75 protein-coding genes, 8 tRNA genes, 3 rRNA genes and 1 other annotated feature (1 of these 87 running past the window's edge) are annotated in these 88,435 nt (G+C 35.9%); of the genes, 30 read left to right on the plus strand and 56 right to left on the minus strand.

All coding sequences use genetic code 11. From position 1 onward, the window contains the following. The 16 genes from gor to AC4BB5_RS17710 form a co-directional block, all read right to left on the minus strand. Window positions 1-879, minus strand: the 5' portion of a protein-coding gene (gene gor / locus AC4BB5_RS17635; protein ID WP_490457355.1) for a glutathione-disulfide reductase. The gene continues 474 nt to the left of window position 1, outside the view; 879 of the gene's 1,353 nt are visible here — the first part of the coding sequence; the start codon lies at window positions 877-879; its stop codon lies off the left edge, out of view. A 61-nt stretch (window positions 880-940) separates the two neighbouring features. Beyond that, window positions 941-2,182, minus strand: coding sequence for a peptidase U32 family protein (locus AC4BB5_RS17640; protein ID WP_490457356.1), 1,242 nt, complete (start codon window positions 2,180-2,182; stop codon window positions 941-943). A 13-nt stretch (window positions 2,183-2,195) separates the two neighbouring features. Further along, the gene (locus tag AC4BB5_RS17645; protein ID WP_490457357.1) at window positions 2,196-3,116 is read right to left on the minus strand and encodes a peptidase U32 family protein; all 921 of its coding nucleotides are present in this window, start codon (window positions 3,114-3,116) and stop codon (window positions 2,196-2,198) included. A gap of 292 nt (window positions 3,117-3,408) precedes the next feature. Next, window positions 3,409-5,898, minus strand: a complete 2,490-nt coding sequence (locus AC4BB5_RS17650; RefSeq protein ID WP_490457358.1) for an ATP-dependent Clp protease ATP-binding subunit — start codon at window positions 5,896-5,898, stop codon at window positions 3,409-3,411. Window positions 5,899-5,902: 4 nt separating this feature from the next. Further along, window positions 5,903-6,370, minus strand: coding sequence for a CtsR family transcriptional regulator (locus AC4BB5_RS17655; protein ID WP_490457359.1), 468 nt, complete (start codon window positions 6,368-6,370; stop codon window positions 5,903-5,905). A gap of 165 nt (window positions 6,371-6,535) precedes the next feature. Then, window positions 6,536-6,609, minus strand: a tRNA-Pro gene (locus tag AC4BB5_RS17660). An 84-nt stretch (window positions 6,610-6,693) separates the two neighbouring features. After that, window positions 6,694-6,767, minus strand: a tRNA-Arg gene (locus AC4BB5_RS17665). 10 nt (window positions 6,768-6,777) lie between these two features. Then, window positions 6,778-6,863: transfer RNA gene (locus AC4BB5_RS17670), tRNA-Leu, on the minus strand. A gap of 14 nt (window positions 6,864-6,877) precedes the next feature. After that, window positions 6,878-6,949 (minus strand) — tRNA-Gly (locus AC4BB5_RS17675). An 8-nt stretch (window positions 6,950-6,957) separates the two neighbouring features. After that, window positions 6,958-7,030, minus strand: a tRNA-Thr gene (locus tag AC4BB5_RS17680). Between the two features lie 36 nt (window positions 7,031-7,066). Beyond that, window positions 7,067-7,148 (minus strand) — tRNA-Leu (locus AC4BB5_RS17685). 12 nt (window positions 7,149-7,160) lie between these two features. Next, window positions 7,161-7,233 (minus strand) — tRNA-Lys (locus tag AC4BB5_RS17690). A 6-nt stretch (window positions 7,234-7,239) separates the two neighbouring features. Beyond that, a tRNA-Val gene (locus AC4BB5_RS17695) sits at window positions 7,240-7,312 on the minus strand. 14 nt (window positions 7,313-7,326) lie between these two features. Beyond that, window positions 7,327-7,442 (minus strand): 5S ribosomal RNA (gene rrf, locus AC4BB5_RS17700). 97 nt (window positions 7,443-7,539) lie between these two features. Next, a 23S ribosomal RNA gene (locus tag AC4BB5_RS17705) occupies window positions 7,540-10,451 on the minus strand. A 277-nt stretch (window positions 10,452-10,728) separates the two neighbouring features. Then, a 16S ribosomal RNA gene (locus AC4BB5_RS17710) occupies window positions 10,729-12,289 on the minus strand. The 16S, 23S and 5S rRNA genes sit together here with 8 tRNA genes alongside, the layout of an rRNA operon. Before the next feature lie 776 nt (window positions 12,290-13,065). Here AC4BB5_RS17710 and croR point away from each other — a divergent pair. The 4 genes from croR (at window position 13,066) to AC4BB5_RS17730 (ending at window position 18,223) form a co-directional block, all read left to right on the plus strand. Further along, window positions 13,066-13,755: a response regulator transcription factor CroR gene (gene croR, locus AC4BB5_RS17715; protein WP_010766703.1), complete on the plus strand. Its 690-nt coding sequence runs from the start codon at window positions 13,066-13,068 to the stop codon at window positions 13,753-13,755. After that, a complete protein-coding gene (croS, locus tag AC4BB5_RS17720; protein WP_490459095.1) occupies window positions 13,745-14,896 on the plus strand; it encodes a sensor histidine kinase CroS in 1,152 nt (383 codons plus the stop codon). The genes croR and croS overlap by 11 nt, the downstream gene beginning before the upstream one ends. Window positions 14,897-14,934: 38 nt before the next feature. After that, window positions 14,935-15,146, plus strand: a binding site (T-box leader). A gap of 201 nt (window positions 15,147-15,347) precedes the next feature. Next, a complete protein-coding gene (serS, locus tag AC4BB5_RS17725; RefSeq protein WP_490457360.1) occupies window positions 15,348-16,619 on the plus strand; it encodes a serine--tRNA ligase in 1,272 nt (423 codons plus the stop codon). A gap of 110 nt (window positions 16,620-16,729) precedes the next feature. Then, a complete protein-coding gene (locus AC4BB5_RS17730) occupies window positions 16,730-18,223 on the plus strand; it encodes a polysaccharide deacetylase family protein (RefSeq protein WP_490457361.1) in 1,494 nt (497 codons plus the stop codon). A gap of 50 nt (window positions 18,224-18,273) precedes the next feature. Here AC4BB5_RS17730 and guaB read toward each other — a convergent pair whose 3' ends face one another. The 4 genes from guaB to AC4BB5_RS17750 form a co-directional block, all read right to left on the minus strand. Beyond that, entirely contained in the window at window positions 18,274-19,758 is a 1,485-nt protein-coding gene (gene guaB / locus AC4BB5_RS17735; RefSeq protein ID WP_490457362.1) for an IMP dehydrogenase, read from the minus strand. Window positions 19,759-20,117: 359 nt separating this feature from the next. Next, a complete protein-coding gene (locus tag AC4BB5_RS17740) occupies window positions 20,118-20,801 on the minus strand; it encodes a DUF1129 domain-containing protein (protein ID WP_490457363.1) in 684 nt (227 codons plus the stop codon). A 101-nt stretch (window positions 20,802-20,902) separates the two neighbouring features. Then, a complete protein-coding gene (ychF, locus tag AC4BB5_RS17745) occupies window positions 20,903-22,003 on the minus strand; it encodes a redox-regulated ATPase YchF (RefSeq protein ID WP_490457364.1) in 1,101 nt (366 codons plus the stop codon). A gap of 3 nt (window positions 22,004-22,006) precedes the next feature. Next, the gene (locus AC4BB5_RS17750) at window positions 22,007-22,204 is read right to left on the minus strand and encodes a DUF951 domain-containing protein (RefSeq protein ID WP_025870734.1); all 198 of its coding nucleotides are present in this window, start codon (window positions 22,202-22,204) and stop codon (window positions 22,007-22,009) included. Between the two features lie 302 nt (window positions 22,205-22,506). Here AC4BB5_RS17750 and AC4BB5_RS17755 point away from each other — a divergent pair, with 302 nt between their 5' ends. Then, window positions 22,507-24,018: a helix-turn-helix domain-containing protein gene (locus AC4BB5_RS17755; protein WP_490457365.1), complete on the plus strand. Its 1,512-nt coding sequence runs from the start codon at window positions 22,507-22,509 to the stop codon at window positions 24,016-24,018. 80 nt (window positions 24,019-24,098) lie between these two features. On the opposite strand, the gene AC4BB5_RS17760 is transcribed toward AC4BB5_RS17755, so the two are convergent. The 14 genes from AC4BB5_RS17760 to AC4BB5_RS17825 all read right to left on the minus strand — a co-directional run bounded on the left by AC4BB5_RS17760 (window position 24,099) and on the right by AC4BB5_RS17825 (window position 38,357). Further along, complete coding sequence (locus tag AC4BB5_RS17760; RefSeq protein ID WP_490457366.1) at window positions 24,099-25,205, minus strand: tyrosine-type recombinase/integrase; 1,107 nt, start codon at window positions 25,203-25,205, stop codon at window positions 24,099-24,101. A 389-nt stretch (window positions 25,206-25,594) separates the two neighbouring features. Further along, the gene (locus tag AC4BB5_RS17765; RefSeq protein ID WP_490457367.1) at window positions 25,595-26,830 is read right to left on the minus strand and encodes a hypothetical protein; all 1,236 of its coding nucleotides are present in this window, start codon (window positions 26,828-26,830) and stop codon (window positions 25,595-25,597) included. 328 nt (window positions 26,831-27,158) lie between these two features. Next, window positions 27,159-28,331, minus strand: a complete 1,173-nt coding sequence (locus AC4BB5_RS17770; RefSeq protein ID WP_490457368.1) for a DUF916 domain-containing protein — start codon at window positions 28,329-28,331, stop codon at window positions 27,159-27,161. Between the two features lie 312 nt (window positions 28,332-28,643). After that, on the minus strand, window positions 28,644-29,771 hold the full coding sequence (locus tag AC4BB5_RS17775; protein WP_490457369.1) for a CCDC34 family protein: 1,128 nt from the start codon (window positions 29,769-29,771) through the stop codon (window positions 28,644-28,646). Window positions 29,772-29,788: 17 nt separating this feature from the next. Next, window positions 29,789-30,583 carry a hypothetical protein gene (locus AC4BB5_RS17780; protein WP_490457370.1) on the minus strand — a complete coding sequence of 265 codons (795 nt, stop codon included), beginning with the start codon at window positions 30,581-30,583 and terminating at the stop codon, window positions 29,789-29,791. A gap of 35 nt (window positions 30,584-30,618) precedes the next feature. Continuing rightward, window positions 30,619-31,446 (minus strand): helix-turn-helix domain-containing protein, encoded by an 828-nt coding sequence (locus AC4BB5_RS17785; protein WP_490457371.1) that lies wholly within the window; start codon window positions 31,444-31,446, stop codon window positions 30,619-30,621. Between the two features lie 991 nt (window positions 31,447-32,437). Next, entirely contained in the window at window positions 32,438-33,331 is an 894-nt protein-coding gene (locus tag AC4BB5_RS17790; RefSeq protein ID WP_490457372.1) for a ParB/RepB/Spo0J family partition protein, read from the minus strand. Beyond that, a complete protein-coding gene (locus AC4BB5_RS17795; RefSeq protein WP_010766686.1) occupies window positions 33,324-34,085 on the minus strand; it encodes a ParA family protein in 762 nt (253 codons plus the stop codon). Before AC4BB5_RS17795 ends, AC4BB5_RS17790 begins: the two co-directional genes overlap by 8 nt. A gap of 15 nt (window positions 34,086-34,100) precedes the next feature. After that, a complete protein-coding gene (gene rsmG, locus AC4BB5_RS17800; protein WP_490457373.1) occupies window positions 34,101-34,817 on the minus strand; it encodes a 16S rRNA (guanine(527)-N(7))-methyltransferase RsmG in 717 nt (238 codons plus the stop codon). 227 nt (window positions 34,818-35,044) lie between these two features. After that, entirely contained in the window at window positions 35,045-35,803 is a 759-nt protein-coding gene (locus AC4BB5_RS17805) for a class II aldolase/adducin family protein (RefSeq protein ID WP_490457374.1), read from the minus strand. A 6-nt stretch (window positions 35,804-35,809) separates the two neighbouring features. Beyond that, on the minus strand, window positions 35,810-36,067 hold the full coding sequence (locus AC4BB5_RS17810) for a hypothetical protein (RefSeq protein WP_490457375.1): 258 nt from the start codon (window positions 36,065-36,067) through the stop codon (window positions 35,810-35,812). Between the two features lie 30 nt (window positions 36,068-36,097). Then, entirely contained in the window at window positions 36,098-37,453 is a 1,356-nt protein-coding gene (locus AC4BB5_RS17815) for a PTS galactitol transporter subunit IIC (RefSeq protein ID WP_490457376.1), read from the minus strand. A 138-nt stretch (window positions 37,454-37,591) separates the two neighbouring features. After that, entirely contained in the window at window positions 37,592-37,894 is a 303-nt protein-coding gene (locus tag AC4BB5_RS17820) for a PTS sugar transporter subunit IIB (protein WP_490457377.1), read from the minus strand. Then, entirely contained in the window at window positions 37,887-38,357 is a 471-nt protein-coding gene (locus tag AC4BB5_RS17825) for a PTS sugar transporter subunit IIA (RefSeq protein WP_490457378.1), read from the minus strand. The genes AC4BB5_RS17820 and AC4BB5_RS17825 overlap by 8 nt, the downstream gene beginning before the upstream one ends. A 200-nt stretch (window positions 38,358-38,557) precedes the next feature. On the opposite strand from AC4BB5_RS17825, the gene AC4BB5_RS17830 reads away from it, so the two are divergent. Together AC4BB5_RS17830 and AC4BB5_RS17835 are read left to right on the plus strand one after the other, a co-directional pair. After that, window positions 38,558-39,316, plus strand: coding sequence for a DeoR/GlpR family DNA-binding transcription regulator (locus AC4BB5_RS17830; protein WP_490457379.1), 759 nt, complete (start codon window positions 38,558-38,560; stop codon window positions 39,314-39,316). A 63-nt stretch (window positions 39,317-39,379) separates the two neighbouring features. Continuing rightward, window positions 39,380-40,330 carry a 1-phosphofructokinase family hexose kinase gene (locus AC4BB5_RS17835; protein WP_490457380.1) on the plus strand — a complete coding sequence of 317 codons (951 nt, stop codon included), beginning with the start codon at window positions 39,380-39,382 and terminating at the stop codon, window positions 40,328-40,330. Window positions 40,331-40,415: 85 nt separating this feature from the next. Here the strand turns inward: AC4BB5_RS17835 and AC4BB5_RS17840 are convergent, their stop codons facing one another. Next, window positions 40,416-41,810 (minus strand): M24 family metallopeptidase, encoded by a 1,395-nt coding sequence (locus tag AC4BB5_RS17840; protein WP_490457381.1) that lies wholly within the window; start codon window positions 41,808-41,810, stop codon window positions 40,416-40,418. A 36-nt stretch (window positions 41,811-41,846) separates the two neighbouring features. Then, window positions 41,847-42,554, minus strand: coding sequence for a GNAT family N-acetyltransferase (locus AC4BB5_RS17845; RefSeq protein WP_490457382.1), 708 nt, complete (start codon window positions 42,552-42,554; stop codon window positions 41,847-41,849). 259 nt (window positions 42,555-42,813) lie between these two features. On the opposite strand from AC4BB5_RS17845, the gene AC4BB5_RS17850 reads away from it, so the two are divergent. The 18 genes from AC4BB5_RS17850 to AC4BB5_RS17935 all read left to right on the plus strand — a co-directional run bounded on the left by AC4BB5_RS17850 (window position 42,814) and on the right by AC4BB5_RS17935 (window position 61,801). Then, on the plus strand, window positions 42,814-43,548 hold the full coding sequence (locus AC4BB5_RS17850; RefSeq protein WP_490457383.1) for a LytR/AlgR family response regulator transcription factor: 735 nt from the start codon (window positions 42,814-42,816) through the stop codon (window positions 43,546-43,548). A 298-nt stretch (window positions 43,549-43,846) separates the two neighbouring features. Next, window positions 43,847-44,149, plus strand: a complete 303-nt coding sequence (locus AC4BB5_RS17855; protein WP_010766560.1) for a WXG100 family type VII secretion target — start codon at window positions 43,847-43,849, stop codon at window positions 44,147-44,149. A 71-nt stretch (window positions 44,150-44,220) separates the two neighbouring features. Beyond that, window positions 44,221-47,517 carry a type VII secretion protein EsaA gene (esaA, locus tag AC4BB5_RS17860; RefSeq protein WP_490457384.1) on the plus strand — a complete coding sequence of 1,099 codons (3,297 nt, stop codon included), beginning with the start codon at window positions 44,221-44,223 and terminating at the stop codon, window positions 47,515-47,517. Continuing rightward, window positions 47,514-47,984 carry a hypothetical protein gene (locus AC4BB5_RS17865; protein WP_490457385.1) on the plus strand — a complete coding sequence of 157 codons (471 nt, stop codon included), beginning with the start codon at window positions 47,514-47,516 and terminating at the stop codon, window positions 47,982-47,984. The genes esaA and AC4BB5_RS17865 overlap by 4 nt, the downstream gene beginning before the upstream one ends. After that, a complete protein-coding gene (locus AC4BB5_RS17870; protein ID WP_086314723.1) occupies window positions 47,974-48,231 on the plus strand; it encodes an EsaB/YukD family protein in 258 nt (85 codons plus the stop codon). Before AC4BB5_RS17865 ends, AC4BB5_RS17870 begins: the two co-directional genes overlap by 11 nt. A 5-nt stretch (window positions 48,232-48,236) precedes the next feature. After that, complete coding sequence (essB, locus tag AC4BB5_RS17875) at window positions 48,237-49,463, plus strand: type VII secretion protein EssB (RefSeq protein WP_490457386.1); 1,227 nt, start codon at window positions 48,237-48,239, stop codon at window positions 49,461-49,463. Then, window positions 49,464-53,954: a type VII secretion protein EssC gene (gene essC, locus AC4BB5_RS17880; RefSeq protein WP_490457387.1), complete on the plus strand. Its 4,491-nt coding sequence runs from the start codon at window positions 49,464-49,466 to the stop codon at window positions 53,952-53,954. 11 nt (window positions 53,955-53,965) lie between these two features. Continuing rightward, window positions 53,966-54,430, plus strand: coding sequence for a hypothetical protein (locus AC4BB5_RS17885; protein ID WP_490457388.1), 465 nt, complete (start codon window positions 53,966-53,968; stop codon window positions 54,428-54,430). 16 nt (window positions 54,431-54,446) lie between these two features. Then, the gene (locus AC4BB5_RS17890) at window positions 54,447-54,716 is read left to right on the plus strand and encodes a hypothetical protein (RefSeq protein WP_086314735.1); all 270 of its coding nucleotides are present in this window, start codon (window positions 54,447-54,449) and stop codon (window positions 54,714-54,716) included. 14 nt (window positions 54,717-54,730) lie between these two features. Next, on the plus strand, window positions 54,731-55,186 hold the full coding sequence (locus AC4BB5_RS17895) for a hypothetical protein (RefSeq protein ID WP_490457389.1): 456 nt from the start codon (window positions 54,731-54,733) through the stop codon (window positions 55,184-55,186). 4 nt (window positions 55,187-55,190) lie between these two features. After that, on the plus strand, window positions 55,191-56,342 hold the full coding sequence (locus tag AC4BB5_RS17900) for a hypothetical protein (RefSeq protein WP_490457390.1): 1,152 nt from the start codon (window positions 55,191-55,193) through the stop codon (window positions 56,340-56,342). Between the two features lie 13 nt (window positions 56,343-56,355). Then, complete coding sequence (locus tag AC4BB5_RS17905; protein WP_490457391.1) at window positions 56,356-56,994, plus strand: hypothetical protein; 639 nt, start codon at window positions 56,356-56,358, stop codon at window positions 56,992-56,994. After that, on the plus strand, window positions 56,984-57,457 hold the full coding sequence (locus tag AC4BB5_RS17910) for a hypothetical protein (protein WP_490457392.1): 474 nt from the start codon (window positions 56,984-56,986) through the stop codon (window positions 57,455-57,457). The genes AC4BB5_RS17905 and AC4BB5_RS17910 overlap by 11 nt, the downstream gene beginning before the upstream one ends. Beyond that, window positions 57,447-57,860: a hypothetical protein gene (locus tag AC4BB5_RS17915; RefSeq protein WP_490457393.1), complete on the plus strand. Its 414-nt coding sequence runs from the start codon at window positions 57,447-57,449 to the stop codon at window positions 57,858-57,860. Before AC4BB5_RS17910 ends, AC4BB5_RS17915 begins: the two co-directional genes overlap by 11 nt. A 54-nt stretch (window positions 57,861-57,914) precedes the next feature. Continuing rightward, the gene (locus AC4BB5_RS17920; RefSeq protein WP_490457394.1) at window positions 57,915-58,454 is read left to right on the plus strand and encodes a hypothetical protein; all 540 of its coding nucleotides are present in this window, start codon (window positions 57,915-57,917) and stop codon (window positions 58,452-58,454) included. Between the two features lie 459 nt (window positions 58,455-58,913). Next, on the plus strand, window positions 58,914-59,186 hold the full coding sequence (locus tag AC4BB5_RS17925) for a hypothetical protein (RefSeq protein WP_490457395.1): 273 nt from the start codon (window positions 58,914-58,916) through the stop codon (window positions 59,184-59,186). Between the two features lie 100 nt (window positions 59,187-59,286). Then, window positions 59,287-60,144, plus strand: a complete 858-nt coding sequence (locus tag AC4BB5_RS17930) for a hypothetical protein (protein ID WP_490457396.1) — start codon at window positions 59,287-59,289, stop codon at window positions 60,142-60,144. A gap of 28 nt (window positions 60,145-60,172) precedes the next feature. After that, window positions 60,173-61,801 (plus strand): TPM domain-containing protein, encoded by a 1,629-nt coding sequence (locus tag AC4BB5_RS17935; RefSeq protein ID WP_490457397.1) that lies wholly within the window; start codon window positions 60,173-60,175, stop codon window positions 61,799-61,801. A 79-nt stretch (window positions 61,802-61,880) separates the two neighbouring features. On the opposite strand, the gene AC4BB5_RS17940 is transcribed toward AC4BB5_RS17935, so the two are convergent. From AC4BB5_RS17940 to AC4BB5_RS17950, 3 genes are all read right to left on the minus strand, one after another. Further along, entirely contained in the window at window positions 61,881-62,840 is a 960-nt protein-coding gene (locus tag AC4BB5_RS17940) for a GH25 family lysozyme (RefSeq protein WP_490459096.1), read from the minus strand. A gap of 203 nt (window positions 62,841-63,043) precedes the next feature. Then, window positions 63,044-64,090 (minus strand): bifunctional transcriptional activator/DNA repair enzyme AdaA, encoded by a 1,047-nt coding sequence (locus AC4BB5_RS17945; RefSeq protein WP_490457398.1) that lies wholly within the window; start codon window positions 64,088-64,090, stop codon window positions 63,044-63,046. 15 nt (window positions 64,091-64,105) lie between these two features. Then, window positions 64,106-64,939, minus strand: coding sequence for an isocitrate lyase/PEP mutase family protein (locus AC4BB5_RS17950; protein WP_490457399.1), 834 nt, complete (start codon window positions 64,937-64,939; stop codon window positions 64,106-64,108). Window positions 64,940-65,729: 790 nt separating this feature from the next. Here AC4BB5_RS17950 and AC4BB5_RS17955 point away from each other — a divergent pair. Next, a complete protein-coding gene (locus AC4BB5_RS17955) occupies window positions 65,730-70,043 on the plus strand; it encodes an LPXTG cell wall anchor domain-containing protein (RefSeq protein WP_490457400.1) in 4,314 nt (1,437 codons plus the stop codon). A gap of 492 nt (window positions 70,044-70,535) precedes the next feature. Here the strand turns inward: AC4BB5_RS17955 and AC4BB5_RS17960 are convergent, their stop codons facing one another. From AC4BB5_RS17960 to AC4BB5_RS17970, 3 genes are all read right to left on the minus strand, one after another. Next, on the minus strand, window positions 70,536-71,504 hold the full coding sequence (locus tag AC4BB5_RS17960; protein ID WP_490457401.1) for a dimethylarginine dimethylaminohydrolase family protein: 969 nt from the start codon (window positions 71,502-71,504) through the stop codon (window positions 70,536-70,538). Window positions 71,505-71,604: 100 nt separating this feature from the next. After that, window positions 71,605-72,369, minus strand: coding sequence for a peptidoglycan amidohydrolase family protein (locus tag AC4BB5_RS17965; protein WP_490457402.1), 765 nt, complete (start codon window positions 72,367-72,369; stop codon window positions 71,605-71,607). Window positions 72,370-72,415: 46 nt separating this feature from the next. After that, window positions 72,416-72,760, minus strand: coding sequence for a hypothetical protein (locus AC4BB5_RS17970; RefSeq protein WP_490457403.1), 345 nt, complete (start codon window positions 72,758-72,760; stop codon window positions 72,416-72,418). A gap of 325 nt (window positions 72,761-73,085) precedes the next feature. On the opposite strand from AC4BB5_RS17970, the gene AC4BB5_RS17975 reads away from it, so the two are divergent. Next, window positions 73,086-73,616 (plus strand): hypothetical protein, encoded by a 531-nt coding sequence (locus AC4BB5_RS17975; RefSeq protein WP_490457404.1) that lies wholly within the window; start codon window positions 73,086-73,088, stop codon window positions 73,614-73,616. 799 nt (window positions 73,617-74,415) lie between these two features. On the opposite strand, the gene AC4BB5_RS17980 is transcribed toward AC4BB5_RS17975, so the two are convergent. The 6 genes from AC4BB5_RS17980 to AC4BB5_RS18005 are packed head-to-tail and all read right to left on the minus strand — an operon-like array spanning window position 74,416 to window position 77,582. Beyond that, a complete protein-coding gene (locus AC4BB5_RS17980) occupies window positions 74,416-74,805 on the minus strand; it encodes a barstar family protein (RefSeq protein ID WP_490457405.1) in 390 nt (129 codons plus the stop codon). Window positions 74,806-74,814: 9 nt separating this feature from the next. After that, window positions 74,815-75,198 carry a hypothetical protein gene (locus AC4BB5_RS17985; protein ID WP_490457406.1) on the minus strand — a complete coding sequence of 128 codons (384 nt, stop codon included), beginning with the start codon at window positions 75,196-75,198 and terminating at the stop codon, window positions 74,815-74,817. 36 nt (window positions 75,199-75,234) lie between these two features. Further along, window positions 75,235-75,624, minus strand: coding sequence for a hypothetical protein (locus AC4BB5_RS17990; protein ID WP_490457407.1), 390 nt, complete (start codon window positions 75,622-75,624; stop codon window positions 75,235-75,237). 20 nt (window positions 75,625-75,644) lie between these two features. Continuing rightward, a complete protein-coding gene (locus AC4BB5_RS17995) occupies window positions 75,645-76,931 on the minus strand; it encodes a T7SS effector LXG polymorphic toxin (RefSeq protein WP_490457408.1) in 1,287 nt (428 codons plus the stop codon). Further along, window positions 76,921-77,295 carry a hypothetical protein gene (locus AC4BB5_RS18000; RefSeq protein ID WP_490457409.1) on the minus strand — a complete coding sequence of 125 codons (375 nt, stop codon included), beginning with the start codon at window positions 77,293-77,295 and terminating at the stop codon, window positions 76,921-76,923. The genes AC4BB5_RS17995 and AC4BB5_RS18000 overlap by 11 nt, the downstream gene beginning before the upstream one ends. Beyond that, window positions 77,292-77,582 (minus strand): TIGR04197 family type VII secretion effector, encoded by a 291-nt coding sequence (locus tag AC4BB5_RS18005; protein ID WP_490457410.1) that lies wholly within the window; start codon window positions 77,580-77,582, stop codon window positions 77,292-77,294. The genes AC4BB5_RS18000 and AC4BB5_RS18005 overlap by 4 nt, the downstream gene beginning before the upstream one ends. A 169-nt stretch (window positions 77,583-77,751) precedes the next feature. Between AC4BB5_RS18005 and AC4BB5_RS18010 the strand changes: the two genes are divergently transcribed. Then, complete coding sequence (locus AC4BB5_RS18010) at window positions 77,752-78,450, plus strand: site-specific integrase (protein WP_490457411.1); 699 nt, start codon at window positions 77,752-77,754, stop codon at window positions 78,448-78,450. A 253-nt stretch (window positions 78,451-78,703) separates the two neighbouring features. Here AC4BB5_RS18010 and AC4BB5_RS18015 read toward each other — a convergent pair whose 3' ends face one another. Both AC4BB5_RS18015 and AC4BB5_RS18020 read right to left on the minus strand, forming a co-directional pair. Continuing rightward, window positions 78,704-79,777, minus strand: a complete 1,074-nt coding sequence (locus AC4BB5_RS18015) for a hypothetical protein (RefSeq protein WP_490457412.1) — start codon at window positions 79,775-79,777, stop codon at window positions 78,704-78,706. Beyond that, window positions 79,770-80,288 carry an RNA polymerase sigma factor gene (locus AC4BB5_RS18020; RefSeq protein WP_490457413.1) on the minus strand — a complete coding sequence of 173 codons (519 nt, stop codon included), beginning with the start codon at window positions 80,286-80,288 and terminating at the stop codon, window positions 79,770-79,772. Before AC4BB5_RS18020 ends, AC4BB5_RS18015 begins: the two co-directional genes overlap by 8 nt. A 345-nt stretch (window positions 80,289-80,633) precedes the next feature. Here AC4BB5_RS18020 and AC4BB5_RS18025 point away from each other — a divergent pair, with 345 nt between their 5' ends. Further along, a complete protein-coding gene (locus tag AC4BB5_RS18025; protein ID WP_490457414.1) occupies window positions 80,634-80,939 on the plus strand; it encodes a tyrosine-type recombinase/integrase in 306 nt (101 codons plus the stop codon). A gap of 53 nt (window positions 80,940-80,992) precedes the next feature. Here AC4BB5_RS18025 and mnmG read toward each other — a convergent pair whose 3' ends face one another. Continuing rightward, window positions 80,993-82,900: a tRNA uridine-5-carboxymethylaminomethyl(34) synthesis enzyme MnmG gene (gene mnmG, locus AC4BB5_RS18030; RefSeq protein ID WP_490457415.1), complete on the minus strand. Its 1,908-nt coding sequence runs from the start codon at window positions 82,898-82,900 to the stop codon at window positions 80,993-80,995. 13 nt (window positions 82,901-82,913) lie between these two features. Continuing rightward, window positions 82,914-84,311, minus strand: coding sequence for a tRNA uridine-5-carboxymethylaminomethyl(34) synthesis GTPase MnmE (gene mnmE / locus AC4BB5_RS18035; protein ID WP_490457416.1), 1,398 nt, complete (start codon window positions 84,309-84,311; stop codon window positions 82,914-82,916). A gap of 313 nt (window positions 84,312-84,624) precedes the next feature. On the opposite strand from mnmE, the gene AC4BB5_RS18040 reads away from it, so the two are divergent. Continuing rightward, window positions 84,625-84,966 carry a hypothetical protein gene (locus tag AC4BB5_RS18040; RefSeq protein WP_490457417.1) on the plus strand — a complete coding sequence of 114 codons (342 nt, stop codon included), beginning with the start codon at window positions 84,625-84,627 and terminating at the stop codon, window positions 84,964-84,966. 214 nt (window positions 84,967-85,180) lie between these two features. Here the strand turns inward: AC4BB5_RS18040 and jag are convergent, their stop codons facing one another. The 4 genes from jag to rpmH all read right to left on the minus strand — a co-directional run bounded on the left by jag (window position 85,181) and on the right by rpmH (window position 87,666). Then, window positions 85,181-85,960, minus strand: a complete 780-nt coding sequence (jag, locus tag AC4BB5_RS18045) for an RNA-binding cell elongation regulator Jag/EloR (protein WP_490457418.1) — start codon at window positions 85,958-85,960, stop codon at window positions 85,181-85,183. 15 nt (window positions 85,961-85,975) lie between these two features. Then, on the minus strand, window positions 85,976-86,803 hold the full coding sequence (locus AC4BB5_RS18050; protein WP_207694368.1) for a membrane protein insertase YidC: 828 nt from the start codon (window positions 86,801-86,803) through the stop codon (window positions 85,976-85,978). A gap of 15 nt (window positions 86,804-86,818) precedes the next feature. Next, entirely contained in the window at window positions 86,819-87,157 is a 339-nt protein-coding gene (gene rnpA / locus AC4BB5_RS18055) for a ribonuclease P protein component (RefSeq protein WP_490457419.1), read from the minus strand. 374 nt (window positions 87,158-87,531) lie between these two features. Continuing rightward, the gene (rpmH, locus tag AC4BB5_RS18060; RefSeq protein ID WP_010762140.1) at window positions 87,532-87,666 is read right to left on the minus strand and encodes a 50S ribosomal protein L34; all 135 of its coding nucleotides are present in this window, start codon (window positions 87,664-87,666) and stop codon (window positions 87,532-87,534) included. Between the last annotated feature and the right edge of the window lie 769 nt (window positions 87,667-88,435).

Consider the following 88,435-nt stretch of genomic DNA (forward strand, 5'->3'; position numbering starts at 1 on the left):
TGTATTTTGAAATTTATCAACTTTTACATAACCTTTATCTGTCAGTTCAATATGTGTGTTTTCAAGTCCTAAAGTATCCGTATTGGGTTGACGACCAGTTCCAAATACAATACTGTCAGCTGTAATTTTAGTGCCATTTTCAAAAGTGATCATTAATTCTCCAGATTCAAACTTCTCAATCAAACGAGGTGTTGAATGAGGATAAACATGCATACCATCTTCAATGTAATGCTCAACCACTTTTTCAGAAAGCATCTCATCGAATTCTCGTAACGGACGTTCTTTTCTAAATGCCCAATGCGTTTCAGCACCTAATCCGTGGATTGTTCCAGCAAGTTCAGCTGCTATATAGCCTGCACCGACAAATACAACCCGCTTCGGCAACTCTTCTAAAGCAAAAAAACCATTAGAATCTATCGCATATTGTTCACCAGGAATACCCAACTTTTTAGGACGTCCGCCAGTCGCAATCAAAATATGGGGTGCTGTGTAGATGTCGCCACCAGCTTCGATTGTATGATCATCAACAAATGTTGCATACTCAGATAAAACTTCTACATTATTACTATCTAATCCACGATGATAAGCCGCATGTAAGTTTTCAATGTAAGCTTCACGATTTTGAACGAGTTTTTTAAAGCTGAAGCCCTTTACATCCACGTCAAATCCATATCCTTCTGTATCTCGCTTCATCATTTCCATCATCGAACTGGCTTGCCACATTACTTTTTTGGGTACACAGCCAACATTGACACACGTTCCGCCAATATCTGCAGCTTCGATCAATAAAACCTTAGCCCCATGCATACCTGCACGATTAGCGGAAGCAATTCCTCCACTACCGCCACCAATTACAATGTAATCATATTGTTTTGCCATTATTTACTTATCCTTTCTGCAATGAAAGGGACAAGCTGCAACAGCTAATCCCTCAATCAATTTATTTCTTCTTACGAATCATATCGCCAACTGCTACTGGTTCTACAACTGGCATCGTTAACATCATCATTGGATTTGGTGCCCGATCGATCGACTCGTCGTCTTCATTATACATAACTTCTACCGTTTGATGGAAGTGATTGAACCCAGGACCATAAAATTCAATTTCATCGCCTACACTAAAGTGATTTCTTTGACGAATCGTTGCAACTTTTGTCTCAGGATCATATGCCATAACTTCCCCGATAAATTTATATTGAGGAATCTTACGACGTTCTCCAAATAATTGTTCTTCATCTGTCGGTACATGGTAGTAAAAGCCAGTTGAAAGCTCTCTTTGAGCGACTTTCCATAGTTCATCGATCCATTCTTGTTTACATTCATAATTTTCAGGATCTTCCATGTAAGTGTCTACTGCCTTTTTATACACATTCGCTACAGTTGAAACATAATGAATAGATTTCATCCGTCCTTCGATTTTAAAACTATCAACACCGTTTTGAATCAGCTCAGGAATGTGTTGGATCATTGCCATATCAACTGCACTCATTGAAAACTCTTCTTCGACTTCCCCTTTGTCAGTCAAACTTGTACGTTCACCACCAAAAGGCATGTCATAAAGCTCATATTTCCACCGACAAGACTGAGAACAGCCGCCTCGGTTAGCATCACGCATCGACATATGATTAGACAACGTACACCTACCTGAATAAGAAATGCACATTGCTCCATGAATAAATGCTTCTATTTCTACATCCGTATTTTTACGAATTTCGGCTACTTCATCCATCGATACTTCGCGTGCTAAAACAACACGTTCTAGCCCTTCGTTTTTCCAGAATTCTAATGTTTCATAATTGGTAGCTGAAGCCTGTGTAGATAAATGGATCGGTAAGCCTGGCGCTTCTGCTGCACAAATTTCAATCAAAGCTGGATCAGACACAATTACTGCCGAAATGCCAACATCGCGAATTTCTCTGAAAAAATCCCCTGCTCCTTCTTGATTTCCTTCATGAGTGACCATATTTGCTGCCACATAAACTTTTGCCCCATGTTCTTTAGCGAATGCTACACCTTTGATCATGTCCTCTTTTGTAAAATTACCTGCTCGGCTGCGTAACCCATAGGCATTTCCACCGATGTATACTGCATCTGCTCCATAATGAATAGCTGTTTTTAGTTTTTCTAGCGTCCCTGCTGGTGCTAAGACCTCAGGACGCTTCAATGTTCGTTCGTTTGTCATGTGTTTTTTCTCCTTATTTTATCTCGTCTGGATTCAAATCAAAGAATCCGATATCTAAGCCACGGTTTTCAGGGTGAAGTGCTTTAACTTGATCAATTGCTTTTTGTGCTTGGTTGTGTGACCAAAGGTTCGCTTCGATCTTTTCTTTCGCATCCACAAATAACTTAGTAACTTCTACAAAATTTTCCCCGGGCGCATAAATCCCATCAAGTTTCCACTTTGTGTAATTATGTTCATGAAGTTTGTCCAATTCACCAATTAGATTTACATCATTATCCGCAAAAATATGAGTGCCATGGCTATCTTCATAAATCGAATAGTGTGTTTCTTCTTTTTTAGGTTCAGATATAAACAGCCCACGTTCTTTGCTGGTTGACTCATCATTTTTAGTAAAATTGTAGTAATTTTGCAGCAATGGGCGTTTGGATTGATGAATGCATGTGGCACCATACACAAGGACTTCTGCTGGAACCATCAAGTTATCCTTCATCGCTTTCATTTCCTCAAAAGGAACTTCACGAGCCAATACTGCGCCAACTGATCCACGTTTCGCCCAGAAATTAATTTGACGAGAACTGGTCACTAACGTCTCTCCATCGTAAATATAGGGAATATCGATTCCATCACGTTGCATCACAAATACAACACCAGGATCACCAACCGTTACTTGATCTACATTTATTTCTTTTAAAAATGTTAAATATTCTGGAACCTTCTTCATCTTTTCTGGATGCATGATTCCGTTTAGCGCTATCGTTACTTTTTTACCAATGTCATGCGCTTTTTCAGTAATGATTCGCTGTTCCTCACGAGAGAACGACGTTGGTAAACGTAGACCAAACATCTCTTCTCCGATGTATAAAGTATCCACTCCAACTGCTAACAATGCCTCTGCTTGCTTGACAGACTCAGCAGTCGCAATAAGTTCAATCATTTTGTATCCTCCTTTAAAAAATTGACTGCACTAAACCTATAAAGCCAAATAATTCAAAAGCTGCACAGGCTGTTCAATCCTTGAATAATTAATTTTAAAAAACTTTTTTTATCTTTTTTAACAGTCTTCTAACAACTGCTTTATAGTAGCACAGGTTCACAAACTTTCCAATACTCTCTCTTTATTTTAACGCTTATTTTTCACAAAATACATGCCATCAGCTTACTTTTATTAAAATAAAAAAGCTGTACAAAACGGATTCGTTTTGCACAGCGAATTATTGATTTTTTGATTAAATTGTTTGTAGTACTTGTTCAGGTTTTGATGACTTAACATTCAATGTTATTTTACCTTTGCTTGCGCCAATTGTTACTTTATCTCCTAGATGGATTTGACCGGAAAGCAAGGCTTCACTTAAGCGATCTTCTACCTCTTTTTGTAATGCTCGACGGATCGGGCGTGCTCCATATTCTGGATCAAAACCAACTTTTCCGATCACTTCAATAGCAGCTGCCGTGATCTTCACATTGACATCTTGTTCTCTTAAACGTTGAACAATCGATTTACTCATGATTTTCACTATTTCGTGAATTTCTTTTTGATCTAATGATCGGAAGACAACTGTTTCATCCACACGATTCAAGAACTCTGGACGAAATGCCTTTTTCAATTCTTCCATAATACGTTTTTGCATCGCACCGTAATCTTTAGTTAAATCTTGTACGTTGAAACCAACATTTTTCTCATCACGAATTGCTGTTGCACCAATATTTGATGTCATGATCAAAATTGTATTTCTAAAATCAACTCTACGTCCTTTAGAATCAGTTAGATGACCATCATCTAATACTTGTAATAGAATATTGAAGACATCTGGATGAGCCTTTTCTACTTCATCCAATAAAATAACAGAATAAGGTTTTTGGCGAATTTTTTCAGTTAACTGACCGCCTTCTTCATATCCAACATAACCTGGAGGAGAACCAATCAAACGGCTAGTGCTGTATTTCTCCATAAATTCGGACATGTCTACACGAACCAGAGCATCTTCACTACCAAACATTGTTTCAGCTAAAGCTTTAGCCAATTCCGTTTTACCTACACCTGTTGGTCCCAAGAACATAAACGAACCAATTGGTCTATTTGGATCTTTTAACCCGCTACGAGCTCTGCGAATCGCACGTGATACCGCTTGGACAGCTTCATCTTGACCAACTACTCGATGATGTAGAATACTTTCTAATTCTAGTAAACGTTCACTTTCTTTTTTCTCTAACTGTTGTAACGGCACACCTGTCCATTGCGAAACAACATTAGCAACATCCTGCTCTGTCACACGATTAGCATAACCGGATGCTTCTTTTTGTTCTAGTAGTAGAATATTTTCCAATTTACGAGCTAGTTTTTTCTCTTTTTGGCGTAGTCTCGCTGCACTTTCAAAAGATTGCGACTGAATCGCTTCTTCTTTCTCTTGCACTAAACGAGCAATTTCTAAACGTAAGTTATTGATTTCCGACGGTTCATCTGCCAAGTCTAAACGAACTTTAGCTGAGGATTCATCCATCAAATCGATTGCTTTATCTGGTAACTGACGAGAATTAATGTAACGAACAGATAACTGAACCGCCGCATGCAGCGCATCATCCGTGATTTCTACACCATGATGCTCCTCATACCGTGAACGCAAACCTTTTAAAATTTCTTCCGCTTCTTCTGGTGTCGGTTCATCAACTTGTACGCGAGCAAAACGACGTTCCAAAGCAGAATCTTTTTCGATATATTTTTGGTATTCATCCAGTGTAGTTGCTCCGATTGTTTGCAGCTCTCCTCTTGCAAGTGCTGGTTTTAAAATATTTGATGCATCAATTGCACCTTCTGCACCACCAGCGCCGATCAAAGTATGCAGCTCATCAATAAACAAAATCACTTCGCCATCTTGATAAATTTCATCGATGACTTTTTTCAGACGATCTTCAAATTCACCACGATACTTGGTACCGGCAACTAAAGCACCCATATCTAGCATCATTAAACGTTTTTCCAACATATCTTCTGGAACTTCACCGTTCACGATTTTTTGTGCCAAACCTTCAGCAATTGCTGTTTTACCAACACCAGGTTCCCCAACTAGAACAGGATTATTCTTTGTACGACGACTTAGGATTTGAATCAATCGCCTAACCTCTTGTGAACGTCCAACTACAGGGTCCAGATCATTTTCCCGCGCTAATTTCGTTAAATCACGAGCTAATGAATCCAACGTCGGTGTTCCTTTCGGAGCTGCTTTTTGGGCTTGACTATTCCGGCGTCTCCCTACATTTCCACTCATTTGTGGATCAGTAATACCTATTTTTTTCATTAATAACTGACGCATCTTGGATAAACTTAAACCTAGATTTAATAAAATACGTGAAGCTAATATATCTTCATCTCTCAATAAACCTAGTAAAATGTGTTCAGTTCCTATATTTGGTGCTCCTAAACGCTTTGCTTCATCGCCTGCGTAAGCAAAAATTTGTTTTGCACGAGGAGAATAAGGTAAATAAGCTCCCTTAGGATACCCTTTAACTGTTCCATATCCAGTTAAGTGTTCAATTTCTTCACGGATATCATTTTTATCTGCATTCAACTGGCGTAATGATTTTCCAGCAATTCCATTTGGCTCTAAAACTAATGCCAACAGTAAATGTTCTGAGCCCACAGATTGATGCCTAAAATATTTTGCTTCTTCTTGCGCAATAGCCAACACTGCCTTGGCACTTTCTGTAAATAATTCGTCCATAGTATCATTCCTCCTCGTAACTCAAACGTTCTAAAAATGAATGCATCAATTGAGCACGTAAATAATCTTCATTTGATCCTGCTTTACCTAAAACTTGTTTCCCAAGTACAGATAACATCAGATTTCCTTCTCTTTTGGTAATCACTTCTTCTTCGTACAACTTTTGTACAAAAATCAGTGCATCTTTTTCTGAAAGTCCATTACCCGTAAACTGAGCTATTTGTTTTAATAATTGATCACTGTCAGAAATTTGGACTTTCGCGATTCTAATATAACCGCCGCCGCCACGTTTACTCTCAACAGAATAGCCTCGTTGAATCGTAAAACGTGTGTTAATCACATAATTAATCTGGGAGGGAACACAATTGAATAAATGAGCCATTTCAGCTCTACGAATCTCAATTTTACTGCTTTCTTCAAGAATCTTTTTTAAATATGCTTCTATTAAATCCGAAGTATTTTGATTACTCATCACACTCATCCTTTTCCCTTGACTAATACTGACCTTAATTATACATAACTTCAATCGTTTAATAAAGGAGAATGCCTAATTTGATAAGAAAAAATTAATAGCGCATAACATTTAATTATTAAATTAAGCAAAAAAAAGAACAGAGAAACTACTCTGTTCTTTAAATCGGGAAGACAGGATTCGAACCTGCGACCCCTTGGTCCCAAACCAAGTGCTCTACCAAGCTGAGCTACTTCCCGTAGCTATAATAATAAAAAAAGACTAAACGTTTAAAAGGAACTAATACTCACTACCTTCTAAATCGCAGTCAACCATTTCAACTATGCACCCAAAGGGAGTCGAACCCCTAACCTCTTGATTCGTAGTCAAGCACTCTATCCAGTTGAGCTATGGGTGCTACATTTCTATGCCGAGGACCGGAATCGAACCGGTACGGTGATCACTCACCGCAGGATTTTAAGTCCTGTGCGTCTGCCAGTTCCGCCACCCCGGCGAAAGAACAAGCTAAGCGGAAAACGGGGTTCGAACCCGCGACCCCCACCTTGGCAAGGTGGTGCTCTACCACTGAGCTATTTCCGCAGTCTGGATGCCGGCTAAAGGATTTGAACCCTCGACCCTCTGATTACAAATCAGATGCTCTACCAACTGAGCTAAGCCGGCGTTATCATCGCCTAGTTTTGAAAACGAGACTAAAAATGCGGGTGAAGGGACTTGAACCCCCACGCCGTAAGGCGCTAGATCCTAAATCTAGTGCGTCTGCCAATTCCGCCACACCCGCAAAATATTCCTATGAGCCGTGCAGGGCTCGAACCTGCGACCCTCTGATTAAAAGTCAGATGCTCTACCAACTGAGCTAACGGCTCAAAAAATGGAGGTTGACGGGATCGAACCGCCGACCCCCTGCTTGTAAGGCAGGTGCTCTCCCAGCTGAGCTAAACCTCCAAGACAACACTTTAGCGTGGCGACGTCCTACTCTCACAAAGGGAAACCCTTCACTACAATCGGCGCTAAGAAGCTTAACTTCTGTGTTCGGCATGGGAACAGGTGTATCCTTCTCGCTATCGCCACCACACTGGGTGTTGTTGCTATTCAATTGAGTGATTATTCACTCAAAACTGGATTGAAGTAAGGTAATCAAACAGTCCGAAAAACTTTTTTATTTCGTTTCTTTGGTTAAGTCCTCGACCGATTAGTATTGGTCCGCTCCGTACATCACTGCACTTCCACTTCCAACCTATCTACCTCATCATCTCTGAGGGGTCTTACTTTCTTAAAGAAATGGGAAATCTCATCTTGAGGTGGGCTTCACACTTAGATGCTTTCAGCGTTTATCCCTTCCCTACATAGCTACCCAGCAATGCCCTTGGCAGAACAACTGGTACACCAGCGGTAAGTCCATCCCGGTCCTCTCGTACTAAGGACAGCTCCTCTCAAATTTCCAACGCCCGCGACGGATAGGGACCGAACTGTCTCACGACGTTCTGAACCCAGCTCGCGTGCCGCTTTAATGGGCGAACAGCCCAACCCTTGGGACCGACTACAGCCCCAGGATGCGACGAGCCGACATCGAGGTGCCAAACCTCCCCGTCGATGTGGACTCTTGGGGGAGATAAGCCTGTTATCCCCAGGGTAGCTTTTATCCGTTGAGCGATGGCCCTTCCATGCGGAACCACCGGATCACTAAGCCCGACTTTCGTCCCTGCTCGACTTGTAAGTCTCGCAGTCAAGCTCCCTTCTGCCTTTACACTCTGCGAATGATTTCCAACCATTCTGAGGGAACCTTTGGGCGCCTCCGTTACTCTTTAGGAGGCGACCGCCCCAGTCAAACTGCCCACCTGACACTGTCTCCCACCACGATAAGTGGTGCGGGTTAGAGGGTTCATAACACAAGGGTAGTATCCCACCAGCGCCTCCACCGAAACTAGCGTTCCGGGTTCATCGGCTCCTACCTATCCTGTACATGTGGTACAAACACTCAATATCAAGCTACAGTAAAGCTCCATGGGGTCTTTCCGTCCTGTCGCGGGTAACCTGCATCTTCACAGGTACTAAAATTTCACCGAGTCTCTCGTTGAGACAGTGCCCAAATCGTTACGCCTTTCGTGCGGGTCGGAACTTACCCGACAAGGAATTTCGCTACCTTAGGACCGTTATAGTTACGGCCGCCGTTTACTGGGGCTTCAATTCTGAGCTTCGCCGAAGCTAACCCATCCTCTTAACCTTCCAGCACCGGGCAGGCGTCAGCCCCTATACTTCATCTTTCGATTTTGCAGAGACCTGTGTTTTTGATAAACAGTCGCTTGGGCCTATTCACTGCGGCTGACCGAAGTCAGCACCCCTTCTCCCGAAGTTACGGGGTCATTTTGCCGAGTTCCTTAACGAGAGTTCGCTCGCTCACCTTAGGATACTCTCCTCGACTACCTGTGTCGGTTTACGGTACGGGCAGTTGTTTTCTCACTAGAAGCTTTTCTTGACAGTGTGACATCAGGAACTTCGGTACTATTATTTCCCTCCCCATCACAGCTTGTCCGTATAGAGTAAAGCATTTGACTCTACTCAAGACTTACTGCTTGGACATGCACTTCCAGTCGCATGCATTCCTTAGCCTCCTGCGTCCCTCCATTGCTCAAACAAAAACAACTGGTACAGGAATATCAACCTGTTGTCCATCGCCTACGCCTATCGGCCTCGGCTTAGGTCCCGACTAACCCTGGGCGGACGAGCCTTCCCCAGGAAACCTTAGTCATACGGTGGACGGGATTCTCACCCGTCTTTCGCTACTCATACCGGCATTCTCACTTCTAAGCGCTCCAGCCGTCCTCACGATCGACCTTCAACGCCCTTAGAACGCTCTCCTACCATCACACCAGAGGTGTGATCCACAGCTTCGGTAATATGTTTAGCCCCGGTACATTTTCGGCGCAGGGTCACTCGACTAGTGAGCTATTACGCACTCTTTAAATGATGGCTGCTTCTGAGCCAACATCCTAGTTGTCTGTGCAACCCCACATCCTTTTCCACTTAACATATATTTTGGGACCTTAGCTGGTGGTCTGGGCTGTTTCCCTTTCGACTACGGATCTTATCACTCGCAGTCTGACTGCCGAATATGAATGAATGGCATTCGGAGTTTATCTGAATTCGGTAACCCGAGATGGGCCCCTAGTCCAAACAGTGCTCTACCTCCATCATTCTTAACTTCGACGCTAGCCCTAAAGCTATTTCGGAGAGAACCAGCTATCTCCAAGTTCGTTTGGAATTTCTCCGCTACCCACAGCTCATCCCCGCACTTTTCAACGTACGTGGGTTCGGTCCTCCAGTGCGTTTTACCACACCTTCAACCTGGCCATGGGTAGATCACATGGTTTCGGGTCTACGACTACATACTCATTCGCCCTATTCAGACTCGCTTTCGCTGCGGCTCCGGCTCTTCACCTTAACCTCGCATGCAATCGTAACTCGCCGGTTCATTCTACAAAAGGCACGCCATTACCCATTAACGGGCTTTGACTTGTTGTAGGCACACGGTTTCAGGATCTATTTCACTCCCCTTCCGGGGTGCTTTTCACCTTTCCCTCACGGTACTGGTTCACTATCGGTCATTAGGGAGTATTTAGCCTTGCGGGATGGTCCCCGCGGATTCCGACGGAATTTCTCGTGTTCCGCCGTACTCAGGATCCTCCTAGGTGTTGCCAACATTTCGTCTACGGGGCTATTACCCACTTTGGCGAACCTTTCCAGGTTCTTCGACTATCTTGACAGACTACCACAACGGAGTCCTACAACCCCAACAAGCAAGCTTGTTGGTTTGGGCTCTTCCCGTTTCGCTCGCCGCTACTCAGGGAATCGAATTTTCTTTCTCTTCCTGCAGGTACTAAGATGTTTCAGTTCTCTGCGTCTACCTCTATCCAGCTATGTATTCACTGAATAGTAACATCCTATAAAAGATGTTGGGTTTCCCCATTCGGAAATCTCTGGATCATAGCTCACTTACAGCTCCCCAAAGCATATCGGTGTTAGTCCCGTCCTTCATCGGCTCCTAATGCCAAGGCATCCACCGTGCGCCCTTATTCACTTAACCTTATGACCTTACGGTCAGTTTGTTTGGTTCGTTTCTCTAGCGATAGAGGCGTCACCAATAAAATAAGCTTCGAACAGTTAATTAACTCTTCAACGCGGTGTTCTCGGTTTGTTTTGATTACTTTTTTTACTTCAATATCCAGTTTTCAATGAACAATTCGTTTGAGAGAAACATATAATAAGAAAAAAATCAAATGATCTTTTCTATTTATAAGAGTAAACCTCTCAAAACTGAACAAAGTATCGACGAATGTGTAAGTTTCCGTAATATTCCTTAGAAAGGAGGTGATCCAGCCGCACCTTCCGATACGGCTACCTTGTTACGACTTCACCCCAATCATCTATCCCACCTTAGGCGGCTGGCTCCACAAGGGTTACCTCACCGACTTCGGGTGTTACAAACTTTCGTGGTGTGACGGGCGGTGTGTACAAGGCCCGGGAACGTATTCACCGCGGCGTGCTGATCCGCGATTACTAGCGATTCCGGCTTCATGTAGGCGAGTTGCAGCCTACAATCCGAACTGAGAGAAGCTTTAAGAGATTTGCATGACCTCGCGGCCTAGCGACTCGTTGTACTTCCCATTGTAGCACGTGTGTAGCCCAGGTCATAAGGGGCATGATGATTTGACGTCATCCCCACCTTCCTCCGGTTTGTCACCGGCAGTCTCGCTAGAGTGCCCAACTGAATGATGGCAACTAACAATAAGGGTTGCGCTCGTTGCGGGACTTAACCCAACATCTCACGACACGAGCTGACGACAACCATGCACCACCTGTCACTTTGCCCCCGAAGGGGAAGCTCTATCTCTAGAGTGGTCAAAGGATGTCAAGACCTGGTAAGGTTCTTCGCGTTGCTTCGAATTAAACCACATGCTCCACCGCTTGTGCGGGCCCCCGTCAATTCCTTTGAGTTTCAACCTTGCGGTCGTACTCCCCAGGCGGAGTGCTTAATGCGTTAGCTGCAGCACTGAAGGGCGGAAACCCTCCAACACTTAGCACTCATCGTTTACGGCGTGGACTACCAGGGTATCTAATCCTGTTTGCTCCCCACGCTTTCGAGCCTCAGCGTCAGTTACAGACCAGAGAGTCGCCTTCGCCACTGGTGTTCCTCCATATATCTACGCATTTCACCGCTACACATGGAATTCCACTCTCCTCTTCTGCACTCAAGTCTCCCAGTTTCCAATGACCCTCCCCGGTTGAGCCGGGGGCTTTCACATCAGACTTAAGAAACCGCCTGCGCTCGCTTTACGCCCAATAAATCCGGACAACGCTTGCCACCTACGTATTACCGCGGCTGCTGGCACGTAGTTAGCCGTGGCTTTCTGGTTAGATACCGTCAAGGTAAGAGCAGTTACTCTCCTACTTGTTCTTCTCTAACAACAGAGTTTTACGATCCGAAAACCTTCTTCACTCACGCGGCGTTGCTCGGTCAGACTTTCGTCCATTGCCGAAGATTCCCTACTGCTGCCTCCCGTAGGAGTCTGGGCCGTGTCTCAGTCCCAGTGTGGCCGATCACCCTCTCAGGTCGGCTATGCATCATGGCCTTGGTGAGCCGTTACCTCACCAACTAGCTAATGCACCGCGGGTCCATCCATCAGTGACACCCGAAAGCGTCTTTCAAATCAACACCATGCGGTGTCGACTGTTATGCGGTATTAGCACCTGTTTCCAAGTGTTATCCCCCTCTGATGGGTAGGTTACCCACGTGTTACTCACCCGTCCGCCACTCCTCTTTTCAAATGAGTGCAAGCACTCGGTAGAAAAGAAGCGTTCGACTTGCATGTATTAGGCACGCCGCCAGCGTTCGTCCTGAGCCAGGATCAAACTCTCATAATAAAAGTTGAACACAATCCGAAAATTGTTAAGCTCATTTGTTTGCTAGCATATTGCTTCGCTTTGTTAAAAATTGTTGTTTGTTTTTACCGTTGTAAAAACAACCTACACATTTGGTTCGTCTTACTTTGTTCAGTTTTCAAAGGTCTACTGTGTTACCTCGCAGCAACTTTTATATCATATCAAATCTTCGATTTGATGTCAACACTTTTTTAAAAAAAGTTTCAAAGTTTTTTTCTGCTTGATGTTATCGAATGTTTTGCGACAACTTCATTAGTTTACCAGGTTGATTGTTATTTGTCAACAACTTTCTTCCTAGTTTTTCAAGTTTTTTTAGAACTTGAAACGTTATTTTATTTTCGTCCGTTGTTGTTGCTTTTCGCAGCAACTTCACTATCTTATCAAGAAGTTTGTTATTTGTCAATAACTATTTCACTGATTTGAAAAGTTTTTTTCGAACTAGGAATGTTATGTTATTCCTTTCGCTCAGCATATTACATCAGTGCCTTGCGACAAGATATAATATACCAAGTTTCTGGGCTTAGGTCAACTAAAATTTGCACTTTTTTCGAACTTTTTTTCGTTACCGATTGTTTTATTACTTTTGTTCTTTATTGTTCGTTTTTAACTAAAAAATGTGGCTTTTTCGAGCTATTTCTTAATTTTTGGTAACATATTCTAAATTTACCGTAACTTCTCTTTGATTTTGTCCTTTTTTCTATTTTTTTGTTAGAATAAGGGAGAAGTATTCTACTATATATATGGAGGAAATGAACGATATGAAAATTTTAGTTGCTGATGATGATAAAGAAATCGTAGAACTATTGAGTATTTATATTCACAACGAGGGGTACGAAGTGGTTAAAGCATATGATGGAAAAGAGGCTTTATCTAAGATTCGAACAATTTCAGATATAGATTTACTTATTCTAGATATCATGATGCCCATCATGGATGGTATGCAGGTAGTAAAGGAATTGAGAAAAGAGTCCCAAATCCCGATTATTATGTTGACTGCCAAAACAACGGATATGGATAAAATCAAAGGTCTTGTAGCCGGAGCCGATGATTATGTTACAAAACCATTTAATCCATTAGAAGTTATGGCCCGTGTTAAATCTATTTTAAGGCGCAGTCAAATGCAGCTTAAAGCAGATGAACCTGATGTGCTTGAAATTGGCTCTTTGATCATCAACAAAGATTCTCACGAAGTAAAAACTGTTGATGGAAAAGAAATTCAATTAACTGCATTAGAGTTTGGCATTTTGTATCTATTAGCTAGTCACCCTAATCGTGTCTTTAGTGCTGATGAAATTTTTGAACGCGTATGGCAGCAGGAAAGTATTGTTTCTGCAAAAACAGTTATGGTTCACGTCAGCCACTTGAGAGATAAGATAGAAGAAGCAACCGGTGGAGAAAAAGTCATTCAAACAGTTTGGGGAGTTGGATATAAGATCGATGCTCGTTAGACAAAAGAAAATTGAAAAGCAAAAACGAATCACCTTAACATCTAAGGAAATCAGTGAATTACTTGCTGAAGGAATCGTCACGATTATTCTATTGCTTCTATTAAATGTCTCAATTACGGTCATCCTTAGCGGGAACCAAACATTGCAAGGAATCATCTGGGCAACGAAAGGTGCTTTTGCGACAGAACTAAACACCGATTTATTTTGGAGCTTGAGCAAATTTGTTATCCCGATATTCTTTATAGTCGACGTTGCTGTTCTGTATTGGCGTTTGATTCGTCGCTATCGTCAAATGCAATTGAGACATATTATCAGTGAGTTACATTATATAGCTGATGGTAATTATGATCATCGTATTCCCTTTGAGTTAAGCGGTGATCTAGCAAAAGTAGTCACCAGTATCAATGGTTTAGTTGACAGTACAGTTGCAGCGATTGAAGACGAGCGTAAAATAGAAAAATCAAAAGACGAGTTGATCACAAACGTGAGTCATGATATCCGAACACCTTTAACTTCTATTATAGGTTACTTAGGTTTAATTGAGGATCGACAATTTCACAATGAAGAGGATTTGCTAAAATATACGCATACAGCATACGTAAAAGCGAAGCAGATGAAACTACTCGTTGATGACCTTTTTGAGTATACGAAAGTTCGTCAACCTTCTGTTCCTATTAATTCAATCAGTTTTGATATGGCACAATTGATTGAACAACTTGCTGCTGACTTCGAGCTTGAAGCAGACAAAAACGGCATGATCATTCAAGTAAATGCTAACCCACCATCAATAAAAATGGATGGCGATACTGAAAAGTTAGTTCGTGTCTTCAATAATCTTTTATCTAATGCCCTTAAATACGGTAAAGGTGGCAAAAATATCGTTATTGATGTAGAAAAAGTTGGTACAGAGGCTGTAATCGCCGTTAGAAATGATGGTCCACCGATTCCTAAAAAATCTTTGGATCAATTATTCGATCGTTTTTACCGTGTGGAAGAATCTCGCTCACAAGAAACAGGTGGAACTGGGCTTGGTTTAGCTATTGCACAAAGTATCATAGCTTTACATGGCGGATACATCTATGCGACTTCTGATAATCGTTGGACATCGTTTATTATTCATTTACCGTTAAAAAGAAATTGATTTACTAAGGTTGACATCTAAACAAAAGTTTTGTATCCTAATGACAAGCAAAGAGAAAAAGTATTTATAGCTTTGAATCAAAGAGAGTTTGCGGTGGTGAGAGCAAATATTCTACTATAAAGAAGTCCGTCTCTATTATATGCGTTTGGCGAGATAAGTCAGACCGGTTGTAGCCGTTATCTACAATACAAGGGCAGCATTCAGCTGAACTTGGGTGGTACCGCGAAATTCAAGTCATTTCGTCCCAAGAATTTATTTCTAGGGATGAAGTGACTTTTTTTATTTTACTACCATGTTATCTAGCTATATGGGCTAGTATTATGCTCTTTTCTGATTGATAGTACCACTTAGGTGTTGTTATCCGAAAAATAAACAGTGAATTTGACCACCGTCAATTCTTCATTCAGAGCGAACAAACCCATTACGCTTTTAAATTTAAGGAGGAGTAGTTATGTTAGATGTAAAAATGATTCGTCAAAATTTCAATGAAGTTCAAGCAAAGTTAAAAACACGTGGTGTAAAGGAAGAAATATTAGTAGAGTTTTTACGCCTAGACGAAAGCCGACGTAACTTATTAGTTAAATCAGAAGAGCTAAAAAAGTATCGTAATGATGTATCTGCTGAAATCGCGCAATTAAAAAGAAACAAAGAAGATGGCACTGCAAAGATAGCTGAAATGAAAGAGGTTGGCGGGAATATCAAAGCTCTTGATACTGAAATCGAAGAAATCGATGCGAAGCTTCAAGAAATTTCTACAACCTTACCTAATTTACCTCATAGCTCAGTTCCTGTAGGAGCAGATGAAGATGATAATGTTGAAGTGCGCCGTTGGAGTGAACCTAGAAATTTCGCCTTCGAACCGAAACCGCATTGGGATGTAGCTGAAAACCTAGATATTCTTGATTTTGAACGTGGAGCAAAAGTTTCAGGCAGTCGTTTTGTTTATTACAAAGGCCTAGGTGCTAGATTGGAACGCGCATTATATAATTTCATGTTGGATATGCATGTTTATGACCATGGTTATACTGAAATGATGACACCTTATATCGTAAACAGTAATTCTATGTTTGGTACTGGTCAATTTCCTAAATTCAAAGAAGATGTTTTTCAATTAGAAGGAACTGATATGACCTTGATTCCAACTGCTGAGGTCCCTTTGACAAACTACTATAATAATGAAATTTTAGATGGCAAAGATTTACCTATCTATTTTACTGCTCTTAGCCCATCTTTCCGTTCTGAAGCTGGAAGTGCTGGACGTGATACTCGAGGTTTGATTCGCCTGCATCAATTCAATAAAGTAGAAATGGTGAAATTCAGCGATGCAGAACATTCTTATGAAGAGTTAGAAAAAATGACTGCTAATGCTGAAGACATTCTACAAAAATTGAACCTTCCTTATCGTGTCATGTCACTAGCTACAGGCGATATGGGGTTCTCTGCTGCCAAAACTTATGACTTAGAAGTCTGGATCCCAGCACAAAATGCTTACCGTGAAATTAGCTCTTGTTCAAACTGCGAAGATTTCCAAGCACGCCGCGCTATGATTCGTTACCGCGATGAAAATGATAAAGTTCAATATGCTCATACTTTAAATGGATCAGGCCTAGCGGTTGGACGAACTGTTGCTGCCATTTTAGAAAATTATCAAAACGAAGATGGTTCAGTAACTATTCCAGAAGTTTTAGTTCCTTATATGGGTAATTTGAAATTAATTAAATAAATAAAAAGAATCGCTAATTTGCCCCTATGTTTGTTGAAAGTGTAAATCAAGCATGATACATTTAAATTACTGTACGCAGTCAAATTTATAAATTAGAGGGATCAAACGTTATGGACAGAAAAAATCACCCACGAGGAACGCGAAATAGCCGACGCGAAAGAAATAATCACATTTTTTCAAAAAAGATCGCTTTTGTATCTATAATAAGTATTTCACTTATTTTCATCTGCGGTGGTGTCTATGCAACCTATGCCATGCAGCATAAGCAAGAGAAACTAAATGAAGTTGAAGATGAACGCCAGTATAAGCAAAAAGAACTAACGTTACTAGAAAAAATCAGAAAAGCTCAAAAATTAGAAGAACTTGAAAGTTCTGAACAAGAAAAAACAGATGGAAACGTCCAAACATTAATCTATGAACCTATTGCTACTGACGTTATCCCTCAATTACAAGCAATAAAAACTGAATTATCAACCTTAATAGAAACTGCTCAAAAAAATAGTCCTAAAGAGGTTCCAATAAAAATTGTTGGGCACATGAAAAAGAACAAAATCAGCGAACAAGTGGTAGGTTATCTCCCAGCTATTGACACTTATACATGGGAGCAAGAAAAAGGTGATTGGTCTGAAAAAACTGAACTAGGTAAAAATACAGCCTTTGTCAATCAAAAAACAAACCAGCCGTTGACACTCCAAGATATTTTCTTGAATGACGCCAACATGTTGGCTGTCCAGCAAGTTGTTCAACAGCAGTTACTTGATGAAAATTCTGATGGTAATACTATTATTGATAGTGTCCTAAATTTGCCAAGTTTTTCTTTAGATAAAACTGCCTTTACCTATTATCCTGATAAAATCAAATTAGGTCTGCCTGACAATTCGACTGGTAAGAATGAAATCACGTTGTCTTATAAGGATATTGCCGGTTATGTGAATCCAGAATTTGTTGATTTGTCTTCTATCAAAGATGCTCTACCTGCACCTTTAGATCCCAATAAAAAATATATTTCGTTGACTTTTGATGATGGTCCAAATCCTGAAACAACACCACGACTTCTGGATATTCTAAAAGAAAAAGGGGTCAAAGCGACATTCTTTATGCTGGGCCAAAATGTTGTAAAAAACGAAGCCATTGTTAAACGAGTGGCAGAAGAAGGTCATGAAGTAGCTAGCCATTCTTATTCACATCCACAACTAACTGGAGTAGATGCTCAAAGAGTGAAAGATGAAGTTCAAAATACAGACAAAGCCATCTATCATGCAATTGGCAAGATTCCGACTGATTTCAGACCACCGTATGGCGCTGTAAACAAAGATGTAGCAGCAATCATTGGGAAACCAATCATTCAATGGTCTGTAGATTCCCAAGATTGGCAAAGTCACAACGCCCAAGCAATCATCAAACGGATCGATGATACTGCATACAATGACACAATCGTATTGATGCATGATATCCATCCAGAAACAGTCGATTCTGTATCAACTGTGATCGACCACTTACGTAACAATGGTTATGAAATTTTACCTTCTAAAGAATTATTAGGTAGAACAGCCAAGCCATTGCATATGTATTACGGTTCTAAAGATGAACGTCCTGTCCAATAAATACAAAAAAACTTCCGCTATCAGTTATGATAGCGGAAGTTTTTTTGTATTTATTGTTCTACAGAATAATTAGGCGCTTCTTTTGTAATTTGCACATCATGAGGATGAGATTCTTTCAATCCATTGCCACTCATTTGGATAAACTGTGCTTCTTCACGTAATTGTTTTAAGTTTGCCGCACCAACATACCCCATACCTGATTTTAAACCACCAATCATTTGGAAAACAATATCTGATACGCTACCTTTATAAGCAACACGTCCTTCAATACCTTCTGGAACTAATTTATTCGCTTCGTTAACTCCACCTTGGAAATAACGATCACTTGATCCTTTTTCCATTGCACCCAACGAGCCCATTCCACGATACGTTTTAAAGCGACGACCTTGATAAATTTCAAATTCACCAGGTGATTCATCTGTCCCTGCTAACATACTACCTAGCATAACTGCATGTCCGCCAGCTGCCAAAGCTTTAACAATGTCTCCGGAATACTTGATTCCACCATCAGCGATGATTGCTTTTCCATATTTACGAGCAACAGATGCTGCATCATAGATAGCTGTTAATTGCGGCACACCAACGCCTGCAACCACACGAGTCGTACAAATAGAACCAGGTCCGATCCCAACTTTAACGACATCCACACCGACATCATAAAGAGCTTTAGCTCCTTCTGCGGTTGCAATATTTCCAGCAATCAAAGTAGCATCTGGAAATGTATCACGAATTTCTTTGATTTTGCGAATCACACCTGCACTATGGCCATGAGCAGTATCAATAATGATCGCATCTACTCCAGCTTCTAATAACGCTTCTGCACGTTCAAATGTATCACTAGTGACGCCAACTGCCGCTGCTGCTAGTAAACGACCATGCTCATCTTTTGCAGCATTTGGAAATTCGATAACTTTTTCAATATCTTTGATCGTGATCAATCCACTCAAACGATTATTTTCATCAACAATCGGTAGTTTTTCGATTTTATGTTTTTGTAAAATCTTTTCAGCATCTTTTAGAGAAGTACCAACTGGGGCTGTAACTAAATTGTCTTTCGTCATTACTTCGTCGATTTTCATTTGATAGTCTGTTACAAAACGCATATCGCGATTCGTGATGATACCAACTAATTTACGATTGTCCATTGTTTCTACGATCGGTACGCCACTAATACGATATTTGCTCATCAAATTTTCTGCATCTGCTACTAAATTCGTTGGTGTTAAGAAAAATGGATCGATGATTACGCCACTTTCGGAACGTTTTACTTTACGAACCTCATCTGCTTGTTGAGCGATACTCATATTTTTATGAATAACACCTAAACCACCTTGACGAGCCATTGAAATTGCCATTTTGCTATCCGTTACTGTATCCATGCTTGCGCTGATCAGAGGAATATTCAACTTAATATTTTTTGCCAATTGTACACTCATATCTACTTCATTTGGTAACACATGACTTTCTGCTGGAATCAATAAAACATCATCAAATGTAAGACCTTTTTTCGCAAATTTTGTTTCCCAGTTAGACATTTTTCAGACCACTCCTCTATTTAATTTTATATAAGAAAATAACAGATAATAAAAGGGAAGTCAACCGCATTTCCCCGTTTGCATAAATTTTCTTTCGATTCCACAAAACATGAGTGTTTTCTCATTTTTTTGTTATCTAATCACAAGGATAACTGCAGTTATTTCTTTGATTCCATTTGTATTGAAATTATAATAACTGAAATTTAATTTGAAGTTTCACCTCTAATCTCTATGGTATCGTGCTGCGGTGATTCTTTCAAATACGAACCCTTTCCATTCAAATATAATAGATTGAACTGAAAAACAGAAGAGTCTTGCACAACGCTAAAAATAGCAATACGCAAGACTCTTCTGTTTTTTTAACGCGCTAAACTGCTGCGCATATTATATTTTTTCTTTAATAAGTAACGGATACCTAAAGCTGCCCCACCGATAATGATCACGATCACTGGATCTAAAACAGGATTTATAGCGACTGGTAGCATTGCTGAACCTGCAAAAACAACTAGCCATAAAAGCATTGCTCCAACTAAGATTGCTCCAGTTTTAAACCAACCAGGACGTTTTGATTTATCCACGCCAGGTCGATCATATTGGTAGACATATTTATACATTAGATAAAATACATATCCACCAGCCATTGACGCTAACACTAATGTCAATAATCCTAATGGTTGTGATTTCCCTTTAGACCACATCATCATAACTGAAAACATAATCGTCATTACACCGAATAATAACAAGGTATTATCTAGCCACATCAAGGTCGGTGTTGATTCTGGAAGTTCTTCTGGTTTATTTAAAATAGACTCCGTACGCTCAGCCACTGTTCCGAAAAGCTGACGCGCAGTTTTCCCACTTTTTTGACCTTCTACTAAATGAGGTAGAATTTCATGTAAAGCAAGTGTTTGCGCTTCTTCTGAAAGATTAGCAGCGACTAATGATTTTTTTAAGTCAAAGATGTATTGTTCATTTCTTTTTGTCAATTTTTGTTCAAGTTCACGATTTTCTGAAACGATATCTCGAAGTGCTTCTGATTCCATTTTTTACGTCCTCCTCGCCCGTGACCAACGGGGCAGTCTTTACCTAAAAAGTATTCTAACACATTTTTTAGGGAGAAAAACAGTTTTTTAGCAATTTTTTCTTATACGTTAAAACGGAAAAGCATAACGTCGCCATCTTGAACAATATATTCTTTTCCTTCCAAACGAACTTTGCCTGCTTCTTTCGCTGCTTGCATATTGCCATACGTATTCAAATCATCAAATGAAACCGTCTCTGCTCGAATAAATCCACGTTCAAAGTCAGTATGAATGATTCCTGCTGCTTGAGGTGCTTTGATACCTTTACGGAAAGTCCACGCACGAACCTCTTGCTCTCCAGCAGTAAAATAGGTTGCTAAGCCTAATAAATCATAGGCTGCACGAATCAATTGATCTAAGCCAGACTCTTCGATACCTAATGCTTCTAAAAACTCAGCTTTATCTTCATCATCTAATTCTGCGATTTCTTCTTCTGCACGTGCACAAACCACGATTACCTCTGCTTGTTCATTTGCAGCAAAAGTTCGCACTTGTTGAACGTAAGGATTATTATCTGAATCAGCTACTTCGTCTTCAGATACATTTGCTACATATAAAATAGGTTTTGCTGTTAATAGGAACAAGCTCTTAACGATTTTTTGCTCATCTTCTGTAAATTCGATTGTTCTAGCAGATAATCCTTCTTCCAAAACTGGTTTAAGCTTATCTAATACAGCTAGTTCAGCTACCGCATCTTTGTCTTTCGTCTTAGCGATTTTAGCCACACGAGCATAGCGTTTTGTAATAGAATCCAAGTCTGCTAATACTAATTCTAAATTAATTGTATCAATATCTGCTAACGGATCTACACGCCCTTCAACGTGGGTAATATTATCATCATCAAAACAACGTACGACATGACAAATTGCATCTACTTGGCGAATATGACTTAAAAATTGGTTTCCTAACCCTTCACCCTTACTTGCACCTTTGACGATTCCTGCGATATCTGTAAACTCAAAAGTAGTTGGTACTGTTTTTTTGGGTTTCACTAACTCTGTTAAACGCTGCAAGCGCTCATCTGGTACTTCAACCATTCCCACATTTGGGTCAATTGTTGCAAACGGATAATTCGCAGCCTCTGCACCTGCTTTTGTAATTGCGTTAAAAAGGGTAGATTTCCCTACATTAGGTAAACCTACGATTCCAGCTGTTAATGCCATTGATCATTCACTATCCTTTATCAGTTTTTTTTCCAAAATTTTCTTCATCTTTTTTTCAAAATCACGGCGTGTCATCATCACGATATGACCGCAGTTCGTACATTTTATTTTAATATCGGCACCCATTCGGATAATTTCCCAACGATTTGCCTGACAAGCATGGGGCTTCTTCATTTCTACAATATCACCAAGATCATACATAACAGACATATCCCTTCTAAAAATAGTCAGAAAATCATACATAAACATACAAAGATACAATACCATTTTTTTGACAATCAAGCAAAACTATTTTGTTGATCCGCTTTTTTTATAAATTGAACAAGAAAACGCAAAGGTGAAATACAGCGAATTCTCAAATAACAGAAAATAAATCCATTTAAATAAGATTGTATTTGCTGTACTTATGTTGGATAATAATAAAAATGTCACTACAAGAATAGTATCTGCTCTTATCCCTCCAGCTGCTATTCCCCACACTGATATTTAAAGGAGTTTTACATATGAGAAAATTTGACTTACTAGAAAAGTTAGAAGTTTATCAAATTGACTTGTTAATACATTTGAGTAACGTTGGCGGTACTGCAACAAAAAAAGACCTTTTACGTCATTTAAACATAGGAGACTATTTTTTATTCAAGCTAATCGATGGATTGATGACCTTAGCCCAGAAATCAAATAATTGCTTTTCCATTGAAGTAAATAAGCAAACTATCACCTTCCAAACCAAACCTGAATACTCTCTTCATACTTTGTATAATGAATTAATCATGTACTCACCAAAATATAAAATTTTAGAAGAATTATTGCTTTGTGGGACGATTGATGTCACTCGCTTATGTGAAAAAATTGGAATAAGTCATTCAACGTACTTTAGAAAAATCAACGAATTAAACTGTTTATTAAAGGAATTTGATTTGACCATCCAAAATGGTTCTCTTCTAGGATCTGAGTTACAAGTTCGTTTTTTTTATGTATCTCTTTATATGGTCACAGATCCTAATCACCAATTAAAGGTCCCAAATATTGATCCTAGAATTTATGAAACAATCAATACGATTCAACAGATTTTAGGTAACCCCATATCCGCTTTTTCCAAAAAAAAACTTGTCGTCTATTTTAGTTTATTAAAAAGAAGAAATGCCCAAAAAAGCATAACAGATTATAGTGATCAAGAACCTTTTTTCAACAATAAATCAGATATCAGCAGTCAACAAAGATTTATAAGTGCACTTAAAAGCTCCCACTTATTCAAAACAGTCAATAAAACGCTTGGTTCGTTTTTAGTTTATTACTCCTTTAAAATGCTTCCTAATGAAACCATCTTATTGCTTCTCTTCATGCTTGGTGAAGAAATCATCCCTGCTAATTCTCATTGTTTAAAAGAACTTGATTTTATTGAACGGTACAGTGGTTTGTTTGTTCGTACTTTAAACAAAGAATTTTTTAGTCTAATGGACAAATATCATCCCAATACTTGTTTGAACAACGCTCACAGTTCAACCCTTCATTATTATCTAAATGCTATTGGCTACCACCATTTGATATTCAAAGGACATATTGACTATTATTGGGAACAAAAGTATACAGACTGGGAAGAGTCTGTACACTCGGAAATGATTTATTATTTTATTGATTACTTAAAAGAAAAATACTCCGCACTTTTTATAGATGACACAAATGACACTATTCTTATTACAAAATACGCTCATGCGATAAATTTTTATGAAGAATGTATCAAAGCTAAAATTTCTGTTGGGATATTCCTTGAAGGCGATCTATTATATAAAAATAAATTTATGAACTGGTGGATCAAATATATTGAGTTATCCACATTCGCCCAAGCAGGACCTTTAGCCTCCAACCAACTTTATGATTTAGTCATTAGTAATGTAGATTGTTCTTATCTAAAAAAAAGAGGAAAATATTTTTTCTTCCTAACCAACTATAATGAAAAAAAAGACATTTTCGATCTTGATCAGTTACTATATGAAATTTACTCCTCTTCCCATTAAATTTAATCCTCACTAAAAAACTGCTCTGTATATTGTAAGAATATAGAGCAGTTAACCACGGCAAAAAATACTTGATTTTATTACTTAACAAATTCGAGTTTTTCGACTAATTGACGCTCTTCAGTAAAAAAAGAATTTGTATAACAATCGAGTGTCATCTTGGTTGATGAATGCCCTAACAATGAACTGATTGTTGCAATGTTTCCTCCCGCTTCTAAGCAACGAGTTGCGAAAGTATGTCTTAATGAATGGAAAGAAAACTTTTCTAAGCCAATTTTTTTACGAACTATTTGAAAACGATATGCTATCGTTCGAGGTTCTAAAGCCTTATGTTTATTTGAAATGACATACTCACTAGTCGATACTTTTTGAAGCTCTAGCAACTTTGTCTTTAAAGTCTTTGTGATTGGGATTTTACGTTGTGAGTTATTACTCTTAGGTGTAACTTCAACAATCTCAGTCTTCCTTCCAGATTTGTCTTCCGTCTGAATTCTAAGAACTGTTCTGTTCACACCTAGTGTACTATTCTCAAAATCAATATCTTCCCATTTTAAACCACAAATTTCTCCAATTCTAAGTCCAGTTTGTAAAGCGAGCATAATTGAGAAAAACTTCTGATCCGCATTTATTTCTTTAACTAATTTATCTTGATCCTTGATAGACAAAGCTTGCACTGTTTTTTTTCTTGTTTTTGGTAACTCTACTCCCATGCATGGGTTCTCCGTCAATAAATTTACTGTTATCGCCTTACTCAAACAATTTTTCAACACCGAAAATATTGATCGAATTGAACTTGCTTTTAATGTTTCGTCCATCTCTTTAAGTAATAAATCGATATCTGATTGTTTTAATTTTTGTAGTTTGATAGAACCTATTCTTGATAACACATGAACAGTCATTTTATTTTTATAGCTTGCATAGGTGCTACTTTTTACTTTCGGACGAACGAATGTCTCCAACCAATAATTCGTCCAATCCAACAAATTTCCTTCATAAGGGAGTAGGTTTTTACTATTGCTCGTCTGTTTTTCATATTTCCGCAAGATAAGTTGGTGCTTCACCTCTGAGTACTTGTAGCCATAGATATAACCGTAATGAATCTTTCCATTCTTCTGTCTCCCTTTTATGTACCGGCCTTCCCAACGACCATCTTTTCTTTTATAGATATTTTCTCCTCTTCTTGCCATAATTAAGACCCTTTCTAAAGTTTAATTTTTATTAATTTAAGAAAATGAATGACTACAAATTTTAAATTATTATGTGTTGTTTTTCTTAAATAAAAAATTACTTGTTTAAAATCAGTATATCTAATCCCTCTCTTCATTTACTCCCAACTAAAAACAACCATGATCTTACAATAGGTTCGTTTTTCCTAACTAAGTATGCATTATTATTATTTTTATTTAGTTTCAAAAATTTTAGAAAAAAAGAAAAACATTGGAAGCATACGGTTGATTTTTTTTGTTATAGAAATACTATTTGTATAATAATACATAGAAAAAAAACAAGACCTTATACAGTTAAAACTATTTTAGTCTCTTGCCCACACCCCTTCTTCAACTCAACAGGTTGATTATCATGCTTCATTTACTAAAGTATGATTACTTACTCTCAAGGAATTACTTAAAAGATCTTTTAACGCTGCATAGCCTTCTAATTTGACTAATACTTCTTGTGAACAATAGACCCAATAGTTAAAAATTGTCGAACCTGTAGCAATCTTTTCTACAGTGTCCATAAACTGTCCTAACTCTTCAATCAAATCCCTACAACTCAGTTTACTAGCAATGACAATGTCTTCTTTTCCTTCTAGTTCCAACAACATCCATAAGTAATCTATAAATTCTACTTTGGCTTTTAAAATTAAGAATTGTTTTTTTGGCACCATTCTTTTTTTATTCAACTCTTTACTTTCTGAGAAACATCCTAACACTTCCAACTCAAGTTTAGATACATATCCTTTCAAGTCATTTTTTTTGATTGGTTCTTTTTCATCTATGTCTTTTTGGGGAAAGCGACTTGATTTCCAACTCTTTATCTTGATCTCTGATGATGTTTTTGAGCGATCAAGTATATAATTACGTTGTTGAAGCTTTTCTTTCCTTGCAACCTTTTTCTTTGTGGGGGTTGCCTTTATAAAACTTGGCTTAACTTTCTCAACTTCTTGCTCGCTATTTGGAGCTTGGGAACTATTTAGATCATCTTTTGTAGCATAGTCGACTTGGCTTAGTTGTTCTTTGATTGTTTGGCTGACCTTGGTAAGTTCCGTTTTCAGTAACTCACCAGAATCTAAAACTATGGACTCATTTTTTGTGAGTCTATCTTCCAAACCGTCCATCTTCTCAGTTAGCCGACTAAATTTTTCTAAAACTTCATAAATTTCTTCTTCTTTTCTTTTGTACTCAGCTTCTTTTTCTTTCTTGATCAAGTTATCATATGTCTCAATAAGTTTTTTCGCACAGTCTTTGAACTCGCGTAAATGTTTTACATGTATCTCCTCATAAAAACCTAGCGTAAATGTTAGTACAATATAGGCAGTTGATGTAAAAACATTGATCTTTTTTATAGACAACTCACCATTTTTTTCAGTCCACGTTTCGTATATCTTTTTTGTAATATTCTCAAGTTCCATTAATGAGCGAACATCTTTTTTAAAGATTAATTTACATGATAGATAAGCTTCATGAGGTGTATCTATGTGCTTATTGAATAACTCTACGCCTAAAAGTCTTGGATTGACTTTTTGATGGAGAATGTATTTTTTTATTATCTTTCTTCCTTGTTTTTGAGACTTTTCTTCTACTTTTTTCATATCCTCCAACTCCTAAAATCTCTATACTATATATCTATTTTTCATAATTTAAAAATACAGACTGATAATCGTTTATTATCTAGAATAGTAATAACTCGCTTTACATATTCTTTTTTTAGCAGATAGAAAATCTAATATTCTAATCTATGACAATATTTTTTTATATAGCTCCTAATTCTGTTCTAAGGTATTGATCTGATAATGATATAAGCATTTCCAATGGAATTAAGAGTAAATTTACAAAGTTGCGGATACCTCAATGATCCATTTTTAACAAATTTTTCTGTTCTTAAAACTAAAAAAACTATTTCCAGCATTTACTGACACTTTATTTTTTTGAGCGATTATGCTCAGTAGATGTTTTTTTCTTTATTCTTTCGAATTTGTTCCTTTGAGGCTTTCTGTTTCGTTTGATGTTTTTATTATTTCGGTCACGCATTTTCTTTCTGTCACTCAATGCTTCTTCGTAACGCTTCTCTTTACGTTTTCTTAAAACCAACAAAATCAATAATAGTAATAACAATAAAACAAATGTGGTCACACAAATAATGATATAAAGTATTATTTTGTCTTTTTCAGATCCATCCTTCGAATTCCTTACTTCTCTATTTTTAGGTTCTGCTATTTCTAGTTCTTTATTCCATTTCCATTCCTGATTTGTTGCTTTAGATTTAGCTACTAGCTCAACTTGATACTTTCCATCTGAAAACTTCTGTTTCTCTCCCTCAAGCTTGAGAACAAAGCTAGAATTAGGAGCCATTCGATATCCAGTCACTTTTGTCAGAGAAAATAATTGATCTGAATTTTTTTTGTACACCTTAGCAATAAACTCGATATCTTCAACATTTACTGCTTGATCATTTTGAATAGTTGCTTGAATTACAGTTTTACTCGACTCTTTTGAAGTCAAAATATCCAGTAAATTCAACTTTGCTACAATCGGAGTGTCCGTTTCAGTTAACTTCACAGCTACAATGTATGTTTTTGGTTCTTGCTTTTCCTTAGAATCAGATACTTCATGACTTTTTTCTGATGAAACAACTTTGATTCCACCTAAAATCATTCCATCAAACTTACTATCAGGCATTTTTAAATGAACCTTGGTTGTTATCGTTTTTTTAGCTGGAATCAGCATTTGCGATTCAATACTCGCAATGTCTTTTAAAGAAACTTTCAAACTCTTATCTCTCGAAACGATTTTTGATCGATCAGAGTAATCTATATCCCCACCATCATTTGTTGTTGCATCGTTTATTTCAAGAGTCACTTTTTGTTCTTTATCAGAAGTATTGGTTAACTCTAATTTCAACTCTTGTTCTTGATCTGGTGTCATTCGAAGATCATAATAAGTTACTTCTGAATTATGCTGATTCTTTGGCAATATCGGTTTTACGGAGACCGCCAAACCAAGTTCCTGTTTAGTAGCTACGGATATCAGTGATATAAGAAAAAATCCTATCATTATAACAATCAGGCGACGTATCTTTCGTTTATAAATCATTGATTTTTAAGCTCCCTGCATAGAAGATTGTATGTACTTTGAAAAAAAGAACCCCACATAGCAACTGTTAAAATCAAGTGAATGATAAGCTAAAATTGTCATTTTCAATCAATTATTCTCTTTTCCCATTACTTCAATTGATTCCTTTTTAAATATACTAGTAGAGATCTTTCTTATCTCATTGATGATTATGCTCTTTTTCAATATTTCTCTTTAATAAATAATTAGAATCATTATGTAGTAGCGGATGGGAAAAGCCGACTATTCCCAATCCTGTTCTATTTCTTTCAGCGAAACAACGATTGACTTATTTTAATCGTCAACAATCGTCTCCTCGTTTAGTACTATCTGCTCAAGTAAGTAATTTTCTCCTTGAATAAGATCAAAATAAGCTGCTTTATTCAATATACTGTCATAATCCATCTTCATGATTCGGACATGAGGTTGTCGAAACCAAGATTTTTTCTTAATCTTAACTCTTGATTCAATTAGCTTACACTCATCTAGAATTAGATAAATTTCGTTTGTAGAGACCGAATCTTTAAAACTTCTTACTTGTTCTCTTTCATAAGTTAATTGATTATCAGAAATCGTCATCTTTTCAGATTTTGTAATCAATTCTTTATTCATCAACCAAGACTGTTCTAAAAACTTAGCCTTTTGTAGAAGTTGAGAATACTCTCTCAAGTCCACTTTTAATACATGGTCCCAATTTTCATTTTCATCACTGCTTGATTTGCTTAATTCTTTCATCGCTCTGGATAAGTTCTGTCGTTCCATTTGCTCAATTACAACTTCTAATTTTTTATTTGCAAGCCGCATCCTTTCTTTTGCGTATCTCTCTCTACTAACAGCTTCTTCCATTTTTAATAAATAATTTGTATTATCCTGATCGTTATATTCTACAACCTCTGTCTTTTCAGCGGAATCGGAGCTAGTCATCTTAAAAGGTCTAATAAATTTAGCTACAAGGGTCTCGATCTCACAAACAAACGACTCTAGTACATCATCCCTATCATCTAATAACTGCTGATTTAATGATTGGAGTAAGTTGACCATGAAAGGAAATCCAGTCTCCCTATAAGCAATAGGAACAAAGTCGATATAATATACGATACGATTGTCTTCTTTCTCCTTAGAACCGCCTATCCAGGCAATTTGGGGAAATGTATGAATCAATTCGTCCAACAAAGCAGACCAATCAAGATCTACAAAATCTAAGGTAATCTCAACATGTTTAAAAAAAGAAATTATAGTATGAAACTCTTCAAAATATTCTTCCACTTCTTTTTGAGGATAAGGGATTCTTTTATTCCTTTGTTGAAAAATTTCTTCGCAAATATAATAGATATCCCGTAACATATCATCATCAAAAAGACGCTCACCTACTGCTGGAGAAGCGGCTTGATAGATGTCAACCATAATATTTTGATAAACCACTTCTTAATCCCCTTCCTTTAATCCAGTGATTGGTCAGCTAGTCGGCTAGATTTATTCAACAGATCTTCCATCAATACACTTGTTTCACTTTGTAGACGAAGGATTCGTGTATGGTAATTTGCCGCTTCCTGATTAATCATTTTTAATTCAATTGAAGCTTCTGAAACTGCTTTTTTAGTCTCATGTCTAGCAGATTCTACTGTTCGGTCAGCTTCAATAGTTGCACGTTCAATGATTTGCTGTGCTTTCTCTTTAGCCTCCATCAAGACCTCTGCAATTTGATTTTTCATTAAATCCTGCTGACGTAGTAGTTTTTCAGTCTCTATACTCTTATTACGTTCTTCTAACAATTGTTCATCTAACTGTATTCTCAGCTCTTCTGATTGCCTTATTTGCTCTTCTAACGAAAGAATTCTTTCTTTTGATTTAGATGAACTTGTCAAACGCATCGTTAACTGGTCGATTTCTTGCTGTTTATTTTCAACTTCAGCTTTTAAGCGCTCAGCCATTGTTTTTTGACGTTGCATTTCTTTTTGGAACTGCTGATTTTCATTGTTTAAATGCTCAATTACTGTTGCTTGTTCTTGCTGTGCTTCTTGCTCATGTTTTCTCATAGTATTTTCTGAACGCTCTCTTTTATTTGAAGTTTCTGGACGACTTTTTTTAGGTGGGACATACTCCTCTTCTTCAAATTCATCATCATATTCGTCGTAATCATCATACTCTTCGTATTCGTCATATTCATCGTAGTACTCTTCATAATCATCCTCATGATTCTTTTTTTTTTGCTTTTTTTTGTTAAATATTGCCAATGCTCCCGCTTCCTTTCTGACTTATCCTTTTTTAATTACACACTGCCTACCAATAGTTCTCTTATTTTTTCATTGTTTTGTTCGTCCAAAGCCACAAACTCTTGATTTAAGTAATAACCTATACCTTTTTTATTTAAAATAAATGGTTCAAAAATAGAAGTTTTATCCATTATTTTTTGTTTGATGCGGTTAATCAGATTACTCAACAATGCCTGCTTATTTTTTTGCTTGGCATTTGTCCAAATTGCTTCGCAAAGTGATTGACTTGAAAAAACTCGTTGCTCTGATTCAATAAAATGTGCCAGTACTTGATGTTCTTTTTTAGTCAACGGAATTAGCCAATTGTCGATAATCAGTGTGCGATCTTTTAATTGGAAAGAGTATTGTTTCTTCACTTTTACAACATTTGAATAGGATGACGTATTTTGAGAAAAGCTACCATTGTGTACAGAAGAATCCACTGCTCTTTCTTGATTATTTTTACCTTTACGACTTGCAGATTCCTCAAAGATTGCTGCTAGTTTGCTCGCTAAATCAGTAACGGATATTGGATAACGAACAAAGCTCACATTAGCATTGTTCAAATACTTAGACTTATTAACCTGCTCTGACTCAAACGTTAAAACCACAATTGGCTTGTTCAATAACGCTAAGTTATCTAGAAATGATTCCTTCAGTCCACTGTACATAGATTGTTGATAAATAATAAGATCAAAATTTTGCAGAAAATAGAACTCTTTATCTTTTGGTTGAGTTAATATATCTTTTGAAACCATTATTTCATAATCCATATTCAATAAACTATTTTGTAACAACCCGTTTGCGCTTAATGTGTCGGTTAATATAATAATTTTTTTCCTCATAATAGAAAATCCTCCTCTTAATTTATATAGTAAATTCCAACCATTTATGTTTAATAAGATTCCTTCAAAAGATACATGTAATACAATTTTTAATACATGCACTACATAAAACTGCAAATATTAGATAATAGGAATTTCCTATTCTTATATAAAATAAGAAAAAATCAATATAAATACTGATTTAAAGGCGTTCCAATTTTATAGTTGACGGTTAGATGACGGTGAAATAAAGAAAATATATAAATTAATATTTTAAAAAATGATGATTTTAATAAAAATAAACGAATCATAATTATTAGGATGACAACAGAAACTTTACTGATTATTTTCTTATTCCCTTTTGTCTTCATCAAAGATAAAGTTATCGTCTGTAGTCTTCTTTTAGATTTTTTGTTCCTATTTACAAACAACTTAAGTGATAAGCTAAATATTTTTCCGCTTTATTTATTCTTGGAGCTATTTATTTGACGGTTCATTTGACGGCGTATAGAAATAAGTAAATTTATTGTGAGTTACTATTGATTATGCGTAACAACAAAGCAGGAGTGATTTGCGTAGGCTTAATAAGCAATCTAGCTAGTTATCAATGTTTTGTTATCTATTGACTAGTTTGCTCTTTTGAGCAGAGCATAATTTACATAAATTAAATATATTGTGATTTTTTTATTCCTCATTGACATGTCCAAATTATTTATTGTATACTTGAAGTGTAAGTATTTAACTTAAGTATCTATTTAAACTATATCCATATGGTTTAATTTAAACATTATAGATTTTTCTTATTTTATATAAGAATAAGAAAAATCATACTTATTTCTAAATATAATAGTTTTTATAAATGTTAAACGAACAAATTAATCATTTTAATAAATAGCCATGTTTATCTGTCAATTTTATTTCTACTCATTAACAATAAGAAATAGACTATAAAAAAAGTATGACGCAAAACTAGTATTAGTTTTGCGTCATACTTTTTTATTCATCTGCTTTATCAAGCTTCATCAAAATGAATTTCTAAAATATCTAAGATTCTAGCTAAATCTGACTGTGAAAGATACTCGATTTCAATTTTCCCTTTGCCCTCTTTTTCTTGAATAGCAACAGTCGTACCAAATTTATCCATTAAACGATCTTCGCTTTCACGAATATAATAAGGTTTATCTTTGGTATTTTTCTTTTCTTTCTTCAGTACTTTCTTCCCTTGATTTTCATTTAGATCATTGACAATCTGCTCCAGCTGACGAACAGTTAAATTCTCTTCTACAACTCGTTTTGCCAAAGTTAAAATCAAGTCCTTATCTTTTAAACCAAGTAAAGTTCTGGCTTGTCCCATCGATAAAGTTTCACCCTGAACCATTTCTTTAACTTGAGTGGGTAATGTCAACAAACGTAAATAGTTTGCAATATATGGTCGGCTTTTGCCAAGACGTTCTGCAACTTCTACTTGTGTAAGTTTCAGATTTTTCATCAACATATCATAGGCTTCTGCTTCTTCTAGCGGATTTAAATCTTCACGTTGTAAATTTTCTAAAACCGCGACTTGCATCATGGCTTCTTCATCAAATTCACGGACGATTGCCGGAATCGTTTCTTTATCTGCTAATTTTGAAGCACGGAAACGTCTCTCGCCTGCAATGATTTCGTACCCTTTGACAGATGATTTTCTAACAATGATTGGTTGAAAAACACCTGATTGTTGAATTGAATTCGCCAATTCTTGCAGTGATGCTTCATCAAATGTTTTTCTTGGCTGGTATGGATTTGGACGAAGTTCATTTAAAGGAATTTCAAGTACCTCTTCTTTTTGAACATCTACATCTTCCAAACTAGCAAAATCTTGAAACAATGCATCAATACCTCTACCTAAACCTTTTCCTTTACTCATTATCCAACACTTCCTTTGCTAGTGCTTGGTACACTTCGGCACCACGTGAACGGGGATCATAATCAATAATCGACAAACCATGACTGGGTGCTTCAGATAAACGAACATTTCTAGGAATAATTGTGTCATACACTTTTTCGCGGAAATACTTGCGGACTTCTTCTACGACTTCAGCACCTAAATTTGTTCTGGCATCGTACATCGTCAACAATACACCTTCGATACGTAAGTCAGGATTAAAATGCTTTTGAACGAGACGAATCGTATTTAGCAGTTGGCTCAAGCCTTCCAATGCGTAGTACTCACATTGCACAGGAATCAAAATCGAATCACTTGCTGTAAAAGCATTGATAGTCAAATGTCCCAAAGACGGCGGACAATCGATCAAAACAAAGTCATAAATATCATTTATTTCTTCTATCGCAGCTTTTAAACGAGACTCTCTAGCCATCATCGAAGTCAATTCGATTTCAGCTCCAGCCAATTGGATTGTTGCTGGAACGATATCTAAATTTTCTCTAGACGTTTGCTGAATCACATTCTTGATTGGTTCTTCATTGACTAATACGTCATAAACATCCGTGGCAACATCTGGTTTACGTACGCCGATACCGCTTGTTGCATTTCCTTGAGCATCAATATCGATCAGCAACACTTTTTTGCCGTAATAGGCAAGACAAGCACCTAGATTCACGGTAGTCGTTGTCTTGCCAACGCCGCCTTTTTGATTCGCTACAGAAATAATTCGTGCCATTTGTGTCCCTCCATCTTATTTGATTGGTTGTTTATTTGGTAATCCTGGTTTTCTTGGGTATTTTTTTGGTGTCTCTTTTTTCTTTTGTACCACAACAATATGACGTTCATCCGCTGTGACTGGTAATTCAAAAGAAACTTCTTTTTGAAATTTTCCACCTAAAATAGCAATTGCAGGTTTGGCTTCAACAATCTCTTCTTCGCTCTTAGCAGCTTTCAATGCTAAGAAAAAACCATCCTTTTTCACTAGCGGTAAACATAACTCACTTAACACATTTAAGCGAGCAACTGCGCGAGCTGTGACATAGTCAAAAGCTGCACGAAATTCTTCTTTTTGTCCAAACGTTTCTGCACGATCGTGATACAAAGAAACCCCATCTAACTTCAGTTCATTGACTAATTCTGTTAAAAAGGTGATTCGTTTATTTAATGAATCAACAATTGTTACTTGTAATGTTGGAAAAACAATTTTTAACGGAATGCTTGGAAATCCAGCCCCTGCGCCCACATCACAAATCGATTTATTTATTGAAAAATCTTCAAAAAATGCTAGTGAAATAGAATCATAAAAATGCTTCAGGTATACTTCTTTTTCTTCTGTAATTGCAGTTAAATTCATTTTTTCGTTCCACTCAACGAGTAATTCAAAATAAAGAGCAAATTGTGCCATTTGATCATCAGACAAATCAATGCCTTTTTGGCTTAATAATTGTTTAAATTCTTCTGGTGTCATAGGTTTCCTTCCTTGCGTGAAACAGAAAAATGTTTCACAATTGTCTTTTCTTACTTTAACGCAAATAAAGATTTCTTGCAATGTTTTTAGCAAGATTTGTCATAGTTATAATAAAATGTTTCTTTCTATATAATAGCAGAAAAAAATCCCTCTTATTTTCGGTAAAAAGAAACAGCTAGTTTAAAACCCAGAAGAGTTTTAAACTAGCTGTTTCAACTGTTTCCTTCTTAGTCTCCGCCAGCTGTCATTTTGATTTTTTGATTATAAATCGGTTCACGATTGATTAAATCTTCGATCGTACCTATTTTAACCCCTTTAGAATAGTAGCCATCTAAAATACCAAGTTTTTGGAAAATGGTTTGCTTATAGGCAATCTCAGCATTCCACTCAACCGTATCCAAAATCGCTAAGGCCGAATGAATAGCCTCCATCCCTGTTTCTCCACCTGTCGTGATCAAAACGCCATGACTATCCAGTAAAAATTCATGAGGCAATGTTTTTCTCGCCATTGTTTTAATATGGTTACTGACGATTTCAGCCAGTTCCTCTGAACAGTTCGGTTCAAATTCCAACACTTCAATATATTCGACTTTCTGAGTCGCTTCGGTCAAGTTAGGCATATCTAAACCGCTAGTGGCCCAAAACATACTGTTTGGCGCATGAGCATGTAAAACTGATTTGATTTCAGGGTTCGCATCATAAACAGCTTCATGCATATTGATTTCTCTCGTTAACCCACCTTCTCCTGCAACGACTTTTCTCGTGTGGGGTTCTACCACTAAAATCTGCGAAGGGGAAACATGTCCTAGATAGGCTTGAGACATCATCGTTGGCGTCATGATAATGTATTCTTTTCCCTCCTTGTCTGTTGTTTTAAATGAAAAATTGCCACCAGCAACATTCGTATTTTTACGTTCAAAAATCAGTTGTACGATTTTCGCCATATCTCCTCTTTCACGTTCAAATAAAATTCTTCCATCTGCCATATTTTATTACAGCTCCTTCTTTTTTAGTAATTTACCCGTGCGGATCGCTTCTTTTGCAGCTTCCTGCACAACTTTATATTCTTCATATTTTTGTTTTTTTTTATCATCATATTCCTTAAAAAGCACTGCATTTCCATTTTTATAAATAAACAGAGAAAGGAGAATAACTAATAAATACAGCGGAATGATATTGGTCGCTAGCGCTAATGTAAACAGCAGGATATCTCCAAATAACAGCAACATCCATTGTCCCTTTTGATCCATGGTGTCCACCAGTCCTTTCTATGTTTTACGTTAGTTTTTCACTTCTTCATAACGCGCACTTGGAACAGGCTCTTTCGCCATATACTTATACAACCAAACGAACATTGCAATAAAAATGATAAAACCAACAATAGCTACAATATTTAAGTTGGCCGCTTCTGCAAACAAAATTCTAAATTCTGGTCCTTCGATCGATGACCAAGTAATGCTGCCGCCTTTTAGATCAACTGCACCAGTTTTTTTCGCTAAACCTGTTAATACCGGGGCAAGATAGGTTGCACCATATAAATAAAGCGGCGTATAAATAATTCCTAGCGTGATCATGCGGTACAAGTTTCCTCCAGTCAATAATAATCCCCCAACTGCAATCGAGTAATTAATAATACCAGCAAGTGGCAACACCTGATTTCCTGGTAAAATCATCGCGTAACCAATGAAGATCGGCACTAAGATGATCGCTGTTACCCAAATTTCAGAGCGCCCTGCTAAAATTGGCCAATCTAAACCAATGTAAACTTCACGATCTTTAAACCGTTTTTTCATCATCTCTGACATTGCATCCGCTAAAGGAGAGAGCGACTGCATAAACATTTTACTGATCATTGGAAATAAGGCCATCGCCGTTGCTACTTGAATCCCTAAGTTCAGCGAGCCAGAAATCCCATATGCTGCACCAAATCCAAGCAGCACACCAATAATGAATCCCATCACACTATTTTCAGAAAAAATTCCGATTTTCGCTTTCAATGCTGAAGTGTCAGCCTTTTTATTAAAGAACGGTATTTTATCCATCACAATATTAACTGGCAACATCAATACAGCCGAAATATTCATCAAATGAGTCACTGTCACCAAAGGAATCCCCGTTAAATCTTGAATATGACGTTGAAACATATCGCCCATTTTTAGTTCTAAAACAACTTGAACAACAGCCGCAATAAAACCTGCAGCAAGCGATCCACTGATAAAATACACCAGATAAGCAGTCAACGCCTTGCCCCAAACATTCCACATATCGACGTTCAGTGTTTTCGTTAAATTTAATAAAAGCATAATAAAATTCACGCCCAAAACAACAGCGAAAAAAACAAATGCATAAGACCAAGACCATGTAATGCTCGCAGCTCCTGTCCAACCTAAATCAAGAGCAGGCAAATTGATTCCTGTATTTTTAGCCATTGCCTCGGATGCTGGACTGACCGCATCGGACATAAAGCCGATCACCATACTCATTCCTGTAAAGGCAACTCCTAGTGTGACAGCTGACATAAACGCTTTTTTCAGCGGCATCCGAGCAATCAGCCCGATAATGAGGATAATCAACGGAACAAAAATTGCTGAACCAAGATTCAATATAAAATCAATCACAGATTGAAAAATTCCCATCTCTTCTACCTACCTATCTTTTTAAAATTTTGGTATGATTAGTTTGTATACTTTTTTAATTTAGAAGGTGAGATAAACATGCTACTTCATTCTCACTCTCTACTACGGTTCAGGTTCGTCATAACCTGAACCGCTTTTTTATTTCTTCGTATCGTTCACGATTCCTTCGTACACTTCATCAACGCCCATACCTGTCAAAAACGGCACGCCTGCATACACCGAAACACCTAACTTATCCGCTTCTTCAAGTACCTCATCGTCAGGTTTTGCGATATAAACATAGATACTAGCGCTTGGTAATTCTTGTAAAATCGATTTGTAATCGACTGCTTCCACAGGATACTCAATATGATCAGCATCAAACTGGCTTTTGATTTTTTCTGCCACAGTTGTACTTGTCGCAACACCGCTACCGCACGCTACAATTAATTTTCTAGGCATTTTTTACTTCCTCCCATTGTTTCATGAATAAGTTGAATACTGCTTCATTTTCCGATGTCTCTTTTAGCTCTGACACAAATGCTTCATTTTGAAATAAGACCATTAACTCTTGTAATAAACCAACCTGTTTTGAGGGTTCTTTGATTCCTAGGAAAAATAAATCTCTCACCTCCATTTCTTGATTGTCTCCCATTTGTTTGACCTTGATCGGTTTTGTTGTTCTTACGATATATATGAAAGGCTTTTCAATATACTCCGTGTCAGAATGAGGTAATGCAATATTGAGGTACTCGGTGATCAACCCCGTTGGAAAAATTTCTTCTCTTGATTTGATCCCTTCTAAATACCCAGAATTCACATATCCTAATTGTTTTAGTCGGTTCGCAATCAATTCAAATAATTCTACTTCATCTTGAACCGTTACCTGTAAATCGACCAAATTTGGTTGAAACATCTGCTTCATATTTTTGATTCCTCCTCTGTACTTTTCAACATATTTAAACTTTTTATGTTCAACTTTGTAAATATATGTTAAACTTTGTTTATACAAAAAGAATACAACTTGTTAAAAGGTTTGTCAACGCTTTCTTTTGATTGTTTTTTGTTCGTTTTACGTTTAAAATGTAATAGATAAACATTTTCGAACAAAAAGGGGAACATATTATGTTAAAAAGAGAGCGCCATGCGCATATTTTAGAATTACTGGAAAAAAATACGTTTATGACAGTATCCGATATCGCTGATGAGTTGAATGTATCTGAAATGACGATTCGTCGAGATATCAATGAATTGAGTGACTCGAATCAACTTGTTCGTCTATATGGCGGTGCCCAAAAAATCGATCGAAAAAATAAGGAATTAGCCACTCATGAGAAAATCAATCTGCATATCGAGCAAAAAGAATATATCGGAAAAATCATGAATTCTTTGATCCAGGATCATCAAGTCGTTTTTGTCGGTGCAGGGACGACCATTTTATATGCACTACCTTTTATCAAAAAACAAAATTTGATGATCGTTACAAATAGTTTATTGGCATTCAATTATGTCATTGAGCATACGGACTATCGAATTTTGTTGACTGGGGGGGATTTTACACCAATCACAGAAGAATTTATCGGGGAACATGCGGAGCAAACATTTGAAACAATCAATATCGATATTGCTTTTGCTGCAACAAATGGCATCTACAACAATAATGTGACTACCTCAAACTATTTAGAAGGTGGCGTCCAACGAGCTGCTTTCAAAAATGCTAAGAAAAAAATCGTTGTAGCAGACAGCACAAAATTCAATGTGAGTGACGTCTATACTTTTTATAAACTGTCTGATTTAGACTATGTAATCACCGATGATAAAATCGACGAACAAACATTTAATTTCTATCAATCTTACGGAACATTATTAAACAAAAAAAGTTAACTGGGTTGGACCTGCGCTTTCAGAAACCCAGATTAGCTAGGGATCTGAAAGGGAGGTAACAGAATGATTCTAACAGTAACACTCAATCCATCCATGGATTCTATTTATTTTACAGATACATTTATTTTAGGCGAAATGAACCGTTGTAGTAACCCTGTAAAAACCGTTGGCGGAAAAGGCATCAATGCTGGAAGAACTGCTGCAATATTAGGTGCAGACGTAACAGCTATGGGGGTTTTAGCTGGAATAAATGGTGAACTGATCCAATCTGCACTAGAGCATGAACCATTCAACACAGCATTTCTCTCGATCAATGGAGAATCGAGAAATGCTGTAACCATTATGGACCAAGAGAAAAATCAAACTGAAATCGTCGAGCTAGGACCTGAGATAACGGAGGTAACGGCACGCCAAATAGTAGACAAAGTAATTGATTTCTCTTCCCAACAAAAAAAAATACCGATCATTGCTCTATGCGGATCTGCCAACACAAAAAATGAGCGATTATATCAGAATTATTTACAACAACTAACGGAGCAGCTTGGTTCAGAAATAAAAATCCTAACAGACATTTCAGGAAAACAACTATATCATGTCCTAAAGGGAACCACCAAACCTTATTTCATTAAACCGAATATCCACGAATTTGAAGAGTTATTGGGTATTCCTATTCGGAGCAAAATTGAGGTAATCAAACAGCTAAATCATCCACTATTAAAAGGAATTCCATTTATTTTAATTTCTTGCGGTGGAGATGGCGCTGTTGCAAAATATAACGAGCGGGTTTTTGATATTGTGATACCTAAAATCGATATTATAAATCCTACAGGCTCTGGAGATGCTACCGTTGGCGGCATAGCTTTTGCTATAGACCAAGGCTTTTCTATCGAAGAGATTTTGCACTACGGGATGGCTTGCGGTATGAGTAATGCTCTTGAACAAACTGTGGGCTATGTAGTCATTGAAACAGTTGAAACATTGAAAAATAACATCATTGTAAAAGAAATTGAGTAAATGTTTCACGTGTAACAATGTCTTTTGAAAATAAAATAAGGGAACGTCTCTACACAATATAGAGACGTCCCTTTATTTTATTACACTATTTTGCACATCTTAATGCTTGATCTTTCGCTAAATAAAATGGTCGTAAATACGCTACTGTATTTGATAGAGGAATGATCTCCTCACTTAACTCAATATTCAATACATCTTTGAGATATCTCTTCCTAGTGATGATTCGTTGCCATAACTCAGGGTAATCCTCTTTCAGCTGATTTTGTAAGCTTCCATCAGCCAAAGCCACACATTCTTCTGCACTTACACCCGCATATCCTGCCACAGATGGAATAATATCAATTTGTAGAATCATTCCACTCTTCAATGTTTCCTCAGATCCTTCATAGATTGGTGAAGACATCCATTCTTCGTCTGATACTAAGTGTCCAGGATTCAAATGCCAGTGATAAACAGCTTGAGGAAAAACGGCTTCGATCGTTTGATAGAGTTCATCCCCTGCCATTCCGACTTTTATCGTTTCCAACCACGTTATAACAGCTTGATAATACGGCTTCGTGACTCTGTCTAAATAATCTTGCTGTTTTTCTGGAAGTTGCTTTTCATTTTCTATCACAAAACCAGTGCGACTAGATAAACCACCTTTAAATGCCGTCGTTAAAGATAGTGGATCGCCTAGTCTTACTTGTTTATGGGTGGGGTACACATTTCCATATTCAAAACGCTGTCCAGTCGCAGCAATAGTCACCACTGTATTCGTTTGACCTTCAGCAGTCAGTTCATTGCCTAGTGCAGCTTCAGTTACACCAATTTCAACAGCATCCATAGCTTTTAACATACAGCTAGAAGATAGATTTGCACCATATTCATAATGAGCGATCTCATTTGCATTATTCGTTGTACGAGCTCCTTTATCGCCACGAATAAATAAATGCGCTGCATTTTTGAGCACTGCTTGCTCAGCTTTACTTGTTAAAAGAGCTTGAATAATGAAATAGGGAAGATCAAAATAAGCCTCGTTGTCTGATTCAGTTGTTGTAAACATTTTCCACCCGACTACTCCAATTTTACGCTTGCCAGACAAACCCAGTTCTTCAAAAATGTTTTCTAGTCTTGCCTCATTGTCCATTGGTTGATTAGGTAATGAAAACAATGGATAGTGGATCAATTGATTCTCGATCCTTGCAACTTTCGCCATTTTCAAATTCTCATTGCCGAGAATCAGTGTAGATTTTCCTGAAACATCTAATACCAACAATCCCTCTTCAAAACGAGGAATAAATCCAGTTAAATATTCAAAGTTTCCGCCATGTTCTTTATCCGCATAAATCACCAAAGTATCATACTCTTCTGATTTCATATTTTCCAATACTTTTTGCTTTCTTTCACGCATCGTGTCATCTGTTAAAAAAGTGGGTGCAACGTCTGTAAAAATCATTGGTTTAGACACATTAGCTAATTGAATTTCAGAATTTTTCATTTCATGACTTTCCTTTCAAACACCTTATTTTTGTATTTATAATTCATTCAAACGTTTTTTTTGCTCTCCATCAATAGTAAAATTATCGCTCGACAACCATGATGCCATTCGAGATTTAATTTTCGGCCATTCGCTTTCAATAATAGAAAACCATGCGGTATCCCTATTACGTCCTTTGTACACTAAGGCATTTCGAAAAACTCCTTCAAATACGAAGCCTAAACGCAGCGCCGCGTTTCTAGAAGGTTCATTTAAGGCATCACACTTCCACTCATAGCGTCGATAACCTAGCTCATCCAACGCATAACAAGCTAAAAGATACTGCGCTTCTGTGGCAATTCGTGTTTTTTTCAACTGATCAGAATAAACCACAAAACCAACTTCAATCGTGCCCTGCTCTGCATTTATCCGCATCAAAGCCAAAGTACCTAATGCTTTTCCACTAGTTTTATCAATAATTGCATAATTATAAGGATCCTGCGAATCGCAAGCGGTCTCTAAGTATGTAGCAAACTTTGCTTTATTTTCAAATGAAACTAGAGGTAAATACGTCCAATTTCTGGGATTACTTTCTGATCCATAAACGTGATATAAATCTTCTAGATGTTTAGATGGATCTAATTTTTCCAATCGACAATAGCTTCCTTCTAATAATTCCTTAGTAGGATACAGTCTTTCAGACCAGTTATCTACTTCATAACCGATTGGTTGTTTATACAAATTATACTGCATATTTTTTTTCATCTTATGTCCTCCATCACTTTCTAGTGTAACAAAAAAAGACTACTAATTATATATATAACCTACCCATCATTTTATTACACATGAGCATTCATTTAAAAAGATTATAATATTTTATCTAAAAACGTTGTTTTGAGTAAAATTTTTGAGAATTTCTGTAACAAAAATATGCTATGATTAGAATTGATAAAAATAAAGGTTATAAAAAATAGAATAACTACATACATACATTTTTAATCTTAAACTCAAGGGGGATGAGCCATTGAAGATTGCATTGTGTGATAACAACCAGAGAGAAATGGGCGTAATTGAAAAATGCATTAATCTGCACTTTTCGCAAAAATATGAATTTGATTTTTTTAGTAATGGTGAAAAATTAGTCAGACATATCAATAAAATAGATGCAAATTATGCCATTTACTTCATATCTATTGAACTAAATGAAATGGATGGTATTACTTTAGCCCAACAAATACGTCATGTCGATTTAGAAGCACTGATTATTTTTGTATCTAATAATACTCAACGGATGCCGGAAGTATTTAAAGTTCAAGCCTTTGATTATTTATTGAAGCCGATATCCGATGACTGTTTACTAGAAACAATGACTCGAGCAAACAATTATTTCAATGCTATCCACACTTACTTTGAATTTTCTTTTAATAGGAAACTGATTGTATTAACAATGAATGATATCATCTACATCGCTAAAAGCGGACGCATCGCATACATATACACAACGGAAAAAGTTTATAAAACGTATTTAACGATGGCTGAAATAATAGATAAGCTGAATAAAGATATATTTACTAGAATACATGGTAGTTATGTAGTGAACCTAACTTATATTGTGAAGATCATCAAGAACGAAGTGTTTGTTAAACAATTTGAAAGCAACATGCGCAATGATATTCCTACCTCTTTGCCTCTGAGTAGAACCTTTAAAGACGAAGCAAAAGAATCATACAGCACTTTTTTAAGATTAGGTAAATCATAATTTACCGTTACATTTATTGCCTGTTTTAAATTGGTTAAACATTTAATATTTTCGCTATAAAAAATCTGCATTGTGCAGATTTTTTTATTTTTTCAGACTTATAGGTAACTATAAAGACCACAGAAAGAAAAAAAATTACCTAAAAGATAAGTTATGACTCTATTTTTGTTGTTATTTTTTACTTATAACACGCAACTTATTACATTAAGTATTTATGAATCCTTTTTTATGGTAACGTTTATGTATCTAGAAAGTATTATTAATACTTTCTAATAATAACAATTTGGAGGAATGAAAAATGGCAGGCGATAGAATTAAATTATCCCCACAAGAACTTAGAACTTCTGCAACAAAATATACGGATGGTTCTAATCAAGTAAACGACATTTTACAAAAGTTACAATCTGAACAAGATACAATTCAAGGCAACTGGGAAGGTAGCGGTTTTGATAGCTTTAACGATCAATTCACTGCTTTAAAACCAAAAGTATCTGAGTTTGCTGAATTATTAGAGCAAATCAACAAACAATTGAACGAAGTTGCAAATATTGTAGAAGAAACAGACCAAAATATCTCTTCAGCAATCGGAAGAGGTCTATAAGAAACACATATCTGAGGAATAGGGAGGGCACTTGCTCCTCGCTGTTCCTCTTTTGTTTAGGAGAATGATAAATGAACAGTAAGAAACTATACTATACGTTGAAATCTGTTTGGATGGTTGTAATATTACTTATTATGCTTATATTCATGAACCGAGATTTTACTGATATTTCAGCAAAAAAAGACCAAGAAGAAGATATGCGGCTAAACATTGCCTTGGTGAATGAAGATGCAGGAGTCAATAAAAATAACATAGACTATAATCTCGGTGCAGATTATGTTAAAAAAATCGAAAAAGATGTTACCTATAACTGGTTTACAGTTAGTCGTGGAATTGCCGAAAATGGCTTAAAAAATGGAACTTATAACCTACTCGTAACCATACCCAGCAATTTTTCAAGTAAATTATTAGAATTAGACAGTGAAGCACCAGAAAAAGTCCAAGTCAACTACAAGATCAATGCAAATGGGAATGCAACATTAGAAAACGAATCAAAAAGTGTTGGGAGAAGAATCGTTAATGATTTGAATCAACAACTAGTGGATCTATATGTCGTTAGTATTATGGATAATTTATTTACAGCACAAAGAAACATTGAAAAAGTTTACTCAAATCAGACATCCTCTGTACAGGAATTCCAAGATGTCTTGTATCAGCCAACACTAAATTTTAAAGACTATCTCCCTTCAATCACATCACAATCAAAAAGTGCACTGCAAGCTAATGATTTATTAGCGAACACTTTAGGGAGTCACACGCAAGGAACAGATTCACTCGTCAATAGTCATAAAGACTATTCTTCCCTTCTGGAAAAACTATTAGACGAGCGAGCAAAAGGACAACTCACTTACGAAGAATTTATAAAACAATTAACGGATGCCGAGAACACTGTCACATCCGAAAGCATAACAGCTATGTTCAAACAACTTCAAGAAACAGGTATGAATCTACAAAATGAATTCAATCCTGACGGTTCATCTGATACGACTACCAGACAGATGGAACTCTTAAATCAACAATTAGCGGATGCTAAGACCGCTGTAACTGAACAACAAGAGAAACTAACTGAAATTAGTGACAACTACTTTGACAGATACAAAGAACCATTTTTCGCATCATTAGGGATCGATGAATCTAGCCGAGATCCTAAAGTGACCTTAAACGATGTCTTAAAGAAAGCAAATAAAGAGTATCCGCCAAGTGATGATACTGGTTTTAATGTCGATTATAAAAAATGGATGGAAGAGCGTCTAGCGTTGCTACCTTTTAGAACAATAACCTTTAACTTAAATCCACAAGACGACATTTTCAGATACACAAAAGCACCTTATGGAGATGGACAACCATTTGCTCAATTACAAGAAAAATTTAATGATGTTTCAAGCAAAGTTTTTGTTCTAAATGAAAAAATCGATGAGAACAATAAGGAAAATAATCTGAAAGAACCGCATATAGATTTTGAAATGGATCCAGAAAAAGCCTTAGAAAGTCCCTATTACAAAAATTTAAAAGAAGCTTATGACAATTTAACGGCTAAACGAACAGAATTATTAAGCACAGCTTCTGGTAGTTTCCAAATAAAAATGGATACTACTGGTTCAAACAGAACGATCAAGGTTAGCGGTATCCCAGCAGGAATCACCAATGTTCAAATTTCCAGGGTAGGATTAATAGAAGAGGGTGAAGCATACCCAGTCACTGGAAGTGGTACTTATACCGTCACTTACCAATTTACAGATGAATACAACGAAACAACTTCCGCACCAAAAATGAGTATTAGAGTCGGCCAACCAGAACTATCTAACGAAAGAAGTGTTCCTTTTACAGCTGAGGTAACCACACCTGAAACAACTCCAGAAGAAACAACATCCTCTTCTGAAAAAGAAGAAAGTACCGAACCATCACAGGAAGAAGTTTCTAAAAAAGTTGAAACAAAATCAATTACAAGTGAACTGGTACAATCCCAATTTTCTATAGAATGGGATCAAAATATTGATACATCTGCATTTCTTGCTGAAGATTATCAACTTAAAAAGAGACTTTACTCTGAGCAAGTCGGTAAAACGTTAGACCTTTATGACTCAATCAGCAGTGAATTAGCCTTTTACGAAAATTATCAATTTGAACAATTCGGCGGCTTCCTAAAATTAGATTTAACAGATGCCTTTAAACAAATCCTCAACGAAACTTTCCTTGGTGGTGATTACAAAGTACAGGTAGATCACCTTGAGGCATTGAAGCTCAAAGCAGACAGCCTTGAAACACAATCCGAAGTTGTTGGGGAAAAAATGAGTAACGTTCTGACAACTACGATGGGATTAAATGAAGCAATTGAAAAACAAACAGTATCTGTAGAAGAAGGGCAGCAACAACTTCAAGAAGCTATCAGCTCAGAAAGTAAAATCAGCTCTTGGAACAGCCAAACAGATTCAGAAATCAACTCGGCTAAATCAACGTTAGAGTCACTCTTACAACAATCACAAGCGGTTAAAGAAGCGTCCGAAATGAATGTCAAAGAAGCTGAAACAGTAAAATCTGTCTTCACTTCATTCGACCAAGAAGTCAATACCGCACAAAAAAATGGTGAAGAACTCTCCACCAATGCTGATGTGATCATGGCAAATTTAAATGATGAACTAGCAAACAATAACGACTTCGTCTCAGCGTTTATCAAAGTTCTGAGTAACGCTCAAAAAGATGGCGTACCAAATAACACGTTGCTTCAATTTATCGCCAATCCTGTTCATGGAAAATCAGAAGCAACAATCAAAACAACCGAAGTCAACGAGCCGTTCACATGGATCTTGATCATGTACACATTGAGCTTATTTATCGCTTACCTCTTTGCGACACAACCAATAATTAGAAAAGTCAAAGATAAATTTAAGCGTGAACAATTATGGTTTAAAGACAACATTATGGAAACAGCTCTTCTCGGCTTAAGTGCTATTGGTATTGGATTGATTTTAGGCATGCTAAGTGTTAGTGAATTATCGATCGTAAAAGAATCTCAAATCGTTTGGGTCATGATGGTCGTGCTCTTTATGCTGATCTTCTCACTACTCAACCACTATGCGTTGAAACAATTCCATATCGCAGGGTTTGGATTTAGTTTATTCCTATTTATCAGCTATGTATTTGTCACAAATGCCATCGGTAAAACCAAAGGAAACAATCCAATGGTTGAAATGATTCGATCCATCAATCCACTATCGATCGGAGAGAATAATCTAGCCGATATTCTAGCAAGAAATGCCTTGAATGTCGTTCATATTATTCTATACGTACTAGTAATTACCGCTCTCTTTGCGTTTAACATTTTCATTTGGAAACCAAGGAGAAAAGTAAAGGAAGTGGCGAAAAAATGAAGAAACTACTGTTCTTAGTTGTATTTGGAATAGGGCTCCTTACTTTTACTGAAACGACAGATGCCAAAGAAACATTATTAGATAACAACCTAGACCTAAAAACAGATCGTCTAAATCAAGACCAAATCGATAACGGAAAAGCCCAAAGCTTTATTGCGGAAGACCGTTTATTCGAATCAGAAATGATTGAAAAAGTAACAAATGCTAAAAAGGTAGAAACAAAACAACGTCAAGAAGAAGAAGCGCAATTCTTCTTGACTAAAATACCTAAAGTAAAAGCAAATGATCATACACAGCTATTTACAGCAAATGAAACCAATCACGCAGCAGTCAAAAAAGAAGAAACTGCCAAAGCAGTTTCTTCTCCTCCTGCGTTATTTCCATTAATACTAGGTTTGCTATTGGTCACAGTTGTAACACTAGTGTTGTATCACAACAGAAAACGAGGTCAGCAAAATGGCAGATAACCAAGAACATATCAACATTACCTTGTTGTACCAAGGAAACAAGGATAAGCAAATGGATTTGAGAATTCCTAAAAATATTACTGTTTACCGCTTCATTCGGGAATTGAATCAAATATTTGGGAAAGAAAAAACATTAAAAAAATACCAGCTCAAAGTATTGAACAAAGGAATTCTTTTAGATGAAGAACAAAAGCTAAAAGATTGGGCGATCACTAACGGAGACATAATCGAAATATTGGGAGAGTAAAATAGATGGAGACAATGAAAAAAACAGACGTAATCATTGAAAAACACACATATGAATTTAACAAAACAGCAGAAAATTGGACGCTAGCCTTAAGAAAATCAGAAGTTCAAGTCCCTGAAGAAAAAGACTTGGCCTTACTTAAAGTCGCTCACCCATTATTGATGGATACTAGCATTTACTGGGAAGAAGATGCAGTGACATTTACTTATGAACTGCCAAAAGAGCGCATCACTTTTGATGAATTAAAAGCAGCTTCTAAAGAAGAAAAATTACGTGCCATGGCAAATATGGCCGCTATCGAACAACTACTGGATCTACCATTAACCTTCTTTATTCATCCAGAAAACATTTTATTTGATTACAATTTACTGCCAAAAGTCGCTTACCGAGGATTAGAAGGCAAAATGCCGCCAACTGTCACGAATAACGAATTGCTTTTAAGACAATACAAAAGCTTGATCGTAGCCTTGTTTGAAAAGAAACAAGATTTTTCAAAACTCTATGAAGGACAACTAGAAATCAAAAAAGGCTCAGAATTTATCCAAACAATCCTTAAAAAAGAAAGTTTTGAAGAGATCAGACAGTATCTTGTAGAAAACTACGACCATACAGTAGAACGCACGCAAAAAACCATCAAAAAAGTCAGCAAAACAAAATTCCAAATTATGAAACAACTATCGATTTGGATGACTGTTTTATCCGTCTTTTTAGTGATTCCTTTAGCTTACCTACTCTTTTTCCGCTTGCCATTTTTAGATCGTATGCAAGACACAGACACAGCCTTCTTGAAAAATGACTACGAAGCTGTGATCACAACATTGGAACCTGTTAAGACAGCCAAAATTCCATTTACACAAAAATATGAATTAGCTTTTAGCTTCATTCAAGGAGAAGCCTTACAAGAACAACAGAAAAAAGTCATTTTAAATAACGTAACACTACGTTCTGACGAAAATTATTTAGATTACTGGATCGAAAACGGCCGTGGAAATCTTGATGAAGCCCTAGATGTAGCGAAAAACTTAGAAGATTCCGATCTGATTTTATATGGAATCACACAAAAAATCGAACAAGTTCGCAAAGATACAAAAATGACCGGAACTGAAAAAGAAGAAACGATCGGCAAATTAGAAGCCGACTATAAGAAATACAAAGAAAAACGTGACGAAAGTGTAAATGCTGCTGAAGAAGCAGAAAAGACACAAGGATCGACTGCTCAGGAGGGAAACTAGATGACTAAGACACAAGCCATCATCTACCTTCAAGGCTATCGCTATCAATTGACCCTTGATGATGAAAAAGTCCAACAGATTGGGCCGGACAATCAAGCAGCGCTTCACTTGCCACTTGTAACAGAAACAGATACTTTTACGATCGAAAATAAAGAGGACAAATGGGTGTTAACGCACCAAGAGACTGAATATGTCTTAAATTTTGCTACACCTCTCTCCTTCTCTTTATCAGATGAACAAGAAGTGACTGTTATTTTAGCACCTAAGACGAAGCTCCATATCTTTGATTTATTAGACAAAAAAGAAATCATTTTAAGCACCGATAAAGGCGCAACGCTTGAATTACCAAATGATCATTTAGCTGAGCCACTTTCTGCTATCTTGAAAAAACAAGACGATCAGTGGGTTTTGACACGTATCTCCGGTGAATTAATGATCAACAACCAGTTATTTACCGAGACCGACTATGTATTGCATAAAGGAGACGAACTGTCTTTCTTACACCATACATTAAAAATCTTTACGCATGAAATCCACGCAACAGAAGGCACGATCGTGAAATCTGACTTATGTGAAATTTACACCTCTCGTTATGATGTCTATGAAGATTACCCAGATTTCCACCGCTCACCGCGGATCATTTACCGTGAACCAGAAGAAAAAATGATGATCAACGCCCCAAGCGAACCAAACAATAAGCAACAAGACCAACTGATCAAAACGATCTTACCACCAATTGTAATGTTGATGGTCACTGTGGCAATGGCCTTTTTCAGACCGAATGGTTTATTCGTATTAGCCAGTGCCGCAACGACCTTGATCACGATTATTTTCTCAATCACGAATTACTTTAAAGGAAAAAAAGAACACAAACAAAGCCTGATCGACCGTGAAGTCAGCTATAAGAAATATTTAGTGGATAAATCGGTAGAGTTACACCAACTGAATCAAGAACAAAAGCAAGGACAACTCTACCACTATCCAAATGTTTCAGAATTATTGGATATGACGAAAACCTATAGCCCAAGAATTTATGAAAAAACGCCGTTGCACTTTGACTTCCTCTTCTATCGTTTAGGTTTAGGAACATTGCAATCATCAAGTGAAATTACCTATTCTAACAAAGAACGCGGCAAAGAAACGGATGATTTAGAAAAAAGCGGTTATGAGCTTTATACGAAGAGCTTAGAGCTAGAAGATATGCCAATTGTGGCGAATTTAGTCAATGGACCTGTTGGGTATATTGGCCCTAGAAACTTAGTGCTAGAACAACTTCATTTGCTAGTCAATCAATTATCTGTCTTCCATAGTTACCATGATTTACAATTTATCTCGATTTTCCCTGAAGCGGAAAAAGACCTATGGGAATGGATGCGTTGGTTGCCTCATGCTACGATGCAAGATGTCAATGTGCGTGGATTTGTCTATAACCAACGTAGCCGTGACCAAGTCTTGAATAGTTTGAATCAAATCTTGAAAAACCGTAAAAATTCCATGGAAGAAAACCGCAATAGCCGTGATAGTACGATCTTCTCCCCTCATTATGTGGTAATGATCACCGATGAGAAGTTGATTTTGGATCATGTCATCATGGAATTCTTCAATGAAGATCCAAGCGAATTAGGCTGTAGCGTGATTTTCGTGGAAGATGTTATGAGTAGTTTATCGGATAATATCAAAACCGTGATCGATATCCGTGACCGTAATACAGGGGTTCTTTTGTTGGAAGAAGGGAAATTGATGAACAAGTCATTCCAATTGGATCACTTCCCTGCTGAATTTAACAAAGAGCAATTGCCACGATTGTTGGCACCATTGAATCACTTACAAAATTTGAAATCAAGTATTCCAGAAGCCGTTACTTTCCTAGAAATGTACGGTATCGAAAAATTTGACGAGTTTAATGTGACCCAACGTTGGGCGGAACATTCGCCACATAAAACCTTAGCTGTACCGCTTGGTTTACGTGGAAAAGACGATATCGTCTACTTGAACTTACATGAAAAAGCCCACGGACCGCATGGGTTAGTCGCTGGGACAACGGGTTCTGGTAAATCGGAGATCGTGCAGAGTTATATTTTGAGTTTAGCGGTAAATTTCCATCCTTATGATGTGGCTTTCCTACTGATTGACTACAAAGGTGGGGGTATGGCGAACTTGTTCCGTAATCTGCCTCACTTATTAGGGAGTATTACCAACCTAGATGGCGCTCAAAGTATGCGTGCCTTAATCTCGATCAATGCCGAGCTAAAACGCCGTCAGCGCCTTTTCTCGGAGAATAACGTGAATCATATCAATCAATATCAAAAATTATATAAAAATGGCGATGTTTCTGAACCTATGCCTCACCTCTTCCTAATCAGTGATGAGTTTGCGGAGTTGAAATCAGAACAGCCTGAGTTTATGAAAGAACTCGTTTCCACTGCTCGTATTGGGCGTTCGTTGGGGATTCACTTGATCCTTGCGACACAAAAACCTAGTGGTGTAGTAAATGACCAAATCTGGAGTAACTCGAAATTTAAATTAGCGTTGAAAGTGGCAGATAAAGCCGATTCGATGGAAATGTTGAAAACACCTGATGCGGCGGAAATCACCCAAGCTGGGCGTGCCTACTTGCAAGTTGGGAATAATGAGATTTATGAATTGTTCCAAAGTGCTTGGAGTGGAGCTGATTATCAGCCTGAGAAAGATGACCAACAAATTGAGGACCATACGATTTACTTGGTTAACGACCTTGGTCAGTATGAGATTCTAAGTGAAGATTTAAGTGGCTTGGAAAATGCGGATGATGTGAAACAGATTCCGACGGAATTGGATGCCATTATTGATGGGATTCATGAAGTAGCGGAACGTGAAAATATCACACCACTTCCACGTCCTTGGTTACCACCGTTGGAAGAACGGATTGCTTCTTCTACCCTTCATCCAGTTGATTTTAGAGAAGAATGGTTAACAGAGAAACAGCCGCTTGAACCTGTTTTGGGTGTGGTGGATGTGCCGAGTATGCAGGCGCAGAATACCTTGCGTTTGAATATGACGCAAGAAGGTCATATGACCGTGTTTAGTAGTCCTGGGTATGGTAAGAGTACGTTTATGCAGACGGTTGTGATGGATTTGGCGCGTGTGCATAGTCCTGAGCGGTTGAATGTTTACTTGCTTGATTTTGGGACGAATGGTTTACTTCCGTTGAAGAAATTACCGCATGTGGCGGATACGATGAGTATTGATGAAGAAGAGAAAATTGAGAAGTTTGCGAGACGGATCAATGATGAGTTGAAACGTCGGAAGAAATTGTTGAGTGAGTTTTCTGTGGCAAGTTTAGATATGTATGAGCGAGCTAGTGGGAAAGAAGAACCAATTATTTTGATCTTGTTAGATGGTTTTGAAGGAATGAAAGGTGCGAAGTTTGAAGAGATTCTTGAGAAGGTTATTACACAAGTGGCTCGTGAAGGTGCTGGGATTGGGATTCATTTACTTCTATCCGCAGGTAGACAAAATTCAATGAGAGCGACTCTTTCAAGTAATATCAAAACGCAAATTGTATTGAAAATGATTGATGATTCAGAGCCAAGAGCGATTGTTGGACGAACAACTTTGACCATCGATGACTTACCTGGTCGTGGCTTGATTAAGTTGGAAGAACCAGAATTATTCCAGACTGCCCTTCCATCAGATGGTGAAGATACGTTACAAATTATTGAAGCGATTCAAGAAGAAGTTAGCCAAATGGATGAACATTGGACTGGGGCTAGACCTGAACCGATTCCTATGGTGCCAGAAGAATTAACATATGAACATTTTGAAGGTATTTTAGACAGAAAACATCCTGCTTCAAACGAATATATACCTTTAGGATTAGATTTAGACACAGTTGAAGTAGTTCCTTGGTTGACAACTAAAGAAGAACATCTAACAGTTGTAGGAGCTAGTCAACAAGATACCGAAGGCTTAATGAAACTCTTTATTACACAAATTAACCGTATGAATCAAGTCAATCCAGTTAATTATTTACATGTAATTGATACTAGTCGACAAACGTATCAACATTTAAGCGGCTCAGTGGTTAGCTATGTTTCAGAACTTGAGGGAATGGAACAACTCTTAACAGGCATTAGAAATGAACAAGTCGCTCTAAAAGAACAAAATAGAACCGATGTTGAAATGAATCATTATATTTTGATTGCAAACATTAATGATTTTAGTGCTAAAACAAGAGATACTTTAGCTAAGATAAATATTGAACTTTATGAAGAATATGATTCAATTAAATTCATTACTTTTGGCTCAGCTAACGATTATGGCGCGAACTATGATGATTTTTCTAAGTTATTAAAACAAAATAAACATGGTTTACTATTTATGAAATATTCAGACCAAAGTCTATTAACAGCTGCTAACTTGAACTACAAATCACCTGCATTAACGAATCAAGAAGCTTACTTTGTAGAAGATGATTATGCAACTATTCTTAAATTACCAACACTATTTTAAAGGAGGATTCTATGGCAAAAAAAACAGAAGCTGAAAAAAATGTAGAGCGTCAAAATCTTAGAAATGTATATGAACCAGAAATTCGAGCAATGGAGGCAGATATTGCCTCTTTGACCACTGAAATTGAATTTTTAACGATGAAAAAAATTTTTTTAGATAGTAATGTCACAACTCTAGATACAACGCATCAAAATTTTCGTGACTTAATGAACACTAATAAAAATAAATTTAATGAAATTGATACTGAAGATCTAAAAGGGAATTATATGGTTCAAGTTAATGCACAAGCTTCCGCAGTTATTGGGGATGGTCAGTCAGCAAGAGAAGCGGTAAAACGAGCGTGGGACAAAAGCATTAAAGCACAAACGAAATTGGACAAAAAAATTGAAAAATTACGTTCAGAATTGAGCTCAACAATGACTACTTTAACAGATACACAATTTCAATTTAGACAAGCATTAAATTCAATTATTTAATTAAAGGAGTGCAGTAATGGGATACGAACTAAAAGTTGAAACAGATAAATTATCTGAACAAAGAGATGGCTTAAAAAATGGATTTGATAGTATTCATAATGGGTTAGTCAATATAGAAAAAGCTCTTGAAGGTGTAGAGAACAAAGGTTATAAAGGCGAAGCTGGAAAAAGTATTGAAGAATTAATGAATATTATTAAATCAGATGTAATTGCTCCCACTGACAAATATAATGACTTAGTACTTAGTGTTTTAAAAGCTGCTTATGACCGCTTTGAATCGTTATAATAGGAGGTAATAATATGAGAAAAAGTCCAACTACAGGTGATGCTGTGAATAAAGTTTATATACCAACACATTCCATCACACAACCTACACCTTCATATGCTGGGGGATATAAACCAAAAATTTCTGAAACAAAAGCATCTTATGAAATGGGAGCTGGAATATTAATTGACAAAGGAAAGATCGAGACAGAAATATGTACGAATATTATGTTAGGATTAACCCAACTGCAAGAAGGTGTCAAATTAATAGAATCTAAAAAAAATTCCTTAACAGAAAAAGATTGGAAATCTGAATCTTATGAAAGTTATAGAGAGTATGTTGATAATTTTCTTGTATATATGAATGAGATTACAGTTTTTTTTGAAGCTTTATCTAAAAAAATTATTGGTGATGCTACACTTTTTGAAGAGTTAGATAGTTATATCAATAAAGTAATTAGTTCAGAAACAAATATATCTAGTTGGAGGTAACAAAATGGGAGAAAGAAAGCTTTTAAGTGAGGCAATCGAACAGTATAATACGGATATAGCGGACATTGCTACGAATATTGATTCTTACTATACATCATCCGAAAAGCTAGCAACAAAAATCGATACTTTAATCGAGGAGTGTGAACTGTCTATTGAGGGAACTTTATCAGAAGAATTTTCTGGCGCTTCATCACCATCAACATTAACTACAAAACTGGATGAGTATGTCACAGGTATCAAAACCGCTTTAACAGATGCTAATGAGAAAGCTCAAACCGATGATCGTGAAATCAAAGAAAAAATCACAGCTCGTTCTGATGAAGTAAAGCAATTGAAGAGTATTATAAGTCAATATAAAAGTAAAATACAAAGCGCATCTTCTCTTACTGCACCAGGATTAAACTCAGGACTAAAAGCTATAGGTAAAGCTGGGAATATTGACAATATTCCCGGAGTTATTGATGGTCGCAACAAACGATTGGAAAGAGAAGTAAGATTAAATAAATTATGGTCGCCAGAAAAAATTGAAGAAAAAATAAGAGAAATGTATCGTAATTTATCAGATGAACAAATAGACGTTTTACGTGAATATTATGTATTTAAAAATATGAAATCTTGGCCTTTACCAACTCAACCATTAGATATATTAGGAAAAGACGCACAATTAATATTTGAAGATGGAAAATATAAAATTTTGTATACTAACGAATCAAAAGTCACTTTCTTAGATGTAAATGGTTCTGTAAGTGCTAATTTTCTTAAGCCATCGATGTCATCCAATATTGATATGAATGGTTCTGGAAAAAATTCTTTAAAACCTGGGATGGGAATGAGTGGTTCTGCATCAGGTAGGCTTACTTCTGTAGATTTAGGAGACACTTCATGGTCTGTTGGTAATGCTTCATTAAAAGGAACCATTAACCCAAAAGGCGCAGAGCTTGCTTTAGGAGGCAGTGCCGCAAAAGGTAGCTATGAAGTCGTTTTCTGGGAGGACGACTTGCATAGAGTCAGTGCTAAACTCGACCTTTCTTTATTATCTGGAGAAATTAAGGCAAAATTGGGAACTGATGGTTTTGATGTAGGTATCCCTGGACTAGTAGGAATTGGTATTTCAGGAAGTAAGAAGGAACTTATAGATCTTGATAGTGGCTTATAAAAAGGAGAAATAAATGCTTAAAAATAGAAAAATTGATTATATTCTATTGTTTTTACTAATAATTTTACTCGCGTCTTGTCAGAAAAATAATTTGAATAGTATTACTACATCTAGTACTCAAAACATTGAGGATACTTTAACTGAACAACAAAGTGATGCAATAAAAAATGGATATAAAGTAGGAAAATATACAATACTCTTATCTGAAAATAACAAAAAATCTGAACAAGATATTACTACTTTTATAGAAAATGATTTCTTCGAAAAAGCCTTATTAACAGCAGAACCTAAGGTTGATCCCAATAAAAAAATCAATATATTAACTTATTCTATGCACTATTCACCAGAAGAAGAGCGTTATACATTAGGCGTATTCTTCATTAATTCTTCAAAAGATAATATCAGTCGCGTAAAAATGTTAGTAAAGCCTAAGTTTAAAAATATTGAAGAAAATGAATTTATCAATGTCAATTTTGAAGGTGATGATTTTCCTAATCTTCCTATAAATGGAGTTTCTCCTAGAACTATTTCTGCTAGTGCTCCAATAGAATACCTTGATAGATTAAAAGAAAACACTGGCTCTGATATTACATTTGAAATTAAAGACCTAGAAATAAATGGAAAAAAGGTGAACAATACAAATGAAAATTGATTGGGCAAAGTATTTAAAAGAAAATACTGATTGTCATCCTATGATTGATAATCAAGAATACATTACAGCTTGGGATGATTATTTTAAAAAGAACAAAGGAATTTTCCCATCAAATGAATTAGTCATCATTACTGGGAATATAACTATTAAAAATGAAAACATGGTATTAGAGTATGCTCTACTTAATCAAACTGAGAAACCAGTCAAAGAAATTGAATTTGGCGTTACATTATCTTTATTTGGAAAAGAATACTTCACAGGTGCTTTAAGAACTAATAAAGATTGCTATGAAGAACTTCTTCCAAATGATGTGCGATTAGATTTAATCGATTTTGGAAACGATCGATATGATAACCAAGAATTAACAAACGATAACTACCAATTAATCATTCACTATTGTAATGAAATAAACTATGATACAGATGAACTATCTGAAAAGGAGCTACAAGATAGTGCAAAGTAAACATCCCGGAGATAGACTAGATACTATTGCTGATATTCTTCTTTTCGTTCAAGTAATAATGACAATATTCAATGTTATTTTTGGATTTTGGGCAAGGAGTCAACACTATTTATACGGACTACTCTTAAGCGGAATGCTTATTCGTGCGATTATTCAGACTATCGTAATGTTTTGGTTAGTAAATAAAGAAAAAAAACTCCCAAAAAACTCAACTGCATGGTGGATATTTGTTTGCTGTTTAGCTTCTGGTTTCACTAATATTTTTTCTAGTTATAGTTCGTTTACTTGGGGAAATTTAGAATTGATACTCATTGTATGTGGTATTATTTTGTTATTTCGTCACTACTCTTATATAAAAGACGTTCGGAGAGAATACGAAGAAAAGAAGAAGAGAGAGCAGTAAGAATAGGTCTAAGTAAATCATAAAATATTGAATAGCAAAAAAAAGGAGAAAATATTGAAAAATAAGAACGTCTTTATTATTACTTTAATTAGCATTGCTCTTGTTGCTATTATTGGAGGATGGATATTTGTATCATCCAATAAGAAAACATATGCATCTTTTCCAGACATTTTTAAAACGATGGATATTTCCACAAAAAATGAAAAAACCAACATTGAGTCATTGAGAAAATTTGCTAAAAAAAAAGAGTATACTTTCCAAAAAGCTAAAGATAGAAATATTGAGAAAATTTTAGTTGTTTCAAAAGATTATATTCAGAATTTAACATACTCTCCAGAAGAAAATGAATTAAGGTTTATGAGAATGAACAGCGCTGATTTAACAATGCCTGAAGAAAAAAAGATTAAAAATATAGCGGAAAAAGATCCATTCTCTAAGGTTATCGACGAACTTGGAGAACCAGATAAAATGAAAAAGGATGGAAATGGGCTAATTGCATTGAGGTGGGAAGATAAATTGGAAAAAGGATATGTATACTTATCTATAGAATTAAAAGACAATAAGGTAACTAAGATAGAAACAGAAAAAATATAGAAAAACTGTGCAAATATCGCATTTTTGATATTTGCACAGTTTTTCACTTCAACCGAATTATCTCAGATATATCACTAATATTCTCAGCTTATAAATCTGATTCTTCGCAAACTATTCCTAAAATTGAAAATCATTTTGAAGGGTCCACTTGAAAAAAAAGTTTAATAACTTATTCCCTTTCGGAGTTAGAAATTACTATTTTAAGTAATTTTTGACTTTTTGTCTCGAATGAAAATATAAGTTTACTCTTTATGTTAAAATTAAAGGTGAGTTCTATAGACATAGAACGTCAAAACATTAAATTAAAAGAGGATACATTCTTTATTCCTAAGATATATGATGATTACTTGTTAAAGATTCAAAAAAACAAAAAATTGCTATTTAATCAAAAGAAATAGCAGTACAAGATTTACCAATTTCTACAATTATGGATGAGGAACTTATGATAAAGAAAATAAAATGTTCATTACATTACTGTATTTGGTAAACAATACTGATAGAGGAATCGGAAATATTTCTTTCGAATACCATTTAGATTTAACTACGATTGATAGAAAGGATGAAAATGATGAAATACTTTCTACTAAAACTATTGTACCTATTTTTTGGGGAGCTAAAAACATTAAGTTATCTCCTAAAAAAGACTCCTACTTTGGAGAGGATTTAAGTAAAATAGAAGTTAATAATATTATGATTAGTTATAAAGATGAAATTGAAGAATCTAATAAGTAACTGTTCGGCATTACTTTCGGACACAAAAACTTACTGACAAAGCTTGGAATAGTTTATGTAAATCATTTGCTTGGTAAATATTAATGATGGAGAATATTATATGACTACAAAAAAATTAAAATTTAACGCTATAGAAGAAATAGCTACCAAATATTTTGCTTTAGAATGTTGTGAAATGAGTGAAAAATTCAGTTTTCTCAGAAGATTTCTTGTGGGAGGATTTTTCTCTATATTACTATTAATGTTAGGTTTCTTCTCTCAATACGCCATTACACATTTTCACTCTGCTACAATTACCTTAGACTCTACTAATGAGTATCAGTATTTTGTTGCTCCCATGTCAATAGTTTTTATAATTTCTAGTATACTTTTTTTCACTTTGACTTTCGGTGGTGCCATTTATAGAAGAAAACGAAATATAAAGTTATCTCTGTTCAGTGCAAAATGGCTAATGGCAATAACTATAATTTTATATGCTTTATCCTTTATTGTTAGTCAACTTCTTATCAGTGTCAAATTTTTACGTTACTTTTATTCAGTATTGTTCATTATAAGCATTCTTTTAATCATTTTTAAAACGAAAAAAAATATTCATGAACTGCTCTATGGGAAAAAAAAAGAAGAAGATTTTATATCAAAAAATTGGAAAAAAATTCGAGAGTTAATCGGGATTTTTTTCTCAATAGCTATGATATACAGCGTACTTTTCCAAAATGATGGTGCTTTGAAACAAAACTTCTATTTGATTCTATTATGGTTTTTCCCAATAATTATTATTATAGCTGGATTTCTTTGGACAAGTATCTATAAATCTTATATAAAGCTATTCTACCTAAACTATTTTTCAGAAGCATTTAGACAAAAATTTAAAGTAGAGAAAAAATTATGGTACGGCTCTAAATCTAAAGAATACAAAGAGGAACAAAGAAAAAGTAGCAATATCTTTCTAGACACCTAAACTAAACAACACAATCAAAAGGAGCAACATGAACTCAAATCACACACATAAAACACACACACAATTTATCAAAGTAAACTTTTTAAAAACAATCCTACTCCTCACTACAATCTTCCTATTCACTCTCTCCCCCCCACAAACCAGCTTCGCCGAAAGTTTCTTCGTCGACGATCAAGCGGGTCTATTAAGCGAGGAAACAAAACAAACCATCATCCAAGCCAACGAAGCAGATTTCAAACAACTATCTGGCAGCCCGCAATTCGTTCTAAAAACCATCAAAAAATTACCTAAAAACGAAACGATCGAAACCTACGCAAATGAAACATTCCAAACGTTAGGCGTAGGTGATAAAGACCTAAACAACGGTTTTCTATTTGTTATTGCAGTATCTGATCGGAAGTATCGTTTAGAAGTTGGCTATGGTGTAGAAGACGTAATTACAGATAGTATGAAGCGTGACATTGTACCGACAAGCGTGGAACAATTGTTTCGCGAAGAAAAGTATGATCAAGGTTTAAACATCATCAGCCACAATATTATAACGATCGTGAATGAACGGTATGGCAATTATGAAGCGGCGAAAAAGGAAGTTCAGGATCTGGAACAAGCAAGTAATGCTTATGGTGATTCTCAATACCACTATGTAGAACCAAAAAAGAATTTTTTGGACTATATTTGGAGCGCTATTACTTTTATCATGGATCATTTTATCCTATCAATGTTGGTTGCTTTGGGTCTTTTTGTTGGCTTCTTTTCCTTTAGGAGTTTCTTAGAAAAGCGACTTTTAAAGATGCCCCTATTTGATTCGATCCAAGAGGTACAGGTACGTTGGCTAGGCAAAGTAGCGGTGAGAGAAAGATCGATTATGATTTATTTTAGAGAAGCACCTATCTGGAGATTGATTCTAGCTAATTTTGGGAACTATACATTTTTGCGTCGTTATTTATCCAAAATTTTATTTACAAGTGATGTCATAGATCATGCCGCACAACTTGGTAAATATCGTATGCATCACCTTACCGAAGCAAACAAGCTAGCGTATTGCACCATGTGTTTAGACGTCAGCGAACGCTATTATGAAGAGTATTCTCAGAGTTTAGGCGATTTCCTAACAGAACCGCAGAATATCACAGAAGCAACAAAACAACTACAAACGAAACTGAAGCAATCAGATAATGACTACTTAGAAATGTTACAAAAAATCGTTCAAGCCAGAGTTGCTTTTATGCAAACGAGAAAGATTGTACAAATTTATGTAAAAGAACAAGTTCCAAAGTCATTTTACACAAAGCAAAAAGAAAAATTGCTAGTATTACTCGTTTCATATCACCTACTAAAAGGGCAAGATACCAGTAAAGCAGATTTTTTAAAAGAAGCTGATAACTTTGAACGTGAATTGCCTGATGCTTTTAAAAAAGGCGAGAAGGATTTTAAAAAAATCGAATCGAACTATTATCAAAAAGCGATCATGGATCTTGATAAATGTTTATTTCTTGGCGCTATACCTGGTATGAATTTCTCGAAGTATCAAACGTTACAACATTTTAGCGCCTCGAGCTATCGAAGTAGTGATTCTGGCGACTCTTCTGGAAGTGGCGGGAGTAGCTCTGGTGGCGGCGGTTCATCAGGCGGTGGCGGTTTTTCTGGTGGGTGGTAAAACGTAGTCAATTGCAAAAAGAGCGAGGAATAATCAGATTTTTTCTGACTATTCTCCGCTCTTCTTTATTAATTCAGTCTTACCTTTTCGCTACAAACAATGCTTCAGCAATTCCTGGGACACTACTAGGATCACCGTAATTTTTATGCGTTTGAGTCACTGTATATTTTTTCCCTTGATATGCTACTTCTTCCCCTTGATAATACTGGATCGGCTTTATATCCGTTCCTAGCTTAAACTCAAGAGTATCCGTAAATCGACCAAGATAATCCACATTCGCATCAAATACACCTGTCACACCTGAAAATTCTACTTGTGAACTCCACTGCCATGCAGCTGTATCTGAGTGTAATAGATTTTCATTCGATGGTGATTTTGGCCATTCCGCTACCCAGCTATTCTCTTTCCCTAATACTGGAAATTCCAACCAATTATTCGTAAACCAGCTTGCCATACTATAATGGATCACATTGTTAAACCCACGTTTATTTAATTGATTTTTGAAAGCTGTTGAAGTAATCGTTACGTCTGCTGGAATCATTTCTCCTTCTTCGGCATCATTGACCATCACTGTATCAGGATTCAATCCAAGTTCTTCCGCAAAATCCGCAAAGTAATTCGCTTCTTCTACTGCTTTTTGTTCATCCACAAACCAAGAATAATGATACGTTGAAACAGTTAAACCTGCTTTTTTTGCATTTTCAATTTGGATCTTCGCAAATGGATTTTTATACGTCGTATATTCTGTCAGTTTTACGACTACACCGTTAACCCCTTGTTTGTTCATTTTTTTATATGATTCTACAGATATCTCACCATTCCAAGAAGAAATATCGATAAAGTCAGCTTTTGGAAGGAGCTCTTGTGTGTAAGGCAAGCTAGCTTGTTGCGTTCTTTTAGAAGGTTCTGCCTTTTTTAAATTATTTCCCATAACATGATTATTTTTTTCATTGATGGTTAGTTTTTGTGCTGATGCTTGTATACTTGTAGAAAACAAAGCTACACTGCCTAGACAAATGAATAATACATTTAATAACATTTTTTTCAAAATAGTAACCACTCTTTCTTTCAGTTTTTTTATAAATCACTTTAGCTTACTTTTACAATAACATCTTTTTATACCTCTTTTAGATCAAAATAGTATGGTTTATGTATTTTTTTGAATTTACTTAAAATAACGATGATTAAAAAAAATGTCATTTTCCTCTAACAAAGGAAAATGACATACGCTTAATGACCAATTTAATGATACTCACGCTCATGTTTCAACAACCACTTCTTCCGCTCCACGCCTCCACCATAGCCACCCAGACTACCATCCATCTGAATCACTCGATGACACGGAATAATGATTGCTAATTGATTCGCACCATTCGCGTTTCCAACTGCTCGCATTCCATTAGGACTTCCGATTGCTTGCGCTAATTCTTTATAGGAAGAAGTTTCACCACGCTTGATTTCTGTTAAAGCCTGCCAAACACTTTTCTGAAAGTCAGAACCTAAACACAGATACGGCGTTCTAAATTCATCCAGTTTCTTCTCAAAATACAAATCCAGTTCCTCTTTTATCTGCTCGTTGATTTTGGTTTTTCCTGGAACGATTGAAGCATTCATTCGATTTCGCAGTCGTTCGATTTCCCTTTCCAAACCGCGTCGGTCAACAAATTCTAGTAAATATAGGTACTCGTCATCCGCAATACTCATCATCGGTCCTAAAATCGTATCGACCCAATCTGCTGATAATACTTTGATCTCTTTTGATTGCTTCGGATTTCTCCCCATTATTTTTGAAAAAGCATCGTAGAAACCACTGGGTGAATCATAGCCAACATCCAGCTGGGTATCAATTCGCTTTTCTCCATTTTTGATTGATTTCAAGGCCATTCCCATCCTTCTTGATCGTGCATATTGAACAAATGTCATACCGTAGACTTTTTTAAATTGCCTTCTGGCCGTCATCGAGTGAATGCCCAATTCAGCGAAGTCTTGATCTTTCCAACGCTTCTCTGGATTTTCTTCTACTAACTCCACCATTTTCTGAACGAATGGCGGGATCTCTCTTGGAAAAGATAATGGCTTGCATCGTTTACATGGTCTATAGCCAGATAAAAGAGCTTCTTCTGCAGTCTCGTAAAAGGTACAGTTTTCATATTTAGGTTTCCTTGCCGGACATGTGGCATGGCAGAAAACCCCAGTTGATTTAATACCGACAAAGAAAATTCCGTCATATGTAGAATCTTTTGCAAGCAGTGCTTTGTAATACTGTTTTTTTTCTTTTTCACCGATCATTGGACATTCCCCTTTCTACTTTAATCTGAATAATTCAATGCGATCTTGTTCTTCCAGCTCAGCTAAATCTGCCAATAACGATGTATAAAATGCATCTAAGTCAGTATTTTCACTTTCATTATAAATCATATAGATCGAAGGACCAAAGCTGATTCTTGAAATTCCTATATTTAGATAGTCTGTAATGGAATCTTTTTTGATATCTAACATGATATTGATCGGCAATGTTGTTTCAGCCGCGATTTTCTTGATATGTTCTTTATTTTTTAATCCTGGTATAAAAATACCATCGATTCCTGTTTTTTCATAGGCTTTGATTCGAGTGATCGTTTGATTTAGCAGTTGTTCGCTTTGATTATTCTGTGTAAGATCTCCCATAAAGTACATGTCAGTTCTAACATTGATAAATAGATCTTTTTTCATAGTGTTAAGTTTTTGCTTGATGAAAAATAACCGCTCGCATTGTTCTTCCAGAGGGTACAGTGTGTTCATACCCGTTTTTTTGTCTTCGATGTTGATACCGATTGCTCCATTGGTAACAAGTTCCTCAATATTTAAAGCTAAATCTTTTAGATTGGATGCATACCCAGCTTCAATATCTACTGTAATATAGCGATCTTCTCTATTTAGTTGTTCTATAAAAGTCAGAATTTCTTTAAAAGGTAGTTTCTCACCATCTTGATATCCGTAATAGTCAGCCATTGCATAACTGCCAGTTGGAAGTAACGTTATCTTTTTTTGTATCAGTTCCATGGCACTTGTTGCATTCCAGATATTTAGTAGAATAAGTGGTTTTTCTTTTTTATGCGCTGTTCTGAATCGTGTCACTTTTGTTTCTTTCATTTTCATCGATCCCTTCTTTTACGTCTTAATTTTACTGCTAATTTTTAGAAGGTTCTTTCGAAAAATGAACATCAATTTTTTATTTTTTTAAGCTTAAGTTTTAAGTACGCCACTATTCTTTTTCACTCCTTCCTCTAATCTGGCGTAGCCAGCCACACTATTTTTTTCTGGATATACTTCTCTATATTTTATTGAGGGAGTAATTCAATGATATGGTCACTTCTCTCACTACGTTCGCCAAGTATTGTTCATCATCTACTCTGGCAAAGCCAGTCGTAGTGATTCACAATAAATAACCCGCTCTTCGGGGAAAGAGCGGGAAAAGGAGTTAAAAAATGAAAAAAGTGTTTTGTTAGGGTTGTTTGGTATAAAACTATCTTAACCTGTAATTGTGATTATTTTGTGTTGAAAAATTGGCTTCTTTATTACTATTTTTGTCGAGATTCTGAATTTCCTTTCGAGATACTTATCCTTCACACTCTGAAAAAATTATATAAAAATGATACAAATCCAATACAACGCCTTCATTTCATCCCTAAATATTTAAATAGTTTATACAAAAATTCTAAATAAAAAATAAATATGGACACTTTATTAAAGTATAACTCCTACACAGTCTAACCTTTATTGGTATTTATTAAATGATTATCAAAAAATTAGAATTGTAAAGAAAAATATGATAAATAAATTACTTATGCCTACTGTATAATTACATTTATGAAAATATAATATCCTTTAAGATTTTATATTTTTACGATATGAACACTATTAAAAAAAGGAAGGCACGTGTGGTGTAATGAAGGATTCATGGAAAAAAGGTTCGTTTAAATTTTTGTTGTATTCAAGTGCGATTTTCGTAGGAGCAAGTTCTCCTATCCAAGTATTGGCTACAACTGTATCACAAGTAACTCAAGCAACTCAATCTATTTTGGAAAAAGACTATATAAGTGTATTGAAAGAATACACGGATGCCAAAAATAGCTATCTAGAAACTAAAAACAAATACGATGCTGCATTGGACGACTACAATCTATCAAAAATTGAAGCTGATAACACTTATGAGGCAGCAGCTAAGCTTAAAACTGATTTAGATGATTTAAAAAAGACTTATCAAGTAAAGTTAGAGGATTTCGAAAAAGCTACTACGACTTACGAATCACATAGAGCTACATATGAAACAAACAAGTCGGATTTCGAAGCACATATTGGAGATTACAATACAGCAAAAGAAGAGTACGAAGCAAAGAAAACTAGCTATCAATTATTTGAATCAACTTTTAATACCATGCAGAATGATTATTTGAGTGAGCTTACGAAGTATGAAGAATTAAACACTGAAGCTGAGTCAAAAAAGGCCTCTTATGAAAAGTTACGCATGGAGTATGAAAATAAACGTACAATCTATGATGAGGCTGCAACAGCGTATAAAAAGGTTCAAACTGCCTATAATACGGCAAAAAATAGCTATAATAATCAGTTGACGGATTATAACACGCAAAAACTGTCTTATGAAAAACTATTGAACACTTATAATCGTGAAAAAATCATTTATGACAAAAAAGCTGCAGAATTCAATCAAGCAGCGCAATCATACAATATACTGAAAAATGAACTTGAAACTGCTAAAACAGAATACACAGCTGTCAAAACGGAATACGATAACGCTCTTGAGGAATACAAAAAGCTATCAACCGAGTACAATACAGCAAAAGAAAACTATCTAGTTGAAAAGACAGCTTACGAAAAACGCTTGTCAGAATTAGACACATCAATTCATGATTACGAAAGTAAACTTGCGAGTTACAATAAAATTAAAGAGGACTACAATAACACGAAACAAGCATATGAAGAAGCAAAAACTGATTACAATGATTTATCAACTCAATTAAAAGAATTAGCAAAACAATATGAAACAGAACACACGGCTTATGACGCTGAAAAGAAAGCTTTTGATGATAAAACAAAAGTTTACGAAACAGCGAAAACAGCATATGATCAGCAAAAAGCAGCATATGAGACTCAACTTACAGCATACGAAACAGAGTTGAATATGTATAATGAAAAACGAACAGCTGCAGCAGAAATTCTTGCACAATATGAAGAAGGTACTGTAGAATATTCAACTGCCTTAACTGCGTATAATGAAAATAATAATCGCTATAATGAAGTAAATAAGACCTATCAACAAGTCAAAGAACAGTCTGAGTTACTGACAGAGAAATTTAAAGAAGTCCAAGCAACTTATGAAACTGCAACAAACGACTATCAAGTAATTGAAACTTCTTACCAATTAATCAAACAACAATATGATACCCTCGTTACCAAGTATAATCAGGCGAAACTTGATTATCAGCAATTGGAGAAAGACTATCAAGCAATTAGCGAAAGCTATACTCAAGTAATGAATGTTTACGCTGAAACTGATACAGCACACAAAGCTGCACTCAAAGAATCTGAAGAAGTCAAAGTACAATTTACTCAGCTGAGTCTATCTTATGAAGAGGTACAGACTAAATATACAAATGGTTCAAAAGAGTTTGAAGCGACTAATAAAAAATATATTGAGGCAAATAAAAGTTATGAAGCAACTAACCAAAAATATGGAATCGCACGTGACGAATATGATCGCTTGTTCCCAGAATATCGAACACTTAAAGATCAATTAGACCAATTAAAACTAGAACTTTCAGAAACAAAAACAGTTTTTACTAATTTGGGTCTAACATTGGCAACAACCAAAAAGCAATATACTGATTTACAATCGCAATATACTGAAACAATGAGTAACTTTAATAAAGTAACAGAACAGTTTAAAAATTTAGGAAAAGAATACACTATCGCTGAACTTGCGTATAAAGCTGCAGCAAAAGCAATTACCGATGCAAAAGACTCATTCGAACTTCGTGAAAATGAATATAAAGCATTAGCCGCCTACTATGTTAAACTCAAAACGGAATACGATAAAACCTTTGAACTTTACACTAACACTTCAACTAAATTAGAAGAAGTAACAGCTGAGCAAAAAGTTCATGAAAGTGAGTATAACACTGTTTCAGAAGAGTACGAAAATTTAAAGCGTTCTTTTACTAAACTTGAAACAGAATATAGCAACGTTAATAACTCATATCTTGCAGCATACACAGCTTGGGAAAAAGCCGATACTGCCTATAAAGAAGCGGCACCAAAATTAACACCACTAAAAGAATCTTATGAGGCAACGCTTAGACTCTTTACCGACCTACAAACTAAGTATAATCTTGCAAAAGAAAGCTTCACCACCGCAGCAAAACCTTATGAGGATGCACTTGCAGCTTATGATAAGGCTGTTCTCGCTAAAGAGGAAATTAACCTTGCTGTAACCAATATGAATCAAACGCTCAAAAATTTTCCTGCTGATAAAATCACACAAGAAAACCTAGATAATATTCCAGATATTTTAGCAGCATGGCAAGCAGAATACGATATAGCTATTGAAGCACTAAACACTGTTCATGAAACTTCATGGCCTTTAATCCAAGCATACCAAGATGCTAATGAAAACTACAATCATTCTGGGTTGATTGATCCTACAAAACAAATAGAAAACGTGTATACCCCAACTGATTTTGGCACTCAACTAACAAACTATATTCAAAACGCTCAGAATACAATGCAAGAAAATGTTGATAGAGCTACAGCCTATCAAAAATATTTTATAGCTTATAAAGGTTACTTAAATGCTTATGATGATTATAGAAACAAATGGGCTCCTGGTAATGAAGGTGACCTGAACAATGATTTACTGCTTGTTTGGCAACCTACAATTAATTCTTTACGTAAGCAAGACCGTAATTATGAGTTATTAGGCTATACTGTTGAACAGTTAAAAACCATGAAAACTGTTGCAGAATTTGAGACTTTCATATCCGTGTATGAAAAAGATGGTGCTGCAGCACTTTCAAATATATCTAATTATATTGAAAATTATATAAAGAATGTTGATACAGAGTGGAGTGCAGCACAAGAAATTTTAAAAAATGAAATAGCCGAATTCACGGAAACAACTGGTATCGACGTTCTTAGTTTTTTTGATGCTGAAATGCTCACAACCAATACAGTTGAAATGTATGACCAACTTTTATCTGCTTACAATAAAAATGTCAATTATCTAAAACAGACTGTAGCACGCTATGAAAATTATGTATCACGTGGTGTATCAGTCTATGAATGGATTACCGTTTATAATAACAATTATTCTGGATTTGATGGAAGTCTTGGCGGACAACCGATGGAAGATTTTGTTGATATTCCACCCATTACTCTTGAAACAATCGAAACAGAATTAGGACTACTAGAACTCCAAAAAATCATAGAACCAAAAATTCCAGATGTACCTGACATGGCTGAAGAACCTTTGGAGCCAGCACTACTTAACACCCCAGAAGAAGTAACATCTGTAGATAAACCAGTTATATCTGCACTTGCACCTTCTACAGTTTCAACAAAAGCAATTGTTGGTATCACAGGAATTACACTACCAATACTGACAGAAGAACATCCATCAAAACCAACTGATCCAGTTGTAGAGTTAGGCACTTCAACCGATGTAACTGACGTGGAATTAGAAGATAAAGAAGCAGAAGAAAGCATTCAACCAGATGTTCCTGTTGAGTTAGATGACCTAGAAGATGTTACGAATGTAGATCCACTAGATCCTCCAAAAGAGTTAGAAGAAGCGCCAAAAGTCGAAGATCCAATTATTCCAGATATTACAGCACCAGAAGTGGTGGATCCAACAACGCCACCAGTAGAACAACCAATTGAGATCATAGCGCCAACAGAACCTAATACATTAGAAGCACCAGTAGCAAATCAGTTACCCGAAGCTCCTGTTGCGTTAATCGATCCTAAGAAGAAAGAAGAAGAAAAAATTGTGGCAACCACAAGCACTAGACTGAATACAGTTGCTGATCCAGCAACGACTAAACTTCCGAATACTCGTTCTGAAAGAAGACTTCCAAATACGGGAACAGAAACTTCTCTAATGAGCCAAGGAATGGGCGCCTTTATGGCTGGAGCCGCTGGATCTCTTCTTTTCTGGAAAAGAAAAAAAGGAAAACACAGTAAATAAATTTTCGTTTTCTGACACCTAACAAAAAAGTAGATTTTCATTCTAAAAAACAAGCTGAACAACACCTTTGTGATGTCCAGCTTGTTTTTATTTGACCAATAGTAAGTTTTCAGTTTGGAAATAAAGCTTTGTTGGCAGTATTCCATAGCGCCACAATTTTACCTAAAACTGGAAAACGGTATCTAAATTTTAGGCACCAAAATCCATTATTTTTGCTACTATACTAAACAAAGCTCCCGCGTATGTACACTTTGATTTTCGTTTATTAAAAAAACAAATACTTGATACTTACACAAAAAGAACCCGCTCTTTGGGGAAGAGCGGGAAAAGGAGTTAAAAAATGAAAAAGTGTTTTGTTAGGGTTGTTTGTTTGGTATGAATATATAATAACGCGCAATTGTGATTATTTTATGTCGAAAAATTGGTTTCTTTATTACGATTGTTTGGCTAAACTCTGAATTACTTTTAGTTTTCTATAAACTTTAACAAAAATCACACTCTCAACAATGCTTGTGTAGTACATCTGAAAGAACCGCCAAAAATCCTTGAAACTTCGTAATCTAATGTTTCAACTTTTATGCCATATCCTTGTAACGCTGCAATCAGTTCTGTAAATGCCTGATCTGTAACATACACAGATTCATTGATTGGAAGACCATTTGTCAGCAATAGTGATGCTTCCTTTAAAGAGATGTTGATTTTATCCCAGTTGCTTAATTCTTTCGGCAAATCGTCTAAAAAGGCTTCTTCACAATAAATCATCAAGCCGTCTCGGACCATGCTTAATGCACAATCCAAGTGCAGTATATCTGGATGTAAACGTACGGGTACAATAGTATAGTCCCAATGTGCCAAAAGCGACTTCAACCATCTGATTCCATTTAAATTACTAGCCAAGCCAGAATGCCCGACAAATATTGTTTTACCATAAACTAAAACGTCTCCACCCTCTAAAAATGGCCCTGTTTCACTGTCTGAACCTTGTGAAATATCTGGTTGCGGTGTGGCTAAATAGACTGTTTCTGAATGCTTGGACTCCTCGACTAAAATCTCTCTGATCGGTAAGATTTCTAAACGTCGGTGAGCAAACCTTAAGTTCCCTTCAATAACGAAATGTCCTACTGTGAAAAACGGATCTCTGGAAAAAAAATTAGCATAACCGTGACCGTTCTTTTTCCCAACCTCTTTTTCATATTCGGTCAGCATTCTTGGTCTAATTACTTCTACACCATAAGAAGTTAATAACTCATCCATTTGCTCTTTCTCGCATTCCCATCTCTTTTGCATATCTGGGTAAAGATCAGCTACATCTCCAACTTTATGATCGAATAAATCCAGATTTTTTTCTGATAAAAAACTTGTATCTAACCCATCATCCTCTTCCGGCAAATAGAATTGTGATTGTGCTAAAACAACTCTTTTTAACGGAGCAAATTCGCTTTCTACAAAATTAGTTTTCATTAACCGTCATTCCACCTATCATTGCTTTTCCATCATTATAGCAAGTTTCGGGTTTTTTTTATAGAAAGGTAATGTTTTGAACCATTTTTACCTTATTCGATCAATTAAAGAAACCAGTTCCCCATGTAGTATCAATCCGTCCGTCATCAGGTCCGACTGCAACATAACGGCGGTTCCCCCCTTGGCTGATGTAACTGATCCAAACGTAGCCCTTACTATGAATATAATGATCATAGTTGATTGCCATCCCAGATGAGTAATAATCAAGTGCTGGGCTAATCGTGTCATTGGGTTCTGTATCTCGGCTGACTGCTAATTGTCTATTAGGATAAAATGTCCCTGACATTGGAATCAAACTTGATGGTTGTTTTTGTGATTCGGGTTGAGAATCAGGTGTATTGGGCTGTGATTTTGGCGGATGTATTTCATTTTCTCCGTAACGGTAAACCGTTATTGTAGGATAACCATTTAATTCCCAAATTGTATCATGATCATTGATCGTAATACCGTTATAACCATAATTACAATGAATGATATGGTCTTGATCATCTATAAAAATTCCAGTATGACCAGCAGCACCTCCGGATGCTCCTCGATTTCCCCAGATAAAAATATCACCTTTTTGAGTAGAATAATTGCCGGCTGTATTTTTTTTTAATTGAGTCCAACCACTATTTTCTAGGTGTGAGAAAAGCGTATCTGTATTGCCCATAGCTCCACTAGTCAGAAAGCCTCCATTGATCAATGCGAAATACACTGCGCTGGAACAATCATAGCTATTAGGACCTAAACGCGCACTCATCGAGTACGATACTTTTCCTTTGCGATCTGACATCCATTTAATCATTTGTTCTATTTTTGCCATCTTTTTTACTCCTTTAATTTGTTTTTTTGAACACCAACTTTTTTTATCATAGAATCGTCCTAGCTATTGCTTGAACTTTTTCAACAATTTCCTCATCTGCCATCCAATTATCAGAATGAATCCATTTATGGATTAGCTTCATCTTATTTGGCGTTTCTGGATCTTTACTAACTAATTGTTCCGCTTCGGATAATTCATAAATAATCGTATTTATAATATCAATGTCCAATTTCTTTTGTATTTGAAGAATATAAGATAACGGCGGATTCCATCGTTGACTAGCTGCTAATTTTGCTTTTCCACCCACAAGGTCAGACCAGTTCTGTTCTTTTTTTATTCTTATTTCATCTATTACTTCCCAAAAATCGGTGATTGTTTTTATTGTACGCATTGATTTTTCTCCTTTATCTTTATTTATATATTGATCCTACTTGAATTTGAGACTTACTGACTTTTAACATACTGTTAAAAGTCTCCCTAAAACAGTTATTCCTGCACATCAATAGGCATACAATGTTTCATGTGAAACAAAAAGGGTTTTGTTTTACTTATTAATTTTTATTTATCAAATGGACATCACAGATTAAATATAAAATATGTGTGCATACTTTTATAAATTAAGAAGGAAATTTCAATATAAATCGGTCACTCTTTATTTATTATGTTAAAATTAACTAGTATCATGTAAAATACTGTATTTATAAGGAGAAGAGGAAATGAAAAAGTTAAAAGTGGGAATCGTTTGTTTTTTAATGGGAGCCTTAGTTCTCAGTGGTTGTGGTAAATCAAATACTAGTTCAAGTTCAGCAAGCACTGCTGCTAGTACTAGTAGTCAAGAAGAAAGTTCAGAATCATCTACTAGTGAGCGTGAGCATGTAGAAAAAACAGCAGATTCTGAATCTGGTAATTCCAAACAGTTTAAACTTATGATCGAAGGAGCTCAATCACAAGTTCCTAGTTTGAAAAAACAATATGAAGGTATGTATTCTGATATTTCTATAACTGAAGGAGAAGATAGCACGATCGTTTATACCTATACTTTTGCACAAGCACCCGCCGCAGAAGTAGATGCTGACGCGTTAAAACCTACTTTAGTTAAAGGATTGAAACCAATCATAGATGGCGCTAAGGTATTAATTCCAGACGTTAAAATTCAAGTGATTTTCCTGGATCCAGAGCAATCTGAAGTACTTAATTTTGTCATTACACAAGAAGATACAGATCAAGTTGAGAGTGATACTCAATAAAAAAAAGCCACCCTTTGATAATTGGGTGGCTTTTTGAATGGATTTTGAATTATGGCTGGCTTTTTACTATTTTGTCTTACTTGATGTATTTAAGTTTTCAATAAAAGCCAACATATAGGATATTAAGCAACTTTTATTTTAATGGTTGTTTGGTTTCTGTTAGTTCTGTCTGCATTCTTCATTCGTATAAGGGCATTTTTTACTGCTCCCTACGATCACATAAAAGAAAAGAGATTAAAGAAGCTTAGTAATAAAATGTTTTTGTGGTTAGTTATTTCTATGTTTGTATTACTAATTGCATCGGCATATCTGCTATAAATTTGGTCTCAAGTAAAAAAGCCCCCTTTTTTTAAGGAGGGCTTTTATATTTGTTAAAAAATTTAAATATCTTGATAAGCTACTTTTTAACTAACATTGAATAGTTTGCAACCATTGGTACATAGGATTTCTATGACTTAACCTTTGCTATCTTACCTTGCTTAATATAGTCGAAATTTTAATTTTCATAAGTTTTCAAGCAGATTCATTCAACTAATTTACTACGTTTTTTAACAAAATAGGTTCATATATATTCACTCATTTTTAACGAATGTGGTCAAAAAAAGGGCTTGAGGCATTACTTTTTCTATTTATTTTTGTAATTTGAAAATCTTTTATTAACGCACTTTAATGACTTATTATTTAAGAAGCCTCGCTACATCTTTAATTGGTGTAACAAGGCTTTTTACATTATGAAATGGTCTGATTACATATGAGAGACAATATTTTTTAACGACATCATTATCTCTATTTATTAAGTCTAATCAATTAGATAGACATTAAAACCTTTCGTTTCCCCCTCTACAACAGTAGTTAGAACTTCTTTTTCCAAAAAAGTCAAAACAAAATCTCTCAAGATTTCTTCAAATATGTCTTTGACGTTATTATCATCACCTAAAAAATCAGTATAATTATACACATTTACCTGGAAATTATCTGTTTCAATCCAACTTAAATCTGTTAACCAATCAGTTATACCTTCCCAACTATTAGCATCTGGCAAAGTATATTCTTTTTGTAATACACTGAATAATTCCATTTTATTTGATATTTCATTGCCTTTTAAATTAACAATAAAACAGTTTCCCAATTTACTAGTAGGACCAGAGTCGATATACTCACATTTTGTAGTATGGATTACATGGTCCACCCCATTATATTATGAAAGCTCTCTCCCCTTAATTTTTTTACATACAAAACTTGTAGCAATTTCATCCTCAATGTCATCGCTACTATACCAATAAAAATTCCCCTCTTTTTCAAAGAAGCTAGCTTCGAATATTTCTAATGTTGAATCTAATATATTATTTATATGAAACTGACTAACACCCTCTAAACAAAATTCAATTGTTGTCATAAATTCTGATTGTCTTTGAATAAATAAATTTACCACGGGATCCGTATTCATTATCATAGAGAAATCTTCATCTACATAAGTACCACTTGTATATTTCAAATCTTTTATACAACTATCATGAAAATTATCTAGCGTTTTCATTAATTTATCTATATCCGATTGAGTTTCTAAATTTTTCCATTCCATCGGTTTGTAATCCTCTTTTTAAAGGTTAACTAATCCCTATTCAAAATCTGGATGAATAACGTTGTTAACTTGAATAAGGTCTTTCCTAGTATACTCATATTTCATTTTTTTATCATTACCAATATTTCCTGCAGTAATGCTTTTATCAATATAATATATATCTCCAATTTCATTTGAAACTTCGGACAATTCTCTATTGCCAACTTTAATATTTTTTATATATTTGAACGTAGAACCTTCCTCATTTATCATTCCAAAAAGATATATTTTACAATCATAAACCTTACTAATTTCCATAAAATCAAAATTTTTAAAACTCGTCACTGAAGAATCATCAAAACATACATCAACAGTTCCTGAATCTAAATTTTCTAACTCTAAATTTCTTGTAGCAGTTGCTTCATCAACTGAAATTAATTTATACATAAAGATCTCCTTCTTCTAAATTATTTGCTTGGATAAAACGATACTACAAATCCATTATTTCCATATGCCAAAGTGTATCTTTGACCATTGATATTATAGACAGAATATGGACCTTTAGGACCTGTTCCTTGTTTTATAGGATCAAGCTTTAAAGTATCGTGTAAAAAATTAGGAATATCTTTAATACCTTGAGCACTAAAGTCAGCCACATGTCCGTTAATAATATGTTTTAATCCAGCTTTATCACTTCCGTTTTCCAACCACAATAATTTCCCGGATGAATCTCTTCCAATCATTACAATATCATCAAGATTATACTTTACTCCACTTTTTGCAAGTTCTTCCAACAATTCAGGCTTTAATAATCTATTAGCTCCAGTATTGTTCTTATAGAATCCCGCATCGGAAGCTTTCTGTCCTGCGTAAGCACCACCAACTAATCCGATCAAATCAGATAAGGTTCCTGAATGTGCTGCGTATTGGAATTGTAACTTTTCCCTATGAGTAAGTAGTTTCCCCGTATGCGGATTTAGACCTAGCTTAGAAAATTTTATATATTTTTGATAGACCAGCTCTGGCGAATCTGTCACTTGAACTAAATCTGACTCCGTTAATCCATGTTTTGCTAATGTATTTGCTTTCCCAGATTTTGCATTTTTGAGTTTTTCTTGTCTCATTTTCTCTCGTTTTTCCCAACGGTTATGAATGGGTTTCGCCCAACTCATATTTAAACGAGTCATATCAAATGTTCCTGTTGCTGGATTCCAAGCCTTGCAATTTGCTACTTGAGTCAAACCTGCACTAAATTCAGCTTCACATGCTTCATAATCGGAAAAAATAGTTGCTGAATGGGCATTATATTCATGAAACTTCCTCAATTTTTCCTGCCGCTTCTCAAGCGTCTCACAGGCATTGATATACCGCCGTTCTAAATCAGGGCGCATCGTTTTTGCTGTACTCATTTGTTGCTCAATATCTCTTTTTACATCTTCAAAGCGAGCGATTTGTTCCAAAATTTGATCTTCAATCGTATCCATTCCACAAACCATGCTCTGATAGTCACTAAGCAAGCGTTTATTCGCACTTTCCAGCGCTTCTCCTGTCATTATAGCAGATTGGCACAATGGTGTGTAAGCCACCATAAAATAGCTTTTAGCTGAATCATACGCCTTACTGGATAAGGGTGCTGATAAAAAAGACTGAATACTTGTTTGCAGTGAAGCAATGGCTTGGCTCGCATGATTATTCATTCGAGAGGTTTGATTGGCTTGTGCTTGAACTTCACCGATATAAAAACTAAGTCCCACTTGATTTCCCCTCCTTTTGCTTCCAAAAAGAAGTTTGTTCTGCGTTTACGGATTCTTCTTGATCTAACAATGCTCGATACTCTTTTTGTAATTCAACTTGTTGTTCCTCAAGTTCTCTTTGTGCTTTTTTAGCCAAATGAAGACTTTCATCTCCACGGTCTTGGTAAAAAGCTCGTTCTTCTGCTTCACAATTGTTCAAAACGAATTCATACGCTTGTTGCCCTTTTTGTTGTAGGTTGAAAAAGGCTTCTTGTTGCTCTTCTACTTGGCGTTGCTCCTTCTTACTACTTTGCTGATCCTCTTGCAACTGCTCTATACGCAAGCGGAACTGATAATTTTTTTGGTCATATTCAATTTCGTTCATCGAAAACCTCCCAAATTATTTAGGTTTGTTAATTGAGCAATAGTTTGATCGACTTTTTCAAATTCTTTTGCAACAGAATGAATATTGTCACCAGCAGAAACCACACTAGAAGATAAAAGCTTTAACCCCTGTTCATACTTATTCATGGCTTGTTTTGCTTTTGCGTTGCCTAATACATTCGTGCTTGAAGAAACTGTCGAAGCACTGATACTATTTAATGCGCTGGCAGATTGACTAAACGAAGCCGAAACACCTCCAGCAACGCTCATATTACTGTTAATCGGCATATAATCACTCCTTTACTCCATATAGAATATAAAAAACTTTTTGTCCTTTATATTTTACCATCTAAAAATACACAAATACAATAGGCTGTTTTTCCCTTATTCGGAATTTTATTTTCTATTTATGGTATTCAAATATGGTATGTTATTAGGATTAGTCAATGATAACCTTATGGAAAGAACTATTACTCCCAAGAAAAAGAGAAAAGAATTTGATGAAACAAACAGCTATTACACTAATGAAGAGCTTAAATCCTTCTTGCATCACTTGTTGCAGTTAAAAGACCAACGAGCATACACCTTTTTTAGAGTGTTAGCTTTTACTGGACTTAGAAAAGGAGAAGCTATGGGTTTATTATGGAAAGATATTTCTTTTACTAATAAAACAATCCATGTTAATAAGACCCTTGCAGAACTTCAAAGTGGTCATCCTATCATTCAAGATACGAAAACAGAATCATCAAACCGTATCATCACAATTGATAACCAAACACTTGAAATCCTTAAAGAATGGAAAAACCACATTATCCAAGAAAAATTTAAACTCGTTATACGAGATCAAGATTTCAATGAAAATGTAGTTTTTTGTAATTCCATATTAACAAATAAAAATCAATATCTATACAAATCATATGCTAATAACGTGATGAAGAGAGTCAAAAAGCATTTTCCAGATATGAAAATTATCAAAGTTCATGATTTTCGCAAAACAAATGCTTCTTTACTATTTGAAAGTGGTGCTAGTATTAAAGATGTTTCACAAAGACTAGGTCATAAATCTACAAAAATTACGACTGATATCTATATTAAAGTCACTCAAGCTAAACAAAATGAGACTGCTGAAAACTTTACTAAATACATGTCTTTTTAATTTATGATTTTATGTAGTCAAATTGACATCAAGCCTTTTCTTTATTAACTTTCGCTATCTTACCTTGCTCAATATATTCAGTGTTTTTACAATCATTATCAGCTATTACGCACCATCTAGACATTTCAACAAGTAAAAAAGGTAAAAATCATCATTATACACCATAAGAAAAATTTTTTTCTTAGTCAAAAAATTTCAATTACCACGGGCAAATCAATTTTTTCATTATTTATCCCCTTATACACCGACATATTTATCTATTTTGAACCTCAAAAAAGCCCACTTCTTTAAAAATCGTACCATATATATCTGACTCTTCAATCCTTACTTTATAAGTTGATATTTTATCTAAAGCGCTTAAGTCCAGCTCAATTTCGAACTTTTCCTGATCAAATTGCTTGAAATTAATAGTTGAATTAGAAATCTCTACACCATTCTTGTATACTGTAATCTCAGGAAAATAAGGATACCTTACTGGAGCATTAAATGTAATTGTTGTTTGTAGTGCATCGCTTTTAGATACAATGTTTGTAACATTATTTGAATCAAGAACCTTTGTGTCAGCTGTTTGAGCGAGTGGTAGATAAGCAATATCAAAGCTCCAATCTCCAGTATATTCTAAAGATGTAGGAACACTAAAGGGTTGAGGATTGTCAGGATCAGCAAATGCCTTAGATTCTGCTGCTTCATATTCGTCACGATCCATCCAAGCTAATCTGTAAATGTGAAGACTTAATTCTGCATTCTCAGGAATACTCTCTTTATCGAAAGTCGATATCACTGATCCATAAAAAGTATCTCCGTCTAATCTAAATGTTGAATAGGACTGTACACCTTGAAATAAATCTTTAGTTTCCCCTTTAACAAAGAGGCCAAGTTGAATATCTTGATGATCTGATTTAGCTTCTATATCCTTTTTTAGTAACGTTTCTAATTTTTCGTCGTCTACTTTAAACTGATAATCAAAAGCAAATTTTTTCTTTGTGGAAACAAATTTAGTCAACTTTATCTCTCGATCATTTTGAATACTTGTTAAATTGAGTTCAGTAGGTATTGCATTTTTCTCTACTGTCTCCACTCCAGAATCTCTTCCAATCCCCAAAGCATTCTCTATCGCTACCCCTACTGGGGTTTTGGTTATTATTAAAAAAAGAGCTACAGCAGCAACTAATACTGCAATGGTACTATTTCTAGAAAGAACTCTAAAATTTTTCTCTTGTTTGATTTTTTTATTTAGGATATTTTCTCTATTGGATTCTAGCTTAGTTAATACTTCATCTGGGATTTTTCTTTCATTCTTAATTTTATCGATTATTTTTTTATCCATCACTCGATTCCTCCAATAAAATTTTCAATTTCATTTTTCCTCTTGCTAGTCTTGTCTTTACAGTGTTTACAGATATTTTCAATTGTTCAGATATTTCTTTAATACTAAATCCCGCATAATAATATAATATAAGTGGGATTCTGTAAATTTCTTCCAACTCATTCAATTCTTGCTCCACATCAAACGTATTACCCATATCTACCTTATCAGACAGATACTTCTCTTCAGATTCTGAATTTGCTGTTTTTTTCTTCAAAATGTCTTTTGCTATATTAGTCATTATTTGAAAAATCCAAGAATTAAACGCTTCTTCATTTTTTAATTTAGTTATTTTTGTCCATGCACGTATCTCTGTTTCTTGCATACAATCAGCCACATCTTCGTCATTCAAAAGTATTTTATATGCTGAATTATATAAAATATCTTGATAGGCAGTACATAGCTCAATAAAAGCTTGAGAATTTCCTTTCTTAGCTTTTCTAACTAAATGTACATTTACATTTTTTTGCAACAATATTCCCCCTCTCATAATATAAGACTGTGTGTATCCCTTAAAAGTTTCATCGAAAATATTTTTTATTTTATAAGAAATTTTTCAGAGTTCTTGCATTTGCTGGACTTATAAAAGGTGAAGCAATGGCATTATAATGGAAAGATATTGATTTTGATAGCCAAACTATTGATCTTAATAAAGCACTAGCAGAATTAAAAATTGTTGAACCAATCATCCAATATACAAAAACAGAATCATCTAATAGAATTGTGAAAATTGACAACCAAACTTCTCAACTACTCAAAGAATGGAAAAACCACATCATTCAGCAAAATCTTTCTCTAGGTATAAGAGATAAGCTTTTTGCTGGATGATGTGGTTTTTAGTAATTCTGTTTTATATCGTGATCGACAATATCTCTACAAGTCTTACCCCAATCATGTAATGGATAAAGTGAAACGACATTTTCCCAATATGACAATGATCCGAATACATGATTTTAGAAAGACTAATGCATCTTTACTTTTTGAAAGTGGCACTAGTATCAAAAACGTTTCACAACGACTAGGTCACAAATCAACCAAAATCACTACAGATATTTATATCAAAGTGACCAAAACAAAGCAGAATGAAACTGCAGAAAAGTTTTCTAATTACATGGCATTTTAAAAACCGGATTCAAAAATATGATTGTTTATATTGAATGAGTTAAAACCTTGCTATTATTCACTTTTAGAAGTGGTTTTCGCTATTTTCCCTTGCTCAATATAAACCATCAAAATCGATACATCCGCTGGGTTTACACCGCTGATCCGACTAGCTTGAGCAATTGTTTCTGGTTGGATTTTTTGTAGTTTTTGTTTTGCTTCTGTTGCTAATCCGTTGATAGCTTCGTAATCGATATTTTCTGGAATTCGTTTGGCTTCCATGCGTTTTAGTTTATCGACCTTTTCCAAGGCTTTTTTGATGTAGCCTTCGTATTTAATTTGAATTTCTACTTGTTCAATAACTTTATCATCCAATTTTGCATCTGCTGCTGGGATAAATTGAGTGACTTCATGATAGGTCAATTCTGGGCGTTTTAAGAAGTCGCTAGCTAAGACCCCATCTTTCAACGGAACAGAGCCTTTCTCTTCTAGAAACGTTTGTACGTCCGTTGTAGGCTTCACTCTAACTGAACTTAAACGAGCAATTTCTGCTTCGACTGCTTTTTTCTTTTCAAGATAAGCTGTATATTGCTCTTCTTTAACCAAGCCGATTTCATGACCTTTTTCTGTCAAACGTAAATCAGCATTATCATGACGCAAAATCAACCGATATTCAGCTCTTGATGTTAGTAAACGATAAGGTTCATTCGTTCCTTTGGTTACTAAATCATCGATCATCACACCGATATAACCATCACTACGTTTCATTACAAACGGTTCTTTGCCTTGCACTTTAAGTGCAGCATTGATCCCTGCAATCAACCCTTGACCTGCAGCTTCTTCATAGCCACTAGTTCCGTTCGTTTGTCCAGCTGTAAACAAGCCATCGATCACTTTCGTCTCAAGTGTTGGGCGTAGTTGATGCGGCACAACTACATCGTACTCGATTGCATAACCTGTGCGCATCATTTCAGCTTTTTCTAAACCAGCAATCGAATGTAGAATATCCGTTTGAACATCTTCTGGCAATGAAGTAGAAAGACCTTGGACGTATACTTCTTCTGTGTTCAAACCTTCTGGTTCTAGGAATAATTGATGGCGAGGTTTGTCAGAGAAACGAACGATTTTGTCTTCGATTGATGGACAATAACGAGCCCCTACCCCTTCAACGATTCCAGTAAACATTGGTGCGCGATGTAAGTTATCTTGAATGATTTCATGAGTTCCTTCATTTGTGTACGTCAGCCAACAAGAACGTTGGTCTAAATTATACGCATCATCTGGCGTACTAAAACTAAAGTGATTTGGTTGTTCATCCCCAGGTTGCTCTTCTGTCACAGAATAATCAATCGTGCTAGATTTCACGCGAGGGGGGGTTCCTGTTTTGAAACGATCCATTTCAAGACCTAGTTCTTTTAAATGATCAGCCAAACCAATTGATGGTAATGAATTATTAGGACCTGAAGAATATTTTAATTCACCGATGATAATTTCTCCGCGAAGTGCTGTTCCAGCTGTAATAATCACGCTTTTACTTTGGTATTGTGCACCTGTTGTTGTGACTACACCTTTACAAATACCATTTTCTACGATCAAGCGTTCCACGATTCCTTGACGTAATGATAAGTTGTCTGTGCGCTCAATCGTGTGTTTCATTTCTGTAGCGTAGGCATGTTTGTCCGCTTGGGCGCGCAAGGCGCGAACGGCCGGACCTTTTCCTGTATTTAGCATCCGCATTTGGATGTATGTTTTGTCTATATTATGACCCATTTCGCCGCCTAATGCATCGATTTCTCGCACAACGACGCCTTTAGCCGGACCTCCCACAGATGGGTTACATGGCATAAATGCCACCATATCTAAATTGATTGTTAGAAGCAGTGTTTTACTGCCCATACGAGCGGATGCTAAGGCTGCTTCTGAACCTGCGTGACCTGCTCCGACTACGATTACATCATAAGATTCTGCTTTAAATTGATTCATCGACTCTTCCTCTCTATTTTCCTAAACAAAATTGACTGAATAATTGGGTGATCAGTTCGTCTTGAACACTGTCACCAACGATTTCACCTAAAAAGTCCCAGCAACGCGTCATATCCATTTGAACGAGATCGACTGGCATGCCAGCTTCGATTCCTCGAATCACTTCATCTAGCGCTATTGCTGCCTGATCTAGTAAGGCGATATGGCGGGTATTGGATACGTAAGTCGCATCTTTTTCCCCTGTTTGTCCGCCAAAAAACAAGTCAGCAATTTTTAATTCTAGTTGTTCCATCCCTGTATTAGATAAGACAGATACAGGTAAAATTTCTTCATCATTAACGAGCTGTTTTAATTCTTCTCGATCTAATTGGGAAGGTAAATCCATTTTATTTAGTAAGATCACTCGTTTTAAACCTTCTGTTGCTACTAATAATTGACGATCTTCATCTGTTAACGGTTCATTTTGATTCAGAACTAGCAAAATCAAATCTGATTCAGCTAATGCTTTACGGCTACGTTCTACGCCGATCCGTTCCACAATATCTTCTGTTTCTCTGATACCAGCTGTATCGATCAATTTCAGCGGTACTCCACGGACGTTGACATATTCTTCGATAACATCTCGTGTCGTTCCTGCAATATCTGTTACAATCGCTTTTTCTTCACGTAATAAATGATTTAGTAGACTTGATTTTCCAACATTTGGACGACCGATAATCGCTGTGCTTAAACCTTCACGTAAAATTTTTCCTTGTTTAGCTGTTGTCAGTAATCCTTCGATCTGAGCTTTAACAAATCCAGCTTTTTCGAGCAATAATTTCGTCGTTAATTCCTCTACATCATCGTATTCCGGGTAATCGATATTGACTTCGACCTGTGCCAACGTCTCTAATATTTCCTGTCTTAATGAACGGATCAAAGAAGATAAATTTCCATCTAATTGATCCAAGGCAACGTGCATCGCTCGATCCGTTTTCGCCCGAATCAAATCCATCACAGCTTCTGCTTGGGATAGATCCATTCGACCATTTAGAAACGCTCTTTTCGTAAATTCGCCTGGTTCGGCCAAACGAGCACCTTCTCTTAACAATAGCTGCAATAATTGGTTAACAACAACGATTCCACCGTGACAGTTGATTTCAACGACGTCTTCTCTAGTAAAGGTTTTTGGTGCTCTCATCACAGAAACCATCACTTCATCCAGCAAGCTATCATCCTTAGGGTCAAGAATATGACCGTAATGAATCGTATGTGTGGGCATATCTATTAATTGCTTGCTACCAGAGCGATAGACTTTATTTGCAATGGCAATCGCATCATCACCACTTAAACGGACAATACTGATTGCTCCTTCACCTGGAGGCGTTGAAATTGCGGCGATCGTATCAAATTCTAACGTTATTTGTTGCATGATTGACTTACTTCCTTTCGCAAATGGATTGAGCTCTTTTTAGCGTAGTAATTATTACACTAAACGACTCTTATATTCTCTAAAACTATGTATGCATCAAATTTTGACTACAAAAAAAGCGCCCACTCCACCCCTATTTTTTAGGTTGGATCTAGCACTTTCACTGCATCAATTCCTATTAATTTCTTGACATAGAATAGCATATTTTCTTTTTTTTCGCAACATTATTTATTTACTGAACGCGTTCATTAGCTTTGCATTTCTATCTTTTTATCTTTAAAATAAACCTATATAAAGCGAGGAGGTTCCTATAATGAGACGAATAAAAACAGATGCGTTCAATGAACAAGAATTAGAAAATCGTTTAAATGGAATCACATTATCTACAGGAAATGTTAGTAGAAAGTATATTGTTCGTGATATTGTTTTTGCAACAGATCGAATTGAAACAGATTTATTTTCACCTGACGTCAATCCAAATGATGTCTTCAGCGGTGTATATCGTCAATTAAAAGTAATTGCATTTGAATATGAAGCCGATGCCGTGATCAATTGCCATTTTGAAGAAAAGTATGTAGAATACCAAGGGAAATGGGTCGTAGAAATTTTTGCTTATGGTACGGTTGTTCAGTTTACACAAACTAATATCGGCTAAATAAAAAAAAGACCTGATTCTAAAAGAACCAGGCTGGAAGAAGCACGAATGCTTCGACTACTTTATCATCGTATTTTGTACGTTGATAAGAATGATTTCGTTTAAAATATACTTTGTTTAACAGTATTTGTCAATGTATTTTTTTATGACAAAGCTTGATCTAAATAAAAAATGTCCCTTTAAAAAATTACTTTTAAAGGGACATTTTTATTGATCAATACTGTTTTTTCGCAGGTTCAACTACTAAATAGCGATAAGGTTCGTCACCTTCTGAATGTGTTTTGATATGATCATCTTTACTCAAGGTAAAATGAATTTGTTTTCTTTCAAATGCTGGCATCGGTTCTAGAAAAACTGGACGACCAGTTTGTTTGACTTTTTCGGCTGTTCTTTCTGCTAAACGTTGTAAGATTGCTTGACGTTTTTCACGGTAATCACCAACATTCACCACAACCGATAATTTATTTTCTGCAACACGATGAACAAATACTTGTGCTAAATACTGCATAGCATTTAGAACTTTTCCATGTTTTCCAATCAAAATTCCTTGTTTATCTGTATCTAGATGAAAAACCAACAAACCATCTTTACGTTCTAAACGGACTAAAGCCGGCGCATTCAACTCTTTTGAAATAGTAGTTAAATACATTGCTAATTCAGTGATCGCTTCTTCATCATTTAAGTTTTCCAAGATTTTGGGTTCTGAGGAATCAGAATCTGATGTTTTAGCAGCTAACAATTCTTCAACTGCTTTTTCTACTTTTACTTCCTCATCTGTCACAATGATATCTTCGACTGTTTCTGCAACTGCTTCTGCGATTTGTTCACTAACAGTCGGTTCGATCGATACTTGAGCAAGTTTTTTACCAAAACCTAAGAAACCCTTCTTAGCGTCTGTGATCACGCTGATCTCTACTTCTTCTTTTGATAAATTCAGTGCGTGTAAGCCCTTAGTTGTTGCTTCTTCAATTGTGTTTCCCTCATATACCGGCATCTGGAAAACCTCCTTTTATTTTTTCTTATTTTTTTTCTTAGGATTCATTGCTTTCTTCAATGCTCGTTCGCGTTCTTTCACTTGTCGTTCTGCTTCTGCACGCTCTTTACGGATTTTAAACGGATTATTGATCAATAATGTTTGACCTACTTGGAAAGCGTTAGAAACCACCCAGTAAAGTGATAATCCGCTGGCTAAGCTCATCCCCATAACAAAAATCATGACTGGCATTACAAAGTTCATGATTTTCAATGATGCATTTGACTCAATCTGACTCATACTTGTTAAATAACTGCTGGCAAATGTAAACGCAGCTGCAAGAATCGGTAAAATTAAATACGGATCAGGCTGACCTAAGTTCAACCACATAAAACTTCCCTGTTTCAATTCAGGCACACGAGAAATTGATTGATATAGTGCCATCATGATCGGCATTTGAATCAATAATGGTAAACAACCAGCATATGGGTTTACGTTATTTTCAGCATATAATTTTTGCTGTTCTTCACGGAATAAACGTTGTGTTTCTGGATCTTTTGATGAATATTGTTTTTGTAACGCTTTTAATTTTGGTTGTAATTCTTGGGTCTTACGCATGCTTTTCGTTTGGAAATGCATCAATGGTAATAAAATGATTCTAATTACTAATGTAAATAGAATGATCCCGATACCAGTATTTGCTGAAATGGATAAGAATTTGATTGCCTCAGCGAAATAATAGACAATATAGCGATCCCAAATTCCTGTACTACTTTCATTAATCGGAGCTGTTCCACAGGCAGACAATACAAAAACAAGTGTAACTAAGCCTGCCATCAATAATAGACGTTTATACTTCTTCACAAAACTGTTCCTCTCTTATTTCAAAATTTTTGCAAGTTTTAAAACATGCGCCACGTTGCTGTGAATTTCTTCTGATGTCAACTTGTCGACGCCAGGTCTTGCGATGATAATAAAATCACAAGATGGATCGATTGCTTCTTTTAATTGGTAGATCGACGTACGAACTTTACGTTTTACAGCATTTCTGACAACCGCATTCCCAATCTTTTTGCCTACGGATATCCCTACCCGAAAATGCTTTTGTTCCGGTTTTTCTAACACATAGACGACAAATCGTCGATTTGCACAAGACTGTTTATGCTGAAACACTGCCTGAAATTCTTTTTCTTTTTTTACTCTATAGGATTTCTTCATCTGCATCCCTTTGTTTCTTTCTATCTTTCTTTTTGCTCACTCTACAATAATAGCATATCTCAGTCAATTTTTTCCAAATTTCAGGGAAAATATCCAGAGATTTTGGTGATAATGACCCTAATTTCATATATTATCATTTTTTTGGTTTTTTTTCACTTTATTTCTTATAAGATAGATGCATTTAAAGTCACAATTCAATCGATCACAGGGCTTCCTTTGATCCCCATGTATATTTCATTTAGAAGTAAATTTCCATTTGTGAAAGAAGACTATAAGAGAAAGCAAAGAACCCTTTATTATTTCCACAGATGCTTTGTGAAGATAATAAAGGGTTCTTAGTTTAAACTTGATTCGTTATTTAAAGTCAACATAGATTATGCTGAAATAACTTTTCTGCCTTTACGACGTCTGCTCGCTAATACGTTGCGACCATTTTTTGTGCTCATACGTTTACGGAAACCGTGAACTTTTTGACGTTTGCGTTTGTTTGGTTGATACGTTCTTTTCATCTCTTGTTCCACCTCCTGAAATTGTAACTATCCATCAATACATAGACATACTTTGATAGTATAACTAGTATTGGGTATATTTGTCAATAAATTTTCAAGAATTAATTTTTCTTCCTATCTTATTAAGTTATCCACAAAATAAAAATTTTTAGGGATAACTTGTGGATAGTTTTTTCAATGTTCTCATTCTATTTTCAGTTTCATCCACACTTATACACAAAAAAACAGGTTGTTAAAAAGTTATGCACACATCATTTTTTATTTGTGCATAACTTTTAAAAAAGCTTGAATTTATTGGCTTTGTTATACAGAGCTCGCTGTGGATAAATAAAATAACTGTGAGAAATCCACCGTTTAATTCATCTGTGTGGATAAGTTTATAACCATCTGTGAATTTTTTTTCCACAATTAACAATTTGCCTGTGGAAAAAGTTCCGAAAAAATGCTAAAATTCTATTTGCTTATCTATTTATATTTGCTCTGCTTTTTTATATAGACAAATTTTATCTAGCAAACGTGGAATAGCTTCTTGGAAATCTTAAAAAAAGAACGTATGAATGAGGCAAACAGCTCCTCTATCATAATTTCCTATTTTCCTCTCTGAGCTAAACGAGCCCATTACGCTTTTATTTCTATTCTAGCTGCACAAGTCAACTCTTCGGAAAAAAGAGAACATATGACTAAGGAAAAATACTCCTCACTCATAGTCTCCTATTATTCTGTCTGAACTACACGGCTTGTTCCGCTTTTAAACTAAGGAGGTCACCAT

It is taken from the genome of Enterococcus sp. AMC1252 (assembly GCF_058216515.1).

What these genes read in the sequence shown, in the direction of transcription:
- AC4BB5_RS17640 (WP_490457356.1), bottom strand. Translation starts at nt 2,182, where the DNA reads ATGACAAACGAACGAACATTGAAGCGTCCTGAGGTCTTAGCACCAGCA.
- AC4BB5_RS17645 (WP_490457357.1), bottom strand. Translation starts at nt 3,116, where the DNA reads ATGATTGAACTTATTGCGACTGCTGAGTCTGTCAAGCAAGCAGAGGCA.
- AC4BB5_RS17650 (WP_490457358.1), bottom strand. Translation starts at nt 5,898, where the DNA reads ATGGACGAATTATTTACAGAAAGTGCCAAGGCAGTGTTGGCTATTGCG.
- AC4BB5_RS17655 (WP_490457359.1), bottom strand. Translation starts at nt 6,370, where the DNA reads ATGAGTAATCAAAATACTTCGGATTTAATAGAAGCATATTTAAAAAAG.
- croR (WP_010766703.1), top strand. Translation starts at nt 13,066, where the DNA reads ATGAAAATTTTAGTTGCTGATGATGATAAAGAAATCGTAGAACTATTG.
- croS (WP_490459095.1), top strand. Translation starts at nt 13,745, where the DNA reads ATGCTCGTTAGACAAAAGAAAATTGAAAAGCAAAAACGAATCACCTTA.
- serS (WP_490457360.1), top strand. Translation starts at nt 15,348, where the DNA reads ATGTTAGATGTAAAAATGATTCGTCAAAATTTCAATGAAGTTCAAGCA.
- AC4BB5_RS17730 (WP_490457361.1), top strand. Translation starts at nt 16,730, where the DNA reads ATGGACAGAAAAAATCACCCACGAGGAACGCGAAATAGCCGACGCGAA.
- guaB (WP_490457362.1), bottom strand. Translation starts at nt 19,758, where the DNA reads ATGTCTAACTGGGAAACAAAATTTGCGAAAAAAGGTCTTACATTTGAT.
- AC4BB5_RS17740 (WP_490457363.1), bottom strand. Translation starts at nt 20,801, where the DNA reads ATGGAATCAGAAGCACTTCGAGATATCGTTTCAGAAAATCGTGAACTT.
- ychF (WP_490457364.1), bottom strand. Translation starts at nt 22,003, where the DNA reads ATGGCATTAACAGCTGGAATCGTAGGTTTACCTAATGTAGGGAAATCT.
- AC4BB5_RS17750 (WP_025870734.1), bottom strand. Translation starts at nt 22,204, where the DNA reads ATGTATGATCTTGGTGATATTGTAGAAATGAAGAAGCCCCATGCTTGT.
- AC4BB5_RS17755 (WP_490457365.1), top strand. Translation starts at nt 22,507, where the DNA reads ATGAGAAAATTTGACTTACTAGAAAAGTTAGAAGTTTATCAAATTGAC.
- AC4BB5_RS17760 (WP_490457366.1), bottom strand. Translation starts at nt 25,205, where the DNA reads ATGGCAAGAAGAGGAGAAAATATCTATAAAAGAAAAGATGGTCGTTGG.
- AC4BB5_RS17765 (WP_490457367.1), bottom strand. Translation starts at nt 26,830, where the DNA reads ATGAAAAAAGTAGAAGAAAAGTCTCAAAAACAAGGAAGAAAGATAATA.
- AC4BB5_RS17770 (WP_490457368.1), bottom strand. Translation starts at nt 28,331, where the DNA reads ATGATTTATAAACGAAAGATACGTCGCCTGATTGTTATAATGATAGGA.
- AC4BB5_RS17785 (WP_490457371.1), bottom strand. Translation starts at nt 31,446, where the DNA reads ATGAGGAAAAAAATTATTATATTAACCGACACATTAAGCGCAAACGGG.
- AC4BB5_RS17790 (WP_490457372.1), bottom strand. Translation starts at nt 33,331, where the DNA reads ATGAGTAAAGGAAAAGGTTTAGGTAGAGGTATTGATGCATTGTTTCAA.
- AC4BB5_RS17795 (WP_010766686.1), bottom strand. Translation starts at nt 34,085, where the DNA reads ATGGCACGAATTATTTCTGTAGCGAATCAAAAAGGCGGCGTTGGCAAG.
- rsmG (WP_490457373.1), bottom strand. Translation starts at nt 34,817, where the DNA reads ATGACACCAGAAGAATTTAAACAATTATTAAGCCAAAAAGGCATTGAT.
- AC4BB5_RS17805 (WP_490457374.1), bottom strand. Translation starts at nt 35,803, where the DNA reads ATGGCAGATGGAAGAATTTTATTTGAACGTGAAAGAGGAGATATGGCG.
- AC4BB5_RS17810 (WP_490457375.1), bottom strand. Translation starts at nt 36,067, where the DNA reads ATGGATCAAAAGGGACAATGGATGTTGCTGTTATTTGGAGATATCCTG.
- AC4BB5_RS17815 (WP_490457376.1), bottom strand. Translation starts at nt 37,453, where the DNA reads ATGGGAATTTTTCAATCTGTGATTGATTTTATATTGAATCTTGGTTCA.
- AC4BB5_RS17820 (WP_490457377.1), bottom strand. Translation starts at nt 37,894, where the DNA reads ATGCCTAGAAAATTAATTGTAGCGTGCGGTAGCGGTGTTGCGACAAGT.
- AC4BB5_RS17825 (WP_490457378.1), bottom strand. Translation starts at nt 38,357, where the DNA reads ATGAAGCAGATGTTTCAACCAAATTTGGTCGATTTACAGGTAACGGTT.
- AC4BB5_RS17830 (WP_490457379.1), top strand. Translation starts at nt 38,558, where the DNA reads ATGTTAAAAAGAGAGCGCCATGCGCATATTTTAGAATTACTGGAAAAA.
- AC4BB5_RS17835 (WP_490457380.1), top strand. Translation starts at nt 39,380, where the DNA reads ATGATTCTAACAGTAACACTCAATCCATCCATGGATTCTATTTATTTT.
- AC4BB5_RS17840 (WP_490457381.1), bottom strand. Translation starts at nt 41,810, where the DNA reads ATGAAAAATTCTGAAATTCAATTAGCTAATGTGTCTAAACCAATGATT.
- AC4BB5_RS17845 (WP_490457382.1), bottom strand. Translation starts at nt 42,554, where the DNA reads ATGAAAAAAAATATGCAGTATAATTTGTATAAACAACCAATCGGTTAT.
- AC4BB5_RS17855 (WP_010766560.1), top strand. Translation starts at nt 43,847, where the DNA reads ATGGCAGGCGATAGAATTAAATTATCCCCACAAGAACTTAGAACTTCT.
- esaA (WP_490457384.1), top strand. Translation starts at nt 44,221, where the DNA reads ATGAACAGTAAGAAACTATACTATACGTTGAAATCTGTTTGGATGGTT.
- AC4BB5_RS17865 (WP_490457385.1), top strand. Translation starts at nt 47,514, where the DNA reads ATGAAGAAACTACTGTTCTTAGTTGTATTTGGAATAGGGCTCCTTACT.
- AC4BB5_RS17870 (WP_086314723.1), top strand. Translation starts at nt 47,974, where the DNA reads ATGGCAGATAACCAAGAACATATCAACATTACCTTGTTGTACCAAGGA.
- essB (WP_490457386.1), top strand. Translation starts at nt 48,237, where the DNA reads ATGGAGACAATGAAAAAAACAGACGTAATCATTGAAAAACACACATAT.
- essC (WP_490457387.1), top strand. Translation starts at nt 49,464, where the DNA reads ATGACTAAGACACAAGCCATCATCTACCTTCAAGGCTATCGCTATCAA.
- AC4BB5_RS17885 (WP_490457388.1), top strand. Translation starts at nt 53,966, where the DNA reads ATGGCAAAAAAAACAGAAGCTGAAAAAAATGTAGAGCGTCAAAATCTT.
- AC4BB5_RS17890 (WP_086314735.1), top strand. Translation starts at nt 54,447, where the DNA reads ATGGGATACGAACTAAAAGTTGAAACAGATAAATTATCTGAACAAAGA.
- AC4BB5_RS17895 (WP_490457389.1), top strand. Translation starts at nt 54,731, where the DNA reads ATGAGAAAAAGTCCAACTACAGGTGATGCTGTGAATAAAGTTTATATA.
- AC4BB5_RS17900 (WP_490457390.1), top strand. Translation starts at nt 55,191, where the DNA reads ATGGGAGAAAGAAAGCTTTTAAGTGAGGCAATCGAACAGTATAATACG.
- AC4BB5_RS17905 (WP_490457391.1), top strand. Translation starts at nt 56,356, where the DNA reads ATGCTTAAAAATAGAAAAATTGATTATATTCTATTGTTTTTACTAATA.
- AC4BB5_RS17910 (WP_490457392.1), top strand. Translation starts at nt 56,984, where the DNA reads ATGAAAATTGATTGGGCAAAGTATTTAAAAGAAAATACTGATTGTCAT.
- AC4BB5_RS17925 (WP_490457395.1), top strand. Translation starts at nt 58,914, where the DNA reads ATGTTCATTACATTACTGTATTTGGTAAACAATACTGATAGAGGAATC.
- AC4BB5_RS17930 (WP_490457396.1), top strand. Translation starts at nt 59,287, where the DNA reads ATGACTACAAAAAAATTAAAATTTAACGCTATAGAAGAAATAGCTACC.
- AC4BB5_RS17935 (WP_490457397.1), top strand. Translation starts at nt 60,173, where the DNA reads ATGAACTCAAATCACACACATAAAACACACACACAATTTATCAAAGTA.
- AC4BB5_RS17940 (WP_490459096.1), bottom strand. Translation starts at nt 62,840, where the DNA reads ATGTTATTAAATGTATTATTCATTTGTCTAGGCAGTGTAGCTTTGTTT.
- AC4BB5_RS17945 (WP_490457398.1), bottom strand. Translation starts at nt 64,090, where the DNA reads ATGATCGGTGAAAAAGAAAAAAAACAGTATTACAAAGCACTGCTTGCA.
- AC4BB5_RS17950 (WP_490457399.1), bottom strand. Translation starts at nt 64,939, where the DNA reads ATGAAAATGAAAGAAACAAAAGTGACACGATTCAGAACAGCGCATAAA.
- AC4BB5_RS17955 (WP_490457400.1), top strand. Translation starts at nt 65,730, where the DNA reads ATGAAGGATTCATGGAAAAAAGGTTCGTTTAAATTTTTGTTGTATTCA.
- AC4BB5_RS17960 (WP_490457401.1), bottom strand. Translation starts at nt 71,504, where the DNA reads ATGAAAACTAATTTTGTAGAAAGCGAATTTGCTCCGTTAAAAAGAGTT.
- AC4BB5_RS17965 (WP_490457402.1), bottom strand. Translation starts at nt 72,369, where the DNA reads ATGGCAAAAATAGAACAAATGATTAAATGGATGTCAGATCGCAAAGGA.
- AC4BB5_RS17970 (WP_490457403.1), bottom strand. Translation starts at nt 72,760, where the DNA reads ATGCGTACAATAAAAACAATCACCGATTTTTGGGAAGTAATAGATGAA.
- AC4BB5_RS17975 (WP_490457404.1), top strand. Translation starts at nt 73,086, where the DNA reads ATGAAAAAGTTAAAAGTGGGAATCGTTTGTTTTTTAATGGGAGCCTTA.
- AC4BB5_RS17985 (WP_490457406.1), bottom strand. Translation starts at nt 75,198, where the DNA reads ATGGAATGGAAAAATTTAGAAACTCAATCGGATATAGATAAATTAATG.
- AC4BB5_RS17990 (WP_490457407.1), bottom strand. Translation starts at nt 75,624, where the DNA reads ATGTATAAATTAATTTCAGTTGATGAAGCAACTGCTACAAGAAATTTA.
- AC4BB5_RS18000 (WP_490457409.1), bottom strand. Translation starts at nt 77,295, where the DNA reads ATGAACGAAATTGAATATGACCAAAAAAATTATCAGTTCCGCTTGCGT.
- AC4BB5_RS18005 (WP_490457410.1), bottom strand. Translation starts at nt 77,582, where the DNA reads ATGCCGATTAACAGTAATATGAGCGTTGCTGGAGGTGTTTCGGCTTCG.
- AC4BB5_RS18010 (WP_490457411.1), top strand. Translation starts at nt 77,752, where the DNA reads ATGGAAAGAACTATTACTCCCAAGAAAAAGAGAAAAGAATTTGATGAA.
- AC4BB5_RS18015 (WP_490457412.1), bottom strand. Translation starts at nt 79,777, where the DNA reads ATGGATAAAAAAATAATCGATAAAATTAAGAATGAAAGAAAAATCCCA.
- mnmG (WP_490457415.1), bottom strand. Translation starts at nt 82,900, where the DNA reads ATGAATCAATTTAAAGCAGAATCTTATGATGTAATCGTAGTCGGAGCA.
- mnmE (WP_490457416.1), bottom strand. Translation starts at nt 84,311, where the DNA reads ATGCAACAAATAACGTTAGAATTTGATACGATCGCCGCAATTTCAACG.
- AC4BB5_RS18040 (WP_490457417.1), top strand. Translation starts at nt 84,625, where the DNA reads ATGAGACGAATAAAAACAGATGCGTTCAATGAACAAGAATTAGAAAAT.
- jag (WP_490457418.1), bottom strand. Translation starts at nt 85,960, where the DNA reads ATGCCGGTATATGAGGGAAACACAATTGAAGAAGCAACAACTAAGGGC.
- rnpA (WP_490457419.1), bottom strand. Translation starts at nt 87,157, where the DNA reads ATGAAGAAATCCTATAGAGTAAAAAAAGAAAAAGAATTTCAGGCAGTG.
- rpmH (WP_010762140.1), bottom strand. Translation starts at nt 87,666, where the DNA reads ATGAAAAGAACGTATCAACCAAACAAACGCAAACGTCAAAAAGTTCAC.